Source organism: Burkholderia sp. AU39826 (assembly GCF_020419965.1).
Lineage (GTDB): Bacteria > Pseudomonadota > Gammaproteobacteria > Burkholderiales > Burkholderiaceae > Burkholderia > Burkholderia semiarida.
In genome coordinates this window covers 340,694-456,036 of record NZ_JAIZQG010000001.1, presented here as the reverse complement: position 1 = coordinate 456,036, position 115,343 = coordinate 340,694, and the positions used below count along the sequence as shown (strand labels likewise).

Here is a 115,343-nt window from a genome sequence, read left to right as displayed (position 1 = left end):
GGTGCCCGGCGCCGGCCAGGTCCTGCTGCGCACCGTCTGGCTGTCGCTCGACCCGTACATGCGCGGCCGGATGAGTGACGCGCCGTCCTACGCACCGCCGGCCGAACTCGGCCAGCCGATGGTCGGCGGCACGGTCAGCCGCGTGGTGTCGTCGAATCTGCCGGCGTTTCGCGAAGGCGATCTCGTCGTCGCCGGCGCAGGCTGGCAGGACTATGCGCTGTCCGACGGGCGCGACCTGATCCCGCTCGGCCGCGATTTCGCGCACCCGTCGTACGCGCTCGGCGTGCTCGGCATGCCGGGCTTCACCGCCTACACGGGCCTGTTGAAGATCGGCGAGCCGAAGGCCGGCGAAACCGTGGTCGTCGCGGCCGCGAGCGGCGCGGTCGGCGCGGTGGTCGGCCAGATCGCGAAGCTGAAGGGCTGCCGCGTGGTCGGCGTCGCGGGCGGCGCCGACAAGTGCGCGTACGTGACCGGTACGCTCGGCTTCGACGCATGCGTCGACCACCACGATCCGGCGTTTGCCGCGAAGCTGAAGGATGCGTGCCCGAACGGCATCGACATCTATTTCGAGAACGTCGGCGGCGCCGTGTTCGACGCGGTGTGGCCGCTGCTGAACGACCATGCGCGCGTGCCCGTCTGCGGAATCATCGCGCATTACAACGACGCGGCATACGACGACAAGGCCGTGTCGACCGGCCGTGACCGCGTGCCGGCGCTGATGGGCGCGATCCTGCGCAAGCGCATCCGCGTGCAGGGTTTCATCATCCTCGATCACTATGCGACCGGCTATGCGCCGTTCCTGAAGGACATGACCGAATGGGTCGCACAGGGCAAGGTGAAGACGCGCGAGGACGTCGTTCCCGATCTCGCCGATGCACCGCAAGCACTGATCGGCCTGCTTGCCGGCAAGAATTTCGGCAAGGTCGTCGTGCGCGTCGGCCCGGACGAGCTGGCCTGATCCCGCCGCGGCGACATACCACCCGCTGCACGCTGGCGTCGCGAGACGCCGGCTTGTGGCATGCTCGTTTCCGTTTTCAAAGGAGTGAAAAATGGCGCTTCACGTGATCGCTTCGCTGTTCCTGAAACCCGAACACGCGCAGGCCGCCGAGGCCGAACTGCGCAGCATGGTCGCGAAGACGCGCACCGAGCCGGGCAACCGCCGCTACGACCTGTTCCGCGAGCAGGACGGATCGCCGAACCTGCATCTGTACGAGATCTACGACGACCAGGCGGCATTCGACGCGCACCTCGCGAGCCCGTATTTCGGCGAATTCCGCACGAAGTCGGCCGAGTGGTTCACCGCACCGCCGGTGATCAAGGTGCTGTCGGCCATCGACGTGGCCGACTAACGACGCAAGCAAGCAACACCGCCGCGGCTCGCCCGCACCCGGGCCGCGAGGGCACCCGTTGCGCACGACGCAACGGCGATGACGACGACCCTGCGGCGCAGCGCGCCTCGTTCGCGCCGCTTCCCCAAATACAACGGCCCCGGAGGCTGAATGATCACCCTCAACATCAACGGCGAAACCCGCTCGGTCGACGCCCCCGACGACATGCCCTTGCTCTGGGTGCTGCGCGACGTCGTCGGCCTCACCGGCACCAAGTTCGGCTGCGGCATCGCGCAATGCGGCGCGTGCACCGTGCATCTCGACGGTGTGGCCGCACGTTCGTGCGTGCTGCCGGTCGCGGCCGTCGCCGGCCGCAAGGTCACGACGATCGAGGCCGTCGGCGCGACGCCGGCCGGCCACAAGGTCCAGCAGGCGTGGCGCGAGCTCGACGTCGTCCAGTGCGGCTACTGCCAGTCGGGGCAGGTGATGGCCGCCACCGCGCTGATCGCTTCGAACCCGAATCCGAGCGATGCCGATATCGACGCGGCGATGGCTGGCAACATCTGCCGCTGCGGCACGTACCACCGGATTCGCGCGGCCGTCAAACAAGCCGCAAAAGGAGCCTGACATGTCACGCGGACTGATCGAAGCAGGTCGGGCCGGCGCGGGCGTGTCGCGCCGGTCGTTTCTGAAACTCGGCATGTCGCTCGGCGCCGCCGCCGGCGGCGGCTTGCTGCTCGGCTTCAGCCTGCCGGCGGCCGGTGACGATACACGTCGCTCGGTGATCGGCGGCGACGCCGCCGAACCCGCGCCGCCGGGCGTGTTCGCGCCGAACGCGTTCGTGCAGATCGACCGCGCCGGCAAGGTCACGCTGGTGATGCCGAAGGTCGAGATGGGGCAGGGTGTCTATACGGCGCTGCCGATGCTGATCGCGGAAGAGCTCGAAGTGCCGCTGTCGAGCGTGACGCTCGATCATGCGCCGCCCAACGAGAAACTGTTCCTCGATCCGCTGCTCGGCGGCCAGCTTACCGGCGGCTCGACGTCGGTGCGCTACGCGTGGGAGCCGCTGCGCCGCGCGGGCGCCACCGCGCGCACGCTGCTGGTCTCGGCGGCCGCGAAGCAGTGGAGCGTCGATCCGGCGAGCTGCCGCACGGCGAACGGCGAAGTGCAGCATCCGCCGAGTGGGCGGCGCGGATCGTACGGCCAGTTGGCCGACGCGGCGGCGAAGCTGCCGGTGCCGAAGGACGTCGTGCTGAAGCAGCCGGCGGATTTCAAGCTGATCGGCACGCCCGCGAAGCGCCTCGATTCGCCGGAGAAGGTCGACGGCACCGCGCAGTTCGGGCTGGACGTGCGCCTGCCCGGGATGCTGTACGCGGTGATCGTGAACAGCCCGGTGTTCGGCGGCACGGTCGCGAGCGTTGACGACACGGCCGCGAAGAAGATCCCCGGCGTGCGCCAGGTCGTGCGCGTCGACAACGCGGTCGCGGTGGTCGGCGATCACACGTGGGCCGCGAAGCGCGGCGCATCGGCGCTCGTCGTGAAGTGGAATGAAGGCGCGGGCGCGAAGGTATCGACGAAGGATCTGTTCGCGGATCTCGCGCAGGCGGCGGCGAACGGCAAGGGCGCGGTCGCGCGCAAGGAAGGCGACGTCGGCAAGGCGTTCGCGAACGCGAAGACGCGCGTCGATGCCGTCTACGAACAGCCGTTGCTCGCCCACGCGACGATGGAGCCGGTGAACTGCACGGTGCACGTGCGCGGCGACGGCTGCGACATCTGGGTCGGCACGCAGGTGCCGACCCGCGCACGCGACACGGCGCAACAGTTGACCGGGCTGTCGCCCGACAGGATCGTCGTGCACAACCATCTGCTCGGCGGCGGATTCGGCCGACGGCTCGAAACCGACATGATCGGCCAGGCCGTGAAGGTCGGCAAACAGGTCAATGCCCCGGTGAAGGTGATCTGGACGCGCGAGGAAGACGTCCAGCACGACATGTACCGGCCGTGCTACTACGACAAGATCTCCGCCGGCCTCGACGCGAACGGCAAGCCGGTTGCGTGGCAGCACCGGATCGTCGGCTCGTCGATCCTCGCGCGCTTCGCGCCGCCCGCGGTCAAGGACGGCGTCGATCCCGACGCGGTCGAGGTTGCGGCCGAACTGCCGTACGACCTGCCGAACCAGCTCGTCGACTACGTGCGCCAGGAGCCGCGCCACGTGCCGACCGCGTTCTGGCGCGGCGTCGGGCCGACGCGCAGCACGTTCGTCGTCGAAAGCTTCATCGACGAACTCGCCGCGCAGACCAAGACCGACCCGGTGCAGTACCGTCGCGCGCTGCTCGACAAGTCGCCGCGCGCCCGCAACGTGCTCGACGTCGCGACGAAGGCGGCCGGCTGGGGCGCGTCGCTGCCGAAGGGGCAGGGGCGCGGCGTATCGGTGATGCATGCGTTCGGCAGCTTCTTCTCGATCGTCATCGACGTCGCGGTGGACGGCGGCGAGGTGCAGGTCAAGCGCGCCGTGTGCGCGGTCGATTGCGGGATGGTCGTGAATCCGAACACGATCGAGGCGCAGGTGCAGGGCGGCATCATCTTCGGGATCACGGGCGCGCTGTACGGCGAGATCACGATCGAGGACGGCCGCGTCGTGCAGAGCAACTTCACCGACTACCGGATGATGCGAATCAACGAGGTGCCGCCGATCGAAGTCCATCTGGTGAAGAGCGGCGAGGCGCCGGGCGGGATCGGCGAGCCGGGCACGGCCGCGACCGCGGCGGCGCTGTCGAACGCGATCTTCGCGGCCACCGGCACGCGGCTGCGCAAGCTGCCGGTCGGCAACCAGCTGAAAACGGCCTGAGGGGAGGGACGACCATGCGACATCTCACCTTGAACCTGAAGGCGCTGCGCGCGTCGCTGCTTGCGCTGTCCGCACTGCTGGCCGGCACGGTCGCGCATGCCGCGCAGACGACGCCCGCCGACAGCGCGCTCGTCGCTCGCGGCGCGTATCTCGCGAAAGCCGGCGACTGCGTCGCGTGCCATACCGCGCCGCGCGGCACGCCGTTCGCGGGCGGCCTGAAGATGGTCACGCCGATGGGCGCGATCTACACGACCAACATCACGCCCGATCCGGATACGGGCATCGGCGGCTATACCGAGGCCGATTTCGCCAGCGCGTTGCGCAAGGGCGTCGCGAAGGACGGCCACAACCTGTATCCGGCGATGCCGTATCCGTCGTATGCGAAGCTGAAGGACGACGACGTGAAGGCGCTGTATGCATACTTCATGCACGGCGTCGAACCGGTGAAGCAGGCGAACCGGCCGTCCGACATCCCGTGGCCGCTCAACATGCGCTGGCCGCTCGCGTTGTGGAACATGGTGTTCCTCGATTCCACACCGTACGCGGACAAGCCGGCGAAGGATGCGGTGTGGAATCGCGGCGCGTATCTCGTGCAGGGGCTCGGGCACTGCGGGTCGTGCCACACGCCGCGCGGCGTCGGCTTCCAGGAGAAGGCGCTCGACGAAAGCGGCGCGGCGTTCCTGTCGGGCGCGTCGATCGACAACTGGTTCGCGTCGAACCTGACCGGCGAGCACAACACCGGGCTTGGCCGCTGGAACGAGGCGGACGTCGCGCAGTTCCTGAAGACCGGCGCGAATCAGCACGCGACCGCGTTCGGCTCGATGGTGAGCGTGATCAACCACAGCACGCAGGAGCTGACCGACGACGATCTGGCCGCGATCTCGCGCTACCTGAAATCGCTGCCGGCGGCAGGCGGCACGGGCGCACCGCCGTACCGCTACGATCCGAAGCCGACGCAGGTCGCGCTGGGCCGGCCGGCAGCCGATCCGGGCGCGAAGGTGTATAACGCTTACTGCCTGCATTGCCACGGGGTGGACGGGCGCGGCTATGCACCGCTGCTCGCGCCGCTCGCCGGCAATCCGAACGTGCTGGAGGCGGATGCATCGTCGCTGATCAACGTGACGTTGAACGGCAGCGACACGCTCGTGATCGGTGGTGTGCCGTCCGCGTATCCGATGCCGGCGTTCTCGAACCAGTTGAACGACCAGCAGATCGCCGACGTGCTGACGTTCATGCGCGCCGGCTGGAACAACGGCGCGCCGGCCGTGCAGGCGGCGGACGTCGCGAAACTCCGCAAGGCGACGGCGGCCGCGCACTGAGCGCGGGGCGCCGCGAAACGAGGGCGGGCCGGCGTGCCTGCCGCCCACGCCGCCGGGTGCGTGCCTGCCCTGGCGGCATGGCTTTTTGTCAACCGGCGCGCGGCCGTTCGCGGCAGCGCGCGTTTTATCGACGCAATGTAGGGGTGTCTGGATGGCTAACGTGACTTATACGGATACGCAACTGCTGATCGACGGCGAGTGGGTCGACGCCGCGAGCGGCAGGACGATCGACGTCGTGAACCCGGCGACCGGCAAGCCGATCGGCAAGGTGGCCCACGCGGGCATCGCCGATCTCGACCGCGCGCTCGCCGCCGCCCAGCGCGGCTTCGAAGCATGGCGCAAGGTGCCCGCGCACGAGCGCGCGGCGACGATGCGCAAGGCGGCCGCGCTGGTGCGCGAGCGCGCGGACACGATCGCGCAGTTGATGACGCAGGAGCAGGGCAAGCCGCTCACCGAAGCGCGCGTCGAAGTGCTGTCGGCGGCCGACATCATCGAATGGTTCGCGGACGAGGGCCGCCGCGTGTACGGCCGGATCGTGCCGCCGCGCAACCTCGGCGCGCAGCAGACGGTCGTGAAGGAGCCGGTGGGCCCGGTCGCGGCGTTCACGCCGTGGAATTTCCCGGTCAACCAGGTCGTGCGCAAGCTGAGCGCCGCGCTCGCGACCGGCTGCTCGTTCCTCGTGAAGGCGCCGGAGGAAACCCCGGCGTCGCCGGCCGCGCTGCTGCGCGCGTTCGTCGATGCGGGCGTGCCGGCGGGCGTGATCGGCCTCGTGTACGGCGATCCGGCTGAAATTTCGTCGTACCTGATTCCGCACCCGGTGATCCGCAAGGTCACGTTCACGGGTTCGACGCCGGTCGGCAAGCAACTGGCCGCGCTCGCGGGCCAGCACATGAAGCGCGCGACGATGGAACTGGGCGGCCACGCACCGGTGATCGTCGCCGAGGATGCGGACGTCGCGCTCGCGGTGAAGGCCGCCGGCGGTGCGAAATTCCGCAACGCGGGGCAGGTCTGCATTTCGCCGACGCGCTTTCTCGTGCACAACAGCATCCGCGACGAATTCACGCGCGCGCTGGTCAAGCATGCGGAAGGACTGAAGGTGGGCAACGGCCTCGACGAAGGCACGACGCTCGGCGCGCTCGCGAACCCGCGGCGCCTGAGCGCGATGGCGTCGGTCGTCGACAACGCGCGCAAGGTCGGCGCGAGCATCGAAACCGGCGGCGAGCGGATCGGTGCGGAAGGCAACTTCTTCGCACCGACCGTGATCGCGAACGTGCCGCTCGAAGCGGACGTGTTCAACAACGAGCCGTTCGGCCCGGTCGCGGCGATCCGCGGTTTCGACAAGCTGGAGGATGCGATCGCCGAGGCGAACCGTTTGCCGTTCGGTCTGGCCGGCTACGCGTTCACGCGTTCGTTCGCGAACGTGCATCTGCTGACGCAGCGCCTCGAAGTCGGGATGCTGTGGATCAACCAGCCGGCGACGCCGTGGCCGGAAATGCCGTTCGGCGGCGTGAAGGATTCGGGCTATGGGTCGGAAGGCGGGCCGGAAGCGCTGGAGCCGTATCTCGTTACGAAGTCGGTGACGGTGATGGCCGTTTGAGGGTGGTCTGATGGCAGGTTGGCCGCGTGCGTGCCGCCATTTGCGGTCCGCACGCGGCTGGCGTTGCCGAGCGCCGGGCGTTCTGCCCGGCCTCGTTGTTTCTGATTCGTTCGCCGTCGGCACCCGCAGCGCCTGCTGCTCACGAAAGCCCGGCTATCGACGTGCGATCAGCGCCAGAATTGCTCCACCCACTGGCACACACGTTGCCACTCGGCGGTTCTCATGTACGCCTGGGTCTCCTTCTCCAGTTCCGGCGCCTTTTGCCAGTCATCGAGGGCGACGGCTTGACCGAGCACGAAATTTCCGCGCTGGTAATGGGCGTTCAGTATCTGCCCGGCCTGTTGTGCGGCGATCGCCGCCGTCGTATCCATCGTCAGCCCGAGCAGGGCTGCTGCCGGTACGCGCCCGCTTTCGAGCGGCCACAGCCATTTCGAAACCCCCCAGGTCAACGGGTTGACGACAGCGTCCGGGGGAATGCCCACGGGGCTGGTTCCGGTGCCGAGCGACAACAGGCGCACATCGTCCAGACTGCCTGCGCGAGTGCTGGCCAGCGCCTCGGCAATGGCGGACACGGAAGGATTGTTCGCAAACACGCCGCCATCGGCGAAATAGCCAAGCCCGGCGATTTCGTACGGCGGGAAATACGTCGGCGCAGCCGACGTGGCAAGTGCGGCATCGAACAGGCTGACGTTACGATAGGCGTTGCCGTTTCCGTTGGAGAAGGTGCACGGAGCCCAGCTCTTGGTGGGCGGATCCCACAGGCGCGCCGAGTTGATTACGACGAAGCGGGACAGATCCGCCAGCTTGCCGCTGCCGACCAGCGACTTGGCGATCTCCTGTAGCCCGGTGTTGACATACTGGCATTGGAACACGCCCGGACCAGCCAGGACCGTGCCTTGTTCGAGTGCTTGCGTGTGCTGTTCGAGTGCTTGCTTTTGCGCCAGCCACGCACCGTTTTCCCGAAAGATCACCGAGCCCTTCGTCCTGTAGATATCGACGATCTCGGAAATGGATACACCGCGGGCGAGCCCCAGGGCGATCAGGCCGCCCGTGGATGTGCCGGCAAAGCCGTCGGCGCTCGCGATGATCCGGCTGCGCCGGTCGAGGTCCTGGATGAGCAGGGCGGTGATCAATCCCCGGATACCGCCGCCATCGCAACTGAGAATCTTGAAGGTCATTGCGTTTCCCTTTTTGATCGTGGGATGAATGCGAATGGCGCAACCCGGCGGGCATCCCGCCGGTGTCGCCGGGGGATGCGCCGCTTCCTGCGCCGTGTCGCCGCCGGAAATTCAAGCCAGCGGGCGAAGCGTCGCGCGTTATTGCTCGTCGAACCTCACATCGAGCACGGTGTAGGCATCCCACGCATACAAATACGCGTTGTCCTTGGAATAGAGCGACAGTTTCTGGTGGTTGAAATCGGAAATCAAAATCGAGCCCTGGCGCGTCCATCCGCGCGCGCCTATCCAGTTATAGAAACCAACGTAGGCGTTATTGCTGACGGACATATATCGGCTGGTGCCGAGGATCCGATAATACGTCACGCCGTTATAAGGGTACTGTTCGAGCGTCAACGCTTTCGCGGCGGAATCGACGAGAACGGCCCATTCGCCGCTGTTTTGGCCAAGCCAGCCCAACTGCACGCCGTCGTGATAGAGCGCCATTTTGAATGTATCGACCTCAATGGCAGAAACAGGGGCAGTATTGGCGAATTCTGCAAAGGTCCCGTGCGGCTGATTTTCAATCGGATTGAGACTCATTTTTTTCACCTTGAAGAGGTTGAATGCTTCCCCGCGCCTTCGAGAACAGCACCATGCGCTTCGGACGCATGGCGCGCCGGCATCGTCAAAGGCCGCGATTCCGGCGAATTTTGTGGTGATCCAATCCGGCTGGGCGATGGCAGATCGACCATGATGGCGCCGGACAACGCCAGCGGTCACGGCCGAGACGGCGGGACACGCCGCAGCATTGGTTTATTGAATGCCGGGCATTCAATTTCCTTCTATTGGGGTGATTGTCTCGAGTGTCGCCGCTACATTTTCGATTGACTTGGCACCAGTGATTTATAGGAAATGAAATGACGGATGACAAGGTTGGTGAAAGAGGCGAATTTAATCGAAACTAAAACAATTACGATCGAATTGCATATATTTGAAACATTCGAACCTGTCCGGCCATCATGGATGGTTTCGCATGCGTCGGATGGCAGGAGTGGCGTTTAACGTTAGCCAAACGGCCAGCCGACGACAAATTCATTCAACTTTTGCGGGTTTGCTACGAATGTCTGAAGAATACGAAGTTCATGGCCCTCACGACCATGCGGTGGAACATCACGAGTCTCATGGTGGCGATCGAGGTACGTCGCGCATTGCAGTGCTGACAGCCGTGCTTGCGTGCTTCGGCGCGATATCGGCCTACCAGAGCGGTGCCGACGAGAGCCTCGCGCTGCTCTACAAGAATGACGCCGCGATCAGGAAAACCGAGGCTGCAAATCAGTGGGCCTACTACCAGGCGAAGGGTGACAAGCAGAATCTCGCCGAACTCGGTGCGGCGTTGAGCCCGGAGACATCGCCGCAGCGAAAGCGGTTCGAGACGGATGCCGCGAGATACCGTGCCGACAAGGAACCGATCCGGGCACGCGCCGAGGCGCTCGAAAAGGAAGTCGAGAAGAATAACGCGGCGAGCGAGGAGCGGATGCACCGGCACCATCGATGGTCGCAGGCGACGACCGTCATCCAGATCTCGATTGCACTGGCAGCTATCACGATCCTCACGCGGCGATCATGGATGCAGGGGCTGTCGATCGGCGTAGCCGCGATCGGCATCGTGGTGGCGGGGTTGCGTTCTTTGGGGTTTGATTGACTGAGAGGCCGTCGGGCTGCAGTCGTATCGATACAGACCAGTGGTTGTGATTTTACATAACGTGAATTATCAATCAAAAGGGTGTAGGTCCCAAGTTCAGATGTCGCGTTTCCGCTAAATAAAAATGTCGTGTTTTGGCCTGTAGGTTGATCGTCTGCACCCTTGGGAGCGCCGGCGATGAACGCGAATGGGACGATCACCATGACGATGCGTGAAGTGGATCGGCTGAAGGTCATTGAGGCTGTAGCCGAGTGTCGGCTCAAGCCCGGCCAGGCGGCCGAACGGCTGGAGTTGCAAGGCGCAGCGGGCGCTGGCATTGATCCGCGAGCGCTACGCCGATTTCGGGCCGACATTGGCCTGCGAGAAGCTGCGCGAATGTCACGGCATTGACCTGGCTGTTGAAACGGTTCGTACGCTGATGAGGGCTTCCGGCCTCTGGATTCCACGCAAACAACGCCCGCCGAAGGTCTACCAACCGCGCAACCGCCGTGCATGCCTCGGGGAGCTGATTCAGATCGACGGTAGCGATCATCGATGGTTCGAGGAACGGGCGCCGCCCCACACGCCCCCTCCCCGACTGCCTCCGTGCAGCCGACGCATCGCAATTCCAAGCGATTCCGCAGAGGACCTTTCCTGTGCAACGTCTTAATCGACGGCCGCACGATCTCCAATAATGGCCGCTCGATCCATCGGCCGTCAGGCCGCTCCACACAACAACAAAAACACCTATGCATTCCTGCACAATGAACCCGCATGCCGGCGCGCGCATCGCGGGGACCGTCATTGCCGCCTGCCTGACCGGCTTCGTGCCGGATGTCGCGCTTGCCCAGAGCAGCGTGACGCTGTACGGCCTGATCGACACGTCGATCACCTACTCGAGCAACCAGCGCACGCGCGGCGCCGGCTCGCCCGGCGGCGGCAGCGTCGCGATGACGAGCGGCGCGCTGAACGCGTCGCGCTGGGGGCTGCACGGCCGCGAGGATCTCGGCGGCGGGATGGCCGCGGTCTTCACGCTCGAGAACGGCTTCTCCGGCACCACCGGCAAGCTGTCGCAGAAAGGCGTCGACCTGTTCGGCCGCCAGGCGTGGATCGGCGTGGGTTCGGAGACGGCCGGCACGCTGTCCTTCGGCCGCCAGTACGACCTGATCCTCGATTTCGTGACGCCGCTCGGCGCGGCCGGCCCCGGCTGGGGCGGCAACCTCGCGGTCCACCCGTACGACAACGACGATTCGAACCGCAACCTGCGCATCAACAACGCGGTGAAGTACACGAGCCCGACGGTTCGCGGGCTCAGGTTCGGCGCAATGATCGGTTTCTCGAACACGGCCGGCCAGTTCTCCAACAACGCGGTGTGGAGCACGGGCGTGTCGTATGCGAACGGGCCGCTGAAGCTCGGCGCCGGCTACCTGAAGATCAGCCGCGACCGCAACGCACCGAACGCTGACGGCGCACTGAGCACCGTCGACGGCTCGGCGACGGTCACGGGCGGCAACCAGCAGATCTGGGCGATGGCGGGCCGTTATGCGTTCGGGCCGCACTCGCTCGGCGTCGCGTGGTCGCATTCGGCCACCGACGGCGTGACGGGCGTGCTCCAGGGCGGCAACATCGCCCCGCTGAAAGGCGAATCGCTGGTGTTCGACAATTTTTCGATCGACGCACGCTACTTCGTCACGCGGGCGTTGACCGTCGCCGCCGCGTACACGTACACGATGGGCCGCTTCGATACGCGCACGGGCCAGACGCGCCCGAAATGGAACCAGGTCGTCGCGCAGGCCGACTATGCGCTGTCCAAGCGCACGGATGCGTATCTCGAAGGCACCTATCAGCGCGTGAGCGGCGGCAATGGCAACCCCGCGTTCAACGCGACCGTCTGGACCTTGACGCCTTCCGCGAACAGCAACCAAGCCGTCGTCGCGCTGGGGCTGCGGCACAAGTTTTGACGACGCGGCGCGCGCCGCCGCGTCACGCTGCCGACCGGCTGCATCGGGCGAGCGCTTCCCGCATCACCCGAGCGCCATGACCGGCACCGACGAGGCCGCGCCCCGTGCGCGGCCCTTTTTCGCTGTGGCAGGCGTTGCGTACCGCGCACCGCCGACGGAAGCAAGAATGCCTCCCGGCTGTCGCGTTTGCGCAAAAAATGCGAAGAAACTGGTCGCGTTGTGACATTTTTCCTAATCTGTTTGCAGCGACGCCGCGATCCGGCGTTCCGGTCGCAACATTCTTTCATCTGGCGCACCATCGGCTTACGAACCCGCATCACGGCAACGAAGCCGGACATTTCGCGCCATGGCGGCCGGACGGCTGCGTGCGAATGGCACGCGCCCCGCTTTCATCGCAGTCAACCGCTGGAGAAGAACGATGAGCAAAATGAACCGAATTGCGGTCCTGGCAACTTTCGTCCTGCTGGCCGGTTGCCACCACGCGGCGAAAACGCCCGAGAATGCCGGCGTGGCGCCGGCGCCCTCGAGCGAAGCCGTCGCGACGGTGACGGCCGACGATCTGAACAATCCGAACAGCCCGCTCGCCAAGCGCAGCATCTACTTCGATTTCGACCAGTACTCGGTGAAGCCCGAATTCCAGTCGCTGCTGCAGGCGCATGCAGACTATCTGCGCAGCCACCCGGCGCGGCGTGTGCTGATCCAGGGCAACACCGACGAGCGCGGCACGTCGGAATACAACCTCGCGCTCGGCCAGCGCCGCTCGCAGGCCGTGGCGAGCGCGCTCGAAACGCTCGGCGTGCCGGCGACGCAACTCGAGGCGGTCAGCCTCGGCAAGGAAAAACCGGTCGCGCTCGGCCACGACGAGGAAGCGTGGGCGCAGAATCGCCGCGCCGATCTCGTCTATCGTTGATCCAGGCGCCGCCGCCGCCGCGATACGCGAAAAGCATGGAATAAGCGCTTCGCCGAAACGTCTTGTCATCGCGCAGGCGCGCGGTTCCCGTGAACCGCCTTTCCCGTGGCCTGCGCGCTGCAAGGAGATTGCAATGAAATCGGCAACGCTGGCTGCGACGCTGATCGCGGCGCTGGTGCTCGTGCTGTCGGCGGGCTGTACGTCGTCGGGCAGCGGCGTGTCGCAAGGACCGGGCATGAGCCGGTACGGCGGCTCGGGAGGCAGTGGAGGCAGTGGTGGAGGCGGCGGCTACTGACGCGTCGCCGGACTGGCTTGAACGCGGCGTCACGCGCAAACGCGGCCGGCACTCGGCCGCGTCGCGCGCGACGCCCTGTTTCGTCGTCCGATTTATCGCCGCATCGCCTTCACGTCGGCCGGCGTGACGCTCGCGGGCTGGCCGCCCCACGTCGCGCGCAGATAGTTCGCGAGCTGCGCGAGTTCGTCGTCGCTCAGCGTGCGCGCGAAACCCGGCATCGGCTGCAGGTTCTCGAAGCCGGCGAACTTCTGCTCGTCGATGCCGTCGAGCATCGCGACCAGCAGGTTGCGCGGGTCGCCGTGGCGCACCGTCGAATTGCCGTTCATCGGCACCGCCACGTGCGGCTTGCCTTCGCCGTTGAAGCCGTGACAGCCCGCACAGACCGCGAGATACGCCGAGCGGCCGGCGGCAAGCTGCGCGGCGTCGGCCGACACCGGCTTCACCGGTTGCGGCGCGGGCGGCGTATCGCCGAGCAGGTACACCGACAGCGCGCGCAAGTCGCCCTTCGTCAGGTACTGCGTGCTCAGGTGCACGACCGGATACATCTCGCCGAATGCCGAGCCTTGCGGCGCGATGCCGACGCCGAAGAACGTCTGCAGGTCGGTGCCCGTCCAGCCGCGCGCGGCGAGGCCGCCCGGCGTGATGTCGGGCGCGGCCACGCGGCCGAGCGCGGCCCCCGCGAACGGCTTCGCCCCGTCGAGCTGGCCCGTGAACGCGCGCGGCGTGTGGCATTCCGCGCAATGGCCGAGCGCGCCCGCGAGATAGCGGCCGCGCCGCCAGTCGGCGGATTGTCCGGCCGACGCATCCGGCAGGCTGTCCTTCAGGAACAGCATGTCCCAGAAGACCATGCCGAAGCGCAGGTTGTACGGGAACTTCAGGTCGTGCGCGCGGTTTTCCTGCGCGACCGGCTTCACCGTCTTCAGGTATGCGTACATCGCATCGGCGTCGGCGCGCGTGAGCTGCCGGTACGACGTGTACGGCATCGACGGATACAGGTGCCTGCCCGGCGCCTTGCCGTCGTGCAGCGCGGCGTAGAAGTCGTCCGCGCTCCAGTTGCCGATTCCGTGCTCCTTGTCGGGCGTGATGTTCGAGCCGTAGAACATGCCGAACGGCGATTCGAGTGCCGCGCCGCCGGCGAATGGCGCGCCGTCCTTCGCGGTGTGGCACGCCGCGCAGTCGGCAGCCTTGACGAGATAGCGGCCGCGCGCGACCGCATCGGCGCCGGGCGCACCGGACGCCGCGCTCGACGCCGGCGCGTCGTGGCCGCCGCAGGCGGCGAGCAGCAGCGCGCAGATCGCGGCGAGCGCGGGCACGCCCGCGGCCCGCGCGACACGATGAGCGAGAGTGCGTTTCATGCGGAGTCCTTCACGAGTCCCGGTGTCGTCAGCACCACGTCCTTGACGGCTTCGTAGTAGCGGACGTAGCCCGTGCAGCGGCAGAGGTGCGCATCGAGCGCGTCGGTGATCGTGCGTTCCACGTCGGCCTTCGCGACCGGCTCGCGCTTCAGGCGTTCGATCAGCACGGTCGCCGCGTTGACGAAGCCGGGCGTGCAATAGCCGCACTGGAAGCTGAAGTGCTCGAGGAACTTCTGCTGGATCGGCGACAGCTCGACGACCTCGCCCGCCTCGTTGCGCTTCGCGTGGCCTTCGATCGTGCGGATCGAACGGCCGTGGAAGAAGTGCGCGCCGGTGATGCAGGTACGCATTTCCTCGCTCGTGCCGTCCGGCTGGTCGACGATCACGACGCACGCGTGGCAGATGCCCTGCCCGCAACCGAGCCGCGAACCGGTGAGGCCCACGTACTCGTGCAGGAACTCGATCATCATCAGCCCTTCCGGCACCTGCATCGGGCCGACGGCCTTGCCGTTGATCCTGACCGACAGCGGCTTCTGCTGGAACCGAACGAGCGGACGTTCGACGGCGGCCGGTGCCGGTGCAGCCGACGCGGGAACGGACGCCGGGGCGGCCGAAGCCGCCGCCGGCATGGAAGCGCCAGTCGCAGCCGCGCTGGCGCTCGCGGCCGAAGCTGCGGTTTGGGCGGTCGTCATGCGAGCACCTCCTGAATCTTTTGCGGGGTCACCGGCAAGTCGGTGAAACGATGGCCGATCGCGTGCGCGATGCCGTTCACGATCGCGCCGACGACGGGGATCATCACCACTTCGGCGACACCCTTCGGCGGATCGGTCTCGGACAGCGGCGGCAGCACCTCGCCCGTTTGCGTCCAGACGGCGACGTCGGACGCGCGCGGCAACCGGTAACGGTTGAAGTTCCACGTGCCGTTGCCGGGGCCGTCCTCGTAGAGCGGCAGGTACTCGTGCAGCGCATGGCCGATGCCCATCGCGAGGCCGCCCTGCAACTGGCCCGACACGAGTTGCGGCGAAATCTGGTTGCCGCATTCCATGATCGAGTGGTGCGTGAGCAGTTCGACCTTGCCGGTCGCTTCGTGCACGGCCAGCTCGACGAGCGTGCCGACCGCCGTGTAGTACGTGACGGCCGCGTTGTTGCGGCTCGTCGGCGGGATGAACACGCGCTTGCGGTCCAGCACGCGGTAGCCGTTCGCGGTCGGCGGCAGCGTGCCGCGCAACGCGGTCGCGCCGGCCGGGGCGGCGGTGCCCGGGATCGGGCCGTCGTCGCCCGTCTTCGGCGCGCCGACACGCAGCGACAGCCCGTCGATCGGCAGACGCTCGACCGTGCCGCCCACCTCGAACTCGGCGTCGGTCCACTGCCAGCGGTTGAACACGTGCACGACGGCGCCGGTCGGCAGGCCGAGCGCATGCGCCTGCTTCGCGAGCTGCTCGAACGTCAGCGGTTCGAGGCCGTCGGCGGTCAGCTTGCCGTCGACCCAGCGCGCATCCTCGATGCGGATCGTGTACGGCGCGGCCTGGCCGCCGCCGAGGCCGCGCGTCCAGATCGACATCGCGGCCGGCCATAGCCCGTAGCGGAACACGGCGCGCGCGGCTTCGCGCGTGCTGTGCGTGAAGTAATACGCCGAGTTCGTCGCGCTCGACGGCGATGCATAGCCCGGCGACCAGCGCGGGTTCGCGCTCAGGCGATCCTGGTCGGCCTGCGACATCAGATACGGATCGCCGCTCGTCTCGATCGGCAGGTCCGGCCATTCGGTCAGCGCCACGCGGACGTCGGTCGCCGGGCGGCCGAGCCATTTCGCGACCGCGACGGCCTGCGACGTCGACATCCCCGTGCCGATCTCGGCCGCCGTATGCTGCAGCGACACCTTGCCGTGCTCGTCGAATTCGACTTTCGCGAACGACGCTTCCGCGCCCGTGCCGAAATCCTTCTGCACGCACGCGAAGCCGACGCCGTAGCGCTTGCCCGGATGCGCGGCCTCGAATTCGACCTTGCGCGCGGCACGGCGCGTCCACAGCGGATGCTGCTTCGCCCGTTCGAGCACTTCGTCGACGCGCAGCGCACCGGCGGGAATCGCGCCCTGCGTGTTCTTCATCCCCGAACGCAGCGCGTTGCGCAGCCGGAAGTCGATCGGGTCGATGTTCAGTTGCGCGGCGATCTCGTCGATCGCCATCTCGGTCGCGGCCATGCTCTGCAGCGTGCCGTAGCCGCGTGCGGAACCGGCGTCGATCGCGCGCGACGCGATCGCGACGGCCGCGAGATCGCTCTTCGGGAAGTAGTAGATCGATTGCGCGGCCGTGGCACCGACCATCGCGACCGACGGCGAGAAGTTCGAGCGCCCGCCGCCGTTCGCCTCGAAATCGCCCTTGAACGACTGCAGCAGGCCCGTGTTGCGATCGACCGCGATCCGGTAATGCATCTTGAACGCGTGACGCTTCAACGACGTCTGGAACTGCTCATAGCGATCGTTCGCGAAACGCACCGGGCGGCCGTCCGCGTACAGCGCGCAGACGAGGCCGTAGAACGGCACGTTGAAGTGATCCTTCGAGCCGTAGCCGACCGTGTAGCACGGATGCACGAACAGCTTCTTCACCGGGAAGCGGCATTTCGCGACCATCGCGGCCGCGCTCTCCGACACCTCGAGCGGCGACTGGGTCGGCACGACGAGGTGCAGCGCTTGCGTTGCAGCGTCGTGCCAGCAGTTCGCGTTGTCGGGTTCGAGTGCGGCCGTATCGACCGACTGCGTGTTGTATTCGCGGTCGAACACGAGCCACTCGGCGGGCGGATGATCGAGTTCGGCACCGATCTGTCCGGCGAGGAACATGCCCTGCTCGTCCAGCTTGCCGTGCGCCTTGCCGTCCGGCCAGACCGGCAGGTGCTTGCGCATCATGCTCGGGAAGATCGGCGCGTCCTTCAGGCTCGAATAGACGTCGTCGTCATAGGCTGTCTTGCCGCCCACGCGCACATAGCGGAAGGTGCCCCACGGATCGCGTTCGAGCGGGCCCGTGACCGCGCCGTAGCGAATCACGTCGTCGCGAAACTTCAGCGCGTTCTTCGCGAAACGGAAGCGCGCGAAGTCGTGATAGATCAGGATCGCGACCGCATGGCCGAGATACGCAGGCGTCTTGCCGGCCGGCAACAGCATGTCGTCGCCGTAGAACGCCGGGAACGCGACGCCGTCGCGCGCGAGATCGTCGGCCGTGACGACGCGGTCCGGTTTCAGGTCGTCGCCGAGCAGCGACAGGTCGAAGCCTTCGTATGTGCGGTCGGCCTGCGTGACGCGCAGGATCAGCGCGTGCGACTGCTGTTGCGGCCAGTGCGGCATGTCGGCGGCGCGCACGTCACGGGCGAACACTTTCGAGCCCGTGACCTTCGCGATGCCGTCGATGCGAAATTGGGGGATGCCGGTAACGCTATCCCATTTGACGGGGGTGAGGAGTTTTTCTTCGAAGAGCGCCGCGAACGCGCGGCTGCCGATGGGCGCGACATACACCGCGACGCCCGCCAGCACGCTGGCTTTCAGAAAACCCCGCCGTGACAGGCCGTGGTTTTTCATTTGGGGGGGAACCTCCTGAGGCGGCTCGGACGGCGATCGGGTGTCGCGGCGTTCGGAGCGGCGCGCATTCTGGCATTGTTTTTGATATATCGCCTATAGTATTTCCCGCATGAAATACTTATTGAATTTCTTATAACGGGTTTCAGCCGGCTGCGGCGGGCAATCGCGGGGGCGATTCGCATGCCGTTTGCGTGCGGCTCGATACCGTTGTGCCGGCCTCGCCAGTTTCCGCGTGGCAGCCGCACATCGTTCCGTTCGCAACGATGCCGCCTCCGCGCCGCCGAATCCGCGGGCCGCTCGCAACCGGGGTTGACGACTCGTGCTCGCAGCGATGCGCCGGGGCTGCCGGCTGCCCCGCACCGCCGGTTTTTCATGGTAATGTCGTGCGCATCCGGCTAGGCCGGGCCTCCGCCACGTGCCGTGCGGGCGCCGCCAGCCATCGAGACATCGTGTCGAGGTCGACAACCATGGCAGTCAGGGCATCTCTCCTGAACTCCGTTCTCGCCACTCCCCCCTCCGGTAATCACCGCGTGACGGCCGCGCTGCGTCCGTCGATGCTCGTGACGCTGTTCGAGGACGTGCGCCCGATGGCGCTGTCCGGGCTCGCGAGCGGCTTCGTCGCGGCCGTTGCGCTGATCCGGCTGCAGCAGCTGTGGTGCCTCGCGTGGCTCGTCGTCGACGTCGGTCTGCTCATTGCGCGCCTGTCGATCGTACGGGCCTACACGGTGCGGCGCGACGCCGGCGACGATCGCACCGAATACTGGGCGAGTCGTTATGCGCCGGTGTCGCTCGTCGCGTGCTTCGTGCTCGGCCTCGGCGTGATGGGCTGCGTACAGGCCGCCGACGTCGAGCTCGGCACGCTGTCCGTGATGGTCGCGGGCGGCGTGTTCGGCGGGATCGCATCGCGCAATTCGGCGCTGCCGCGGCTCGCGATGACGCAGGTCGTGCTCGGCGTGCTGCCGATCGGCGTCGGCGCGCTGCTGGCCCCGCGGCCGGGCGCGTGGCTGCTGGTGCCGCCGATCGCGATCTATCTCGCGGCGATGCGCACGGTCGTGCAGCGCCACTACCGCGTGCTCGTCGCGCTGATCGCCGCGCGCCAGCGCAACGCCGAACTCGTCGCGCGCTTCGACGCCGCCCTCACCTACATGCCGCACGGCCTGTGCATGATCGACGGCGACAGCCGCGTGATCGTGGTGAACCGGCGCACCGCGCAACTGTTCGGCTCGGCGCGCGAGGTCATGCTCGATACGCCGCTGCCGGCCGTCGTCGCCGCGCTCGGCGCGAACGCGGCGACCGATCCCGCCGGCGCCGGCCTCGCCGCGCAATGTGCCGCGTGGCTGAGCCGCGCCGAGCCCGTGCCGCTCGACATCGCGCTCGCCGACGGCCGTCAGCTTGAACTGACGCGCCACCGCGTACCGGACGGCAACGCGGTGATCATCGTCGAGGACGTCACCGCGCGCCGCCAGACCGAACAACACATCCGCCACCTCGCGCGGCACGACGCGCTGACGGGGTTGCCGAATCGCCACGAACTGCATGCGGAGCTCAAGCGGATGCTCGCGCGCCGGCCGCGGCTGCCGAGCCCCGCGTTCGCCGTCATGTATCTCGACCTCGACGGCTTCAAGTCGATCAACGACCGCTTCGGGCACCAGGCCGGCGACGAAGTGCTCACGCAGGTCGCCGAGCGGCTCGGCAAGACGTTGCCGCGCGGCGAACTCGCGGCGCGCATCGGCGGCGACGAGTTCGTCGTCGCGATCGACGACACGACGATGGACGCGTGCTCGATCCTTGCCGCGCGGATCATCCGGCAGATTTCGGCGCCGTACGTGCTGTCGATCGGCGAGACCGTCTGCATCGGCATCAGCATCGGCATCGCGCTCGACGACGGGCATGGCTCGCCCGACGAGCTGATCCGGCAGGCCGACAGCGCGCTGTACGACGCGAAGTCGGCCGGCAAGGGCATCTACTGCTTCTATTCGAGCGGCAGCCGCCGCGTGGCGCCCGTCACCGCAAGCTGAGCCGATCGCGCGCCGCGCATTCCTTTTTCGTACCCGCCGCATCTTCCCGACGATTCAATGCCGAAACGCTTTGCCGGGTCGCGCGTGGCGCCGCGCGCGCGCATGTCACGTGACGTGTTCCGTAACATCGCCGTCCGGGACGCAGCACGATGACGGCAGAAGCCCGCATGATCGTGGCCGGGAGCGGCGTTTCGCGACTGGCACTCTTATTGCTCCTTGATACGGAAAGAACGTTTCAGGGAGCCCAACATGAATACCGTCGACGTCCTCGCACGAACCGAAATCATCGACGAACAGGCGGTGATCGACGGCGCATCGCTGATCCGCCGGCTCGTGTCCGACCGCCGGATGCCGGCCGCATACGAAGCCGCATGCATCGACAATCCGCCGCTTACGCTGTACGGCGCGTTTCGCCAGGGCGTCGCCGATTACGCCGCGCGGCGCGCGAATCCGTATCGCGCCGGCAGCCGTTTCTGGGCGCTGTGGGAAGAAGGACGTCTCGAAGCTGAAACATCCGGCCGGTAAGCCGGTTACACGCGCCGGCCCTGTCGCGACAAGGGCCCGGCGCAACATCCGGCGCATGAACCGGCCGGCTGGCGTGCCGGCATGCGTTCATCGCTGCAACATCGCGCGCGGTCGCGCGTATCGGCACCGCAACGCACGACAACGCGCCCGTCCGCCGTCACGCGCACCCGGTTGAGCCCGCCCGCCGCGCGTTGCCGCTTTCCCCTATAAGATGGCAGATTCCGTTCATCGAACGATACCGCCATGACCGCCTCTTCCTCTTCCCGAAATCCCATTCACTGCGAAATCGATCTCGACGCACAAGGCAAGCATGCGGGCTACCTGCGGCTGCCGCACTCCGTGCACCGCTCCGCATATGGCTGGCTACCGATTCCGATCGCGTCGATCCGCAACGGCGACGGCCCGGTCGCACTCGTGATGGCCGGCAATCACGGCGACGAGTACGAAGGCCAGATCATCGTGTCGCAACTGATGCGCGAGATCGAGCCGGAGATGGTCAGCGGCCAGTTGATCCTGCTGCCGATGGCCAATTTCCCGGCGGCGGATGCGGGCCTGCGCGTGTCGCCGCTCGACGAGGGCAACCTGAACCGCAGTTTTCCCGGCGACCCGACCGGCACGCCGACGCAGATGATCGCCCATTACATCGAGCACGCACTGCTGTCGCGCGCGCAGTATCTGGTCGATCTGCATTCGGGCGGCAGCTCGCTGCTGTACCAGGGCGGCAACATGCTCGCGATCGATCCGCTCGACGCGGACGAAGCCGAGAAACTCAACGGGCTGCTGGTCGCGTTCGGGTTGCAGAATGCGCTGCTGCACGCGCCGAATCCCGTGCATTCGGCGTCGGCCGCGCGTCGGCAAGGCGCGATCTCGATCGTGACCGAACTCGGCGGCGCCGGCATGGCCGACCCGTCGCTGATCCGGCTCGGCCGCCACGGGCTGCTGCATTACCTCGGCTATATCGGGCTGCTGCACGGCGCGCTCGTGCCCGACGCGCCGCCGACCGTCACGCGCTTCATGCGCGTCGACGGCGATCGCCATTTCGTTTATGCGTACGAGCGCGGGCTGTATGAACCGCTCGTCGAACTCGGCGACCAGGTGAAGGCCGGGCAGCCGGCCGCGTGGGTGCACTTCCCTGATACGCCGTTGCGGGAACCGGTGCTGCATCGGTTCAACGGCGACGGCGAAGTGGTGTGCAAGCGGGTGCCCGCACAGGTGCGGCGCGGGGATTGTCTGTTTCAGTTGGCGGAGTTGTCGACGCCGCCGCGTGTCATCGGGTGATGAACCCGACTGACACGCTCACGAGCGTCGTATGCCGATGCCGGTACGTACACTCGGGCCGTCAGTCGGATGACACCGGCGACGCGCTCCCCTGCGCAACGCCGCATTGATGGCAATGCGGGAAGAAGAAGAAATTCCGACCGCCGCATTCGCAGACATTGAAAAGCCTCAATCCGCAATGCACGCAAAACGTGGAGTCGTCGCCGCCGAGATTCCATTGTTTGTCGCATGACGGGCAACGCTTTTTCTCGAGCGACCGAACGGCTTTTTCGTATCCGATCGTGCGCGCGCGTTCGCCCTGATCCTGCTGCAATTCGAGCCGCTTGCGTTCGGCATAGCGCTGAAAGGCCTTCATCATGTAAAGACCGGCGAATACCGTGAGCACGATGCCGACCAGGACCCGGACATAGCCGCCGAAATTCGGCAAGTACGGAACCAGCTCAATGAAAAACGCACTCAACGCAAACAGGCCGAAACCGTACACGAACGGCCAATAACGCGCCTTGCGGTAGCGGATGAACAGCCAGGTCGCGACCAGCAGGATCGGTAACGTCAGCGCAAGCCGCAGCCCGAACACTTGCATCTCGTAGCGCCGGGTCGCCTCGTCGAAGCGCCGTTCGGCTGCTGCGTCCGCTTCGGCGATTTGCGTGTCGACGTGCGTCAGTTGCGATGCCAATGCCCGTTGCTGATCACCGACCGCATCGATCTGATGCTGCCAGTTGACCACGCCTGCCTGGAGGGTATCCAGCTTGCGCGTCCTCGCCACAATGTCCGGGTCCCTCGCACCGTCTCCCGTCACCGCGCGGGTGGCCAGCCAGTTGCGGAAACTTTCCTTCTCGGCCGCGTACTCCTTCGCGGCGCGGCCGCGCGCCACTTCCATCGTGTCGACCTTCTCGGCAAGCGCGTCGCGCTGCGCCTGCAGTTGACGGCGCGCCGCGTCCAGCCGCGCTTTTACCGGCGCATCGGCGAATTGCTCGACGACCGGCGGCCCGCCGCTCGGCGCGAACGCCATGTCGCGGATCACAAGGCTGCCGAGCATGTTCAGAAAGACCGCGAAAACGATCGCAATCGCCCAGGAGGCGAGCCGCAGGAGCCGCGCCGGGCTGGTCAGGCCGTCGCCGGAAGTCATCATTGTTTTTACCCTCTTGTCGGAATGGTTTCCATTGTCGTCAATCTTGATGCAACCGTCGATCGTCTCTATTTCGATAGCGGACAGTCACCTCGACATTTGCGGAGAAACGTGCGGGTTTAGCTCGATGAGGTCTCGGGCTAGCCTGATAGTCGGCACAACGCCGCAACCCGGACAAACGCTATTGTCGGTCTGCTCGCCATAACATGGACAAAACCACTGCCCCACGTCGGACCGCGACGGTAGAACGGATGTTACGCCGGTCCCGCGTGCTTCGAACTGCATTCGAACGGAGCGGATAAAGAATGCGCCCGTCAATGCACATTGAAGTTCTCCGCCCGCAACTATGACCCGTTCAGCGGAGCAACCGGGGCAATGCATTGGCTCGGTAGACTCCGGTTAATGTAGTGGCAACGTTAATACGTTCTACGCGAGCTGAGCGCCTTTTTCGCGTTTATGGCGCAATCAAAATCCCCCTGTTTGCGAAATAACGATCGAATGTACCGCGCTGCATCGCTACGTTCTCCTGCGTGTCAGGTTCAAAGCCTGACGGATTGTGGAAAATCCACTCGTCGGTCGCGGGATTGACGCCAAGCACCAGGACAAGGTGCCCGCCACGAGAGGGAGGCTCAAACCCGGCATGCCGGATGCCAGGATGAACGGACGCCATGAACATATATCCGTCACGCAAACTGCGCTCGACCGTGGACGATTCCATATGCTCGACGACACGACCTTCGATCTGAAAGCGTTCGCGGATCCAGTTTACGAATGGACGGTAGAGCAGGCGCTTTCCTTTGTCGCCCATCTCTGGTTGATAAACACCGAAGGTTACGGCGTCGCGCACGAGTTCCAACAGCGGGACCACTCGCGCGGTGCGATGCGCCAGCAACATCTTCAGGCACGCGATGCCGCAAATATGTGGGCTCCATTGCGCATATTCGTCCGGGCTGCTGGCACCAGAGTTACGCCAGAGCGGATCTTCCTCGGCGCGCAGTTCGCGCGATAGAAATCGTGAGATCAGGGCCCTGGATTCCCATTGGGAAAAATACGGTACATCAATCATTTGTCATCCCATGAACAAAAGTGCAACGCCTACGGCCGCCACTGCGCCGAAAGCAAGTTGCTCGCGAAGCTTGCCTTCGTTGTAGAGAATGGCCGAGACGCCCAACAACAACAACGGAACACGGAGCGCAGCCAAATGCAACGGGCAGGATCGTCGGAGCGAGGCCATGGCCGTCTGCATTCGTTGATTGTGTGGAATTGTCGACGATCTGAATCAGGGTGTCGAACGCCTCTTCCTGCCCACCCGCCATCCGCGTCAGCTAGAATGACGCGCTTTGCCCGTCCTCCCATGTGGTTCAAGAACCTTCAGCTTCATCGTCTTCCGGCCCCTTGGGCCGTCACGCCCGACCAGATGGAAAAATGGCTGGCGCCCTACGCGTTCCAGCCCGGCAGCAGCGTCGAAATGCAGCGCGTCGGATGGGCGTCGCCGCGTGACGACGGCGCGCTCGTCTATTCGATCAACCGGCAGATGCTGCTGGTGTTTCGTGCCGAAAAGAAGCTGCTCCCGGCGTCGGTCGTCAATCAGGTCACCAAGGCGCGTGCGCTCGAGGTCGAGGAGCAGCAGGGCTTCAAGGTAGGCCGCAAACAACTGCGCGAACTCAAGGAGCAGGTGACCGACGAACTGCTGCCGCGCGCGTTCAGCATTCGCCGCGATACCCGCGTGTGGATCGACACGGCGAACGGCTGGCTCGTCATCGATGCGGCGGCACAAGCGCTTGCCGACGACGTTCGCAGCCTGCTCGTCAAGTCGATCGATCAACTGCCACTCGCCAGCGTTCAGGTGGCGCGCTCCCCGGTCGCCGCGATGACGGACTGGCTGCTGTCCGGCGAGGCGCCGGGCGGATTCACCGTCGACCAGGACGCCGAGTTGCGTTCGACCGGCGAAGGCGGCGCCACGGTGCGATACGTCGGCCACGCGCTGGAAGCGAGCGACATGCGCCGGCACATCGAAGCCGGCAAACAATGCATGCGCCTCGCGATGACCTGGGATGATCGAATCTCGTTCGTGCTGACACCGTCGCTGACGATCAAGCGTGTCACGCCGCTCGACGTGATCAAGGAGGCGGCGGATCCCACCGCGCAGAATGACGACGAGCGCTTCGACTCGGACTTCACGCTGATGACGGGTGAACTGGCGCGGATGCTGACCGGTCTCGTCGATATTCTGGGTGGCGAACAGCACGGCGCGATTCAGCAGGCGGCAGCGGCCTGAACTCCGTCGTTGTCGAGAATCGTCGCCCACGACGGCGGGGATTCGCGATGACGCGGCCATTCGAGGGGGGCCGTCGCCACGCTGGCGGCGGGCCGCGACCGGCCGCTCGCGACCCTGACGAGCCAGCCGCGAATCGGCATGGCCCGTCGGCCATCGAAATGACAACGCTCCCAATCCTCGGCGATCATCTACGTCGTACACACGTCGAACGGGCACCGCCCCAACCACGCCCGTTCGCCCACCCCACTCTCCCTGCAAGCCTTCTTCCACCGCTCGCGAAATCCTTATCGAAATTGCTTCGTTCGCCTTTCCCGGCCGCGCCGCTAACGTGTTCAAAACGGCGGCGGCGCGCCGGATGCCTCGCACGCAGCACGACTGCCGCCGCCATCACGACAACCGCGTCGCGATAACGGAACAGACCGGACGGGCCGCGTGCCCGCACCTCGCCAGGAACGTCCGCATCGCGCGCCACTCGCGATGCCCATGGCCACGAACGACCGCATCATCGACACGACGCCGCTCGACGTCCGCGCGCAGCCGCTGATCGACGCGCTGATCGACGAATATTCGACCCGTTACGACGCGTACCGCCCCGATAGCCGCGCGTCGGCCCGCGACGAGCTCGCACGCTACCCGGCCGAACTGTTCGCGCCACCCGAAGGCGCGTTCGTGCTCTTGCTGCGCGACGGCGAGACGATCGGCGGCGGCGCATTCAAGCGCTACGACGCGCAAACCGCCGAACTGAAACGCATCTGGACACGCACCGACCTGCGCCGCCAGGGCCTCGCGCGGCGCATCGTCGAAGCGCTCGAACTGCGCGCCGTGCAACAGGGCTATCGCCGCCTCTACCTGACCACCGGCTTTCGCCAGCCCGAAGCGTGGGCGCTGTACGACCGCACCGGCTATACGCGGCTGTTCGATTCGTCGATCGATCCCGAAGCGTATTTCCACCTGCGCTTCGGCAAGGATCTCGTCGATCCGTCGCGCACGTCGACGCTCACCGACTTGTGGGCGCCCGTGCCCGAAGCGGCGCTACCGCGCTGAGCGCACGGCGTCCCGCATTTCACCTCGCCCATTCCGCCTTCCACGCTTCCACGACAGGACGCTTTCATGCATCGAGCCGTATCGCTTTCCTCCCGTGCCGCGCGCACACTGGCCGCCGCGCTGATCGGCCTGACCGCCTTCGCCACGGCCGCCGCCGCCGCGACGTTCGACCTGAGCCCCGAGCAGCGCGGCCGGCCGCGTGCCACAGCCGATGCGGCAGTCGAGCGCGCGGTGCCCGCGTCGTTCAAGTTCGCCGAGCCCGGCACGCTGACGATCGGCATCGCACCGAGCCTGCCGCCGATCAGCTCGTATGCGACCGACGCGCGCACGGTGGTCGGCTTCGACGCCGATATTGGCCAGCTCGTGTCCGACAGCCTCGGCCGCAAGCTGAAGATCGTCGCGCTCGCATGGGCCGACTGGCCGCTCGCGCTCGAATCGGGGAAAGTCGACGCGGTGATCTCGAACGTGACCGTCACCGAGGAGCGCAAGCAGAAGTTCGATTTCTCGACCTATCGCAAGGATCAGGTCGGCTTCTACGTGCGCAACGACAGCAAGATCCAGGCGATCCGCGAGCCGAAGGACGTCGCCGGGCTGCGCATCGTGACCGATGCCGGCACCAACCAGGAAAAGATCCTGCTCGCGTGGGACCGCGAGAACGTCGCGCACGGGCTGAAACCGGTGCAGATCCAGTACTACGACGACCAGGCGATGCGCATCGTCGCCGTGCAGTCGGGCCGCGCCGACGCGGTGTTCAGCGTGAATTCGGTGCTCGCGTATCAAAGCGCGCAGCAAGGCAAGACGCGGCTCGTCGGTGCGATCAGCGGCGGCTGGCCGCGCACGGCCGACATCGCGATCGCGACGCGCCGCGGCAGCGGCCTCGCCGATCCGCTGACCGTCGCGCTGAACGGGCTGATCAAAAGCGGCCGCTACCGGCAGGTGCTCGATCGCTGGAACCTCGCATCGGAAGCGATCGACCAGTCGCGCACGAATCCGCCCGGGCTGCCGAAGAGCTGAGCGCCGCGCGCCCGCAACCGTCCATCCACGCTCACGCAGGAACGTCGCTCACCATGTCTTATTCGCTTTCGCTGCTGGACAAGAGTCCGATTGCCGACGGCGCGACCGCCGCCGATGCGCTGCGCTTCACCACGACGCTCGCGCAACGCTCGGAACAGCTCGGCTACGCACGCTTCTGGGTCGCCGAACATCACGGCACGCCGGGGTTCGCCAGCTCGGCGCCGGAGATCGTCGTCGCGCACCTGCTCGCGCACACGTCGCGCATCCGTATCGGCTCCGGCGGCGTGATGCTGCAGCATTACAGCCCGTTCAAGGTCGCCGAGACATTCAAGCTGCTGGCCGCGCTCGCGCCGGGCCGCGTCGATCTCGGCATCGGCAAGGCGCCCGGCGGGCTGCCGCTGACCACGCGCGCGCTGCAGTGGTTCCACGACAAGGCGCGCAAGCCCGATTTCGCGGGTCAGCTCGCGGAGCTCGACGCGTTCCTCGGCTGGGGCGTGGCCGAAGATCATCCGCTCGCCGGCGCGGTGGCGATGCCGGCGCCGCCGCAGTTGCCCGAACGCATCCTGCTCGGCGGCTCGCCGGACAGCGGCGCGCTCGCCGCGCGCAACGGCTGGCGCTTCTGCTACGCGGGCCATTTCAACGGCGACGACGTGAATCTCGAACGCTCGCTCGACGCGTACCGCGGCGCCGGCGGCGAGAAGCCGCTCGTCGCGCTGTACGCGGTCGCCGCGCCGACGCGCGACGAGGCCGAGCAACTGATCGGGCCGCTGAAGATTTTCAAGCTGCAGTTCGCGGGCGGCCAGAGCTTCAACCTCGCCAGTGCACAGGCGGCCGCGGAATTCGCGCGGCAAAGCGGCGCGTCCGACTACCGGATCGACGAGTTGCGCCCGACGGTACTCGCCGATACGCCCGAGCGCATCCACCGCGCGCTCGACGCATTGAGCCGGCGGCTCGACGTCGATGCGTTCGTGATCGATTCGCCGGTCACCGACTACGCGGCGCGGCTCGCGTCGGTCGAATGGCTGGGCGGCGCGCTGTCCACCACCCCGTTGCAGGCGGCCCTCACGGCCGACCGCTCCCTCTCCCCCGACCAGAACGCATGACGCTCCCATCATGACGACCCGACGATCGATCCCCTTCGGCCTGATGCTGCAAGGCGCAGGCAGCCACATGAACGCATGGCGGCATCCGAGCAACCCGCCGGATGCCAGCATCAACCTCGACTTCGCGATCGGCGTCGCGCGCAAGGCGGAAGCCGCCGGCATCGCGTTCGCGTTCGTCGCGGACGGCCTCTACATCAACGAGAAGTCGATCCCGCACTTCCTGAACCGCTTCGAGCCGCTGACGGTGCTGTCGGCGCTCGCGGTCGCGACGAAGAAAATCGGGCTCGCGGGCACGATCTCGACGTCGTACAGCGAGCCGTTCACGGTCGCGCGCCAGCTCGCGTCGCTCGACGCGATCAGCGGCGGGCGCGCGGGCTGGAACGTCGTGACGACGCCGCTCGAAGGCACCGCGAAGAATTACGGCAAGGCGCATCCCGATCACGAACTGCGCTACGAGATCGCCGACGAATATCTCGAGGTCGTGCAGGGGCTGTGGGACAGCTGGGACGACGATGCCTTCGTGCGCGACCGCGCGACCGGCCGCTTCTTCGATCGCGACAAGCTGCATACGCTCGATCATCACGGGCGCTTCTTCCAGGTCGCGGGCCCGCTGAACATCCAGCGCTCGCCGCAGGGGCAGCCGGTGATCTTCCAGGCCGGCTCGTCCGACACCGGCATCGGCCTCGCGGGTAAATACGCGGATGCCGTGTTCACGCATTCGCCGTCGATCGAGGAAACGGCCGCGTTCACGCGGCGCGTGAAACAGAGCGCGATCGAGCACGGGCGGCAGGCCGACGACGTGAAGATCTTCCCCGGCGTCGGGCCGATTGTCGGCCGCACGGCCGCCGAAGCGGAGGACAAATACCAGGCGATCCGCGACCTGCTGACGATCGACGAGGCGCTCGCGTACCTCGGCCGCTATTTCGATCACCACGATTTCACGCAGTACGCGCTCGACGCCCCGTTCCCGGAACTCGGCGAGCTCGGCCGCAACAGCTTCCGCTCGACCACCGACCGGATCAAGGCCGATGCGAAGCGCAAGGGCCTGTCGCTGCGCGAGACGGCGCTCGCGGTCGCGACGCCGCGCCCGAACTTCATCGGCACGGCCGAGCACGTCGCCGACGAGCTGATCCGCTGGCACGACGCAGGCGCGGGCGACGGCTTCATCCTCGGCTTTCCGGTACAGGCGCAGGGCGTCGACGATTTCATCGAGCTCGTGATCCCGGTGCTCGAGGCGCGCGGCCGCTACAGCCGCGACCTGCCCGGCGCCACGCTGCGCGACCACCTCGGCCTGCCGCGCAAGGCGAGCCGCTATGCGACGCCCGGCGCCGCCGCCCAGGAAACGGCCGCCGTAGCGCACGCCTGACGCGCCGCGCCGCCCGTGCGCGGCGCGCCCGCCGATCGACCGATTCGAGGATGCCAACGACATGAGCGACACGACCCACCTCGGCGGCGCGTTGCCGCCGCTCTCTTCCCCCGGCGCACGCGAGCCCGGCACGCGTTTGCGGATCGTGCCCGCGCGCCACCGGTCGCGCACGGCCGGCACCGTGCTCGCGCTCGCGCTGATCGCGATCACGCTGCATTCGATCCTCGGCAACCCGCAATGGGGCTGGCCGGTGTTCGCCGAATGGTTCCTGTCGCCGCCGGTGCTGTCGGGGCTCGCGCGCACGCTGGTGCTGACGCTGCTCGGCGCGGTGTTCGGCTTCGTGCTCGGCGCGTTCGTCGCGCTGGCGCGGCTGTCGCGTTCGCGCCTGCTGTCCGCCAGCGCGTGGACCTTCGTGTGGCTGTTCCGCTCGATTCCGCTGATCGTGCTGCTGCTGATCCTGAACAACCTCGGCTACCTGTACGAGCACGTGCGGCTCGGTGTGCCGTTCACCGACATCGTGTGGTTCGACACGCCGACGACCGACCTGATCAGCCCGTTCCTCGCGGCCGTGCTCGGCCTCACGCTGAACCACGCGGCGTTCTCCGCGGAAGTGATCCGCGGCGGCATTCTCGCGGTCGACCAGGGGCAGCTCGAAGCCGCCGCCGCGCTCGGTCTGCCGCGCGGCCGCCAGACCTCGCGGATCGTGCTGCCGCAGGCGATGCGCGCGATCCTGCCGACCGCGTTCAATGACCTGATCACGCTCGCGAAAGGCACGTCGATGGTGTACGTGCTCGCGATGCCCGAGCTGTTCTACACGGTGCAGGTGATCTATCGCCGCAACCTCGAAGTGATTCCGCTGCTGATGGTCGCGACCGTCTGGTACCTGATCATCCTGACCGTGCTGTCCGCGATCCAGGTGCAGGTCGAGCGGCACTATGCACGCGGCGCGCTGCGCAATCCGCCGCCGTCGGTGGTCACGTTCGCGCTCGCGCGCCTCGGCGGGCTGTGGCGGCGTGTCGCGTCGCGCCGCGCGGCCTCGATCGCTCGTGCACACAGCAATGCCGGCACGCATGCCGATACCGCTGCGGCCGTCTCGCGCACCGGCGGCGAAGTGGCCGTGCATGGCGTGTCGAAGCAGTTCGGCATGCAGCGCGTGCTCGACAACGTGTCGTTCGTCGCGCCGCGCGGCAGCGTGACCGTGATCGTCGGGCCGTCGGGCTCCGGCAAATCGACGCTGCTGCGCACGATCAACCATCTCGAACGCGTCGACGACGGTTTCATCGACATCGACGGCGAATTGATCGGCTATCGCCGCGACGGCGACGTGCTGCACGAGCTGAAGGAGCGCGACGTGCTGAAGCGGCGTACGGCCGTCGGCATGGTGTTCCAGAACTTCAACCTGTTCCCGCACCTGACGGTGCTCGAGAACCTGATCGAAGCGCCGGTCGCCGTCGCCGGCGTGACGCGCGATGCGGCCGAGCACACCGCGCGTACGCTGCTCGCACGGGTCGGCCTCGCGGACAAGGCCGACGCGTACCCGCGCCAGTTGTCCGGCGGCCAGCAGCAACGCGTCGCGATCGCGCGGGCGCTTGCGTTGCGTCCGAAGGTGCTGCTGTTCGACGAGCCGACGTCGGCGCTCGATCCCGAACTCGTCAACGAAGTGCTCGACGTGATCAAGGAGCTCGCGCGCTCGGGCACGACGCTCGTGATCGTCACGCACGAGATCGGCTTCGCGCGCGAAGTCGCGGACAACGTGCTGTTCATGGAGCGCGGGCGCATCGTCGAGGCCGGGCCGCCTGCCGTCGTGCTCGACGCGCCGGCGCATGCGCGCACCCGCGCGTTCCTGTCGCGGGTGCTGTGATGCGCGCCGCTCCCGACTCGCGAGGTGCCGCACGATGACCGATCGACGCCAGTTCATCGTGGCCGCGCTGGCCGCGGTTTCGGGCCTGCCGTGGCATGCGGCGCGCGCGGCGGCCGCCACGGCCGATCTCGACCCGCGCCAGGCCGGCCGCCTGCGCGCCGGCCCCGACGACGCGGCCATCCGTGCGGCCAGCGGCTACCGCTGGGTGCGCGACGGCGCGTTCACGGTCGCGATTTCACCGCACGCGCCGCCCGTGTCGACCTATGCAACCGACGCGCGCACCGTGGTCGGCGCCGATCCCGACTATGCGCAATTGGTCGCGGACACACTCGGCCGCACACTCGTGCTGGTGCCGATCGCGTGGGCCGACTGGCCGCTCGGGCTGACGTCCGGCAAATACGATGCGGTGATCTCGAACGTCGGCGTGACCGAGAAGCGCAAGGAGAAATACGATTTCACGACCTACCGGCTCGGGCTGCACGGCTTCTACGTGCGCACCGGCAGCCCGATCGCGAAGATCGCGGAGCCGAAGGACGTCGCGGGCTTGCGCATCATCACCGGCGCCGGCACGAGCCAGGAGCGCATCCTGCTCGAATGGAGCAAGCGCAACGTCGCGCAGGGGTTGAAGCCGGCCGAGCTGCTCTATTTCGACGACGATGCGACCGCGCGCGTCGCGCTGCTGTCGGGCCGGGCCGATGCGGAGCTGAACCCGAACGCATCGCTCGCGTACGAGGCCGCGCGCACCGGCAAGATCCGTCGCGTCGGCGTCGTCAATGCGGGCTGGCCGGCGAATGCGGACGTCGCGATCGCGACGCGTCGCGGCAGCGGGCTCGCGCCCGCGCTCACGCTCGCGACCAACGCGCTGATCGGCAACGGCCGCTACGGGCAGGCGCTCGCGCGCTGGGGTTTGCAGAGCGAGGCGATCGCGCGGGCGGAGACCAATCCGCCGGGGTTGCCGTCGTTCTGAGCGTTTCGTTCAAAACCATCGCCCCGGCATGTCGTCACGGACATACCGGGGCGATTCGATTGACTTGTCGTTCCCCTACGCGGGCACCGCGGACCGGGAGCGATCGAGTTCCGCAATGTGCGCGTGAATCGCCGGGATCAGGTCGCGCCCGTAGGCCAGCGCATCGTCGAGCGGATCGAAACCGCGAATCAGGAACGTCGAGACGCCGAGCCGGTAATACGCGCCCAGCGCTCGCGCAACCTGTTCCGGCGTGCCGACCAGCGCGGTCGAATTCCAGCGTGCGCCGGTCAGGTTCGCGACACCCATCCACAGCCGCTCGTCGAGCACGTCGCCCTGCGCGGCGGCTGCCATCAGCCGCTGCGAGCCCGCATTCTGCGGCGCGTGGCCGTCGATCGGCTGGCCGTTCGCGAGCCGCGCCGCACGCACGCGCTCGCGGATCGCCTCCGCTTTCTCCCACGCGGCCGCCTCGGTATCGGCGACGATCGGCCGAAACGACACGCTGATGCGCGGCACACGCCCGAACGGCGCGGCGGCGGCCCGCACGCGCGCGATCTGCTCGCGCACCGCGTCGAGCGGCTCGCCCCACGTCATGTAGACATCCGCATGCTCGCCCGCGACCGCGAGCGCGGCCGGCGACGAGCCGCCGAAATAGATCGGCACATGCGGTCGTTGCGCGCCCTTCACGACCGGCGACGCACCGCGCAGCCGATAGAACGGGCCGTCGTGATCGACCGGCGCATCGGCCAGCCAGATCCGTTTCAGCACGTCGAGATATTCGCCGGTGCGGCGGTAGCGCGCATCGTGCGGCACGAAATCGCCGTCGCGCTGCAGGTCCGCATCATCGCCGCCCGACACCACGTTCAGCGCCAGCCTGCCGCCGCTGAACACGTCGAGCGTCGCTATCTGCCGCGCGGCGGCCGACGGCACGATCACGCCCGGCCGGTGCGCGAGCAGCAGGCGGATGCGTTCGGTCGCGGCGGCCGCGAACGACGCGACGATGAAGCCGTCCGCCGCGTTGCTGAAATGGCCGATCAGGATCTGGTCGAAACCGGCGGCCTCGTGCGCCCGCGCGAAGCGGCGCACGTAGTCGGGCTGGACGGCCGCGCCGCCCGGTACGTCGACCTCCGCGCCGGGTGTCGCGGTGATCATGCCGATGATGTCGACTGGCATGTCGGGATGTCCTTGGGTATGTCGATCAGGAATCGCGGGAATCGCTGCAACCGTGAAGCGGGCCGCCCGGTCACTGCGCGGCGGCCGTCTTTTGCGCGGGCGCGGCGAACGCGCCCGCATACGAGCGGTCGAGCAGCTTCGACGTGTCGTACGCGGCCGGAATCACGCCGGCCTTGTACAGGAAATCGGCCGTGTTCTGCGCATCCTTCGCGGCCGTTTCGTCGACCGGGCCGACGCGCTGTTTCGCGTTGTCGAGCCAGCGATACGCGACGTCGGGTTCGAGCTTCGCGCGCTTCGCCCACAGGTCCGCGTACTCGCGCGGATGAGTGTCGACCCACTGGCGCGCCACCACCACGCGCCGCAGGAAATCGGTGATCTCGGCGCGCTTGCCCGACGTGGCCTGCTCGTTCGCGGCGACGAAGCTCAGCGCCGGCATCAGCCCTTGCGCGGTCGCTACGGGGCGCGCGCCTTGCCGCAATGCGAGCGTGCTGACGAACGGCTCCCACAGCGACACCGCGTCGACCGAACCGTTCGCGAGCGCGTTGGTCGCGTCGATCGGCATCAGGTACGCGTACTTCACCGAATCGGCGCGCAGGCCCGCGTGTTCGAGCGCGCGCAGCACGAGCTGCTGGCTCCAGGCGCCGCGCCATACCGCGATGGTCTTGCCCTGCAGGTCGGCCACGGTCCGCACCGGCGAGTGCTTCGGCACGAGGATCGCGACGCCGTCGAGGCTCTGCCGCGACACGGCGACGACCTTGACCGGCGCGCCGCGCGCGGCCAGCGTGAGCAGCGCGGAATCGCCGAGGAAGCCGAGGTCGATCGCGTTGCCGTTCAGGCTTTCGGCCACCGGCGCGGCGGCCTGGAAGTGCTTCCACTCGATCGTGTAAGGCAGGTCCTTCAGCACGCCGGATGCTTCCATCGACGCCTGGATGTTGAAGTAGTTCTGTTCACCCACGCGCAGCGTGACGGTGTCTTTGGCGATGCCCGGCTGCGCGGCGAGCGCCAGCAAGAGCGCCGTGACGATTCGGCTCGGCAACATGATCTCCCGGAAGGTTGGCGGGCGGCCTTGCGACGGCGACGCCCTATGGTCCGCCGTGCGAAACCGCCAGCGCGACGGATGGAACCGGTGAAGATACGTCGATCCACTTCATGACACAAACGCAATATTCTTCTATGCAAAGATGCAAATATTTTATGAATTACGCGTGCATGCCCGGGGCTCGCCGCACCACGGCCGCCACGTGAAATTCGAATGATTCCTCGATGGATATTTCGTGCACGAAATAAATCCCGCACTATATTTCGCATACGAAACAACTCCCCGAACGAGGACGCCATGACCGCCCGACCCATCGAGTTTTCCGCCGCCGACGGCTATGTGCTGCACGGCACGCTGTGGTCGCCGCATGCACCGCCGCGCGCGCTGGTGCTGATCCATCCGGCGACGGCCGTGCCCGAGCGGCTGTATGCGGGCTTCGCGCGCTTCCTGACGGAGCGCGGTTTCGCGGCGCTGACGTACGACTATCGCGGCATCGGCGCATCGCGGCCCGCGCGTCTGGGCGCGCTGCAGGCCCGCATGCGCGACTGGATGGAGCTCGACGTCGGCGCCGCGACCGCTTGGGCCCGGCACACGCATGAAGGGCTGCCGCTGCTGGCGGTCGGCCATAGCGTCGGCGGACATGCGATCGGGCTGTCCGGCGCGACGACGCATCTGCGCGCGGCCGTGCTGGTCGCCGCGCACGCGGGCAGCACGCGGCTGATCGCGCGGGCGGCCGAACGCCTGAAGGTGCGGCTGATCCTGCGCGTGCTCGGCCCGCTGACGTCCGCACTGCTCGGCTACGTGCCCGGCAGGCGGCTCGGGCTCGGCGAGGATCTGCCGGCCGGCGTGTTCCGCGAATGGAGCCGCTGGACGACGCTGCCGCACTACTTCTTCGACGATCCGACGCTCGGCGCGGCCGAGCGCTTCTCGAAGCAGCGCTTGCCGATCCTCGCGCTCGGCTTCGACGACGATCCGTGGGCGAACCCGGCCGCGATCGGCCTGCTGGTAAGCTATCTGACCCGCGCGAAGGTCGAACGCCGCCAGATCGATCCGCGCGCGGCGGGCAGCGGCCCGGTCGGGCACATGGGCTTCTTTCGGAGCCGGCCCGGCGCCGTGCTGTGGCCCGACGTCGCCGACTGGCTCGCGCAGGCGCTCGACACGCCGCGCACCGCGGGCCGCCCCTCCCTTTCCATTGCAGCCGGGAACCCAGCTTGAGCGAAGACCGACGACTGTTTTTCCTGTTGAACATCGGCCAGCGGCGCGTGCAGCGCTGGATCGACCGCAAGGCCGAAACCGACACGCGCGCGAGCGCCGCGCAGGCCGGCGCGCTGTTCTGCCTCGCGAAGCAGGACGGCGCGCTGATCGGCGAGGTCGGCGCCGCGCTGCAGCTCGCGCCGTCCGCGATGACAGGGCTCGCCGACCGGATGGCGAAGGCCGGCCTCATCACGCGCCATGCCGATTCGGACGACGGCCGCGCGACGCGGCTATACCTGACCGACGCAGGCCACGCGGCCCTCAAGCGTGCGCGCGTGCTGCTGCGCGAACTCAACGGCAAGCTCTGCGACGGGTTTTCCGACGACGAACTCGACGTCGTCGCGCGCTGGCTGCACGCGTTGCAGGAGCGGTTTCCGGCGGAGCGCTGAACGGCGCTTCACGCGCGCGCGACCGGCTCGTGCCGGCATCGATCGCAAGCGATCGCAAGCGATTGCGATTCGCGTTTTCGATTCGATTTTCATGCCGCCGCAACGGCAAATCTTGCGTGCCGGACGCCCGCTTCCGGCAACGCTTTCCGGCTACGTCCTGTTACAAAAAACCGCCTGTCGCGCGACATTCGAATCGCCTACATTGCAATCCACTTCGACACATTCGTCGCATGCCCGGACTGGCTTTCCCGACGGGTCGACATCGCAGACACAGCCGACAAGCAAGGAAAACGAAGAGGAGTCTTGACCGAAGCGCTGGCGGCATCCAGCGCACGCGGATCGCGATGGCTGAAACGGCATGCTGAACGGCACGTAACGACGCGTGCGGCACGACCGGTCGCACCGCTTCGCGTCGTCTCGTCGTGCCCCGCCATCGCCTCCGCACCTCACCGAGGAGTCGTCCATGCGACGCATGATCGTGTCCCATCCGCTTGTTACCCGCCTGTCCGCCGCGATTGCGCTGGCCGCCGCCGCCGCGGCGCACGCCGAGCCCGTCGTCGTGTCCGGGCCGAGCCCGTTCGCCGCGTGCACCATCGGCGGCCCGGGCACCAACTACGTGAATGCAGAAGTCGAACCGTGGCTCGCGGTCAATCCGGCGAACCCGAACAACATGATCGGCGTGTGGCAGCAGGACCGCTGGTCGAACGGCGGCGCCCACGGGCTCGTCGCCGGCTATACGTTCGACGCCGGCGCGACCTGGGCGCGCACGCCGCAGCCGTTCAGCGCCTGCGCGCCGGGCGGGCTCAAGTACGAACGCGCGTCCGATCCATGGGTCTCGTTCGGGCCGGACGGCACCGCGTACTCGGTGTCGATCTCGTTCAACCAGTCGAACAACGGCAACGCGGTGGGCGCGTCGGTGTCGACCGACGGCGGACAGACGTGGAGCAGCCCGGCCGTGCTGATCGCGAACGACGAGCCGACGACGCAGTTCTTCAACGACAAGGAATCGGTGACGGCCAACCCGGTGAAGGCGGGCACCGCATACGCGGTATGGGACCGTCTCGAACTGCCGAACGGCAACCCGTACGCGAACCTGCACACGCAGGCGTACCGCGGGCCCACGCTGTTCTCGAAGACGACCGACGGCGGCAAGACGTGGAGCGCCGCGAAGGTCATCGTCAACGTGCCGTCGCGCCAGCAGACGATCGGCAACCAGATCGTCGTCGATCCGAAGAGCGGCACGCTCTACGATTTCTTCGACCTGATCCAGCCGCCGTTCGGCAAGGCGGCCGGCAAGGTCGCGTTCGTCAAGTCGACCGACGACGGCGCGACGTGGACCAAGCCGCGGATCATCGCGGGGCTGCAGACGGTCGGCGTCACGGATCCGAACACCGGCGAACCCGTGCGCACCGGCGACATCATTCCGGAACCCGCGATCGACCCGGCATCGGGCCAGCTCTACGTCGTGTGGCAGGACAGCCGCTTCAATGGCGGCACGTACGACGAGATCGCGATATCGACGTCGAAGGATGGCGGCGCGACGTGGAGCGCCCCGCGACAGGTGAACACGCCGACCGGGCGCCCCGCGTTCAATCCGTCGGTTCGCGTCGACAACACGGGTGCGGTGATGGTCACGCACTACGACTTCCGCGACCTGCAGGCCGGCAACACGACGACGCTGCCGACCGGCTTCTGGCGCAAGATCTCGCACGACGGCGGCGCCACGTTCGCCGACGAGCGGCGCGTCGGCGGCCCGTTCGACATGAAGCTCGCGCCCAACGCCGAAGGGTTCTTCATCGGAGACTACCAGGGGCTCGACGTCATGCCGTCGTCGTCGTTCCATCCGTTCTTCGTGCAGACGAGCGCGGGCAATCTGACGAACCGCACCGACGTGTTCTTCGCGCCGTGATGCGCGGATGACCGTCACGCCGCCGCGACGCCATGCGTCGCACGGCGGCGTGCGTGGGCATCAATGCATGTCGGTGAGCACGATGCGCCCGTCGACCTTCCCTTCCCGCAGCTTCGCGAACACGTCGTTGATGTTGCCGAGCCGGTCGCGATGGATATGCGCGCGCACCAGGCCGTCCGCCGCGAAATCGAGCGACTCCTGCAGATCGCGGCGCGTACCGACGATCGACCCGCGCACGGTGATGCCGTTCAGCACGGTCGAGAAGATCGGCAGCGGGAAATCGCCGGGCGGCAGCCCGTTGAGCGCCACCGTACCGCCGCGCCGGACCATCCCGAGCGCCTGCGCGAACGCGCTGCGCGACACGGCCGTGACCAGCACGCCGTGCGCGCCGCCGATTTCCTTCTGGATCACTTTCGCGGGATCGTCGACCGACGCATCGATCGTCAGATGCGCACCCAGTTGCCGCGCCAGCGCGAGCTTGTCGGGTGAAATGTCGATCGCAGCGACGTGCAGGCCCATCGCACGCGCATACTGCACGGCCACGTGCCCGAGGCCGCCGATGCCGGAGATCGCGAGCCACTGGCCCGGGCGCGTATCGGTGACGCGAATGCCCTTGTAGACCGTGACGCCCGCGCACAGGATCGGCGCGATCTCGTCGAATGCCACCTGCGCGGGCAACTGGCCGACGTAATCGGGATCGGCCAGCACGTATTCGGCGTAGCTGCCGTTCACCGAATAGCCGGTGTTCTGCTGGCCATGGCACAGCGTTTCCCAGCCCGTGCAGCAGTACTCGCAATGGCCGCAGGCCGTGTAGAGCCACGGCACGCCGACGCGGTCGCCCTCGCGCACGTGCGTGACGCCCGCGCCGACCGCCGCGACGATCCCCACGCCTTCGTGGCCGGGGATGAACGGCAGCGACGGCTTGACGGGCCAGTCGCCGTCGGCCGCGTGCAGATCGGTATGGCAGACGCCCGACGCCTTGATGTTGACGAGAATCTGGCCGGGCCCCGGCGTCGGGACCGGCACCTCCTCGATACGCAACGGCTCGCCGAACGCGTGTACCACGGCCGCTTTCATGGTCTGGGTCATGCGTTGCTCCTGTCTGGTCGATGAGCGACCCAGTATCCGGTTTCGGAATCGGAGCGCGTTGATACGCGTCAACGCATTGGAACGGATGCAGCGGTCGACGCGGCTTCGGCACGATCGGCGTCGTTTGACGCGAAAGCGCGAGCCGGCGGTTGCACGCCGCCCGCTGTTCCCGCCGCGCCTTCACCGTTCCAACGGAAAGCCGACGAGATCCCATTATCCGGCTTGGAATTTGACATGATATAACATATCATTTCGCGTGCTCGTCCCCCTGACACCGTTCCAGTCAGGTGGCCGCGCGTCGCCGAGCCATGTTCCAACGGGTTACTGCGCGTCACTGATGCAACAATATATCGTATCTACCCGTGATCCGCATCGCTCGTTATCCGATCCCGATTCCAACCGATTCACCGACCATGCGCGACCTCCCTCGCTTACCGCTTCGCCCGCTCTCGTCCCTGTCGTTGATGCTGTTCGCCGCCGTCGCCCACGCGCAGACCGATGCGCCCGCCGCATCCGGCACGCCAGCCGCCTCATCGTCGCCGCTCGCACCGATCTTCGTGACCGCGAACCCGCTCGGCGACGCCGAACCGCTCGCACCGACCGTCCAGCTTTCCGGCGATGCGCTGACGCGCCGCCAGGCCGATTCGCTCGGCGAAACGCTCGACGGGCTGCCCGGCGTGTCGACCACCACCTACGGGCCGATGGTCGGCCGTCCGATCATCCGCGGGATGGACGGCGACCGGATCCGGCTGCTGCAGAACGGCGTCGCGGCGTATGACGCGTCGTCGCTGTCGTACGACCACGCGGTGCCGCAGGATCCGCTGTCGATCGAGCGCGTCGAGATCGTGCGCGGCCCGGCCGCGCTGCTGTACGGCGGCAATGCGGTGGGCGGCGTGGTCAACACGATCGACAACCGGATTCCGCGCGAGGCGATCCAGGGCGTGACCGGCGCGCTCGACGCGCGCTATGGCGGCGCGAATTCCGTGCGCGCCGGCGCCGCGCAGGTCGAAGGCGGCAACGGCCGCTTCGCGTTCCACGTCGACGCGTTCGATCGCGAAACGAGCAAGCTGCGGATTCCCGGCTACGCACGCAGCAGCCAGCAACGCGCGATCGACGGCCCCGACACGCCGCAGCCGGAAGGCAACGTGCCGAACAGCGACGGCCGCGTGCACGGCGGTGCGGTCGGCGCGTCGTACACGTGGGCGGACGGTTTCGCGGGCCTGTCGTACAGCGGCTACGAATCGAACTACGGCTCCGTCGCGGAGAGCGACGTGCGGCTGCGGATGCGCCAGGAACGCCTCGCGCTCGCATCCGAGGTGCGCAACCTGAGCGGGCCGTTCACGAAGCTGAAATTCGATTTCGCCTACACCGACTATCGCCACAAGGAGGTCGACAACGGCGAGACCGCGACCACCTTCCGCAATCGCGGCTACGAGGCGCGCATCGAGGCGCGCCATCGCAAGATCGGGCCGTTCGAAGGCGCGATCGGCGTGCAGTTCGGCCAGAACACGTTCTCGGCGCTGGGCGACGAAATGCTCGTGCCGTCCACGCGCACCAACAGCGTCGCGCTGTTCGGCCTCGAGGAATGGCAGGTCGTTCCGGCGCTGAAGTTGAGCTTCGGCGGCCGCTTCGAGCACGTGAAGGTCGATCCCGATCCGGCCGGCGTGGAGAAATTCGCGCTCGCGCAGCCGCGCGACTTCAACGCGGGCAGCCTGTCGGCCGGCGCGCTGTTCTCGCTGACGCCCGTATGGTCGGTCGCGGCGAACGTCGCGTACACCGAACGCGCGCCGACTTTCTACGAGCTGTATTCGAACGGCCCGCACGATGCGACCGGCCAGTTCCTGATCGGCAACCCGAACGCGTCGAAGGAAAAGGCCGTATCGACCGACCTGTCGCTGCGCTATGCGAGCGGACCGAACCGCGGCAGCGTCGGCGTGTTCTACAACCGCTTCTCGAACTATCTGACCGAATACAACACCGGCCGCGTGGTGGACGACGACGGCGAACCGGTCGCGCCCGGCACCGACGGCTCGCTCAACGAGGCGATCTATCGCGGCGTGCGCGCCGAGTTCTACGGCATCGAGCTGGACGGCAAGTGGCGTGCATTCGCGCGGCGCGGCCATACCGTCGATCTCGAACTGACGGCCGACTACACGCACGCGCGCAACGTCGATACGGGCCAGCCGCTGCCGCGCATCGCGCCGCTGCGCGCGACGCTGGCAGCCGACTACGGCTACGGCCCGTTCGGCGCGCGTGCGCAAGTCACGCACGCGTGGTCGCAGCATCGCGTGCCCGACAACGACTTCTCCACCGACGGCTACACGTCGCTCGGCGTGATGCTGACGTACAAGTTCCGCGTCGGCCCGACGCACTGGCTCGCGTACCTGCGCGGCGACAACCTGACGAACCAGGAGATTCGCTACGCGACGTCGGTCGTGCGCGGCTTCGCCCCGCAAGGCGGCCGCAGCGTGATGGCCGGACTGCGCACCACGTTCTGACCTTCGTACGTACGGCCCGCGGCGCCGGCCGCGGGCGAACACGACGCGCTTCGAGGGGAATCTCACGATCGCGCAGATGGACGAGACGACGCAGCGGAACGCGGCGCGGCAGCGCGGCGTCGTCGGCCGGTACGCGCCGCGGAGCCTTGCGCACACTGCGTTCGCCGTGCGGCGCAAGTTTCGGTCCCGCTCGGGCATCGCCCGTTACCGTATCGCTGCCATGGATACCGCGCGGCAGACGCGTCCGCCCCGTCCGTCCACATGGACTTTTAAAACGCACGAATGACGAGTATCCTAAAAAAAGCACTTTTCGACCGGGCGGCGAATCGCGTGCCCTGACTCCCGTCCGATCGCCATGCGGCCCCGTCGTATCGCGCACCGCGCGCCGACGGTGGCGTCTGCCTCTCGCGCCTTGGCCGCACGAACCTTCCCCCAACAATCGTCAGGAGAGCTGGTGAGCCGACTCGTCGTCGTATCCAATCGCATCGCGGACCCTCGTAAAGCCGCGGCCGGCGGCCTCGCCGTCGCCGTGAAGGACAGCCTGCAGGAAACCGGCGGCGTCTGGTTCGGCTGGAGCGGCAGGCTACGCGGCGGCGACGATAACCCCGCGCATGGCGACGACGTGCAGGTGCAGAACGTCGGCGGCATTCAGCTCGCGACGGTCGATCTCGATCCGCAGGACTACGACGCTTACTACCTCGGCTACTCGAACAACGTGCTGTGGCCGGTGTTTCACTACCGGCTCGATCTCGCGCAGTTCGACCGGCGCTTCGCCGACGGCTACCGGCGCGTGAACCAGTTGTTCGCGCGCAAGCTGCGCACGCTGCTGCGGCCCGACGACGTGATCTGGGTGCACGACTATCAGCTGATTCCGCTCGCCGCCGAGCTGCGCGCGATGGGCTGCACGAATCCGATCGGCTTCTTCCTGCACATTCCGATGCCGCCGCCGCCGATCATGGCCGCGATCCCGGAACACGAATGGCTGATGCGCTCGCTGTTCGCGTACGACCTCGTCGGCTTCCAGACCGAATCGGATCTGCTCCACTTCGAGCATTACGTCGAGGCGGAAGCCGGCGCGGCGCGGCTACCGGACGGACGGCTGCGGGCATTCGGCCGCACGCTGTCGGCCGGCGCGTTCCCGATCGGCATCAACGTCGACGAGTTCGAGTCGCTCGCGCGCGATCGCGACGGCCTCGACATGTTCGAGCGCATGCGCGACGAATATTCGCGCCGCCAGTTGCTGGTCGGCGTCGACCGGCTCGATTACACGAAAGGGCTGCCGCAGCGCGTGCATGCGTTCCGCGAGCTGCTCGAACAGTATCCGGAGAACCGCGACCGCGCGACGCTGATCCAGATCGCCGCGCCGAGCCGCGAGGATCTCGGCGCCTACGACGACCTGCGGCGCGAGATGGACAGCCTGTGCGGCGCGATCAACGGCGACTACGGCGAGCTCGAATGGATGCCGATGCGCTACATTCACCGCACCGTCGCGCGCAAGCGACTGCCGGGCCTTTACCGCGCGAGCCGGGTCGCGCTCGTCACGCCGCTGCGCGACGGGATGAACCTCGTCGCGAAAGAATTCCTCGCGGCGCAGGACGCGGCCGACCCGGGCGTGCTCGTGCTGTCGCGTTTCGCGGGTGCGGCCGAGCAACTGAAGTCGGCGCTGCTCGTCAATCCGTACGATACGCAAGGCACCGCGCAGGCGATCCAGCGCGCCCTCACGATGCCGCTCGAAGAGCGCCGTCAGCGTCACGCGGCGCTGATGGCGATCATGCGCAAGACCGACGTGCACTGGTGGCGCACGCGCTTTCTCGAAGCGCTCACCGAAGCGGCCGAAGTCGCGGCCGCGACCGAATCCTGACGCGCCGACGCGCAGTCGCACCCCCGTCGTCGTGCAAGCGAGCACGATACCTCTCGACCGATACGTGCGCGTCGCTCATGGCGACTCCGTGCCGGGAAAGAACGGAAAGAGAACGCGCGACGGCTTCATCGATCGGTTTCGTGCGGCCGGCCGTACGCGACGAAATCGCGCTCGACCGCCGACGCCTGCTCCGTTTCGATCGCACCGCCGCGCACGCTCGTTTCGTCGCCGGGTAATACCGGCGTGGCCGACGACGGTTCGATGCGCCCGTCGATCAGCGCCTGCAGCACATCGCGTTCGAGCACCTCGCATTGCAGCAGCCGTCGCGCGATGCGTTCGAGCGCGTCGCGACGTTCGCCGAGCGTCGCCGCGACCCGCGCATGCGCATCGGCCAGCAGCGTGCGCACCTCGTCGTCGATCATCCGCGCGGTGTGCTCGCTGCAGCGGCCGTCGCCCGCATGCCATGCGCCGGGCAGCCCCTGGCGCGCGTCGCCGTCGTCGAACGTCGCGAGCCCGATCTTCTCGCTCATTCCATACTGCATGACCATGTGGCGCGCCATCGCGGTCGCGCGTTCGAGATCGTTCTGCGCGCCGGTCGACACATCGCCGAACACGAGTTCTTCCGCCACGCGCCCGCCGAGCAGCGCGTCGATCCGGTCGAGCAGCTCGCTGCGGCGCAGGACGTAGCGATCCTCGGTGGGCACTTGCTGCGTGTAGCCGAGTGCGGCGACGCCGCGCGGAATGATCGACACCTTCTTCACCGGGTCGCAATGCGCGCGGCTTTCCGCGACGAGCGCATGGCCGGCTTCGTGATACGCGATGGTCAGCTTCTCCTGCTCGTTCATCACGCGGCTCTTGCGCTCGAGGCCCGTCAGCGCGCGGTCGATCGCCTCGTCGAAGTCGGCCATGCCGACTGCCGGCTTGCCGAGTTCGGCCGCATGCAGCGCGGCCTCGTTGACGACGTTCGCGAGATCGGCGCCGACGAAGCCCGGCGTGCGCGACGCGAGCTCGCCGAGATCGACGTCGGCCGCGAGCTTCACGCGCTTCACGTGCACGCCGAGGATCTGGCGGCGGCCGTTCACGTCCGGCCGGTCGATCGCGATGTGGCGATCGAAACGCCCCGGCCTCAGCAGTGCAGGATCGAGGATCTCGGGCCGGTTCGTCGCGGCCATGATGATCACGCCGGAGCCGGCCTGGAAACCGTCCATCTCGACCAGCAACTGGTTGAGCGTCTGTTCGCGTTCGTCGTTTCCCGACATCGGGCCGACGCCGCGCACCTTGCCGAGCGCATCGAGCTCGTCGACGAACACGATGCACGGCGCCTTCTGCTGCGCCTGCTCGAACAGGTCGCGCACGCGCGCGGCGCCCACGCCGACGAACATCTCGACGAACGCCGAGCCGCTGATCGAGAAGAACGGCACGGCCGCCTCGCCCGCCACCGCGCGCGCGAGCAGCGTCTTGCCCGTACCCGGCGCGCCGACGACGAGCACGCCTTTCGGAATCTTGCCGCCGAGCCGCTGGTAGCGATCGGGGTTGCGCAGGAACGCGACGAGCTGCTGCAGTTCGGCCTTCGCTTCGTCGATGCCGGCGATGTCGTCGAACGTGATGCCGGTTTCCTGCTGCACGTACACGCGCGCGCGGCTCTTGCCCATGCCGGTGAAGTCCTGCAGCCCGCCGCGCTTGCGCAGCATCATGTTCCATACGAACACGAGCAGCATCAGCGGCAGCAGCCACGACGCGAGCGATGTGAGCCAGCCGGTGTCGGGCGTGCCGTGATAGCGGATGCCGGCGGCGGTCAGCGTGTCGATCAGGTGCTCGTCGGTCACGCGGCTGGTCGTGAAGCGCCACGGCGCGCCGGCCTGCCGCACCACCGCGGCGTCGGACGCAGGCAGGATCGTGCCGGCCTGCGGCATCTTCAGCGTGCCCGAGATCGACGCCGGGCCGACCTCGAGATCGTCGACGAGCCGCGCCGCGACTAGCCGGTGGAAATCGCTGTATGCAATCGGCGCCGACGTCGGGCGCAGCATCAGCAACTGCGCGGCGAATAGCACGAAGAAGCCCGCCGCAATCAGCAATCCCGGGTAGTCGAATTTCCTGTCCATGGCATCGGGCCGGCCCTACCTGCTGCGCCGCGTGCGCTCACGTCGGCACGCGCGCGCATCCGGTACGCGGCGGCCAGGCGAAAACGGCATGCATCCGCGCCATCGTCGCGTCGCTGTGTCGCGTCGTTCGTCGCATCGATCCCGCCTCGGCAACCCCATCGGCCGGCGTCGCCGGGCGGTCCTCGCCCGGGCGGCACGCCGCGACGCACCGCCCCTGGTTCAAGTCTAGTTCGCGCACGGACGTCGCGCATCGCTCGCCGCGCGAGCGTCGAATCGTCAGACGAACGGCTTTCATCCGCCCCCTTGCCGCGCTATAGTCGCGTGCATGACGTTTTCGTGACAGCCGCAGTGCGCCGCCTCGCACGATGCCGGCCGTTGCATTTTTTCGCCCCGCGTCGCGGCCGCCCACGCGGCACCGGCGCGCATCGAACGACAACACTCACCCGCCCATCCGAGGAGCCCACGACGTGAACGACACCCCCGATCGCCCCGACGACCTTCCCGCCGATCCCGACCGCCGCCGTGTGCTCGGCGGCCTCGCCGCGATCGGCGCCGGTGTCGCGCTCTCCGGCTGCGAAACCACCGCGGGCAACGCGCCGCGTTCGGCCGCCGACCTGCGCATCGACGAAGCGTTGCGCCAGCGCGTGCGCCACATCGTCGTGATCTATGCGGAAAACCGCAGCTTCGCGAACCTGTACGGCGATTTCCCCGGCGTGCGCTACCCGCTGAGCGAAGTGCGCCCCGAGCACGCGCAGCAGCTCGATCGCGACGGCAAGACGCCGCTGCCGGTGCTGCCGAAGATCTGGGGCGGGCTCGTGCCGCAGGCGCAGGAGGTGGACGGCAAGCGCTACGCGATCGCCGAGCGCGACATCGACAAGCTGCCGAACGCGCCGTTCCGGATTACCGACGCGCAGGGCCAACCGCTGCCGAACGGCGTGATCACGCGCGACCTGTGGCATCGCTTCTACCAGAACCAGATGCAGATCGCGGGCGGGCGCAACAACCAGTTCGCCGCGTGGGCCGATTCGGGCGGCCTCGTGATGGGCCATTACCGCAATTCGGCCGACACGCTGCGGCTGTGGAATCTCGCACGGCAATACACGCTGTGCGACAACTTCTTCATGGCGGCCTTCGGCGGCTCGTGGATGAACCACATGTTCCTGATCTCCGCGCAGCCGCCGCTGTATCCGGACGCGCACAAGCATCCGCATGCGGCGAAGCTGTTGTCGAAGGTCGAAGGCGACGATCCGGCCGGCACGCGCCTGAAGCTCGCCGACGATTCGCCCGCGTCCGCGCTCGACGGCCCGCCGAAATTCGCGGTCGACGGCCCGCTGACGCCGGACGGGTACGGCGTGAACACGATGGCGCCGCCGTACCAGCCGAGCTACGTGCCGCCGCCGGATCCGGGCAACGCCGCGTATGCGGATCCGGCCGACCATCGCGTGATGCCGCCGCAGGGCTACGCGACGATCGGCGACCGCCTGTCGGAGAAGAACATCGACTGGGCGTGGTACAGCGGCGCGTGGCAGTACGCGCTCGATCATCGCGACACGGGCACGGTGCCCGACTTCCAGTACCACCACCAGCCGTTCAACTACTTCGCGAACTACGCGCCCGGCACCGAAGCTCGCCGCAAGCATTTGCGCGACGCGGGGCTCGGCGACGAACCGTCGACCAACCACTTCATCGCCGACATCGACGCGGGGCGCCTGCCTGCCGTCACGTTCTACAAGCCGCAGGGCAACCTGAACATGCACGCGGGCTATGCGGACATCGAATCGGGCGACCGACACATCGCGACCGTGATCGACCATATCCGGCGCGGGCCGCAATGGGAACACACCGTGATCGTGATGACGCACGACGAGAACGGCGGCTGGTGGGATCACGTCGCGCCGCCGGTCGGCGATCGTTGGGGCCCCGGCTCGCGGATCCCGGCGCTCGTGATCTCGCCGTTCGCGAAAAAGGGCTTCGTCGATCACACGCTGTACGACACGAACGCGATCCTGCGCTTCATCAGCCGCGTGCACGGCCTCGCGCCGCTCGACGGCGTGGTCCGGCGCGACAACGCGTTCGCCGCGCGCGGCGCGACGCCGCCGGGCGATCTGACGAACGCGCTCGATCTCGGCTGACAACCGGTTGATCGCGTGAAACGACGACGCCCCGGGCCACGCGACGGTGGCCCGGGGCGTTCATGGCGCTTGCAGAGCGGTGACGTCGAGGCCGCTCGTCAGCCGCCGATACGCTGCTCGATCTTCTTCATCGTGTCGGTCATCTCGGCGGGCAAGCGCAGCTTCAGCATGTCGAACAGCGCCGCGTGCAGCTTCAGTTCCTCGCGCCATTCGTCCGCGTTCATCGACGTCACCGCATCGAATTGCTCCCGCGTGAAATCGAGGCCGTCCCAGTGCAGGTCCTCATACGCAGGCGACACGCCGAACGCATGCTCGCCGCCGCCGCCGGTGCCTTCGAGACGATCGAGCATCCACTTCAGCACGCGCATGTTCTCGCCGAAGCCCGGCCACACGAACTTGCCGTTCGCATCCTTGCGGAACCAGTTCACGCAATAGATCTTCGGCAGCGTCGCGCCGGCGGCTTCGAGCTGCCGGCCGAGCTTGAGCCAGTGCGCGAAATAATCGCTGACGTTGTAGCCGCAGAACGGCAGCATCGCGAACGGATCGCGGCGCACGACGCCCTGCTGGCCGACGGCCGCCGCGGTCGTCTCGGAGCCCATCGTCGCGGCCATGTACACGCCTTCGACCCAGTCGCGCGCTTCCGTGACGAGCGGCACCGTCGTCGAGCGGCGGCCGCCGAAGATGAACGCGTCGATCGGCACGCCGGCCGGGTTTTCCCAGTCGTCGTCGATCGACGGGCACTGCGCGGCCGGCGCGGTGAAGCGCGAATTCGGATGCGCGGCCTTGCGGCCGGTTTCCTTGCCAATCTCGGGCGTCCACGGATTGCCCTGCCAGTCGGTCAGCTTCGCGGGCGGCGTGTCGGTCAGCCCTTCCCACCACACGTCGCCGTCTTCCGTCAGCGCGACGTTCGTGAAGATCACGTTTTCCTTCAGCGTGGCGATCGCGTTCGGGTTGGTCTTCACGCCGGTACCCGGCGCCACGCCGAAGAAACCGGCTTCCGGGTTGATCGCATACAGGCGACCGTCGCGGCCCGGCTTCAGCCACGCGATGTCGTCGCCGATCGTCGTGACCTTCCAGCCGTCGAAGCCCCGCGGCGGGATCAGCATCGCGAAGTTGGTCTTGCCGCACGCGGACGGGAACGCGGCCGCGACGTGATACTTCTTGCCGGCCGGCGACGTCACGCCGAGGATCAGCATGTGTTCCGCGAGCCAGCCCTGATCGCGGCCCATCGTCGACGCGATGCGCAGTGCGAAGCACTTCTTGCCGAGCAGCGCATTGCCGCCGTAGCCCGAGCCGAAGCTCCAGATCTCGCGCGTTTCCGGAAAGTGCACGATGTACTTCACCGGATTGCACGGCCACGGCACGTCCTGCTGGCCGGCTTCGAGCGGATGGCCGACGCTGTGCACGCACGGTACGAAATCGCCGTCCTCGCCGAGCACGTCGTACACGTCGCGCCCCATGCGCGTCATGATCCGCATGTTCACCGCGACGTACGGGCTGTCGGACAACTCGACGCCGACGTGCGCGATCGGCGAGCCGAGCGGGCCCATGGAGAACGGCACGACGTACAGCGTGCGGCCGCGCATCGCGCCGCGGAACAGACCGCTGAGCGTCTCGCGCATTTCGGCCGGATCGATCCAGTTGTTGGTCGGACCGACGTCGTCGCGCGAAGCCGCGCAAATGAACGTGCGATCCTCCACGCGCGCGACGTCAGACGGATCGGATTGCGCGAGATACGAGTTCGGGCGCTTCGCCGGGTTCAGGCGCGTGAGCGTGCCCTGGTCGACCATCGCCTGGCACAGCGCGTCGTATTCTTCCTGCGAACCGTCACACCACACGACGCGCTCGGGCTCCGTGAGCGCCGCGATGCGCGATACCCAGTCGATCAGCTCGCGATGCTTGACGAAGGCCGGCGGAGCGATCAGCGGGCCATGTGTTGCTTCGGCCAAAGTGTTTTGCGACATGGGGATGTCTCCAGATTATTGGGCGGGGGATGGGGGATGCGGGGTGAACCCGCGAGATGGGAATGCGTGCGGAGCGCAGGGAGCGGCAGCGCGCAGCAGAACGGGACACGCGAGCGGAGCGCGCGTCGATGCCGCGATGCGGGCGAGAGAAGGTGATGTCTCGTATATAAGCGTGCGAACGCGAGTTTCGCCATGCAAGCAACCTGCCATACAACTCCATGTCGGCCAGCATACCATCGCCGTTATTGGGCGGGCGTTGCGTTGCAGCAAGAAACCCGCTGCGCCGGCGCGCCGGCATGCGCGTTGCAGGCAGGTTCTTTTTACGGCGTCGTCGCACACAGTTTGGGGACGAAACGTGTGTGACGACCGCCCTGCAAGGGTTTCGCACGAGCGGCAATTTCAACCTGCCGCTTGGGCAAACGAACAACGCGAACACACGCCGTGCGAATCAGCGTTTTCGCTACTCAGGCAAACCCTGAATCAGGTTGCGTACACAAACATCCTGTTCGAATCGCGATAGACGCCCCCGCTCGAAACGAGGTGCCGGGCAATCACGCGCTCCACGCGTCGAATGAAAAAAAGCCAACCCGTCACGGATTGGCTTTCTGCCGCGGATATGACGATTACGCGAACTGGTTCATCGTGTTGTCCTTGCCCGCCGCCTTCAGCGCCGCTTCGCCGCTGAAGTATTCCTTGTGATCGTCGCCGATGTCAGAACCGGACATGTTCTGGTGCTTCACGCACGCGATGCCCTGACGGATTTCCTTGCGCTGCACGCCGGCCACGTAGCCGAGCATGCCCTGGTCGCCGAAGTATTCCTTGGCCAGGTTGTCGGTCGACAGCGCGGCCGTGTGGTACGTCGGCAGCGTGATCAGATGGTGGAAGATGCCTGCTTCACGCGATGCATCGGCCTGGAACGTACGGATCTTCTCGTCGGCGAGCTTGGCCAGTTCGGTGTCGTCGTATTCGACGCTCATCAGTTGCGCACGGTCGTAAGCCGACACGTCCTTGCCTTCGGCCTTCATCGCGTCGTAGGCCTGCTGACGGAAATTCAGCGTCCAGTTGAACGACGGGCTGTTGTTGTACACCAGCTTCGCGTTCGGGATCACCTTGCGGATCTCGCTGACCATGCCGCCGATCTGCGCGATATGCGGCTTTTCGGTTTCGATCCACAGCAGGTCGGCGCCGTTCTGCAGCGACGTGATGCAGTCGAGCACGCAACGCGCTTCGCCCGTGCCGGCGCGGAACTGGAACAGGTTGCTCGGCAGGCGCTTCGGACGCAGCAGCTTGCCGTCGCGCTTGATGACGACGTCGCCGTTGCCCAGCTGATCGGCCGACAGCTCCTCGCAGTCGAGGAACGAGTTGTATTGATCGCCCAGGTCGCCCGGCTGGTTCGTCACGGCGATCTGCTTGGTCAGGCCGGCGCCCAGCGAATCGGTACGCGCGACGATGATGCCGTCGTCCACGCCCAGCTCCAGGAACGCGTAGCGAATCGCGCGGATCTTCGCGAGGAAGTCCTCGTGCGGCACCGTGACCTTGCCGTCCTGGTGGCCGCACTGCTTCTCGTCCGACACCTGGTTCTCGATCTGGATGCAGCACGCACCCGCTTCGATGAACTGCTTGGCCAGCAGGTAGGTCGCCTCCGCGTTGCCGAAGCCGGCGTCGATGTCGGCGATGATCGGCACGACGTGCGTGACGTGGTTGTCGATCTTTTCCTGGATCGCGGCCTTGGCAGCCGGGTCCTTCGCGGCATCCAGCTCGCGGAACAGGCCGCCCAGCTCACGGGCGTCGGCCTGGCGCAGGAACGTGTACAGCTCGCGGATCAGCGCGCTGACCGAGGTCTTTTCGTGCATCGACTGGTCCGGCAGCGGGCCGAACTCCGAGCGCAGCGCGGCGACCATCCAGCCCGACAGGTACAGGTAGCGGCGTTCGGTGCTGTTGAAGTGCTTCTTGATCGAGATCATCTTCTGCTGGCCGATGAAGCCGTGCCAGCAACCCAGCGACTGCGTGTACTTGGACGGATCGGCATCGTACGCGGCCATGTCGGCGCGCATGATCTTCGCGGTGTACTTCGCGATGTCCAGGCCGGTCTTGAACTTGTTCTGGGCACGCATGCGGGCCGCATACTCGGGGCTGATGGCGTTCCACGCGCTGCCGTGGTTTTCCTTCAAGCCAGCCACTGCCTTGATGTCGTCTTGATATTGGGACATGTCTATCTCCTGGGAACGAAGCGCATTTGAGTAAAGAGTTCAGCGTGCCCGCCGCGTGTGACGAAGCGAACTGCATGGACTCAATAGTAATCCCGTCCGGCAACATTTCGGTCAAGTCTTATATAAGACATAAGATATAAATTTTTGTTGTTTTTCAATGAGATAGCCAAGCGTTTTTGCGATGCAAAACACGGTTTCAAGCGGCGGTAAAACGCGGCGGCGGGAAACCGATGCGAATTCCGCGATATGAAATCTCCTTTCGGCTGCTGGAGAACGGGCCGCGTCGGCAAGACCGGACAGCGACGACCGCTCTCGCCTTTGTCAGGGCTGCGACAAAACGTCTATACTTGGACAATTCTTTAATCCCAGCGCGTCTGCGCCTCTGCCTGCCTCCCGGAGCGCCATGAACGACTCTCCCGTATTCGACACGCTTTGCGACCTGCTGACTACCGCCGGCGCGCGTTTCCGCGTGCTCGAGCATCCGGCGGAAGGCAAATCCGACGCGATCGCCGCGCTGCGCGGCACGCGCCCCGAACAGGGCGCGAAGGCGATGCTCTGCACGTTCAAGGACGGCGGCGACGCCACCGCGCTCGCGGTGATTCCCGGCCACCTGAAGATCGACTTCCGCAAGGTCGCCGATGCGGTTGGCCGGCGCAAGGCGACGCTCGCCTCGCCCGACCTCGCGGCCGCCGTCACGCGTTGCGTGATGGGCGCCGTGCCGCCGTTCGTATTCGATGCGAACGTGACGCTCGTCGTCGATCCGGCGCTGGTCGAGCGCAACGCCGAGATCGCGTTCAACGCGGGCCGCCTCGACCGCTCGGTCGTGCTCGACGCAGCCGACTACGTCCGGATCGCGTGCCCGCTGCTGGCCGACATCACGCGCCCCGAGACGACGGACGCCCCCGCCCCGCAGGAGCACGCATGAGCACGAACCGCAAACCACTGCTGTCGGAGCAGGCATCGCTGATCGAGCAGGTGCAGCGCATCGCCGAAGGGCTCGGCGAGATGTTCGCGCCGTTCACCGAGGTCGTCGTGCACGACCTGCGCACGCCCGAGCACGCGATCCTCGCGATTCACAACAACCTGTCCGGGCGCGCGGTCGGCGATCCCGCAACCGAACTCGGCCTCGCGCGCATCGCCGACGACGATTTCCCGCAGGTGCTCGCGAACTATCCGAACCGCTTCGCCGACGGCCGCACCGCCAAAAGCACGTCGATCGGCATCAAGGATTCGACCGGGCGCTACGTGGCCGCGCTGTGCCTGAATGCCGACGTCACGCTGTTCCGCGGCTTCCAGGGCATGCTGAGCCAGTTCTGCCGCACGGACGGCGAAGCCGTCGTCGAGACGCTCGACCCGGCCGGCGCGGACGCGATCCGGCAGCGCATCGACGCCTTCGCGACACGCCTCGCGACGACGCCGCGCGAGCTGAAGACCGACCAGCGCCGCGAGTTGATGCAGACGCTGAAGGCGGACGGCTTCCTCGAGGTGCGCCGCGCGATGGAGATCGTGTCGCAGCATCTCGGCGTGTCGCGCGCCACCGTCTACAACGATGCGAAGTGACGCGGCGCGCCCCGCATTCCAGTTGACTGACTTTTTCGACCCCGAGCGACCATGAATTCTCCGACTCTCCCCACGTACGACGACGTCGCCGCCGCCGCGGCCCGGCTCGAAGGCCATGCGCACCGCACGCCGGTGATGACGTCGCGGACGATCGACGACGCGCTCGGCGCACAGGTGTTCTTCAAGTGCGAGAACCTGCAGCGCATGGGCGCGTTCAAGTTCCGCGGCGCGTTCAACGCGCTGTCGCGCTTCGACGCGGAACAGCGCCGCCACGGTGTCGTCGCGTTCTCGTCGGGCAACCATGCGCAGGCAATCGCGCTGTCGGCGCGCATCCTCGGCATTCCCGCGACGATCGTGATGCCGCAGGACGCACCGGCCGCGAAGATAGCCGCGACGCGCGGCTACGGCGGCAACGTCGTGACCTACGACCGCTACACCGAGGATCGCGAGCAGATCGGGCGCCAGCTCGCGGAAAAGCACGGGCTCACGCTGGTTCCGCCCTACGATCACCCGGACGTGATCGCCGGCCAGGGCACCGCGGCCAAGGAACTGTTCGACGAAGTCGGCCCGCTCGACGCGGTGTTCACGCCGCTCGGCGGCGGCGGGCTGCTGTCGGGCACCGCGCTCGCCACGCGCGCGCTGTCGGCGCAAGCGAAGCTGTACGGCGTCGAGCCCGAAGCCGGCAACGACGCGCAGCAATCGTTCCGGTCCGGCACGATCGTGCACATCGACACGCCGCGCACGATCGCCGACGGCGCGCAGACGCAGCACGTCGGCAACCTCACGTTCCCGATCCTGCGCCGCGACGTCGACGACATCCTGACCGCGACGGACGCGGAACTGGTCGACTGCATGCGCTTCTTCGCCACGCGCATGAAGCTCGTCGTCGAGCCGACCGGCTGCCTGGCGTTCGCCGCCGTGCGACGGATGAAGGACGCGCTGCAGGGCAAGCGCGTCGGCGTGGTGATCAGCGGCGGCAACGTCGATCTCGAGAACTTCTGCGCGCTGGTGTCGGCACCGGCCTGAGCGTCGCGGCGCGCATGAAGATCCTGTCATGCGCGCACCGCCCCGCCTCCACGTCGCGCCAGGTTTCGCGCCGCGGACTGATTACGTCGTCGTCCCGAAGTCGGTCGTGAAGGCGTCTTCATGAATACGCGCGCGATCGCCGCCGCCCGGGCGCGACGGCATGCGTTGGAACCCGACCATTTCTTCAGACATGAAACGCCGCCCGGGCACCTCGAACGCAAGCATCCGGAAAGCCGACACCGGGTAATGACGTTTTTTCGCATCCGCGCGCCCGGACGATTGACGTGCCCGACCGCGCGCCATTACCCTTGCGCGCTGATGGTTCCCAGGGATGGGATCAAAAGGGAACGCAGCAGGGGCAACGCCCCGAATCTGCGGCTGCCCCCGCAACTGTGAGCGGCGAATCCGTGCCACCGCATGCCACTGGGAAACCGGGAAGGCCCGCACGGATGGCGACCCGCGAGCCAGGAGACCTGCCATCGACCCGAGGTCCAGCAGCCGCACCGGGCGGGGTGTCCCGATGTGCAAGCACCGCCGTTGGCGGCCGCCCGTTGCATGGACGACCCGACCTCAGGATCCGTCAGATGTCCATCGTTCCCGAATCCGCTTCCCGGCCGGAAGCGCCGCCCCGACACGCCGTCGGCATGCATCCCCTGCCGGCCCCCGGCTCACGGTCGCCGTACACGTCACACGCTTTGTCCCGCTGTCTCATGAACCTTCGTCACCTGCTTGCCACGTCCGCCGCCACCGCGCTGCTTTCCCCGCTCGCCCATGCGGCCGGCGACGCGGCGCCTGCGCAGCCCGCGGCACCGGCGTCAGGCGCGGACCTGCCCACGATCAGCGTGACCGACACGCGGCACCTGCCCGAATCGTTCGACCGGCGCTATGCGTCGACGCAGGTGCTCACGCGCGAGGATCTCGACCGGCTGTCGCCGGCCGACCCGAGCATCACGCAAGCGCTCGCGACGCTGCCGGGCGTGACCGTCGCGCAGAACGGCGGGCCCGGCTCGTCCGCGTCGGTCAGCATCCGCGGCTCGTCGGCGAGCCAGGTCGCCGTGTTCATCGACGGCATCCGGATCGGCTCGCCGACCACCGGCATCGCGCCGTGGGCCGACCTGCCGACCGAAGCGTTCGAGCGCGTCGAGGTAATCTCCGGCCCGGCCGCCGCGTCGTTCGGCAACAACGCGATGGGCGGCGTCGTGCAACTCTTCACGCGTCGCGCCGCCAACCAGCCGAACCAGACCACCGTGTCGTTCGACGGCGGCTCGAACAAGACGTTCGACACGCAGTTCCGCACGTCGGGCACGGTGCCGTCGACGGGGCCGCTGGCCGCGCTGGGCGGGCTCACCTATTCGCTCGGGCTGCACGACTACAACACGGCCGGCATCGATGCGACGCGGCCCTTCTTCTACGGCCACGAAGATGGCCGCAATCCGTATCACGCGCAGGATCTCGACGCGCGGCTCGGCTATGCGCGCGACAACTGGTCGATCTCGACGTTCGCGCTGTACCACCGCTCCGATCTGTCCTTCGACAACAGCGGCTACGCGAATCGCGAGCGCGATCACCAGTTGACGACCGGCGTTGCATTCCATCTCGACATCACGCCCGATACGCAGTTCGACCAGTCGTTCGGCTATGCGAACGATCGCCAGTTCATCTACGCAGACAACCCGGCCCTCGCGACGGACCAGATCAATTCGCAGCGCATCAGCACGTCGACGTCGCTGACCCATCAGGCGCACGGTTTCCACCTGTTCGGCCTGCCGCTGTCGGGCGAATCGAAGCTCGCGTACGACTTCACGCGCGAACAGGCGTTCCTGCCGGTCGACATTCCCGGCGGCGTGCCGACGCGCAACGATTCCGCGTTCTCGCTGCACCAGTCGGCGACGCTCGGCAACGTGACGATGTTCGTCGCCGGCCGTCACGAGATCATCGCCGGGCAGGCGGTGAACACCGGCAACGCCGCGCTGTCGTGGGCGATCACGCCGGTCTACACGGCGCGCGTGTCGTACGGCAACGCGTTCCGCCTGCCGACGTTCAACGACCTGTACTACCCGGGCTACGGCAATCCGAATCTCAGCCCGGAACGCAGCACGTCGGTCGAGGCCGCGCTCGACGCGAACACGGCGTACGGCATGTTCACCGCGGCGATCTACGACACGCGCGTCAACAACCTGATCGCGTACAACCCGGCGACGTTCTCGCCGATGAACATCGGCCGTTCGCACATTCGCGGCATCGACCTGTCGTACAAGGGAACGATCGGCCGCTCGACGCCGGTGAGCGTCGCGGTCGGCATCCTGAATCCGCAGGACGAGACCAACCAGACCTGGCTCAGCCGCCGGCCGCGCCAGACGGTCAGCCTGAACGTCGACCACACGTGGGACGAACTGAAGCTGCACGCGCTGAGCACAGGCGCGTCGCTGCTGTACGGCGGCTCGACGTTCGACGACCCGGCCAACCGGCAGTATCTGGCGTCGTACCTGACGGTGAGCCTGCGCGCGTCGTACCGGATCAATTCGCACCTGACGGTGTCGGCGTCGCTGTCGAACCTGTTCGACCGGCAGTACATGACCGCGTACGGCTACAACACGCTCGGGCGCACCGCGTTCGGCAAGGTCAGCTATACGTTCTGACGGCCCCACGCAGCGGAGCGGCGCACCACACCGGCACGCGCGGAAAATTGACAGCGCGGCAAAAGCTAATAAAATTAGTTTTTTGACTAACCCGCATAGCATTCGTCATGGCGCGTGCCGGCATTACCGTGGACAAGCTCGTCGAAGCCGGCGCGCAGCTCGCCGATGAAACCGGCTTCGAGCAACTCACCGGCGCAGCGCTCGCGCGGCATTTCGACGTCAAGCTGGCGAGCCTGTATTCCCATGTCGCGAGCTTCGACGATCTCAAGAGCCGGATCGCGCTGTTCGCGCTGCAGGAGCTGGCCGAGCGCGCCGCCGACGCGCTGGCCGGCCGCACCGGCAAGGACGCGCTGGCCGCGCTCGCCAACGTCTATCGCGACTACGCACGTGCGCATCCGGGCCGCTTCGCGGCCGCGCGCCATCCGGTGAGCGGCGGGCGCGCCGCCGCAAGCGCGGGCGGGCAACTCGTCAGGATGACGGCGGCGGTGCTGCGCAGCTACGGCCTGCCCGATAGCGACCAGGCGCATGCGATCCGCCTGCTCGGCGGTTTCTTCATGGGCTACGTGACGCTCGAAAGCGCCGGCGGCTTCTCGCACAGCGCGCCGGATTCGGACGTGTCGTGGGCACGCAGCCTCGATGCGCTCGACGTGATGCTGCGCCACTGGCCTTCGGCCGCATGACGTACCGAACGGAATCCAAGCAATGAAAGACAAACCCGACGGCGTCGTGCTGCCGAGCCGTGTCGTGCCCTTCCCGACCTCGATCAGCGACGAAGCACGCGCCGCGCTGCACCGCCTGACCGGCGACGACGGGGTGCCGCTGAATGCGTTGCACGTGATGCCGGCGCCGGACGACATCGACGCATGGATGCGCGTGAAGGCCGGTGCCGACGCGCATTACACGGCCGCGGTCGAGCAACTCGCCGGCTATGTGCGCTCGAGCGTCGAGACGATCCGCGTCGGCGATGCGGACGTGCATGTCGCGACACCCGACGCCGCGGCTTCCGGCGCCTGCGCCTACATCGATCTGCATGGCGGCGCGCTGGTCGTCGGCGGCGGCGCCGCGTGCCGCGCCGGCGCGCAGATGCAGGCCGACCGGCTCGGCATCCGCTGCTACGGCGTCGACTACCGGATGCCGCCGGAACACCCGTATCCGGCCGCGCTCGACGACTGCATCGCCGCCTATGCTTACGTGCTGGCGCATCACGCACCGGAAAACGTCGTCATCGGCGGCCGCTCCGCCGGCGGCAATCTCGCCGCCGCGATGGTGCTGCGTGCCCGCGACGAAGGCTTGCCGCTGCCTGCCGCGCTCGTGCTGCTGTCGCCGGAAGCCGACCTGACCGAATCCGGCGACAGCTTCGAGACCAACCGGCTCGTCGATGTCGTGCTGCCGGCGCCGCTGATGGCGAACAACCTGCTCTACGCGAACGGCGCCGATCTCGCGCATCCGTACCTGTCGCCGCTGTTCGGCGATTTCGCTGCCGGCTTCCCGCCGACCTTCATCCAGAGCGGCACGCGCGACCTGTTCCTGTCGAACGCCGTGCGCCTGCATCGCGCATTGCGGCGCGCGCAGGTGCCGACGGAGCTGCACGTGTTCGAGGGCATGCCGCACGGCGGGTTCATGGGCGCGCCGGAGGACATCGAGCTGAGCCAGGAAATCGCGCGCTTCGTGCATGCGCATTTGCACGGGTCGAATTGAGCCGGCGATCGACGGACGAGCACACAAGGACGACAACGGCATCGGCCGGATCGCTGGCTCCCCGGATCGAATGCGGCAAATCCCGCGGGTGACGCGATCCGGTCGCCCCGCGCCGCGCCGTGCACCTAGATGAGCCCGCGCACGCCCGCGGCGAGCTGGATCGCGCCGAATACCGCGACGACGGCCGCCGACGCGCGCGACAGCCCGTGCATGAACGCGAACGACAGCTTCGTGCGCAGCGCGGCGGTCGCGCTGCTCAGGCACAGCCACCACGTGGCCGAGCCGACGAACACGCCGGCGACCATCCACGCCACCGTCGCCCACATCGCGCCTTCCCGTGCCCCCGGCAGCGGGCCGAGCGCCGCGAAGATCCCGACGAACGACACGATCGTCATCGGGTTCGACAGCGTGAGGCCGAACGTCGTCAGGAAATCGCGCAGGACGGTCGTCCGCGGCAAGTCGCGTGGCCCGGCCGGTGCGGCCGGCGCCTGGCGCGCGATGGTCCACGCGAGCCACACGAGAAACGCGCCGCCGCCGACTTTCAGGCCGACGGTCAGCATCGGAAATGCGGTGACGATGCCCGCGACGCCCAGCGCGCCGAGCAGGCCGTAAATCGCGTCGGCGCACGCGGCGCCGATGCCCGTCGCGAATCCCGCCTGGAAACCGCGGCTCAGGCTGCGCTGAATGCACAACATGCCGATCGGGCCGACCGGCACCGCGATCGACAGCCCCATCACGACGGACTTGATGAACAGCATCGCCTGCTCCTTGCGACATTCGGTGGATCGAACAGGCATCGTAGGGAAAGTCCGGCCCTCGCTGAATGGGATTTTTAAGGAAAAATGGCGGCTCTACCTTAAAAACGCCCGCCGCGATGGACGATCTGGACTGGAAGATACTGGCGCTGTTGCAGGACAACGGGCGCATCAGCTATACGGAGCTCGCGCGCCAGGTTCACCTGTCGGTGCCGGCGGTGACGGAGCGCGTGAAGCGTCTTGAAGCAGCCGGCGTGGTCGAAGGCTATACGGCCCGGATCAATCCATCCGCGGCCGGCTATCCGGTGAGCGCGCTGATCGGCATTACGGTGCCGCAACCGGCGAAAGCGAAGTTCCTCAAGCTGCTGGAGACGATTCCCGAAGTCGTCGAATGCCATCACGTGACGGGCGCGGATTCGTATGTGATGCGGTTCGTCGCCGTCAGCATGGCCCATCTCGAACAGTTGATCGAACGCATCAACCTGTACGGCGAAACGCGCACGTCGATCGTGATGTCGACGCCGCTGCCCGCGCGCGGGCTGGCACGGCCGGCGGCAAGGGCCGATATCGTCAGGAAATGAACGAGCGCGGGCCGCCCCGCCGCCCGCGGCGGCCCCACGACCGTTGACCACGGTCGCCGGTGTGGTACCGACGACACGGGCGACCATGCCGGAAATCGGCGCCGCGCTGGCCCTCGGTTACGTAGCACGTGCAGAGAAAAACCGACGGCGACGCTCCGTGCACGCGCCGCACCTCACACGATCAACGTCACACCGGCCCACGCGATCAGCACGACACCCAGCACACGGCCGATACGATCGCCGCCGGGCAGGACCTTTTCCACGAACACGAACAGCGACAACGCGACGATCCACACGACGTTCATCACGCCGCCGACGAACAGCAGCGCCATCAGCAACCAGCAGCAGCCCACGCAAACCGCACCATGCCGCGCGCCCAGCAGGAAACTGCCGGCAACGCCCGGGCGCCAGTGCGCGACCAGGAACGCCGCCGGCGCGCGGCATTGCCGCAGACACGCGCGTTTCAGCGGCGAGAATTGATAGAGCCCGGCCAGCGCCAGCACGATGGCGGAAAGGCGCGCGCTCTTCGACCACAGCATCATCGCGGAGATCAGCCCGGCCGGCTGCAGCAGCGCCTGAAGCAGCGCGGCGCCGATCGAGAACGCCAGCCACGTCGTCAGATAGCCGGCCAGCAGCGCCATGGACGTGAACGCCGATCCCGCCGCTCCGTCGCCGTGCTGCTGCAGCACGCGCCGGTACAGCATCACGAGCGGCGCGGCGCCGGGCGTCATCATCGCGATCATCATCACCCACCACATCGCGATCACGGTCGGCAGCGACGGATCCATGCTGCCCATGCCGTCCGCCAGGCGATGCGGAAACAGCGCGACGGTCGTCATCTCCCGCGCCGACATGCCGGTTCCCGCACCCGTCCACAGATAGAACCAGCACAGGCCGACGAGCGCGGCCATGCCGAGCAGCGTGACGACTCGCTCGCGCGCGAGCCAGGTATCGACCGGCGTCATGCCGCGGCGCGATGCCGAACCAGCCCGTGGTTGTTCAGATGCAGCCGCGCGAATTGCGCATAGGTTCCGTCGAGATTCAGCGCGATGTTGCCCTGCGAGCGCCCCGTGCCCGAACCGATCTCGGCCAGCTCGTATTCGAAACCGTGCGGCAGGTCGATCCGCACGCGGTGCTCGTCACCGGTCACCGGATTGCGGATGGGTTCGCCAGCGGCATCGAACACACCGTCCACGTGGATCCGGCCGCGCCGCGCATCGACATCGACGTCGAAATCGATCTTCGTGAAGATCGGCTCGAACGCGTGCTCGAGCGTCGACGCATACACGGAAAACATCGTCGCGAATGGATCGGTGTCCTGACCGGTCATGATCTTCAACACGGCGTCGCGCTGCGCCGGACTGGCGCGCTCGTCGACGACCGGCTGGCACTTGCCGTGGCCTTCGTGAACGGCGCCCGGCCACTGGAACACTACCGCGATCCTGACGCCGTCGAGCACCACGTCGCCGTAATGTCCGCTGTCGATCGAAATCGCGCCCATCGCTTCGCAGTTGCCGTTGGTCGGCAGCGCATTGAACTGGCAAGGGCAACCGTATGAGCAATTGCAACTGATCATTTCGGTGCCCTGAATCTCCCACGGCGTCATGGCTCCACCTCGCGCTCTGAAACAAACGAACGCTTCGAATCTAGTGCACGCAATGGGGGAAAGCAACGCGGTCATGGCGGCGTGAAAACCCTGCGTTCCGGCCTCACGTAAGACGTTTCGGGAGGCACTCGCCGGGCTGTTGCGAAAACCGTCGCGCCGCCCCGTTCTCACACGAACAGCGACGCGACGATCGCACACCACACCGCACCCGCGCCGCACAGAAACACGCGTCGCGCGACGAACATTCGCGACTCGTCGTCGGGCGTTTTCATCGGCGATGTTGCGAGAAACGGCACGCTGGCGAGGCACGCGAAACCCGCCAGTGCGGGCACGATCACGACGAAGTCGCCGAATCGCCAGGGCAGCGCTTCGTGCAATCCCCAGTAGCCGAGAAACAGCATGCCCATCGAGAACATCGTCGCCGCGGCCGAGCTGAGCGCGACCACCGATCCTGTCGGAAATTGCACGTGAACCTCCCCTCGCGCAGTGCGCGATGCGACGCCTGTCGCCGAAGATCGCCACGATGTCGCCCGACGGCCGCGGAATCAGGCGTTCGTTTCGGGCCCGAATGCGTCGAGGGCGCCGGCTTCGCTCGCCAGCCCATGCGCGTTGTCACGAATTGACAGATTCGATCCGGTCGAGCGGGATGTCGTGCCTGCTCGGTCGGGCAGCACGTGCATGACGTCGCTAACCCGGCTTCTTCGCGCCCTGCGCAACGGAAATCCACCCGACCACCGCCGCGGCGACCCAGCAACAGGTGATCATCAGGTCCAGATCCATCCAGCCCTCGAAATTCGTGCTGTTTTCGAAACTGCAGCGCTGATGGCCCCTGACCCACATGCAGCCGCTGATCAACTGCTGGATGTGCATGTAGACGCTGTACACGGCAACGGCGGAAGCGATGATGGCGACCCGCAGGCTTATGCTCTTTTTCATTGACGCTGAAGGCGTGGGATGATCTCGCGACGATCTTAAGCCAATGGGGATGCGTGACGCAATCGATCGGTATCGGCGCCGGTGGTGTACGCGGTGTCATGCATGCAATCGGCCGCGTACGGCGAAATCGTCGCAACGGAGTCGTTGCGCGCGATCGAACCGGTCACGCTCGGAAACATCGACGCATTCGCTGAAGCACGATTGCGCGCCCGACGGCAATCGCGCATCGGTGTTCATCAAAACCGATGGGCTCGGCGATGATCTTGCCTGAGTACGCGGACAACCATGTCGATGAAAACACTCGTCGTGGTATGCGACCGGATGAGGGTAGACGCAGGCCGTTGACGCACGCGCGATCCTGAACGCGAGTGGTGACCGGAGCGTATGCGCAGGTGCGGGCATGGCGCTTGCATCGCCTGGTGCCCTCGCCTGCTGACATGACGCTGGCAGCAGGCCGCGCTCAAGGTTGCACGAGCGCCTGCCGAGGAACGCCGCCATGACCGATACCGCCGCACTCGCCGACCACGCCCCCAAACGCCGCGGCGTGACGCTGCTCACGCTATGCATCGCCGTGCTCGTCGCCCAGGTCGATACGGCCGTCGTCAATCTCGCGACGCGCGCGATCGGCGCCTATTTCCATGCCGGTGTCGGCGCATTGCAGTGGGTCGTCGACAGCTACAACCTCACGTACGCGGTGCTGCTGCTGACGGGTGGCCTGCTCGCCGACCTGTACGGGCGCCGCCGCATCTTCATGGCCGGCACGACGATCTTCACGATCGCGTCGCTGCTGTGCGCGCTGGCGCCGTCGGTGTCGGTGCTGATCGCCGCACGCGCGCTGGCCGGCGTCGGCGCGGCGCTGTTGCTGCCGGCATCGCTTGCGATCGTGCGCGTCGTGTGGCGCGACCCGGTCGAACGCGGACGCGCGCTCGGCATCTGGGCCGCATGCAATGGCGTCGCGATGGCGATCGGCCCGACGCTCGGTGGCGTGTTGATCCGGCACTTCGGCTGGCGCAGCATCTTTTTCGTCGTCGTGCCGCTGAGCATCGCCGCGATGCTGCTCGCGATCCCGGCCGTGCCCGAGTCGTCCGATCCGCACGGCCGGCATTTCGACGGCGCCGCGCAAGTCGCGGGCGCCCTCGCGCTCGGCGCGCTCGCGTATGCGGCGATCGTGTTCCGCGAAGCGCCGGCCGCCTGTGCGATCGCCGGCTGCATCGCGGTTGCGTCGTTCGTCGCGTTCGTGGCGATCGAGCGCCGCCACGGCGAAGCCGCCCTGGTACCGCTCGATATTTTCCGGATCGGCGCGTTTCGCGGCGCGATCGCCGCGACCACCGGCATGACGTTCGGAATGTACGGCGTGCTGTTTCTGCTGCCGCTGACGTGGCAGAGCGTCGGCCGCCTCGATTCGACCGGCGGGGGCCTTGCGCTGTTGCCGATGGCGCTCGTGTTCGTCGTCGTATCGCCGTGGTCGGGGCCGCTTTCCGAGCGCATCGGCGCGCGCGCGACGACGGCCGGCGGTGTCGCGGTGATCGCAGGCGGGCTCACCGCGATCGGCGCGTCGGCGGACGCGTCGAGCCTGTTTGGCGCAGAAATCGGCCTCGCGTTGACGGGGCTGGGGATGGGAATCGCGACGGGCCCGTTGATGACCGTTGCGGTCGGCGCCGTCGACGCGGCGCGCTCGGGCACCGCCAGCGCGCTCGTCAACGTCGCGCGGATGACTGGCGCGACGCTCGGGATCGCGGTGCTCGGCACGGCGTTCGCCGCCATGCACGGCGGCGCGACCGGCCTGCGGGTGGCGATGTTCGCCGGCGCGGCGGTTCAATTGACGGGCGCGGTGGTGGCGGCAGTTGCCGTACAGCGGTCGGCATGACGCGTGACATGCGCGCTCGGCACACGCGGCGCCGGTAAAGGCGGGAGAAACAGAAGAAGCCGCGAGAAGAAGCCGCGGCGCGACAGCGCCGCCGACTACCGACGAACGGCACGCCGCGTGCCGTTCATCCGGTTCGTCCGGCCACGAGACCGGACGGGGAACGATAGGTGCGCGCTGCGCACCTATCGTGGCCGCTTAGCGGCGCGGCTGGCCGCTTCGCGGCGGACGCGGGGAATTCGCGTCCTTGTGCCGGAAGTTGATGCGGCCCTTGGTAAGGTCGTACACCGACAGTTCCAGCGTCACGCGATCGCCCGCGAGAATGCGGATGTGGTTCTTGCGCATGCGGCCCGACGCGTACGCGCCGACCACGACACCGTTTTCCAGCGTGACACGGTATTTGCTGTCCGGCAGCACTTCGTCGACGATTCCGTCCAGTTCCAGCAGTTCTTCTTTTGCCAAACCAATTCCTCCAGACAAGGTGATTGACCGCGGCCGCGGCGACTGCCCGGCGCCGGCTCCCGCAAACGGGACGGCGGCCGGCAAGCGGCCGGGATCGGTTCGTTCAGACGGGCCTCGGGCCAGTCTTGCGATCGGTGCCCGGCGCGTTGCGACGTTCGGGCGGTCGGTGGCTGCGGCGCCAGCGGCGCCGCGCAAGTCGGGACCGCGCCAGCTACGGCATGGCGGCGGTCTGCTCGGGTTGATGCGTTCAAGCGGTGATGCGCTCGCGAAACGGCATGCATTTCACGAGGGCGTTGCGTCGCATGCGGTCAGGCATGCGATGAGGGAGGCGTCACGACCGATGCATCGTGATTGTCGCGATGCATCGGTCGTGCGCATCGGAACGCACAGGCCGCCGTCGAGCGGCGCCCCGGCGATACGCTATCCGGCAGCGGCCGCCGATGGGCGACCGATGCCGATGCGGCTTACTGCGGCGTGATGTTCGACGCTTGCAGACCCTTCGGGCCGCGCTTCACTTCGAAGCTGACCTTCTGGCCTTCGGCCAGGGTCTTGAAGCCCGTGCCGCGAATTTCCGAGAAATGGGCGAACAGATCGTCGCCGCCGTTGTCCGGGGAAATGAAACCAAAGCCCTTGGTTTCGTTGAACCACTTGACGGTACCGGTATCCACAAATACTTCCTTAATACAAATGACGAATGATGAAGATGCGCCCGCGACGGGCACAGAAAGAATCAAAGAGGGAGAGACCAACGACCGCCGCACGGTGTGCGGCCAATGATGAGCAATCGAACTTCTTGACGACTTCGGTCTCGGACACTACGCGGTCGCGGCCGTTTCGTCAAGTTCTTTTGGTGCAGCGCACAAGCGCGGACCCTCTGGCATTGCGCCGGATGCCAGCCGGCCAAGGGCGCTACATCGTTTGTTGGGACGGGAGGACCGCCGCTGCGACGCTAGTCGAATGGATTCAGCAGCCGGACGCCTGTGCGAGCGAAATCGTCGACGTTGCGCGTGACGACCGTCAGATCGTTGATCAGCGCGGTGGCCGCGATCAGCTTGTCGAGCTCATGCGTCGGATCCGGCACGCGCAAATGCCCCCACATCTGGCTGGTCTCGACATCGACCGGCAGGATGTTCGGCGCATAGCCGGACAGGATCATCGCCACCCAGGCCTCGAGCGCCGACGCCTGACTCTGATCGCCGCGATGACGGATCAGGTCGACACCGCGCCGCAGCTCGGCCACCGTCACGACCGACAGGTAAAGCGGGCTCGCGTCGGCTTCGGCCTGCCTGAAGAACGCCCGCACGCCCCGGTTGGTTCGCTTGCCCTTCCTGATTTCGCTGATGACGTTCGTATCAATCAAAAACACGCCCGACCTCGCCTGAATCCTGAACACGTTGGAAATCCGCGTCTTCGCCAACCTCCGGCATGCTCATCAACACTTGCGCGAATGTCCGCCGCTTCGGCCGGCCGAGCGCTTCGGCCAGAATGGCTCGATGTTCGGCCTCGGCGCTCCTGCCGTTGGCCGCTGCCTGCTCACGCAGGCTTTGAACGATAGTGTCATCCACGTTACGCACCAGAAGATTTGCCATGAGTACCTCCATCCAGGTTTGCTATCAATGATAGCGTCACGAGGGTAAATTGCAAGCATTGCTATCACCCTTGTGACCGGATGGACACGGGAGCCGGCGCGAACCGGCGGCAACGGACGGCGAGCATCCGCCCCCTTTCGCCGCTGGTCCGACGCATCGACCTGCTGTCGCTCAAGGTAAGCCCGAGCGGGACGATATGGAAGCCGGCCGAACGGCCAATCTGGCACCCATCGATCACGACGCACGTCGGCCGGCGAGGAACTCAATTTGCGGCGCGGCCTAGTCGGTGACATGCGCCAAGACCGCGGGCGTCGCGTCGATTCGCGCTGAAACATCATGTTGCACAACCAGCCGCGGGCAGCGCTATCGTTTGATACCATCAGACCACAAGACCGGCGATCGAACGCCGTGCGAAGCGCGCAGAAGACCTTGCATCGACGCGGACCCTCCGTGCCTGAAAATCCCGATCCAAGACACGAGACGCTCTTCAGTGGACCTTGTTACGCCAACGCTGGAAACCCTCTTCTCCCCGACACCCGACAAACTCTACTTCCCGGCCTGTCTTGCGGCCGTGGCGATCATTGCGTGGCTCGTCGCCCGACACGTACCGTTCTACCGATCGGCCGTCGACAAGTCGCTGTCGATGCGCTATCGCAATCTCGACGGTTTCCGCGGCATCCTGGCCACCTCCGTGGTCTTTCATCACTTCGCGTGCAACCAGGCGTTGCTGTCGACCGGCGTCTGGGGCGCCGGCACCGAATTCCTGCGCAATCTCGGGACGATCCCCGTCGCGATGTTCTTCATGGTCACCGGGCTGCTGTTCTGGGAACGCGCATGCCGAGGCACGCTCGACGTGCGGACTTTCTTCGTCGGACGCGTGCGGCGCCTCGCGCCGCTCTATCTGTTTTACGCGGCCGTCATCGTCGCATGCACGCTTTACTGGTTTCCCCGCAACGCCGTCGGCGCACCGACGCGGTTGCTGGCCGACCTGCTCAAGACCGTTTCGCTCGGCTGGTTCGGCGCGTTCCCGATCAACGGAGCGGAGCGCACGCCCTATCTGAGCGGCGTCTGGTGGACCCTCGCCTACGAATGGCGGTTCTACGTCGCCGTTCCGTTTCTCGCGTGGTTCGTCGCCACCCGTGCGTGGCGCAAGCTGCTCGCGCTCGCGATCGTCACGGCCTGCGCCGCGCTGTACGGGCCGCCGGGCGGCATGGCGCTGCTGTTCGCGTTCGGCGCGGTGGCCTACGAGGTGTCGCGACATCCCGCGATCCGTGCGCGGCTGGCCACGAAACCGGCGGCAACCGTCGCGCTGCTGATCCTCGCGACGTCTCCGTCCCCGGCCGAACGCTATTCGATCGAAGGCGCGCTGCCGCTGCTTCCGGTGTTTCTCTGCATCGCCAGCGGAAACACGTTCTACGGCGTGCTCAAGACCCGGCCGCTCGCGCTGCTCGGCACCACCAGTTTCAGCATCTACATGATCCACATGGTGATCGTGTACATGATCATCCATGCGTTCAACAAGTTCGTTTTCCCGATCAATTCGGCCGGCGACTCGGGCATCTGGGCGCTCGCACTCGCATGCGCGCTGATTGCCGTCCTGTGTGCGCTGCTGACTTACCGCTACGTCGAGCATCCGTTCATCGCCACGCGCAACGACGCACGCCCGGCGCGCCGCGCGCCCGAGCGAACGCGCGTCCGCCGCGTCGAGCACCGTCCGTCCGACGATGAACATGTCGTCGATGCAGTGGGCGAAACCGCTTCCCGATGACGAGCGGAATCGGTACCATCGGGCGATCGAAGTCCAGCGGCCGCCGTGCGACCATGCGGCGGCGCCGCTCACGCCGGACTTCCGTACCACCGATTTCGCCATGTCCCGGGAACCCACACATTCCGCGCTGCTCTGGATCGTCGCCGCTGCCTTCTTCATGCAGTCACTCGATACGACGATCGTCAACACGGCACTGCCTTCGATCGCCCAAAGCCTGCATGCGTCGCCGCTCGCGATGCAGCCCGTCGTGGTCGTCTACACGCTGACGATGGCGATGCTCACGCCGGCATCCGGCTGGCTCGCCGACCGGTTCGGCACGCGCCGCGTGTTCTCGGTCGCGATCCTCGTGTTCGTGCTCGCGTCGATCGGCTGCGCGGCGTCGCACACGCTCGGCCAGCTCGTCGTCGCGCGCGCCGTGCAGGGCATCGGCGGCTCGATGCTGCTGCCGATCGGGCGGCTCGCCGTGCTGCGCCGCGTGCCGGGCGAACAGTACGTCGCGGCCATCGCGTTCGTGTCGATCGCCGGGCAGCTCGGCCCGATCGTCGGGCCGACGCTCGGCGGCTGGCTCACACAGGCGATTTCGTGGCACTGGGTGTTCATCGTCAACGTGCCGGTCGGTGTGGTCGGCTTCATCGCCGTGCAGCGCTACCTGCCGCACGACCAGGCGACGCAGCCGCCGCCGTTCGACTTCGTCGGCTGTGCGCTGCTGTCGGCCGCGATGATCGCGCTGTCGCTGGCGATCGACCCGCCGATGTCCGCGCATCGCGCCGCGTGGGCGGCCGCGCTCGCCGGGCTCGGGCTGGCGAGCGCGCTTGCGTACCTGCCTCACGCGCGGCGACGCACGCAGCCGCTGTTCCGCCTCGGGCTGTTCCGCGAGCCGAACTTCGGGTCGGGGCTGCTCGGCAACCTGCTGTGCCGGATCGGCACGAGTTCGGTACCGTTCATGCTGCCGCTGCTGATGCAAGTGCAGCTCGGCTATACGCCGCTGCAGTCGGGGCTGATGATGCTGCCGGCCGCGATCGCGGGCGTCGTCGTGAAGCGGTGGATCGCGCCGCTCGTGAAGCGCTTCGGCTATGCGGCGTTTCTGGTCGTGAATACGGGGATCGTCGGCTGCGCGATCGCAGGGTTCGCGCTGGTGTCGGCGCGGCCCGCGCCGGTGCTGGAAGGTGCGCTGCTGATCGTGCTCGGCGCCGCGAATTCGATGCAGTTCGCGGCGATGAACGGCGTGACGCTCAAGGGGCTGTCGCATGCCGACGCCGGCAGCGGCAACAGCCTGTTCACGATGATGCAGATGCTCGCGATGGGTTTGGGCGTGTCGATCGGCGGCGGACTCGTCAACCTGTTCGCCACTTATCGGGGCTCGACGGCGCACGGGTTCATGCTGTCGTTTGCCTGCATGGGTGCGGTGACGCTGCTGTCGTCCGTCGTGTTCCGGCGGATCGATACGGCCGCGCCGGCGGCCGGTACCGCGGCGCGCCCTTCCGCGTGATCGCGGCCGTCAGTTCACCTGGCGGCGCTCGACGACGCGCTTGAGCACCCAGCGGATCGACGAAGCGTCGGCCGGCGGCCGCGCGACGCGGTATTCGTCGACTTCGAGCGTGTACAGGTAGCCGGGCTGGTACGCGAACCCTTCGATTCCCGCGTACCACAGGCTCCACGGCTCGCTCGGGCTGCCGCGCACCTGCAGGCACTCCATCGGCGCGACGCCCGTGCAGCGCGCGGACTGCGGCGCGACGTAGACGGTTTTGGTCACCGGCTTGCCGTCGGCCGGGCGAGCGGCATTCGGCGCGGTGGCCGCCGCGTCGGTCTGGCATCCGGCGACGAGCATGCTGCCGGCAATGGCGGCCGCGCCAAGCAGCGTTCGGGTCTTGTGAATCATCGGGCATGCCTCTGGGAGCGTTGCAGGGCCAATTAGACGAGCCACCCGGCGAGAAGGTTCACAAACACCTTGCAGAACGCGTTCGGCCATTCCGGTTTGTCGGATGTCGCGTGCGAGCCGATACGTTACCGTCTCCCGGGCCCGCGGCGTGCATCGTCACCGGCCACGCGATCGCCATCGACGGCCGCTTCACCGGGTAGTGATCGTGTACCATCGACGCTTCCCGACACGCTTCGACGCACTGCCTTCGTTCGCCGGCCACGCCCGCGCGGCTCGCGCGGCGCGTTTCCTTCGCATGACGTCATCCGCTTCGTCCGACACCGCACTCCGCCCGCTGCCGATCGATACGCTCGCCGTGCCGGCCGCGCTCGACGGACGCACGGGCACCAACCGCTCGGGCAGCGCGCATCCGCAGATCGCCGCGACCAACGACCTCGACGCCGTGCGCGCGTGGCTCGCCCGCTTCGTCGATACGCCGACCACGTTCCAGAACTACCGCAAGGAAGCCGAGCGCCTGCTGCTGTGGGCCGTGATCGCGTGCGGCAAGCCGCTGTCGTCGCTCACGCACGAGGATCTCGTCGTCTACCGGCAATTCCTGCTCGCGCCCGCGCCGGCCGAGGCGTGGTGCGCGAACGGCGGCCGCAAGCATCCGCGCGACGATCCGCGCTGGCGGCCGTTTTACGGGCCGCTGTCGGCGGCCAGTCAGCGACAGGCGCTGGTGATCCTGAACGTGATGTTCTCGTGGCTCGTGCAGGCCGGCTATCTGGCCGGCAACCCGCTCGCGTTGTCGCGACAGCGGCAGCGCCGGCCCGCGCCGCGCGTCACGCGCCATCTCGGGCAGCCGCTGTGGCAATCGGTGAAGGACGCGATCGCCGCGATGCCGCGCGACGATGCGCGCGCATGCGTCCATGCGGATCGCGCGCGGTGGCTCTTCACGCTGCTGTATCTCGGCGGGCTGCGCATCACCGAAGCAGCCGATACGACGATGGGCCAGTTCTTCTGCCGACGCGACGCGAGCGGGCACGAGCGCTGGTGGCTCGACGTGACGGGCAAAGGCGGCCGGCAGCGGCTCGTGCCGGCTACCGACGAGATGATGGCCGAGCTGGCGCGCTACCGGCGCACGCACGGCCTGCCCGCGCTGCCGTTCGACGGTGAGCCGACGCCGCTCGTGCTCCCGGTCGGCCAGACGCGCAAGCCGCTCACGCGCGCCGCGCTGCACCGGATCGTGAAGCAGGTGTTCCGGCATGCGGCCGACCGGCTGCGCGCGAACGGCGAGGCCGGCGAGCAGGCGGCGCGCGTGCTCGAACAGGCGTCCGCGCACTGGCTGCGCCACAGCGCGGGCTCGCACATGGCCGACGGCCGCGTCGACCTGCGGCTCGTGCGCGACAACCTCGGCCATGTGTCGCTGACGACGACGAGCCAGTATCTTCACGCGGACGACGACTGGCGGCATCGCGAGACGGAGGAGAAGCACCGGATCGGGTGGGACTGAACACCTGGCCGGCGCACCGCGACTCGGTGAACGAGGTCGAGCCCACCCGAAACCCATCGTGACTGCAATTCGCCCGATCGCTTGCCGCCCGCACGTCGATCTCGCCGCGCGACCCGTCGACACGCGTGCTGTGTCAGTACACGGCGACCCAGTGCCCCGGCACCCACGCCCAGTGATTGCCGGCCCACCGGTAATGCCCCTTCGCCCACCGATAGCCGGGCGCGGGCGGCGGCGGCGCCACCTCGACGACGGGCGCGGGCTGGGGTGGCCGCACGGGCTCGACCACGCAGGCGGACATCAGCGCGGCACTCGCGCTCACCAGCATGGCCAGCGAAACGGATCGGATCTTCATTGTCGATTTCTCCCTGTTGTGTAATGGGTTGATCGGGCCGCGCGCGGCATGCACCGCCTCACGCGCCCCCGCGAATCAGGCCGCTCATCGGCCGTGTCGCGCCGCTTTCCGCGAACAACGCGGACGCGGTGCGGCCCGGATCGAGCCGCAGGCTGTCGGCGGCCGCGCCCGCGATCAGCGCGTCGAGCGACGCGGTCGGCTTCAGGTCGCGCCCTTCGTACAGGTCGCCGGGCCGCAGCCCCGGCCAGTCGGCGATCACACGTCCGCCTGCGACCGCGCCGCCCGCGAGCATCGCCACCGACGCCTGCCCGTGATCGGTGCCGCCCGTGCCGTTCGCCGCGGCCGTGCGGCCGAACTCGGTCGCGACCAGCACCGTGGTCTGCTGCCATGCCGGCCCGAGGCCGTCGCGCAGTGCGGCGAGCATCGTATCGAGCGCCTTCAACTGATTCGCGAGCCGCGCGTTCTGCGCGCTGTGCGTATCCCAACCGCCCGTCTCGATCATCGCGATCCGCGGCCCGTCGTCGCGCGCGAGAAACGTCGCGGCGAGCTTGCCGACGCCGACCGGGTCCTGCCGCGCATGCGCATCGCCGGCGAGGCCGCGCGCTTCCATCGCCGACTGCCACAACGGGCCGAGCTGTGCGTCGGCTTCGTAGAGCGCCGACACGCGCGTGAGCAGATCGTCCGGCGCGGCCGGCAAACCGGACGGCGCATACGACGCGGCCTGCACCGTGCCGCGCAGCGCAAGCGGCACGGTCGGCGCGAACGCGATTGCGCTGTCGCGCGTCGCCGGCAGCAGCGCGGCGAGCCGGTTCAGCCAGCCGTCCTTCACCTGGTACGGCGCACGGCCGCCCGTTTCGAGCACGTTCTGACCGTCGAAATGCGAGCGGTCGCGATACGGCGACGCGATCGCATGAACGAACAGCGCGTGGCCGTCGCGGTACAGCTGCGCGGTCTGCGCGAGCGACGGATGCAGCGCGAACGTGCCGTCGAGCCGCGTTGCCGCCGCCGTGTCGATCGCGAGCGGGCCGCGCAGCGACGCATACGCGGGCTCCGCATACGGGACGACGATGTTCAGGCCGTCGGCCGCGCCGCGCTGGATCACGAACACGAAGCGCCGGTCGGTCTCGACGTTCGCGAATACGATCCGCGGCGCGACGAGGATCGCGCCCGCGCCGGCGGCGGCGACGCTGAGGAATTGTCGGCGGGACAGTGCCATGGTCATCTCCGTTGGAAATCGGGCGACACGAGCAGCAGCGCGAGCGACGTCGTCGCGCTTTCGGCGCGCGCGAGCGCGGTCGCGGTCGGCGCGCTCATCGAACCGGCGAGCAGCGTGTCGCCGAGCGTGCGCGGGTCGAGCCGGTCGCCCGTACGCGCGGCGAGACGCTGCGCGATCTCGACGCGGCGCACGAGCGCGTCGGGCGCGGCCCAGCTCGCGGCGACGTCGTCGTAGCCGGCCGGCGAGCCCGGCCGCCACACCGGCTGGCCGAGCTGCGCGAGCAGCGGCGCGGCCTTGAGATCACCCGTGTCGCGCCACCCGAGCCCGCGCAGCGACGATACGGCCCACTCCCACGGCGTCTTGAACTTGCGGTTGACCGGCGCCCACGCATCGGGCGCATCGACGAGCGCGCGATAGACGGTCGGCAGATCGCCGCCGCTCGCGGCGAATGCGCGCGCGAGCCGGTCGGTCAGCGCGGGCGGCGGGTTGTCGGCGACGAAATGACGAGCAAGCTGGAACGCGATGTGCCGGCCCGTCGCCTCCGAACGCGCGAGGTCATGCAGGATCGCGCGCGCCTGCGCTTCGCCCGGTTGATCGTAGGTGCGGCCCATCACCGTGCGCGTGCCCGGTTCGTGCAGATTCGGGCGAAACACGAATGCGCCGGGCGCCGCGTCGCCCGGCTGCGGCCCGCGCCCGCCGGCGATGCTCCAGCCGGTCAACGCACGAGCGAATTCCGTCACGTCGGTTTGCGTGTAACCGGTACGCACGCCGAGCGTGTGCAGTTCCATGATTTCGCGCGCGAGGTTCTCGTTGAGCCCGCGCTTCGCCGACGGATTGCGTGCCTGCGCACGCAGCGCGGCCGGGCTGTCGGGGCCGACCGAGCGCGCCTGATCGAGGAACACCTGCATCGCGGGATGCTGCTCGACCGCGACGAGCATGTCCTCGAACCGGCCGAGCACGTGCGGACGGATCGCGTCGCGTTCGAATGCGCCCGCATACGCGGCCACCTGCCCCTTGTCGACCGATACCGCGAAATGGTTCGCCCAGAAATGCACGAGACGCTCGACGAACGGCGCGGACGTGGTCAGCGCGCTGTTCATGCGCGCGGCGACGGCGCTGCGATACGCATCGTAGCCGTCGCGGCGGATCGATTGCGCGGTCGCGCGCTTCGCGGCCGCGTCGTCGCCCGTCATCGCGTTGCGGATGTTCGCGAAGCGCGTGGCAAGCGTGACCGCGTCCGGCTCGCCGGCCCATGCGGCGGGCCGCGCGTCGTAGCGGTCGAATTGCGCGACGAGTGCCGCCTTCGGCTCGGCGGGCGGTGCTTCGTCGGCCCGTGCGCCGAGACCGAAACGGTTCAGCGCGATCGCGGCCGGCGTGGCGTCGTTCGGATGGTCCATGACGGGCTCTCTTGCGGTGCGTACTCACGTTCAACGCAAGCGCACCGGGAAATCCGTCGCGGGGCGGGAAAATATTTTTCGTGATCGGGAAACGGCGGGCGGAAATCTCGCCGCACGGCGGCGCACATCGTCGACGGACAACGCCCGGGCAATGCGCCGGAACCGGCACACGCATGACGCGCGAGCAATACGCGGAGTCGCGTGCCGCCCGCGCGCGGCTTACTCGCTCGCCGATGCGTCCGGCTTCTTCCGCAGCTTCGGCGGCAGACGCCAGTTGCCGCTGTGCTGCAACCCGTCGACGAACTTCACGCGCTCGTCGGGCGTCAGCGTCGCCGCGAAATCGACGACGCTGCGCTCGACCTGCGCACGCATCGCGGTGTCGGCCGCGCGCGTGCGCTCGAGCGCCGCATCGATCGCCGCGCGATCGAGTTGCGGCGCGGCGAGCAGGTCCAGCACGGTAATCCGGCCGTCGCGCCCTTCGCGCGCGAAATCGCGGCCGCTCTTGCGCGCCGCCTTCAGCGCGGCGGCGAACTCGCGCTGCCGCGCATCGGGCAATTCGTCCGCCGCGAAACGCAACGCCGTGCGCTGCGCGGGCGTGCCGCCCGCATGCAGGTCGCGATGCGTCGAGAACCATTGATATGCGCCGCCGCCGATCGCGCCGAGCATGAACACGTTCAGCACGACCGAGCCGACGAGGGTGAGTTTCCAGCCGCGTTCGGTCATTCGTCGCTCCCGTCCACGCTCGGGCTGCCGAACGTCGTCGTCAGATAGCCCGGCTCGTGCGGCGCCGGCGGCGCGCTGCCGAGCATCAGCATCGACACGGCCACCGCGCCCGCGAGCGCACCGGCCAGGCCGACGCCCGCGAACGCCGCGCCCGACCACCATACGGCGCCGCGCCGGCGTGCGCGCCGCGGCGCGGGCGCCGTCGCGACGATGCGCTCGACGAGCGACGGCGCCGGCGGCTCGACCGTATCGCACGCGAGCCACGCATCGAGGTCGGCCGCATCGTCGAGCGCCAGCAGCGCGTCGCGCGGGTTCGCGTGCGCCCACGCCTCGGCGGCCGCGCGCTCGGCGGCCGGCCAGCGCCGCGCGTCCGAACCGTACGCGGCGACGATGGTGCGAAATCGTTCGGGTGTCATCGCTTGTCCTCGCTAGGTGGGTCGCCGGCCAGTTGCGCGCGCAGATTGCGCCGCGCACGGGCGAGCAGGCTTTCCAGCGCATCGACGGTGATGCCCATCAGGTTGGCCGCTTCCACGTTCGACATTTCCTGATAGTACTGGAGCACCAGCGCTTCCCGCTGCCTCGGCGGCAATGCGGCCAGCGCCTGCCGCACGCGCGCGTCGCGCGAACGCAGTTCCGCATGCGCGGCCGGCTCCGGTTGCGTGTCGGGCACGTCGGGCAGCGTATCGACGGGCTCCTCGCGCCGGCCGCGCAACCGGTCGTAGCACAGGTTCAGCACGACGCGATGCAGCCACGTGTCGAAGCGGGCTTCGCCTTCGCGCCAGCGCGGCGCCTGATTCCAGATTCGCAAGAACGTCTCCTGCGCGACGTCCTCGGCTTCGTTCCGGTCGCCGAGCATGCGCGTCGCCAATGCGAGCAGCCGCGGCAGCTTGCGCGCGACGAGCACGCGCACCGCCGATGAATCGCGCGCGCCGACGCGCGCGACGAGTTCCGCGTCCGGATCGCGGTCGCCGCGATCGCTCAACGCCGCCGGCTCCGTCGACCGGCGCGCGAGCGGTGCACTGTCACGGCAGAGGGAACCGCCGCCCGGCTGAAGCTCATCGTGGTGCTCTCCTTGCATGCGTCGGGCCGGCGCCGGACGGCGCCATGCCGCCCGTTCATCAACGCCGCGCGCGTCGCGCCCGACATGGCACACGGTGTCGGCCATATCCGTTTCATCGACGTCCCGTTCGCGCCGCATGTCGATCCCGTCAGCCGGCCGCGCGAGCGTCGGCCGGCGCGCTCAATATACGACGACCGGCGCGGGCCGGTAATACACCGGCCGGGCCGGCACCACGACGCAGCCGGCCAGCACGATGGCTGCGGCCGCCAGTATCACGATGGTTCGAAAAGGCATCGCTTCGGCTCATGATGTTGCGAGAAGGATCCGCTGCGCCGGCGTCACTTCGACGCGCGGCGGCGTGCACGTCAGGGCCCGTCAGGCCCAGTGGCCCGGCACCCAGCGCCAGGCCGGGCCGCGCGCGGACCAGTGCCCTGGCACCCAGTGGTAACCGACCCGCACGATCTGCCAGTGGCCCGGAATCCATACGTAGCGGCCTTGCCGCCAGTGCCAGTGGCCCTGATCCCACACGTAACCGGCACGGGGTGCGGGCATCACCTCGACGCGCGGCGGCGGCGGTGCGTAAGGCGCGACGATGACGGCCTGCGCGAATGCCGCCGACGCCGCAAGCGCGGCCACGCATCCGGCAGCCAATCGCAACGGAACGGAAAGTTTCATGAAAGACTCCGAAATAACGGGCATCGACCAGAAGCGGTCGTTCATGCGTTAAACGGAGCAGGCAGAAGAAATCCGTCGCGGTGTCGGCAAATAAATTTCGGGTGCGCCCCGGCACCGATGGTGACTGGAGGCGCGCAACGCGCGGTTGTACGCACCGGCCACCACGCATGCCGGGTCGCGGTACTGTCACACCGCGGCAAAACTGCCCTTCGACAATGCATGCGACCGGGATCCCGCTCGTTTCCGGCCCAGGCCCCGGCCGTGCTCGCGCATGGCCGCACGGTTCCCCACCTCGCGCCCCATCAACGAAAACACCGACCATGTCGAACCAGGACACTCTCCCTGACCAGCCGAACGAGCCGGCCGCGTCCGTGTCGCGTCGCGGCTTCCTGAAACTCGCCGGCGTCTCCGGCCTCGCCACCGCCGCCGGCGGGCTCGCGGCTGCCCGCGCCGGCGCGTCGAACCCGGACGGCACGCCCGAACAGGTTCACCTGACGTGGGGCAACGACCCGACGTCCGAAGTCGTGATCTCGTGGGCGTCGCTCGCGCCGGCCGTGAACCCGCGCGCGCGCATCGTCGCCGACGGCGAGCCGGCGCGCACCGTGCACGGCGTCCAGCGCCTGTACACCGACGGCCTGAACGGCGAAACGGTGTTCACGTACCACGCGCGCGTGCACGGGCTGAAGCCGGATACGCGCTACCGCTACGAGATCACGGCCGACAACGACAGCCATGCCGCGCAGCCGTTCTCCGCGAATTTCTCGACCGCGCCGCGCGGCCGGGCGCCGTTCCGTTTCACGAGCTACGGCGATCTCGCGACGCCGAACGGCGCGTGGGTGCTGTCGTCGCCGCAGAGCCGCTTCGCGGTGCAGGCGGTCGAGCAGTTCCAGCCGCTCTTTCACCTGCTGAACGGCGACCTCTGCTACGCGAACCTGAACCCCGCGCACCAGCCCGACGTGTGGCGCGATTTCGGCAACAACAACCAGACGTCGGCCGCGAATCGCCCGTGGATGCCCTGCCCCGGCAATCACGAGATCGAATTCAACAACGGTCCGCAGGGGCTCGACTCGTACCTCGCCCGCTACACGCTGCCGGAGAACGGCACGCACTTTCCGGGCCGCTGGTACAGCTTCCGCGTGAGCTCGGTGCTGTTCGTGTCGCTCGACGCCGACGACGTCGTGTACCAGGATGCCGCCGCGTTCGTCGGCGGCCCTGCGCCGCTCGTGCCGGCCGCGAGCACCGGCCGCCCGCCGATCGAGCCCGGTACGTCGTTCTATGTGCGCGGCTACAGCAACGGCGAGCAGACACGCTGGCTCGAGCGCACGCTGCGGCACGCCGCGCATGACGACGACATCGACTGGATCGTCGTGCAGATGCACCAGGACGCGCTCAGTTCGTCGAAGACGGGCAACGGGTCCGACAAGGGCATTCGCGAAGCGTGGCTGCCGCTGTTCGACCGTTACGGCGTCGATCTCGTACTGTGCGGCCACGATCACGACTACGAGCGCAGCTATCCGGTGCGCGGCTGCAATCACCGCGCGGGCGTCGATGCGAAAACCGGCGAAGTGGTCGAAACGCTGCAGCCGCGCCCGGTCGGCTCGAACGATCCCGGCCGCACGACGTTCGACACGAGCCACGGCACGATCCACCTGATCCTCGGCGGCGGCGGCACCAGCGCGCCGCTCGACGTGTACGGCGAAAACCCGTCGACCGGCTTCGCGCAGGCGAAGGTGTTCACGAAGCCGAACCGGCCGGTGCCGGGCACCGCGCCGAACACGTTCGTGCGCCAGCCGGCCGATGCGCTCGAGGATGCGATCTGGTCCGCGCGCCGCGATACGGGCACCGGCTACGGGATCGCGGTGTTCGACCACGATCCGGGCAAGCCGGGCGGCCACACGACGATCACGATGCGCTACTACCACGCGCCGGGCGCCGACCAGCAGCCAACCGCGCAATACGAACTGTTCGAGACGATCGAGCTGAGCAAGAAGCGGCACGAGCGGTGATCGACGCGTCGGGCGCCCGCTGCGGCGGACGTCCGACGCGTTGCCGTCGAGAACGGAATACCCCGGCGCGAGTTAGACTGCCCGCCTCGCACACCGCCCCATGCAGATGAGTTTCGAATACCGCATTCACACGCCGCCTTCGGCCGCCGCATTCGATGCCGTCGCCATGTGCCGCGACAAGCGCATGGCGACGTCGAAGTCGATCCACACGAACGGCGGCTTGAAGTTCGCGATGCGGCCGGCGGCTGGCCGCTGATCGATCTGTCGATCGACGAAGCCGGTTTCCTCCTTGTCACCACGCTCGGCCCGATGCGGAACGCGATGCTCGACTCGATCGACCCGCGTTGTCGGAAATTGGCGCACCGTGGCGCATCGACGACGCGTGATCGGTTCGCGCGACCGAATCCGTCATACATGCCCGTGCGGCTGCAACGCCGCAACGGCCGCGCCCCCGTAAAATGCGCGTTTCCGGCGGAACCTTCGCTTGGTACCGCTGCTCGCGACAACAGCACGCGCGAGCCGACCCGAATCATCCGAAATCGAATGGGCATGTTGAAACACGCAGCAAGCATGAAACGCAAGAACCAGGCAACGCTCATCGGGCTCGGCGCGGTGCTGTTATGGGCGTCGGTGGTCGCGCTCGTTCGCGGGGTCAGCGAAAGCCTCGGCGCGACCGGCGGCGCGGCGATGATCTATACGGTGGCGTCCGTGCTGCTGCTGTTTTCGATCGGCTTCCCCGACCTGAGCCGATTCCCGAAAAACTATCTGCTCTGGGGCGGGCTGCTGTTCGTGTCGTACGAGGTATGCCTGTCGCTGTCGATCGGCTATGCGCGCAACGGTCAGCAAGCGATCGAAGTCGCGATGGTCAACTATCTGTGGCCGAGCCTCACGCTCGTCGCCGCCATCGTGTTCAACAAGCAGCGCGCGAACCTGCTCGTCGTGCCGGGCGTCCTGCTGTCGATGCTCGGCATCTGCCGGGTGCTCGGCGGCGACCAGGGGCTCGATCCGGCCGGCATGCTGCGCAACGTCGCGGACAATCCGCTCAGCTACGGGCTGGCATTCTTCGGCGCGCTGATCTGGGCCGGCTATTGCACGGTGACCGCGCGCCTCGCCGACGGCAAGAACGGCGTCACGCCGTTCTTCATGCTGGTCGCCGCGGTGCTCTGGACCAAGTTCGCGATCGAAGGCGGCGGCGCCATGACGTTCAGCTGGCACGCGGTCGCGTATCTCGTGCTGGCCGCGTCGGCGCTCGGCTTCGGCTATGCGGCCTGGAACACCGGCATCATGCACGGCAACGTGACGGTCATCGTCGGCGCATCGTACTTCACGCCGGTGCTCGCCGCCGCCCTCGCCGCGATGCTGCTCGATGCGCCGCTGTCCGCCGAATTCTGGCAAGGCGCGTCGATGGTGTGCGGCGGGTCGATCCTGTGCTGGCTCGCGACACGCGGCCGGCGTCGTGACAAGGCCAAGCCCGTGCGGACGAGCAAGCAGGCCGAGGGCAATTGCCACGGGTGAGGATGGCCGGGGCATTGACGGCAGGCCGGATCGCGACCGGCCGTGCTCGGAGCCGCGTCCACCGCGCTAGCTTCGCGATTCGAGCGCGATCCGCATCGCCAACCCGGCCAGCACCGTCCCCATCAGCCAGCGCTGAACCGCCGCCCAGAGCGGCCGCCCCGCGAGAAAGCCCGCGATCGAACCGGCCGCGCACGCGATCAGCGCGTTGACGCTGACGCTCACCGCGATCTGCACGCAGCCGAGCGCCAGCGATTGCGCGAGCACGCTGCCGTGCCCCGGCACGATGAACTGCGGCAGCAACGACAGGTACATCACCGCGATCTTCGGGTTAGCGAGGTTCGTGACGAAGCCCATCGCGAACAACCTGGTGCGGCTGTCGTGCGGCAACTCCCCGACCTGAAACGCGGAGCGCCCGCCCGGCTTCAGCGCCAGCCACGCGAGGTAGGCGAGATACAACGCCCCGGCTACGCGCAGCGCATCGTACGCATACGGCACGGTCATCACCAGCGCGGTAATGCCCACTGCCGCGCAGACCATGTAGAACACGAATCCCAGCGCGACGCCGCCGAGCGACACCAGCCCGGCGCGGCGGCCCTGGCAGATAGAGCGCGAAACCAGATAGATCATGTTCGGTCCGGGCGTCAGCACCATCCCGAGCGACACGAGTCCGAACGCAAACAGGGTGGGCAAGGCAGGCACGGCACGCTCCTTCAGGACGACGATCACGAGATGCGAACAATGTATTGCATCGCGGCCATCGTCGGCATGAATAAACTGCAAGCGGCCCATGAGCGCCGCTCATCTTGCGGCCGGCCGCTACCTGCCCTTTTTCGCGCGCGTGCGAATCGTCTTTTCCGCTTTCGCACGTTGCGCGTCGACGAGCCGCACGAACGCGTCGGCGACCGCGTTGCCGGCGGTATTCCACGCCAGCCGCACGGACCGATGCAGCCGCGGCGACAGGGCCAGCACGCGGCCGCCGAACGGTGTGTACGTGAGCGTGATGCGCGGCACGATCGACACGCCCATGCCGGCTTCCGCCATCGACAGGATGGTGCGCATCTCGACCACGTTGAACGCCGCCCGAAGCGGCGCGCCGCCGCGCGCGAAGTAATCCGCGATCACCGGCCCGCACCCGGCCTTCGAGAAGATGAACGGCGCCGCGGCCAACTGCCTGGCCGACACGCTCTTGCGACCGGCGAACATGTCGGCGGCGGCCACCGCGACGAAATCCTCGTCGAGCAGCGGCAGGTTGTGCGCGAACGTCTTCGTGCCGGCCACCACGCCGACGTCGGCCGTCCCGTCGTCGATCCACCCTTCGACTTCGCTGTCCGTGCCTTCGAGCAGCACCGCGGATACGCCCGGGTGCATCGCCTTCAACGCCTCGAGCGCGGGAACGACGAACGCCAGCGACACGCTCGGCAGCGACGCGACCACCAGCTTTCCTTCGAGCTTGCCGCGCGCCAGGCTGAACTGCTGACGCAGCATCTGCGCTTCCCGCACCACGCTCTGCACATACGGCCACAGGCGTTCGCCGGCCGCCGTCAGGACGACCGGCTGGCGGTCGCGCCAGAGCAGCTTGACCTGCGTGATGTCCTCCAGCTCCGTCAGCGCGTGGCTGATCGCGGATTGGCTACGGCTGAGCCGGTCTGCCGCGGCCGTCAGCGAGCCGAGCTCGACCACGGCAGCCAGGGCCTGCAACTGGGCAAGCGTCATCGGGTTTCCTTGTTCGAGGGCATGTATTCCGTGCATGGTATGCCGCGTTCTCTTGAATTATATTGAACCGGCCCTGCGGTCAGGCAGCGGACAGCCACGCGTCGCCACGCCGCACCATTCGATGATGCACTTCAATCCGACTGAAGGACTGCCGCCCCCGGCGCCGCCGGCGTCCGGCACCACGCCCTGCTTCATTCCCGAAGACGCGCTAGACTAGCCGGATGGAACGATGCCGTTATTGCCAGAGAATCCGCGATGAATGGGATTGCCACGGCGACGAGTGCCGCCGGGCAATCGCCAAGGCGCTGCGCCGTCAGCGCGCGGGCCTGCCGATGGTCCCCGATCGCATCCGCAACGAGTTGCCGTCCGGCGCGCCGACCCAGCAGGTGATCGCGGTCCTGTCGCGGCAGCGGCTGCGCGCGCGTCGCGGCAACGAGGAACGCCGCGAGCGCAAGGAAATCGACGACGACGGGGTCTGATCCGGCCGCCTGGGGCGAGCCGTGCCGCCGCGCGACGGGCCGGCCCTTCGCCGCCCGGGCGCCCGCGCCCGCGTGACATCCCCGCCCTTTCACTCTCCCGCCACTCCGTTCAATCCGCCCTCATACAACATGGGGACAGAAGACGTTCGGCCGCGACATTGTTACCGCGAAAGCAACGATCTTTCACTCAAACTCACGTTTACCCTAGGTGACCCGGCGCCTACGATGTATTCAACCGCTGACGACATGGCGTCGCATGCGGAAAGCCAATAAACATCGGAGGTCATCATGAAATCGCTCGTTTCCGCAGTCGCAGCCGCCGTCGCCCTGTCCGCCTCGTTCGGCGCATTCGCACAAAGCACCGTGACCCGCGCCCAAGTGCGCAACGAACTGGTCCAGCTCGAAAACGCCGGCTACAAGCCGAGCCAGTCGAGCCCGTACTATCCGGCCGACGTCCAGGCCGCGGAAGCCCGCGTGCGCGGCGTCGACAACAGCGGCTTCGGTTCGCAACCGGCCGCCACCGGCGACAGCGGCGCACCGGCCGTGCGGGTGCAAAGCCGGCACGACTCGGTCTACTTCGGCCATTAAGCGCGCCGCCGCGCGCCCGGCGCGCGCAGCCCGCACGGCGACGAGCCCGTCCCGCGACGGGCTCGTCGCGTTTCGGCCCGCCGTCAGCGGCCGCCCGACGCGACGCGACCGGTCTCGTCCGGCGTGCTGCCCCGAATCAGATCCTGGTAGCGCACGCATGCGCACTGCGCGGACGCCTTGGCCGCGTACATCGCCGCGTCGGCCTTGACGAGCAGTTCCTCGGCCGACGCGCCGTCCGCGGGGAACTCGCTGACCCCGATGCTCGCCCCGACGGCCACGCGCCGTTCGTCGAACTCCAGTTCCTCGGCCATCACGATCTGGATGCGCGTCGCGACATCGCCGATCACCGCCGGCGAATGCACGTCCGAGAGCAGCACGATGAATTCGTCGCCGCCCAGCCGGGCCACCATGTCGCCGCTGCGCAGCACGTGGGTCAACCGCTTCGCAACGGTGACCAGCGTGCGATCGCCGGCCGAGTGTCCGAGCTGGTCGTTGATCTGCTTGAACCCGTCCAGGTCGACGAACATGACGGCCAGCCCTTCGCGTACCGCGGCCGCGTGCCGGATCGCGGCGTCCAGATGCTCCATGAACAGCATACGGTTCGGCAGCGCGGTCAGCGGATCGTGGCCGGCGAGATGCGTGAGCTCCTGCTGCTTCGCGCGCAGCATCGCGACCTGCGTGCGGATCTCGACGCGCATGCTTTCGAAACAGCGCGCAAGCACGCCGATCTCGTCGGCACGCGCGACCGGCAGCCGCTCGGCGGCCGGATCGTCGAACACATGCGTCGCCGCGCGCGCAAGCGTCTGCAACGGCCGCGTGATCGCACGCGCGAACAGGATCGCAAGGATCACCGCGAGCATGCTCGATACGAGCACCATCCTGACGATCCGTTCGCCCAGCATGCCGGCCGGCGCGAGCACGTCGCCCAGCGGGCGGGCCATCCCGAGCACGACGAAGCGATTGCCCTCGTCGTGCCCGAACGGCGTACGCACGAACGCGAACATCTGGCCCGGCGCCTCGTCGGGTTGCGCGAGGCCGTTGAGCGTCACGTTCGTGCGCGCACTGTCGAACAGCGCGCGCGTGGCGGCGAAGCGATCCTGCATCAGCACGCGCCGGCCGCGATCGAAGCCGAAGGTCTGTGACGAATCGGGATGTACGAGAAAGTCGCCCCACTCGTTCGCGAGATAGACCCCATAGTCTGGCGGCAGATCGCGTTCGAGCCGGTCGAACACGCGCGACAGCTCGACGTCGACGACGAGCGCGCCGACCGTCTGGCCCGACGCGTCGACCACCGGTGTCCCCACGCGCAGGATCGGCAGCCCTTGCGCCGCATGCGCGCCCGTCTCGTGATTGATCGCGATCGGCGACAGGTAGATATGACCGGGCGCCATCGCGAGCGTATCGAATACGTAGGAAAACTGTCCTTTCTCCTGGAATACGCTTTCCGGCAGCACGACGATGCCGCGCGCATCGCGATCGAGACGAATGCGTTCGATCCCGAAATGCCCACTCGCGATCAGGCGGATCTGCAGGTATTCCGGATGATTCCTCATGAAGCTGTAATACACCTGCTCGAGCCGCATGCGGCTCGCGTTGTCCGGGTGGTCGGCGCCCGCGACGAACGCGGACGACGGCAACTGCGCGAGCACGAGCGCATCGTCGGCCACGTCGGCGAGCGCGGTCGTGAAGCGCTGGCCGAGCAGTTGCGTCGACATCAGCAGGCTGTGCTGCGCTTCCTGCACGAGCATCGCGCGGTTGGCGCGATACGCGTAGTAGCCGGTCGTGCCGGACGCGATCACGCCGATGCATGCGAACAGCACCGACAGCTTCGACGTGAGCCCGAGCCGGATCATTTTCCGAACTGCTCTGGCCGGTCGCCCGACACGATGCGGCTCCACAGCGATTCGCGGCGGGCGATGTCCTCCACGGGCTGAAGCCAGACGAGATGCTGGCGCCCGGTCTCCACGCCACGAGGCGGCTCGAGCGTGTTCGCGAGGCCCTGGCGCTCGGTGAGCAGCGTGCCGATCGCCGGTTCGAGCATGTAGTTGATCCACGCGAACGCGAGCTCGGGACGTTGGGCGCCGCGCGTGACGGCCCAGCAGTCGAGCCATGCCAGCGCGCCTTCGTCCGGGATCACGTAGCCGACGTCCGCGCCGGCGCGACGCAACTGCTCGACCTGCTGCGTGCCGTAGTTGCCGAACATCAGCGCCGCGCGATGCTGGACAAAGAGCGCGGTCGCCTCCTCGGGCAGCGTGTAGTACGTCAGCAGGTTGCGGCGCAGGTCGATCAGCTTGCGGGCGACGGCAAGCGTCTGCGCAGGCGACAGGCGGAACGGATCGGGATAGCCGAGCGCCAGCGCCGTAAACGAGAAATTGTGCTGCGCGCTGTTGAAGTCGAGCACCTTGCCGCGATAGCGCGGATTCCACAACTCGCGCATCGAGCGCGGCGCGGCCGGCACCTGCTTGCGGTCGTAGATCAGCCCCATCGACGAATACGTGAACGGAATCGCGTAGGACGCGCCGTCCTGCACGAGGCCGCCGATCGTCGCGAGCTGCTGGAAATTCGGCAACTGCCGCCGCCGGTTCGGGACGCGCGGCAGGTCGATCGGTGCAAGCAGGCGTTCGTGCGCATAGCGCTGGATCTCGGCCGTATTCGCGGCCAGCACGTCGTACGGGGGCGGCGATGCGCTGTGCATACGCGCCCACAGCGCTTCGTCGGAATCGACCAGCGTCACCTCGACGCGCACATGAAACTGCGCCTCGAATGCGCTGACGACATCGCTGTCGGCATAACCGGGCCAGGCGAGCACGCGCAGCACGTTGTCGTTGGCGGTTTCGGGAGCGGCGGCGAAGGTGGGCGGCGCGGGTGCCAGCAAGCCCAGCGTCAATACGACAAGCAGCGCGCGCACGGCGCCGCGTGCGCGCCTGTGTGCGCCGATTCGCCTGATCAATCGGACCCCGCGTGACTCGCCCCGCTGCATTCGACTGTCCTTTTTCGGGTCGATGCGATATCCCGCAACGAGACCATAAAACGCAGGGGCACGCAATCGGAACAAGCCGCACATCGCGCGCGCTCGCTGGCGTCACGGCTGAACGCAACCTAATTACATGGGCCCGCGCCGCGCCGCACCCCGACGCCCGCGGACGTCGCATCGCTCTTCGGCATCCAGAACTTCGCGAGCAATTTCGCGCGATCTCCATCACGGCCTGCCTCTGCGTGATGAAGATCGCGAAAAGCACGTTCGTGGTACCGCTCGCGGTGGCCGACGCGCTGCCGTATCGGCTCATCGTCGGCAAGGTTGAACCGCCGCCGCGCGGCGGCGGCAAGCGACATGTCGAGCCGAAAGCGGCCCGGCGCAGCAGGACGGCAGGGCCGCCGCCCTGCGCTTTCCTTTTCTGGCCGCGCATCGGACAATGAGCGGCGCCCGCCGGCGCGGCGCCGCTGCGGCCCGTGCACGGCGGCGACGCGCTCCGCCCACGCCGATGAAACGCTACGAAACCCTGGCCCATACGATCGCCGACGACATCCGCAACGGCAACCTTGCCGTCGGCACGCGCCTGCCGTCGCTGCGGCAGATCATCGCGCAGCATGGCGTGAGCCAGTCGACGGTGTTTCGCGCGTATTACCTGCTCGAACAGTGGGGGTTGATCCGCGCGCGCGAACGCTCCGGCTACTACGTTGCGCCGGGCGCGCAACCGGCCGCGAGCCCGGTGGCGAAGCACCGTACGAGCCGCGTCGGCGCCACGCGCAAGGTCGACATCAGCAACCTCGTGTTCTCCGTGCTCGATGCGGCCACGCAGCCGGGCATCGTGCCGCTCGGGTCCGCGTTCCCGGCGCCGCAACTGTTTCCGCTGCCGCGTCTGGCGAAGTCGCTCGCGCAAGCCGCGCGGCTCGTGAGCCCGTGGAGCACCGTCGTCGACCTGCCGCCCGGCAGCGAAGCGCTGCGCCAGCAGATCGCGCGGCGCTATCTCGCCACCGGCATCTCGCAGCCGATCGACGAAATCGTCGTCACGAACGGCGCACTCGAAGCACTGAACCTGTGCCTGATGGCCGTCACGCGGCCCGGCGACGTCGTCGCCGTCGAAGCGCCCGGCTTCTATGCGGCGCTGCAGGCGATCGAGCGGCTCGACCTGCGCGCGGTCGAGATTCCCGTCGATCCGCGTACGGGCCTCGATCTCGATGCGCTCGCGAACGCGCTCGACCGGCACGACATCCGCGCGTGCTGGTTCATGACCAATTTCCAGAATCCGACCGGCGTCACGCTGTCCACCGAAAAAAAGCGCGCGCTCGTCGACTTGCTCGCGGCGCGCGAGGTGCCGCTGATCGAGGACGACGTGTACGGCGAGCTGCATTTCGGCCCGGACTACCCGCTGCCCGCGCGCGCGTTCGACCGTCGTGGCCTCGTGATGCACTGCAGTTCGTTCTCGAAGACGCTCGCGCCCGGCTACCGGATCGGCTGGGCCGCCGCCGGCCGGTTCGCGGAGAAGGTGCAGCGGCTCAAGCTGATGACGACGCTGTCGGCCAGCATTCCGGCGCAGGCCGGCATCGCGAACTATCTCGAGCACGGCGGCTACGACCGGCACCTGCGCAAGCTGCGCGGCGCGCTGCACGCGCAGCTCGACCGGATGGACGACGCGCTGCGGCGCTGGCTGCCGGCCGGCGTCGAATGGGTACGGCCCGACGGCGGGTATTTTCTGTGGCTCGCGTTTCCCGATGCGATCGACGCGATGGAACTGCATCGCGAGGCGATCGCTCGCGGCGTCAGCTTCGCGCCGGGGCCGCTCTTTTCGGCCGCGCACGGCTTCGAGCGCTGCGTGCGCGTGAACTTCGGCCACCCGTGGAGCCGCGACATCGAACGCGCGATCCGCGTGCTCGGCGAACTGGTCGCGCAGCCGCCGGTCCGCAAGGCAGGCTGATCGCACACGATGCGCGCGGCGCGGGGCGCGTCACGGCCATGCAGCCAGGCCGCACGCGGGTTACATTGCAGGTCCTGCCGCCCTTTCCCGATTGCTCATGAGCCCACTGCCTTACATCGATCACGACGCGCTGCTGAAACTGACGGCCGAAGCCGCGCATGTCACGCAGCCGTGCGCATGCACGAGGACCTCGCTCGCCGGCTGGACGACCCTGCCGCTGTCGCTGCCGGACACGCAACTGACCGAAGTGGCCACGCTCGTCGCGCCGGGCGAGGCCGAGCCGACCTATGCGGAATATCATCCGGCCGGCACGCGCTACGCGTCGGACGACGCACCGATCGCGCCGCGCCATTTCCCGTACAACCGCTGCACCGTCAACCGCTGCCGCACGTGCGGCCGCCTGTTCCTGCGCTACCAGGAAGGCGGCGGCTACTTCATCGACCAGCGCATCCGCGCACTCGATCCGGCGCTCGTCGTCGACGCTTGACCTCGGAACGCGATGAACCGCAAGCAAACCGGCCGGCGCCCGACGTCACGCGGGCGCCGCCTGCGTTCAGCGCGCCGCCGTCGCCTTGCCGAACCCGCCGAGGATCTTCTTTTCGAGCGCGATGTAATCGCGGCCAAAGTGGTGATCGCCCTGCGTCTTGATCACGTCGGCGCCCGTGTTCGCGAGCGCCGGGCACATCGTGTCCGTCTCTTCCGCGCCATAGAAGCACTGCACGAGCGCCGGCGGCACCTTCGCGATCTCCGGCGCGACCTTCAGCGCGTTGTCGCTGGCGGGCATGCCGAGCCAGCCCGTCACGCGGATCTGGAAATCGGCGGACGGCGCGAAGCCGAGCAGCGACATCACCACGACCTTGTCGCGCAGGTCGGCCGGCAGCCGGTTGTACGCGAACGGCATCACGTCGGCGCCGAACGAGTAGCCGACCAGCGCCACGCGGCTCGCATGCCAGCGCGCCATGTAGGTGCGCATCACCCGGGCCAGATCGCGGCTCACCTGCGCGGGCGGCTTCTCGCTCCAGAAATAGCGCAGGCTGTCGATGCCGACCACCGACACGCCGTCGCGCCGCAACGCCTCGGCGATCGTCTTGTCGAGATCGCGCCAGCCGCCGTCGCCCGAGATCACGATCGCGAGCCGGTCGCTGCCGCCCTTGGCCGGCAGCTCGACGAGCGGCAGGTCCGACACGTCGAGCTCGTCGCTGCTGGTGGTGTCGTGCAGGTGCGACGTGACGAGCGACACGAGCTTCGCGGTGTCGCCCGCGGCAGCCGTTTCGACGAAGCCCGGCATCGCGCGGCGCACGATCGTCGGATCGGGCGGACACGGCTTGAAGCGCGGATCGAGCTTCGCGGCCGGACCGACCGCGACGACACCGGCGATCGTGTTCTCCGGCGCCATCGACAGGATCTGCTTCGCGATCGCGCCGCCCTGGCCCACGCCCGCGACGATCGGCGTGAAATAGCGCGACGACTGCGCGAGACGTTCGAGCTGATGGCTGACCGCCTCGGCGTCGCCGTCGAGGTGGTGGCAGGCCTCCTGCTTCGCGGCGAGATTCGCCGCGTAACGCCCGGAATCGACGCCGACCGTCATCGCCCCGGCTTTCGCGAGCGCGTCGGCCGCCTGCTGATCGGCGGCATGCCAGCCGGCCTCACGCGAGAACAGCACGACGAAACCGCGCAGCGGCCCGCTTGGCTTCGTCACGGTCACGGGCCCATAGCGGCCGCCGGACACGGTTTCGGCTTTCACTGCGGCCGGCTGCGCCGCGCACGCGGCGCCGGCCAGCATCATTCCCGCGCAGGCGGCTGCCGCCCGCGCGATTCCCTTCGTCAACATCATGAACGCCGACCTCCAGCCAGCAATGACAGATCCGCGAGCGTGACGAACACGCCGACCGAGCCCGAGGCCGCGAGATAACGCGGCTCCCAGTGCGGTTCGAACTTGCTCTTGAAAGCGCGCAAGCCGCGGAAGTTGTAGAAGCGGCCGCCGAAGCGCCAGACCATCAGGCCGAGCCGGTGGAACGGCGACGGCATCTTCGCCGCGCCCATCCCCGAGAACGGCGCGATACCCAGGCTCAGCTTGCGGAACCCCGCTTCCTTCAGATGCAGCGCGAGCTGCGTAAACAGATACTCCATCGCGTACGGCGAAGCGTCCGGCAGATGGCGCATCACGCCGACCGTCGCCTCGGTGTTGAGGTCGGTCGTCATGAACGTGACGAACGCGATCGGCTTGTCGGCCTGCCGCACCAGCATCACCGATTGCGTCGCGAGATAGCCGTCGTGGAACGCGGCCACCGAGAAGCTCTTCTCGCGCGCATCGCGGCTGTCGAGCCAGCCGTCGGAGATGTCGCGCAGCGCGGGCAGCGCGGCCGGCACGTCGTCCGGCGCGATCACCTCGACCGTCAGCGCATCCTTGTCGCCGCGCCGCAGCGCATAGCGCAGGTGCGAACGGTTCGATCCCTTCAGGTCGAACTGGTCGAGCGCAATATGCGCTTCCTCGCCCAGCTTCATCAGCGTGAGCCCCGCGTCGAGATACAGCGGCAGCGCGTTCGCGCGCACCTGGTAGAACGCCGCGCGGCCGCTGTGCGCATGCGCGAGCGCGATGAACTTGCTGATCAGCGCCGGCCACTCTTCGCGCGGCCCGACCGGGTCGTGCAGCGCGGCCCACGTGCGGCCGTTCTTCGCGTACATCAGGAACGCGCGCCGCGACTCCGAGAACAGGAACGACTTGTCGCCCATCAGTGCGAGGCCCGCGTCGCTGCATTCCTGCGCGCGGATGATCTGCTCCGCGTCGACCAGATCCTGCGCCGCGGGCTTCACGAAACGCCCGGGCGCCGGGCGCAGCAGTTGCCACAGCGCGAACAAGGCAACGAACACGCCGGCGGCGAGCGTCGCGCGCAGCGCCCGCGGCGCGCGCGCATCGAACGAGAAATGCGACCACAGCTCGCGCGTGTACGGCACGTCGCGGAACGCGAAGAACAGCACCCACACGGCCAGCATCAGCACCAGCGCCACCGACACGAACCAGCTCACGGTGAAGCGCTCGGCGAGCAACGACGAATGACGGTTGAACCGGCGGCGGCTGACGAGCAGCAGCACGAGCAGCGTGCCGAGCACGCCGGCCTCGACGAACGCGAGGCCCTTGGCCAGCGACAGCGCGAGGCTCGCGAGCGTCAATGCGAAGGTCATCCACCACGCGCCGTCGAGCCGGCGCAGCAGCCCGCGCGCGACGAACAGCAGCGCAACGCCGAGCACGCTGCAGATCACCTGCGAGCCTTCGAGCACCCACAGCGGCACGATGTGGCGCAGGATCGCGATCCGGTGCCAGAACGCGGGCGTCGCGCTCGAGATCACCAGCATCCCGCCGACCGCGAACGTCACGAGGCTGAGGAACACCGGCGCGAGCTGCGACACACGCGCGGCCTGCCGCGTGACGAGCCGGCGCCGCAGCGCACGGCCTTCGAAGCCGGCCAGCAGGCCGGCCGACAGCACGAGCGGCACGCCGAAATAGATCGCGCGATACGCGATCAGCGCGGCGACCATTTCGTGCGCGGGCACTTCGCGGCCGAGCGTGAAGACCATCGCCGCCTCGAACACGCCGATCCCGCCCGGCGTATGGCCGATCATCCCGAGCAGCAACGCGGCTGCATAGACGGTAATGAAGGTCGGGAAGCCGACGGGCGCCGCCGGCAGCAACACCCACAGCGTCAGGCCCGCGGCGGCGACGTCGAGCACCGCGTAGACGACTTGCGCGACGAGATCGCGCCGCGCCGGCACGTCGAACGACAACCATTTGAAGCGCGTGGCGACCGGGCGCGCGGCGTTGCCGCACAGCCCGACCAGCGCGGCGAGCACGACGAGCAACGCGGCCCCCGTCCACGTGAGCACGCCGGGCGCGACGTGCAGCATCGCGGCGAGCGCCTCCGGCACGCAGACCATGCCGACCGCCGTCATCAGCACCATCGCGAGCGCGAGCGTGCCGCTCGTGAACACCGTCATCCGGCCGATCTGGGCGGGCGTGACGCCCGATACGCCGTACACGCGGGCGCGCACCGCGCCGCCCGTCAGCGCGCCGAAACCGGTCGCGTTGCCGAGCGCGGAGCCGGCAATCGCGCCGATCCATAGCGCGACGCGCGGCACCCTGGCCGCGACGTAGCGCAGGCCGACCGCATCGCGGGCGACGAGCGCGAGATAGCTGAGCGCCGTCGCGGCGAGCGACGCGCTCCATTCGACGACGGACATGTGACGCAACTGGCGCATCACCGACCGGTAGTCGACGGATTCCGACAGGTGCTGGAAAACCACGATCAGCAGCAGGCCGATACCGAGCGCGAGCAGCGGCGACAGCACGCGCTCGTGGCGGATCAGCGCCCGGGCACGGGCGATCACCGCCGCGGCAGGGCCGGGCGAACCAGGGTGGCGGGAAGACATAACGTGTTCAGTGGTGGTGCATAGCGTGTCGCGGCGCGGGTGGGCCGGGCGGCGACGAAAATCTCGTTGTTCTGCGTGGGCGGCCGGCCAGGACGAGGGCGGGCGGCGCCGAAACCAGAACTTACGAGTATACGGAACTTATATTACAAAATCTTTCATGTTCGCTTTGTGCGAATTTGTGATGTCTTGCGCATCAAAACCGCATAGAAATACGGCGTTCCACGAACGCAGGTGCGCATCATACCGGGAACCGGGGCGGTTTTTTCATCGGATGAACGCGTTGTGATCCATTTGGGAGAAATCTGCCGCGCCAAGCGCGGACGGTGAGGACGAAAACGCGACGGCGCGGCGCGTTTCGAAATGGGAACGAGTCGATCCGGTGCGCCCGTGCGGCGCACCGTCGGTGCGGAAATACACCCCTGTACGCTACTTCGCCCGCTCATGCTCGCCCAACCCGATCGCCTTGTAATCGTAAGTCGGGTAGAACTCCGTCCGGTACGCGCCCCAGGCCGTGTCCTCGAGCACGCGATTGACCTCGCGCAGCCGCGACGCCGGCAGCCGCAGCACGACGATCTGACCGATTCCCATCGTCACGGTCCAGCTCACGACTTCGACGCCCGGCGGCGGAAACGCCTTGTAGAACCCCTGCTTCGCGAGTTGCGCATTCAACTCGGCGAGCGGGCGGGATTGGTCGTGTTTCAGGAACACCGTCAGCAGGATCGCATTGTCGGGCGTCGCGACAGCCGTGCCGGCCGGCACCGTCGACGTCTGGCCAATGGCCGGTGCGCCGGAAATCGCGACGGCCGCCACCGCCGCGGCAATCACGAGCGTTCGAATCGGAAAATGCGGAAATATGGTCATCGCGCGACTCCATGGCTTCGTGGTGGAGCCGCCATCATGCGCCGCCGGATCGATCGTTGCAGCGGGCCCGGCCGCTGCGCTTACGCCGCGCCCGCGCCTTCACGCTCGCGCAGCACGTCGATGAACGCGCGCAGCTTGGCCGGCACGTGCTTGCGGTTCACGTAATACAGCCACATCGGCGGCAGCGTCCGGCACGCACCGGGCAGCACCTCGACGAGCGTGCCGTCGCGCAGGTCCTGCTCGATCCGCTCGCGCACGAACGCGAACGCGATGCCGACCCCAGCGCGCGCCGCGTCGATCACCGCATCGTCGTCGTTCGTCACGAACACGCCATCGGGATCGAGATCGACGTCGTGCCGCCCGTCGCGCAGCAGCCATTTGTGCAGGCGTCCGCTTTCCGAAAACCGGAAACGGATGCACGCATGCCGCGCGAGCGCGGCGATCGACTCGGGCGTGCCGTGCCGGGCAAGATAGGCCGGAGACGCGACCAGCGCACACGTCAGCGCAGGCGCGATCCGCACGCCGATCATGCCCGGCTGTAGCCGGTCGGCCAGGCGGATTCCCGCATCGAAGCCGTCCTTCGCGATGTCGACGAGTTCGTTCTCGTAGCGAATTTCGAGCCGGACTTTCGGATAGCGCTCGCGGAACGTCGCGAGCACCGGCGCGATCACGAGCAAGCGCGCGAGCGGCAGCGCGGTCACGCGCAGTAGCCCGCTCGGCTCGCTGCGCGCATCCTTCAGTTCGTCGCGTGCCTGCATGACCTGCCGGTACGCGGGTTCGGTCTGCCGCCAGTAGCGCTGGCCGGCTTCCGTGAGACTCACGCCGCGCGTGCTGCGGTTGAACAGCTTCACGTTCAACTCGCCCTCGAGCTGCCCGATCGCGAGGCTGACGGCGGCCGGCGTCAGGCCCAGCGCGGCGGCCGCGCGCGTGAAGTTGCCGGCCGTCGCGACGGTCATGAACACGTGCAGCCCGGCCATCGGATCGCGTCTGCTCATCGCCTGCCCCATCATTAAAAAAACTTGAAACTGCTTCCAGCGGAATGCGGATTCTCGCATATACCGCAACTGCCTACACTGGCCCTGTCGTCCTATCGGAGCCCCCCGTATGAACCCGCTCACCGCCGCACTGCCGCTCGCCGTCGCCCGCCGCACGATCGACGCGGCGCTCGCGCATGCCGCATCGCTACAGATGGCCGGCGTCGCGATCGCCATCGTCGATGCCGGCGCGAACCTGCTCGCGTTCGTGCGCACCGACGGCTGTTTTCTCGGCGCGATCGATCTCGCGCAGCGCAAGGCGCTGACGGCGGTGCGCTTTCGCGCGTCGACCGGCGCGCTCGGCGCGATGTCGGGCGACGGCCCGCTGCGCGGCATCGAGCACAGTCACGGCGGGCTCGTCACGTTCGGCGGCGGCGAACCGCTCGTCGACGGCGACGGGCGCTGCGTCGGCGCGATCGGCGTCTCGGGCGGCAGCGTCGACGAAGACACCGCGATCGCGCGGCACTGCCGCGACCTTTTTCAGGCAACCCTTCACACCACAAGGTAAGCAGATGGCACAGAAACGCATTCTCATCACCGGCGCAGGTTCTGGCTTCGGCCTCGAAGTCGCGCTGCGGCTCGCCGAACGCGGCCATCACGTGACGGCCGGTGTGCGCACCGCGGCCGAGATCGACACGCTTGACGCCGCAGCAGCCCGGCGCGGCACCTCGCTGCAGGCGATCAAGCTCGATGTCACGTCCGCCTACGACCGCGCCCGCGCGGCCGATCTCGAAATCGACGTGCTCGTGAACAATGCGGGCGTCGGCGAAGCCGGCGCGCTCGTCGATCTGCCGATGGAGATCGTTCGCGAACTGTTCGACGTCAACGTATTCGGGCCGCTCGACCTCACGCAGCAAGTCGCGCGCGGCATGCTCGCGCGCTGGCGCGGCAAGATCGTGTTCGTGTCGTCGATCGCCGGGCTGATCACGGGGCCGTTCACCGGCGCGTATTGCGCGTCGAAGCATGCGATCGAATCGGTGGCCGAGGCGATGCATGCAGAGTTCGAACCGCACGGGATCCAGGTCGCGGTCGTGAACCCCGGCCCGTACCGCACCGGCTTCAACGACCGGATGATGGAAACGATACGGCGCTGGCACGATTCGGCCGTGCACACGGTGACGCCCGCGCGGCTGACGTTCCCGCTCGAACAGCACGACCCGGAGGAAATGATCGCGAAGATGGTCGACGTGATCGACGGCGACGGCGGCGCGTTCCGCAACCTGCTACCGGCCTCGTCGGAAGCGTTCGTGCGCGCCGAGCAGGCGCGTGCGTGGGAGCGGCGGCAATAACCTGCCGCCGACGCGGCGGGCGGGCGTTGGCCGCTTCGCTCACGCCATCAGTACACGTCGCGCATGTAGCGCCGCGCCTTCGAAAGCCGCGCGACGTAATCGTTCGCGGCTTCGTCCGACATGCCGCCATGCTCGGCGACGATCGCCTTCAGCGCCGTATCGACGTCCTTGGCCATGCGCGCGGCGTCGCCGCACACGTAGAAGTGCGCGCCTTCCTCCAGCCATGCGAACAGCTCGGCGCCCTGCTCGCGCATCCGGTCCTGTACGTAGACCTTGTCGGCCTGGTCGCGCGAGAACGCGAGATCGAGCCGCGTCAGGAAGCCGCTTTCATGCATCTCGCTGAGCTCGTCGCCGTAATAGAAGTCGGTCCGCGCGTGCTGCTCGCCGAAGAACAGCCAGTTGCGCCCGCGTGCGCCGCGCGCCCGCCGCTCGTGCAGGAAGCCGCGGAACGGCGCGACGCCGGTGCCCGGGCCGACCATCACGATCGGCACGTCGCCGTTCACCGGCGGCCGGAAGTGCGCGGACTTCTGCACGAACACGGGCACGCGGCCGTCGTCCGCGCGATCGGCGAGGAACGTCGACGCGACGCCTTTGCGCGCGCGCCGGCCGTTGTGATAGCGCACGGCCGACACGGTCAGGTGAATCTCGCCCGCGTGCGCGCTCGGGCTCGACGCGATCGAATAGAGGCGCGGCTGCATGCGCTTGAGCATGCCGACCAGCTCCGCGCCCGACAGCTCGACCGGGTATTCGTGCAGCACGTCCGCAAGCTGTTGCCCCCACAACCATTGCTTCAGGTCGCTCTTGCGATCGTCTCCGAGCAGCGACTTCAGCGCGCCGTTCGCGCTGCGCGACGCGATGAAGGCCAGCGTGTCCGGATGCGGGCGCGTGATGTCGAAGTGGCGCGCGAGCGCATCGCCGAGCCGGATGTCGCCGACGCCCGGCACCGACACCGGCGCATCGGCCTTCAGCGCGGTGACGGACAGCAGTTCGTCGACCAGTTCGGGGCAGTTGGTCGGCCATACGCCGAGCGCGTCGCCGGTTTCGTATTCGAGATTCGCGCCCTGGGTCGACAGCGACACGTAGCGCGTGTCCTTCGCGGCGCCCGGCCGGTTCAGCCGCAGGTTCGCGACGAGCTTCGACGGCGCCGGATGCGCCTTCGTCGGCACCAGCCCCGACGGACTCATCCCGCCGGACGGCACCGCGTGCAGCGCGGCATCGGCCTCCTTGATGCGCGCGACGACGCGTTCGAGCCACTGATCGGCATCGTGCTGGAATTCGACGTCGCAATCGACCCGCGCGCACAGGCGCGCCGCGCCGAGTTCCGCGAGGCGCGCGTCGAGCCGGCGACCGTGGCCGCAGAACTGGTCGTAGTTGCGGTCGCCGAACGCGAGGACCGCGAAATGCACGCCGTCGAGGCGCGCGGCGCCGCCGGCCTGCAACGCGTCCCAGAATTCGCTGCCGTTGTCGGGCGCATCGCCGTCGCCGAACGTGCTCGTCATCAGCAGCACGTATTGCGCACCGGCGAGCGACGCGACCGGATAGTCGGACATGCACGCCGTGCGGATCTCGAAGCCGGCGTTCATCAGCTTCGTCGCGTAATCCTCGGTCAGCGATTCGATGTTGCCGGTCTGCGACGCCCACAACAACGTGACCTTCGGGCGCGGGCGCACGATGCGCACGCCGCCGGCCGCGGCGGCGTCGGCCGGCAGCGCGGGCGCCGCCGCGCTCTGCGCGCCGGCAGGCAGCGCGCGGCTGAACAGGCCGGCGAGCATTCCGTCGAGCCAGAACCGCACGGGCGGCGTCAACGGCGCGCCGGCCGGCAGCACGGGCACGCCGCCGTCGCGACGGCCGGCGCTCGCCTTCAGCCCGCCGACGAGGCCGGCCACGTACAGCCGCTCGGCGTCGGTCAGCGGCGGCGGCGCGAGATCGGCGACGCCGAGCGCGGCCGCGAAAGTGTCGAGGTCTGCCATGTCGAATTCCTGTGAAGCCGCGATCGGCGAGATCGCAGGCGCGGGCGGTGCATCGTCCGCGCCTGCGTCGACGCGCGCCGTGTCATCGTCGGCCGACGCGAACGCGTCCGTGTCGACGCGCGTGAGCGCGACCGCGCAATATTTCAGTTCGGGCTGCTGCGATTCCGGGTCGATCGCGTCGTTCGTCACCGCGTTGATGCACAGGTCGTCGCCGTACACGTCGTTCCAGTGCATCGGCGCGAAACAGTTGCCGCGCCGCACGCGCTCGGTCACGACGGCCGGTAACACCGCGCGGCCACGCGCCGAACGGATCTCGACGCTGTCCTTCGCGGCGATGCCGAGCGCGCTCGCATCGTCCGGGTGCAGTTCGACGAATGGACGCGGGTTGAGCTTGTTCAGCATCGCGACCTTGCCCGTCTTCGTCATCGTGTGCCACTGATGCTGCAATCGCCCGGTGTTCAGCACGATCGGGAACGTGCCGTCGGGCAGTTCGGCCGGATCGACGTGCGGTCGCGCGAAAAAGCGCGCCTTGCCCGACGGCGTCGGGAACGCGAGGCGCGGCGCATCGTGCCCGCCGTCGGCCGCGCGCGGCGTCTGGCTCACGCCGTCGTTCAGGTAGCGGATCGGGTGCCGCTCGCGCGCGGTGCCCGGCGCGACCGGCCATTGCACGGGCCCGTCGCGCAACGCCGCATGGCTCGCGCCGCGCAGGTCGTAGCCGGTCGCCGGATTCGAGAAACGGACGATCTCGTCGAACACGTCGGCCGCCGACGCATAGTCGAACGCGTCGACAAAGCCCATCGCGCGCGCGACTTCCGCGACGATGCGCCAGTCCGGCAGCGCATCCCCGGGCGGCGCGACCGCCGCGCGCATCAGCGTCATGTTGCGCTCGGAGTTGATCATCACGCCGTCACCCTCGGCCCACAGCGCGCCCGGCAGCAGGATGTCCGCATAGCGGTTGGTCTCGGTATCGAGGAACGCGTCCTGCGCGATCACGAGCTCCGCGGCTTGCAGCCCGGCGATTACGTTGCGCCGGTTCGGCACGGTCGCGACCGGGTTCGTGCAGACGATCCAGCACGCCTTGATGTCGCCGGCCGCCATCCGCTCGAACAGGTCGACCGTACCGTTGCCCGTGTCCTTGCGCAGCGTGCCGGCCGGCACGCGCCACAGGTTCTCGACGAAGCGGCGGTCGTCGTCGGACGCCACCGAGCGCTGGCCCGGCAGCCCCGGGCCCATGTAGCCCATCTCGCGCCCGCCCATCGCGTTCGGCTGGCCGGTCAGCGAGAACGGCCCGCTGCCCGGGCGGCAGATCTTGCCGGTCGCGAGATGCAGGTTGCAGATCGCGTTGGTGTTCCACACGCCGTGCGTGCTCTGGTTGAGCCCCATCGTCCAGCAGCTCATCCATTCCTGCGCGTCGCCGATCCATTGCGCGGCCGTGCGGATGTCGGCCTCGGCAAGCCCCGTGATGGCGGCGACGCGGTCGGGCGTGTAGTCGGCGAGGAACGCGGGCATCGCATCCCAGCCTTCGGTGTATGCGTCGATGAACGCGGCATCGGTGCGCCCGTTCGCATGCAGCAGGTGCAGGAGCCCGTTCATCAGCGCGAGATCTGTGCCGGGCCGGATCTGCAGGAACAGGTCGGCCTTGTCGGCCGTGCCGGTGCGGCGCGGATCGACGACGACGAGCTTCGCGCCGGCCTTCACGCGATCCATCATCCGCAGGAACAGGATCGGGTGACAGTCGGCCATGTTCGCGCCGATCACGAAGAACAGGTTCGCGCGATCGAAATCGTCGTACGACCCGGGCGGGCCGTCCGCGCCGAGCGACTGCTTGTAGCCGGTGCTCGCGCTCGCCATGCACAGGCGCGAGTTCGACTCGATGTTGTTGGTGCCGACGAAGCCCTTCGCGAGCTTGTTGACGAGATACTGCGCCTCGATCGACATCTGCCCCGACACGTAGAACGACAGCGCATCGGGCCCGTGCGCGTCGAGCACCGCGCGCAGCCGCCGCGCGGTCTCGGCGATCGCGTCGCGCGCCGGCAGCGGCACGAGGTCGTCCTCGCGCGCGCGGCGCACGAACGCACGGTCGAGCCGGCCCGAACGGCGCAGCGCGACGTGCGCCGACGAACCCTTCGTGCACAGCCGCCCGAAGTTGGTCGGATGGTCGGCGTCGCCGGATACCTTGACGACTTCGCCGTCCTCGACGTGCAGCACCATCCCGCAGCCGACGCCGCAGTACGGGCACACGCTCTTGACGGGGGTGGCGGTCATGCGTGCTCCGGCGGGCTCAGGCCGCGACCCACACGAAACCGTCCTCGACCCGCGACGGATACGCGCTCACCGACTGCTCGGGCGCTTCCAGGCATTCGCCGGTACGCAGGTCGAAGTGCTGCTTGTACAGCGGCGACGCGACCACGACGCGTTCGCCGAGGCTGCCGATCAGCCCGCGCGACATCACGGCGGCCTGCGACACGGGATCGACGTTGTCGATCGCGAACACGCCGCCGTCGGGATGCGCGACGTGAAACACCGCGACCTGCTCGCCGTTGACGAGCGCGCACACGCCGGTGTTCGGCACGATGTCGTCGAGCGGACACACGCGGGTCCAGGACAGCGGAAGACGGTCGTTCATGATGGGCTCCTTGCTCGGTTACGGATGACGGTCGGGGTCAGACGGTCGCCGGCTCGGCGACGACCGGAATCGCCACGGGCTTGCCGCCCGCGCGCTCGGCGGGCGTCGCGGGCCGGATCTGGCCGCGCGTCTCGACGAATTCGATCGTCGTGTCCGGCGCGTCGCTGTTCACGAAGTGGCGGAAGCGCTTGCGCGTGTCCGGATCGGTGACGGCCCGCTTCCATTCGCACTCGTAGGTGTCGACCACGTGCTGCATGTCGGCCTCGAGCTCGGCCGCGATCGCGAGCTTGTCGTGCACGACGACGTCGATCAGGTAGTCGAGGCCGCCTTCGAGGTTGTCGCGCCACACGCTGGTGCGCTGCAGACGGTCGGCCGTGCGCACGTAGAACATCAGGAAGCGGTCGATGTAGCGGATCAGCGTCGCGCGATCGAGGTCGGACGCGAGCAGTTCCGCGTGGCGCGGCTTCATTCCGCCGTTGCCGCACACGTACAGGTTCCAGCCCTTCTCGGTCGCGATGATGCCGACGTCCTTGCCCTGCGCTTCCGCGCACTCGCGCGTGCAGCCGGACACGCCGAACTTGATCTTGTGCGGCGCGCGCAGCCCCTTGTAGCGATTCTCCAGGTCGATCGCGAGGCCGACCGAATCGTCGACGCCGTAGCGGCACCACGTCGACCCGACGCACGACTTCACGGTGCGCAGCGCCTTGCCGTACGCGTGCCCCGATTCGAAGCCGGCCGCGATCAGTTCCTCCCAGATCGACGGCAACTGCTCGACGCGCGCACCGAACAGATCGACGCGCTGGCCGCCCGTGATCTTCGTGTACAGGCCGTATTTTTTCGCGACCTGGCCGACCGCGATCAGCCCTTCCGGCGTGACTTCGCCGCCCGGCATGCGCGGCACGACCGAGTACGTGCCGTCGCGCTGGATGTTCGCGAGGTAGTAGTCGTTCGAATCCTGCAGGCCCGCGTGCTCCTTCTTCAGCACGAACTCGTTGAAGCACGACGCGAGGATGCCCGCGACGGCCGGCTTGCACACGTCGCAGCCGAGCCCGTGGCCGTGCCTGGCGAGCAGTGCGTCGAACGTCGTGATGCGCTCGACGCGGATCAGGTGGAACAGCTCCTGCCGCGAATACGGGAAGTGCTCGCACAGATGGTTGTTGACCGCGAGGCCCTGCTTCTTCATCTCGGCCTTCATGATCTGCGTGACGAGCGGCACGCAGCCGCCGCACGACGTGCCGGCGCCCGTGCACGTCTTCAGCGCGCCGAGGCTCGTCGCGCCGTCGGCCACGGCCGCGCAGATCTGCGACTTCGACACGTTGTTGCACGAGCATATCTGCGCACCTTCCGGCAGTGCGTCGACGCCGAGCGCCGGCTTCGCCGCGCCGTCCGACGACGGCAGGATCAGGAATTCCGGCGACTCGGGCAGCTCGATGCGGTTCAGCATCATCTGCAGCAGCGTGCCGTACTCGGCCGCGTCGCCGACCATCACCGCGCCGTGCAGGAACTTGCCGCAGTCGGACACCACGAGCTTCTTGTAGACCTGACGGCGCTCGTCCGCGTACTGGTAGGTGCGGCTGCCGGCCGTCGTGCCGTGTGCGTCGCCGATGCTCGCGACGTCGACGCCCATCAGCTTCAGCTTCGTGCTCATGTCGGCGCCGGCGAACGCCGCGTCCGCCGCTTCGGCGGCGTCGCCCGCGAGCTGTTTCGCGACCACGCGCGCCATGTCGTAGCCGGGCGCGACGAGGCCGTACACCGTGCCGTTCCACGCCGCGCATTCGCCGATCGCGTAGATGTCGGCGTCGCTCGTGCGGCACGCGTCGTCGATCGCGACGCCGCCGCGCGGGCCGATCTCGAGCCCGCACGCGCGGGCCAGTTCGTCGCGCGGCCGGATGCCGGCCGAGAACACGATCATGTCGGTGTCGAGATGCGAGCCGTCGGCGAACACCATCCGGTGCGCGCCTTCGTCGCCGTCGACGATCTCGAGCGTGTTCTTGCCGGTATGCACGGTCACGCCGAGCGCCTCGATCTTCGCACGCAGCATCCGGCCGCCGCCGTCGTCGACCTGCACGGCCATCAGCCGCGGCGCGAATTCGACGACGTGCGTGTCGAGCCCCATGTCGCGCAGCGCCTTCGCGCATTCGAGGCCGAGCAGCCCGCCGCCGATCACGACGCCGCGCCGGGCCTGCGCGCCGCACGCCTGCATCGCTTCGAGATCCTCGATCGTCCGGTACACGAAGCAGCCCGCGCGATCGCGGCCCGGCACCGGCGGCACGAACGGACGCGAGCCGGTGGCGAGCACCAGCTTGTCGTACGCGAGCGTTTCGCCCGACGCGAGCGTGACCGTATGCGCGGCGCGGTCGATCGACGCGACTGGCGCGTTCAGGCGCAGGTCGAACCGCGGATGGCGCTCGAAGAAGCCGGGTTCGACGAGCGACAGGTCGTCCGCCGACTTGCCCGCGAAGAATTCGGACAGGTGCACGCGGTCGTAGGCCGGACGCGGCTCCTCGCCGAGCACGGTGACGTGCGGCGCGCCCGCCGTGCCGGCTTGCGCCGCGACGCATTCGAGGAGCTTGTGGCCGACCATGCCGTGGCCGATGACGATGAGTTTCATGATGACGGTTCCTTCGGTCGATCAGTTCGCGGCGTTGGCGGCGGCGGCCAGCGCGCGATCGCGCAGCTCGGCTTCGCGCGCCTTGTGTTCTTCGCTGAAGCGCACGGCCATCGCGCAGAGCGCGGTCGCGGTGACGGCGAGGCCAAGCAGGCTCAGCGTGTGCTGCACGTCGCCGACGCCCTTCAGCAGGAAAGCCGCGGCCACCGCGCCGACGTTGCCGCCCGCGCCGACGATCCCCGCGACGCCGCCGAGCGCCTTGCGGTCGATGAACGGCACCAGCGCGTAGGTCGCGCCGCAGGCCATGTGCGTGAAGAGGCCGAAGGTCAGCATCGCGACGAGTGCGATGCCGACGCTTTGCGCATGCGAGAACCAGATCAGCCCGAGCCCTTCGCCGACGATCAGCGCGCACAGCAGCGCCGCCCGCACGTCGAGGCTGCGGCGCGCCGCGATCTTGTCGGACAGCCAGCCGCCGAGCGCGCGGGCGAACAGCGCGAGCAGCCCGAACATCCCGACCGCGAAACCGGCATCCTTCAGCGACAGCTTGAAGTGATCGACGTAGTACAGCGCGGCGATGTTGTGGATGAACACCTCGACGCCAAAGCACGCGCCGTACGTGACGAACAGCATCCACACGCGGTAGTTGCCGCAGGCCGCGAAGAAGCTCGCCCAGCCGCCCTTCTTGCCGCTGTCGACCGTCACGCCCTGCTTGCGCAGCGCGACGAAATCGCCTTGCGGGCAGTCCTGCGTGAAGCGCCAGTACGCCCACGCCATCACGAGCATCGCCACGCCCGGCACGACCAGCGCGATGCGCCACGACGAATCCTCGCCGAAGCCGAGCATCAGGCCGGCGGCGACGAGCAGCGGCATCAGCGCCTGCGTCGCGCCCGCGCCGGCATTGCCCCAGCCGGCCGTCGTCGCGTTCGCGGTGCCGACCACGTTCGGCGCGAACATCACCGACGTGTGGTACTGCGTGATCACGAAGCCCGCGCCGATCGCGCCGATGCCGAGCCGGCAGATCAGGAACCACAAGTAATCGTGCGTGAACGACACGGCGAACACGGGGATCGCGCCGAGCAGCAGCAGCCCGGCATACACGCGGCGCGGGCCGAAGCGGTCGCACAGCGGGCCGACCAGCAGCCGCACGGCGATCGTCGCGGCCACAGCGGCGATGTTGATGTTCGCGACTTGCGCCGCGGTGAGATGGAATTCGCGCGCGATCAGCGGCATCAGCGGCGCGCACGCGAACCACGCGAAGAAGCATACGAAGAACGCCATCCACGTCAGATGGAACGCGCGCATCGGCGCGGTGCGGAGGCTGAAGAGATCGATACGGGTTGCTTTGTCGGTCATGTCGTCCGCCCAAACGAAAAACGGCGTCCTGCGCACCCGGTCTCGTCGAGACCTGATGCGTAGGACGCCGTTGCCCATGAAGCCCGTTGCCGGGCGCGTCGGTATTCGGTGCTGCAAGCGAATCGCCGTTGATCCGCCCGAACCAGCTTACGCAAGCGACGTGCCATGTCGGCGTCAATCGCGCCGCGAGCCCCGCCGCACAAGGCGCACCGGGCATCGGGCGCGTCACCGCGGCGCGCGGCGCGCTCTCCGTCGCGATGCACCGAGGCACAGATGTGGTGCGCTGCAGCACTGTCGCCGTGCGGGACGCGGTGCGCGCTGACGGGGCACGATGCACGCCGATGCGGCATGGCGGCTGCTCGCGCGCAGCGGGCACATGCATGCTCGCGGCCATCGCACGGTGCGCCGCGTCGCGCAAAGGCCGCATCGTCGCGCCGGCTGGCCCGGATATTGCTGAATCTTCGTCACACCGGCAACGGCGCCGGTGGGCAGTCCCCGCAAACCCGGCCCGCCGTTCACGGCGGGCCCGTCAGGACAACGGCGTCCCCTCCGTGCACGGCACGGCCGGATGCCGGTGCGTTTCGACCGCCCGCCGCCGCCGAGCAACAACGCGACATCAGACCGCCGCAGCGATGCGATGCGGCACAGGAACACGACATGACGACAGGCAAAGTCACGCTGCTGGGCGCCGGGCCCGGCGATCCCGATCTCCTCACGCTGAAGGCGGTCAAGGCGCTGGCCGCCGCCGACGTGCTGCTGCTCGACGATCTCGTCGCGCCCGGCATCGTCGAACTCGCGCCGCACGCGCGCGTGATCCGCGTGGGCAAGCGCGGCGGCTGCCGCTCCACGCCGCAGGCGTTCATCGAGAAACTGATGCGCCGCTACGCGCTGCGCGGCGCGCACGTGGTGCGCGTGAAAGGCGGCGACGCGCTGCTGTTCGGGCGCGCCGGCGAAGAGCTCGCGACACTGCGCGCGGCCGCGATTCCGGTCGAGATCGTCAACGGCATCTCGTCGGGCTTCGCCGCCGCCGCGAGCCTCGGCATCTCGCTCACGCACCGCGAGCACTGCCAGGGCGTCACGTTCGTCACCGCGCATCGCCAGGACCACGGTGAACCCGACTGGGCACGGCTCGCGGCGACCGGCACCACGCTCGCGATCTACATGGGGATGAGCCGCGTCGACCGCATCGCGGCAGGCCTGCTCGCCGCGCTCCCCGCGTCGACGCCGGCGGCGGCCGTGCAATGGGCCGGCACGCCCGACGAACGCCGCTGGACCGGCACGCTCGGCACCCTCGCGCGCGGCGTCGAAGCCGCGCGGCTCGGCAGCCCGGCCGTGATCCTCGTCGGCGGCGCGATCGGCGAAGCGGCCGCGCAGGGCGCGGACGCCGAAGCGACGACCGACGCGGCGCTGGCACGGGCCGCCTGACATGCGCGGCCCCGCGCGGCTTCGGCCGCTCCCCGTTCCGTTCAGCACCGGCCGCGCGTGCGGCCGGCATGCATCGTTCGCCCCTTGCGCCGACGCGTCACTGCTCCTGTTGCCCGCCTCATGAGTTCGTCCGCCCCGCCCGCCCGCCTGCGCGTGCTGCTCGTCACCGATACCGACAAGCCGATCGGCGAACTCGGCGACGCGCTCGCGCGCCTCGGCTACGAGATGCTGAACGACGTCGCGACGCCCGCGCGCCTGCCGGCGGCCGTCGAGGAGCAACGTCCCGACGTCGTGATCATCGATACCGATTCGCCGTCGCGCGATACGCTCGAGCAACTCGCGGTCATGCATGCGACCGCCCCGCGCCCCGTGCTGATGTTCAGTCACGACGCCGACCAGGAACTGATCCGCGCGGCGGTCGGCGCGGGCGTCAGCGCGTATCTCGTCGAAGGGTTGTCGGCCGAGCGTCTCGCGCCGATTCTGGAAGTCGCGCTCGCGCGCTTCTCGCACGACGATGCGCTGCGCCGCCGGCTGGCCGACGTCGAGCGCGAACTCGAGGAGCGCAAGCTGATCGACCGCGCGAAACGCGTGCTGATGGACCAGCGCAAGCTGTCCGAACACGATGCGTATGCGGCGCTGCGCAAGCGCGCGATGGATCAGGGCCTGCGCATCGTCGACGTCGCGCGACAACTGCTCGACGCGTCACCCCAGTCATGAGTGCCATGAATACCTCACCTCCCGCCGCGCCGGAACGCGCGCATCTTCGCCTCGGGTTCGTCGCGCTCAGCGATGCGGCCCCGCTGATCGTCGCGCAGCGCCTGAACCTCGGCGCGCGCCATGGCCTCACGCTCGAATTGAGTCGCCAGCCGTCGTGGGCGGCCGTGCGCGACAAGCTGCTCAGCGGCGAGCTCGACGCCGCGCATGCGCTGTACGGGCTCGTCTGCGGGCTGCAGCTGGGCATCGGCGGCCCGCAGGCCGACATGGCCGCGCTGATGGTGCTGAACCGCAACGGCCAGGCGATCACGCTGTCGCGCGGCCTCGCCGACGCTTACCGCGAAACCGCCAGCGTGCGCACCGCGTTCGCGACGCTCGGCCGCAAGCCGCTGCTTGCTCAGACTTTCCCGACCGGCACGCATGCGATGTGGCTGAACGCGTGGCTCGCGTCGCACGGCATCGATCCGCTGCGCGACGTGCGCAGCGTCGTGATTCCCCCGCCCGAGATGGTCGCGGCGCTCGCGGGCGGCGAGCTTGACGGTTTCTGCGCGGGCGAGCCGTGGCACGCGGTGGCCGAAGCATGCGGCGCGGGCCGCACCGTCGCCGTCACGAGCGAGATCTGGCCCGATCATCCGGAGAAGGTGCTCGCGACCCGGCGCGACTTCGTCGCGCTGTATCCGGCCACCGCGCGCGCACTGGTCCGCACGCTCGTCGATGCATGCGCGTGGCTCGACAGCGCCGCGCACCGCCGCGAGGCGGCCGACTGGCTCGCGTCGCCCGACGCGCTCGGCGTGCCGGCCCGGCTGATCGCGCCGCGCCTGCTCGGCGACTACGGCGCGGGGCCGTTCGCCACGCCGCCGCTGCCGATCCGCTTCCACGACGGCGGCACGGTGAACCGGCCCGATCCGCGCGAAGGCGTGTGGTTCCTGTCGCAATACCGGCGCTGGGGCATGCTCGACGGTTCGCACGACGACGCGCGTATCGCCGCGGCGATCGCGCAGACCGCGTTGTATGATGCTGCGGTCGCCGAAGGCGCGGCAGGCCCGTCGCGGGCGTGAGGTCCGAAGCCGGACGCACGAGGCGGGCGGCGCGCCCGCCCGGGCCGCTCCACGCCGGGCCGGCCGTCCGGCCGCTGCCTGCCCGTGCCGCGCGGCCGACACCGCGTTGCTACTCCGTCCCCGCTCCGAATCGATGCCGAAACCCACGCGCACGCCGCTCGACGTGCTGCTCACCGAAATCCGCGCGTGCCGTGCATGCGAGGCCGACCTGCCGCTCGGCCCGCGCCCGGTCGTGCGCGCTCATCGCGACGCACGCATCCTGATCGTCGGGCAGGCGCCGGGCGCGCGCGTCCATGCGAGCGGCATCCCGTGGGACGACGCGAGCGGCAAGCGGCTGCGCGAATGGCTCGGCGTCGACACCGACACCTTCTACGACGAGACGCGCTTCGCGATCGTGCCGATGGGCTTCTGCTACCCGGGCCGCGGCGCGAGCGGCGACAACCCGCCGCGCCCCGAATGCGCGCGACTGTGGATCGACCGGCTGCTGGCCGAACTGCCGTCGATCCGGCTCACGCTGCTGATCGGCCAGTACGCGCAGCGGCATTTCCTGCGCGACACGCGCAAGGCGACGCTGACCGACACCGTGCAGGCCTGGCGCGACTACGGCCCTGCTCTCCTGCCGCTGCCGCATCCGTCCCCGCGCAACCAGGCATGGTTCAAGCACCATCCGTGGTTCGACGCCGAGGTCGTGCCCGAACTGCGGCGCCGGGTCGCGCGGCTCGCTGCGGGCTGACCGCGCGAGCGCCCGTGCCCGTCGCGCCCGGTTCGCTGTACCATCGCGGCTCAACCGCGTCACGAACAGCAGAATCCTTCATGCCCTCCACCGCCCCGCCGCGCCTGTACGGGATGCCCGAACGCAGCGACCGGCTCGATTTCTACATCCGCGACCAGGCGTCGCGCCAGGCGATCACCGAGCCGCACCGGCACGCGTATTTCCAGATCCAGTTCAACCTCGGCGGCGACACCGAGCAGCGCATCGGCGGCGTCACGCGGCCGTTTCCGCGCGGCGCGCTCGCGTTCGTGCTGCCGCACCGCGAGCACCTGATTCCGCATCCGGAAGGCGCGCATTTCATCGTGATCAACTTCAGCCAGGCGTTCCTGCGCGCCGATCTCGACGTCGATCCGCTCGATCTCGAGGACGTGCCCGCGCATCGCTTCCCCGAGCTGACGCCGTTCCGCTTCCAGGAGCACCTCGATTTCATCCTGACCGGCGACACGTACGACGAAGCGCGCCGCCTCGCGCTGTGCATGCTCGATGCCGATCGCGTGCGCACGTTCGGCTCGACCACGTTGCTGCGCGGCTACCTGCTGCAACTGATCGGGCTCGTCTGCACGCAGTACGCGGGCGCGCTCGACAAGCTCGCGCAGCGCGGCGCCCAGCGCGCCGGCCGGCGCGACGCGCTGGCCCGCGTGCTGCGCCACGTGCGCGCGAACCTGACCCGCGAGGACCTGACGCTCGCGGCGACCGCCGAAGCCGCGTTTCTCTCCCCGAACTACCTCGCGCACCTGGTCCGCAAGGAAACCGGCAGCACCTTCACCGATCTCGTGACCGAGCGCCGGATCGCGCTCGCGCAATCGCTGCTGGCCCACACCAGCCGGCGCATCGCGGACATCGCGCGCTCGGTCGGCTTCCGCGACGAAGGGTATTTCGCACGGCGTTTCCGCGCGCGGGTCGGCGTGTCGCCGAAGGCGTACCGCGACGCGAACGCGGCGCTGCCCGACGGCGACGACACGCCGCCGGCCGCCGACGCGTAGTTTTGTCCCGGTAAAACGCAGTTGCGTCGCATCCGCACGCACGCGCGTCGGGTATCGTTGCACGCATGCCGGCCGGTGTGCCGGCCCTCCGTCTTCCTACCGAACGAGGCCTTCCGATGTCCGCCTATGTCATCGACGCCGCCGAGCGTCCTTCCGTCGAAGTCGAACAGTCGTCCGCGCGCTTTCCGGTCCGCCGCGTATTCTGCGTCGGCCGCAACTATGCCGACCATGCCCGCGAAATGGGCGCCGACCCCGACCGCGAACCGCCGTTCTTCTTCACGAAGCCGGCCGACGCAATCGTCCCGGCCAGCGGCACGGTCGCCTATCCGCCGCTGACGAACGATCTCCATCACGAAATCGAGCTGGTCGTCGCGATCGGCAAGGACGGCCGGTCGATCGACCCGGCCGACGCGCTGTCGCACGTGTGGGGCTACGGCGTCGGCGTCGACCTCACGCGCCGCGACCTGCAGGCCGACGCGAAGAAGCTGAGCCGGCCGTGGGACTGGGCGAAGGGTTTCGACGCATCGGGCCCCGTGACCGCGCTGCGCGCGGCGGCGGCCACGGGCCACCCGGCGACCGGCCGCATCTGGCTCGCGGTCAACGGCGACACACGCCAGCAAGGCGACCTCGCCGACATGATCTGGCCCGTGCCCGACGTCATCGCGTACGTGTCGCGCTCGGTCGAGCTGAAGGCCGGCGACCTGATCTTCACCGGCACGCCGGCCGGCGTCGGCGCGCTGCAGCCGGGCGACCGCGTGACGGGCGGCGTCGACGGCGTCGCGACGTTCGAATTCGTGGTCGGCGCGAAGCCGTAATGCCGTTTACAGGGCGGCCTGCCCGGGCCGCCCCGCGGGATCCCGATGCCGGTCAGTCGTAGCGGCGCAGGAAGGCGTCGGCGACGGCCGGCGGATTCAGCGCTTTCGCCGACGCGTTTTCCAGCGCCTCGGCCGCGTCGTCGTCGCTGATCGACACGAACAGCGTGATGGCCGCCCTGGCGTCGCCCGTGCCGAACACGCCGTCGCGATCGAGCAGCCGCAATGCCGCGATCATGTCGGCGTGCAGTTGTCGGGAAAATTCCGTGAAGCGCGACTGGACGAACTGCGGACTCAGCACTTCGTCGGCCAGCCTGCCGCAGATCGCGTTGAACGGCGACGCCTCGGCCGCCGCGTACGCCCACTCGGACACGCCCCACACGAACCACGGATCGTCGTCCGCAACCGCCTGTCGCGCGCAAATCCGGCGCAGCCCTTCGACCGAATTGGCGGCCGGCACCACCGTCATCGCGCCGCTGTCGGTGTACAACGCAAACGCATAGAAATGCTCGTCCGGGTGCAACGCCCGCAGCGCCCTGAAGGTCGCCCTCGCGGCATCGGCAATGTCCCGCTGGAAATCAGAAAAGTCGCTCATCGCATCCTCGTCCAGTCGCCCTTCTCGCTCGCCGGGACACGCGGCGCGCCGATCGTGCGTCATCTCCCGGCATGCGGCGGATTGTCCGCCATTCGGCCGCGCGCCGGTACCGGGGCGCACCCGCGCTCACCGCGCGGCGTCCCGTCCGTCGAATGCGCGCACGCACACGGCGGCCGCCAGCGCGATCGCCGCCGACAGCAGCATCATCGCGAGCGGCAGGTAGCCCGCGTTGGCGGGGGTCAGCAGCGCGCCCGTCAGCGACGGCAGGAACAGGCTCAGCGGCAGGACCGACAGCGCGCACAGCATGATCAGCGTGGCGTGCCGCGGCGACGCCGGGGCGGAAGCGGTCGACGGGTTCGATGGCAAGCGGATGCCCTCCCGCGCACGGGCCGCGCGGCCGTGCGCAACGCAAAAAAAAGCCCCCGAACGAGTCGGGGGCGCATGGGTACCGGCGCGATCCCGCTACCGGGCCCTGCGCCTGTGGACTACTACGATCAAGCAAGCCGTTTTCATGCCGAATGGCTCCTGAATGTCACGAATGCGTGGCGGCGCACCGCCAGCGATATCGGCCGATGTTAGGCGGACCACACCAGCCGCGTCAACGCCCTAACGCGTGCGCACCGAGACGAACTTCCGCGCGTTGTTGCGCTGGATCAGCACGGCGATCACGCTACCGCCGTTCGCTTCGAGCGACGGCACGTCGTCCGGCGTCTCGAGCAGCGTGTCGTTGAGCGCCAGCACGACGTCGCCCGGCTGGATGCCCGCGCGCGCGGCCGGGCCGTGCACCGCGTCCACCATCATTCCGACCGCGAGCCCCGTCGAACGGCGCTCGTCATCGCTCAACGCGTGCATCGTCAGCCCGAGGCGGTCGCCGTGGTCGCCTGCTTCGCCCGCGGCCGGCCCCGGCCCCAACCGTGCAGCGGCCTTCGGCGCGGCCGGGCCGATTGTCGCGGCCGGGCCGCCGCCCGCATCGTCGACGCCGACGATCGTCAGCTTCACCGGCGCACGGTTGCGGATCACGCGCAGCGGCGCCTTCGCGCCGGGCGGCAGCGCGGCGGCCAGGTCGTCCAGTTCCGCCGAGCGGCCGATGGCCTTGTCGCCCATCTTCACGATCACGTCGCCGGGCTTCAGCCCGGCCGCGGCGGCCGGCGAACCGGGCGCGACGCCGTTGACGAGCGCGCCGGCCGGACGCGGCAGCCCGAACGCCGCGGCCAGACCGACGCCGACGTCCTGCACGTCGACGCCGAACGCATTGGCCGACGGCGGCGCGCCCGGGGCGGGCGCCTGAGCCGGCTGCGCCTGCATCTGCGCCTGCTGTTGCGCGCGCAACTGGGCGCGCACCTTGGCCGCGAATGCGATCGGGATGGCGAACGTCGTGCTCGCGTAGCGGTCGGCGCCCGTATAGACCTGCACCGCGATGCCGATCACGTCGCCCGCGCGATTGAACACGGGGCCGCCCGAGTTGTCCGGATTCGGCGCGATGTCGGTCTCGAAGAACGGAAACGCGCTGCCGTCCGGCAACCGGCGCGACGTCGCGCTGACGATGCCGGCCGTGACCGTGTTGCCCGATCCGTCCGGTGCGCCGATCGTCATCACCGGCTCGCCCGCGCGGACTTTCGACGAATCGCCGACGCGCACGAACGGCAGCTTCGTCGCGTCGACGTGCAGCACGGCGACATCGCTTTGCGGATCGACGGCCAGCACCGTCGCCTTGAATTCGCGGCGGTCGGTGAGGCGCACCGTCACGTCGGTCGCCTCGTCGACCACATGGGCGGACGTCAGGATCAGGCCATCGGCGCTGACGATGAAACCCGAGCCGCTGCCGGACACCGCGCGCGGCGCCGGATCGGGCGCCTGCGCCTGCGGCCCCTGCGCGGCCGGTGGCGCGCCATGCCGGAAGAACGCGGCGAGCGGATCGTCGGGATCGAGGGCGGCAAAGGCCGGGCCGCCGGTTTGCGGATCGGGGGTGGCGGCCATGACGGTCACGACCGCCGGGCCGTAGCGCTCGACGATCGCCGGGAAGTCGACCGGCATCGCATAAGGCGCGGCGGACGGCCGCGCCTTCATCGCCGGCGGTGCGGCGTGCGGCGCGAGCGTGCCGGCAACGGCGGCGGGCGACGGCAGGATTCCGGCGAACACGCCCCCGATCAACGCGGTGCGAAGCACGGCGCGAGCAAGCGTCTGGCAAACCACGGCGCACCTCCCCCGGCAGCCGCGACGCCGCCCTGCGCGAGACGCGCAGGCGTCCGACAAGCACCGGTACACCCAACCATTTATAGCCCAAGCGCCGGTTGGGACATACGAATCGAAACCCGTATGCCGGAAGGTGTCGCGGTGGTGGAACCGCGACGGCGTTCGTTTCGAACAAACTGCGCGGTTCGTCAATCCGAATATTCACCACGCATCGCTCACTGTGCGCGTCGCCGCCACCTCATCGTCGCGGTCCGCGGCCACCCATTTGCCGGTCGCGCATTGCCGACAGACCGCATGCGGCGCGCAAACAACAAACGGTTCGTCATCGGCCTCCTTCCGTCGACGAACCGGCATCGACTCGAGTCAGTGACACGACAACACAGCGACCCCGCCAACGCCTTGCGTGGTCGGCACCGCCGCCGTGTAGCCGACGGCAACGAGCGGCTGAGCCGCGTCATGTCCGACGACGATCGATTGAATCGTCGCGGGCCCGGCGGTCTTCAACACGCCGTTCAACGGCACCTGCGTGTACGTCAACCCGTATTGCGCACTCCCGAGCTTGATCGACAGGTCCAGCGTGGTGAGCATGCGCGTGACCGGATCGAGCGTGGCCGAAGCCGACACGAGCGTCCCGTTCGTGCCGCCCTCGTTGCTCGCCACCGTGTCGGCGATCACCTGCGTACACGAAAGCGGGCCGCCCGTCGCGGGCAATGACAGCGGCGTGCCGACCGCGTAGTGCACGCCCTGCGTATCGGCATAGGTATTGCCGTCGGTATCCATCGCGCGATTCCACCGGCCGATCGCCACATCGGTGCCGACGCCCTGGATCTCGGTCACGGCCCCGTGGTCGAGCCCGAGGCAGTCGGTCGCCGCCGCCGACGACGCCAGCGTCGTAAACGCGCCGCTTCCCTGCTGAACCAGGCTCGTTGCCGGCACATCGGCCGCCGTCATGTTGCGATTCTTCGCCCACTCGCTCGGCAAATTCGGCACCACGAGCACCGCGAGCTGGCCGTTGTTCGCCGCGACCGGCGACGCAGCGCCCGAATAGCTGAAGCTGCCGTTCGGCCGGCAGGCCGTGGGGACGGACGGCTGGGCCGGCGCGCCCGGCGCCGGCGTGGCGGGCGACGGGACCGTCGGCGTTCCCGCCGTGTCGTTGTTCGACGCGTTGCTGCCCGTTTTGGCCGCGCCACCGTCATCGCCGCCACATGCCGTCAGCATCAACACAGTACTCGCCAGCCCCACCAGACAGACTTGCTTGCCCCGCATGCTTCACCTCGTTTGCTCGTTGTAGAAACCCGTCACCGCGCGCGTTCAGTTCGCGCCATCGTTGTTTGCCATACCGGCCGGCGCCATTCGCAGCGCATCGACCGACTTGACCAGCCCCCATGCGCCGACACCGCCCAACGCAAGCGCGCCGAACCACCAGGAAGCCGGCCAGATCTCGAGCAGGCTCTCCTTGGCAAGGACGAACGGCGATTTCAGCGCGACGATCACCACGGCCGTGTTGTAGCAGGCATGAATCAACATGCCCGGCAACAGCGATCGGGTAGCCGCATAGAGCTTTCCGATCAGCAAGCCGAGTCCGAATGCGAGCACGAACTGATAGACGTTCATATGCGCAAGACCGAACACCGCGGCCGAATGGGCGATAGCCGTTCCCTCCGGATACTGTCGCAGGAAGCTGCGCAGCATCACGCCGCGAAACAGCATCTCTTCGAGTAGCGGCGCAATCACGCAGGTCAATACGATCAGGCCGAGCCCGCCGTTGACATACACTTCCCGGGCTTCATCGCGGCTGCCGCTCCACGAGAAAAACTGCCCGATGCCGACTTCCAGCACGCTCATCGCCACCACCAATGCCGGCGTAATCAGCACGACGGGCACGAGAAATCGCCCGATTGTCGTTCGCCAGGA

Annotated in this window: 102 protein-coding genes, 1 pseudogene and 1 riboswitch (2 of these 104 running past the window's edge); of the genes and pseudogenes, 55 read left to right on the top strand and 48 right to left on the bottom strand. The window is 68.1% G+C overall.

Annotated elements, in window-relative coordinates; translation table 11 throughout:
- The 6 genes from LGM42_RS02065 to LGM42_RS02040 form a co-directional block, all read left to right on the top strand.
- Positions 1–958, top strand: the 3' portion of a protein-coding gene (locus LGM42_RS02065; protein ID WP_226231444.1) for an NADP-dependent oxidoreductase. 101 nt of this gene lie to the left of the window's left edge; 958 of the gene's 1,059 nt are visible here — the last part of the coding sequence; the start codon falls outside the window, past its left edge; it ends in the stop codon at positions 956–958.
- A 91-nt stretch (positions 959–1,049) separates the two neighbouring features.
- Positions 1,050–1,349, top strand: a complete 300-nt coding sequence (locus LGM42_RS02060; protein ID WP_060310945.1) for a putative quinol monooxygenase — start codon at positions 1,050–1,052, stop codon at positions 1,347–1,349.
- A gap of 150 nt (positions 1,350–1,499) precedes the next feature.
- A complete protein-coding gene (locus LGM42_RS02055; RefSeq protein ID WP_226231443.1) occupies positions 1,500–1,955 on the top strand; it encodes a (2Fe-2S)-binding protein in 456 nt (151 codons plus the stop codon).
- A gap of 1 nt (position 1,956) precedes the next feature.
- The gene (locus LGM42_RS02050) at positions 1,957–4,176 is read left to right on the top strand and encodes a xanthine dehydrogenase family protein molybdopterin-binding subunit (RefSeq protein WP_226231442.1); all 2,220 of its coding nucleotides are present in this window, start codon (positions 1,957–1,959) and stop codon (positions 4,174–4,176) included.
- Positions 4,177–4,190: 14 nt separating this feature from the next.
- A complete protein-coding gene (locus LGM42_RS02045) occupies positions 4,191–5,495 on the top strand; it encodes a cytochrome c (protein WP_226231441.1) in 1,305 nt (434 codons plus the stop codon).
- Positions 5,496–5,646: 151 nt separating this feature from the next.
- Entirely contained in the window at positions 5,647–7,092 is a 1,446-nt protein-coding gene (locus LGM42_RS02040) for an NAD-dependent succinate-semialdehyde dehydrogenase (protein WP_059574384.1), read from the top strand.
- Between the two features lie 167 nt (positions 7,093–7,259).
- Here LGM42_RS02040 and LGM42_RS02035 read toward each other — a convergent pair whose 3' ends face one another.
- Both LGM42_RS02035 and LGM42_RS02030 read right to left on the bottom strand, forming a co-directional pair.
- Positions 7,260–8,270: a patatin-like phospholipase family protein gene (locus tag LGM42_RS02035; protein ID WP_060310942.1), complete on the bottom strand. Its 1,011-nt coding sequence runs from the start codon at positions 8,268–8,270 to the stop codon at positions 7,260–7,262.
- 138 nt (positions 8,271–8,408) lie between these two features.
- Positions 8,409–9,029 (bottom strand): hypothetical protein, encoded by a 621-nt coding sequence (locus LGM42_RS02030; protein WP_226231440.1) that lies wholly within the window; start codon positions 9,027–9,029, stop codon positions 8,409–8,411.
- A 340-nt stretch (positions 9,030–9,369) separates the two neighbouring features.
- On the opposite strand from LGM42_RS02030, the gene LGM42_RS02025 reads away from it, so the two are divergent.
- From LGM42_RS02025 to LGM42_RS02005, 5 genes and pseudogenes are all read left to right on the top strand, one after another.
- Entirely contained in the window at positions 9,370–9,951 is a 582-nt protein-coding gene (locus tag LGM42_RS02025; protein WP_226231439.1) for a DUF4337 domain-containing protein, read from the top strand.
- Positions 9,952–10,255: 304 nt separating this feature from the next.
- Positions 10,256–10,507: pseudogene (locus LGM42_RS02020) on the top strand (transposase); the annotation flags it as partial.
- 172 nt (positions 10,508–10,679) lie between these two features.
- The gene (locus LGM42_RS02015) at positions 10,680–11,891 is read left to right on the top strand and encodes a porin (RefSeq protein WP_226231438.1); all 1,212 of its coding nucleotides are present in this window, start codon (positions 10,680–10,682) and stop codon (positions 11,889–11,891) included.
- A gap of 418 nt (positions 11,892–12,309) precedes the next feature.
- The gene (pal, locus tag LGM42_RS02010) at positions 12,310–12,801 is read left to right on the top strand and encodes a peptidoglycan-associated lipoprotein Pal (RefSeq protein WP_124861958.1); all 492 of its coding nucleotides are present in this window, start codon (positions 12,310–12,312) and stop codon (positions 12,799–12,801) included.
- A gap of 133 nt (positions 12,802–12,934) precedes the next feature.
- Positions 12,935–13,096: a hypothetical protein gene (locus tag LGM42_RS02005; protein WP_196493560.1), complete on the top strand. Its 162-nt coding sequence runs from the start codon at positions 12,935–12,937 to the stop codon at positions 13,094–13,096.
- A 92-nt stretch (positions 13,097–13,188) separates the two neighbouring features.
- Here LGM42_RS02005 and LGM42_RS02000 read toward each other — a convergent pair whose 3' ends face one another.
- Genes LGM42_RS02000 through LGM42_RS01990 form a run of 3 tightly spaced genes read right to left on the bottom strand, consistent with a single transcriptional unit; the run spans position 13,189 to position 18,016 of the window.
- Positions 13,189–14,451 carry a cytochrome c gene (locus LGM42_RS02000; RefSeq protein ID WP_226231437.1) on the bottom strand — a complete coding sequence of 421 codons (1,263 nt, stop codon included), beginning with the start codon at positions 14,449–14,451 and terminating at the stop codon, positions 13,189–13,191.
- Positions 14,448–15,143 (bottom strand): (2Fe-2S)-binding protein, encoded by a 696-nt coding sequence (locus tag LGM42_RS01995; protein WP_226231436.1) that lies wholly within the window; start codon positions 15,141–15,143, stop codon positions 14,448–14,450. The genes LGM42_RS02000 and LGM42_RS01995 overlap by 4 nt, the downstream gene beginning before the upstream one ends.
- Complete coding sequence (locus tag LGM42_RS01990; RefSeq protein WP_226231435.1) at positions 15,140–18,016, bottom strand: xanthine dehydrogenase family protein molybdopterin-binding subunit; 2,877 nt, start codon at positions 18,014–18,016, stop codon at positions 15,140–15,142. Before LGM42_RS01990 ends, LGM42_RS01995 begins: the two co-directional genes overlap by 4 nt.
- 467 nt (positions 18,017–18,483) lie before the next feature.
- Between LGM42_RS01990 and LGM42_RS01985 the strand changes: the two genes are divergently transcribed.
- The 3 genes from LGM42_RS01985 (at position 18,484) to LGM42_RS01975 (ending at position 21,837) form a co-directional block, all read left to right on the top strand.
- Positions 18,484–20,034, top strand: a complete 1,551-nt coding sequence (locus LGM42_RS01985) for a sensor domain-containing diguanylate cyclase (RefSeq protein WP_060310934.1) — start codon at positions 18,484–18,486, stop codon at positions 20,032–20,034.
- A 249-nt stretch (positions 20,035–20,283) separates the two neighbouring features.
- Positions 20,284–20,559, top strand: a complete 276-nt coding sequence (locus LGM42_RS01980) for a hypothetical protein (RefSeq protein WP_226231434.1) — start codon at positions 20,284–20,286, stop codon at positions 20,557–20,559.
- A 243-nt stretch (positions 20,560–20,802) separates the two neighbouring features.
- Complete coding sequence (locus LGM42_RS01975) at positions 20,803–21,837, top strand: succinylglutamate desuccinylase/aspartoacylase family protein (protein ID WP_060011382.1); 1,035 nt, start codon at positions 20,803–20,805, stop codon at positions 21,835–21,837.
- A 61-nt stretch (positions 21,838–21,898) separates the two neighbouring features.
- Here LGM42_RS01975 and LGM42_RS01970 read toward each other — a convergent pair whose 3' ends face one another.
- Together LGM42_RS01970 and LGM42_RS01965 are read right to left on the bottom strand one after the other, a co-directional pair.
- On the bottom strand, positions 21,899–22,966 hold the full coding sequence (locus tag LGM42_RS01970; RefSeq protein WP_060311696.1) for a zinc ribbon domain-containing protein: 1,068 nt from the start codon (positions 22,964–22,966) through the stop codon (positions 21,899–21,901).
- Positions 22,967–23,420: 454 nt separating this feature from the next.
- The gene (locus LGM42_RS01965) at positions 23,421–24,032 is read right to left on the bottom strand and encodes a C39 family peptidase (protein WP_059639496.1); all 612 of its coding nucleotides are present in this window, start codon (positions 24,030–24,032) and stop codon (positions 23,421–23,423) included.
- 288 nt (positions 24,033–24,320) lie between these two features.
- Between LGM42_RS01965 and LGM42_RS01960 the strand changes: the two genes are divergently transcribed.
- From LGM42_RS01960 to LGM42_RS01930, 7 genes are all read left to right on the top strand, one after another.
- Positions 24,321–25,244, top strand: a complete 924-nt coding sequence (locus LGM42_RS01960) for a recombination-associated protein RdgC (RefSeq protein WP_226231704.1) — start codon at positions 24,321–24,323, stop codon at positions 25,242–25,244.
- Between the two features lie 483 nt (positions 25,245–25,727).
- Complete coding sequence (locus LGM42_RS01955) at positions 25,728–26,288, top strand: GNAT family N-acetyltransferase (RefSeq protein WP_059574368.1); 561 nt, start codon at positions 25,728–25,730, stop codon at positions 26,286–26,288.
- Between the two features lie 66 nt (positions 26,289–26,354).
- Positions 26,355–27,302 (top strand): ABC transporter substrate-binding protein, encoded by a 948-nt coding sequence (locus LGM42_RS01950; protein WP_226231433.1) that lies wholly within the window; start codon positions 26,355–26,357, stop codon positions 27,300–27,302.
- Between the two features lie 53 nt (positions 27,303–27,355).
- Positions 27,356–28,405: an LLM class flavin-dependent oxidoreductase gene (locus LGM42_RS01945; protein WP_226231432.1), complete on the top strand. Its 1,050-nt coding sequence runs from the start codon at positions 27,356–27,358 to the stop codon at positions 28,403–28,405.
- A gap of 10 nt (positions 28,406–28,415) precedes the next feature.
- Positions 28,416–29,771, top strand: a complete 1,356-nt coding sequence (locus LGM42_RS01940; RefSeq protein ID WP_226231431.1) for an LLM class flavin-dependent oxidoreductase — start codon at positions 28,416–28,418, stop codon at positions 29,769–29,771.
- 61 nt (positions 29,772–29,832) lie between these two features.
- Positions 29,833–31,632, top strand: a complete 1,800-nt coding sequence (locus tag LGM42_RS01935; RefSeq protein ID WP_226231430.1) for an amino acid ABC transporter permease/ATP-binding protein — start codon at positions 29,833–29,835, stop codon at positions 31,630–31,632.
- Positions 31,633–31,666: 34 nt separating this feature from the next.
- A complete protein-coding gene (locus tag LGM42_RS01930) occupies positions 31,667–32,599 on the top strand; it encodes an ABC transporter substrate-binding protein (protein WP_060310928.1) in 933 nt (310 codons plus the stop codon).
- Between the two features lie 75 nt (positions 32,600–32,674).
- On the opposite strand, the gene LGM42_RS01925 is transcribed toward LGM42_RS01930, so the two are convergent.
- Entirely contained in the window at positions 32,675–33,769 is a 1,095-nt protein-coding gene (locus LGM42_RS01925) for an LLM class flavin-dependent oxidoreductase (RefSeq protein ID WP_060310927.1), read from the bottom strand.
- A gap of 70 nt (positions 33,770–33,839) precedes the next feature.
- On the bottom strand, positions 33,840–34,808 hold the full coding sequence (locus tag LGM42_RS01920; RefSeq protein WP_226231429.1) for an ABC transporter substrate-binding protein: 969 nt from the start codon (positions 34,806–34,808) through the stop codon (positions 33,840–33,842).
- A gap of 297 nt (positions 34,809–35,105) precedes the next feature.
- Between LGM42_RS01920 and LGM42_RS01915 the strand changes: the two genes are divergently transcribed.
- From LGM42_RS01915 to LGM42_RS01905, 3 genes are all read left to right on the top strand, one after another.
- A complete protein-coding gene (locus tag LGM42_RS01915; RefSeq protein WP_060310925.1) occupies positions 35,106–36,023 on the top strand; it encodes a serine aminopeptidase domain-containing protein in 918 nt (305 codons plus the stop codon).
- Complete coding sequence (locus tag LGM42_RS01910) at positions 36,020–36,451, top strand: MarR family winged helix-turn-helix transcriptional regulator (protein WP_059574360.1); 432 nt, start codon at positions 36,020–36,022, stop codon at positions 36,449–36,451. The genes LGM42_RS01915 and LGM42_RS01910 overlap by 4 nt, the downstream gene beginning before the upstream one ends.
- A gap of 463 nt (positions 36,452–36,914) precedes the next feature.
- A complete protein-coding gene (locus LGM42_RS01905; RefSeq protein WP_226231428.1) occupies positions 36,915–38,360 on the top strand; it encodes a sialidase family protein in 1,446 nt (481 codons plus the stop codon).
- A gap of 60 nt (positions 38,361–38,420) precedes the next feature.
- On the opposite strand, the gene adhP is transcribed toward LGM42_RS01905, so the two are convergent.
- On the bottom strand, positions 38,421–39,449 hold the full coding sequence (adhP, locus tag LGM42_RS01900; RefSeq protein ID WP_060310922.1) for an alcohol dehydrogenase AdhP: 1,029 nt from the start codon (positions 39,447–39,449) through the stop codon (positions 38,421–38,423).
- A 464-nt stretch (positions 39,450–39,913) separates the two neighbouring features.
- Between adhP and LGM42_RS01895 the strand changes: the two genes are divergently transcribed.
- The 3 genes from LGM42_RS01895 (at position 39,914) to otsA (ending at position 43,808) form a co-directional block, all read left to right on the top strand.
- Entirely contained in the window at positions 39,914–41,947 is a 2,034-nt protein-coding gene (locus LGM42_RS01895) for a TonB-dependent receptor (RefSeq protein ID WP_226231427.1), read from the top strand.
- A 76-nt stretch (positions 41,948–42,023) separates the two neighbouring features.
- The gene (locus tag LGM42_RS01890) at positions 42,024–42,233 is read left to right on the top strand and encodes a hypothetical protein (RefSeq protein ID WP_226231426.1); all 210 of its coding nucleotides are present in this window, start codon (positions 42,024–42,026) and stop codon (positions 42,231–42,233) included.
- A 168-nt stretch (positions 42,234–42,401) separates the two neighbouring features.
- The gene (otsA, locus tag LGM42_RS01885) at positions 42,402–43,808 is read left to right on the top strand and encodes an alpha,alpha-trehalose-phosphate synthase (UDP-forming) (RefSeq protein WP_060310919.1); all 1,407 of its coding nucleotides are present in this window, start codon (positions 42,402–42,404) and stop codon (positions 43,806–43,808) included.
- 125 nt (positions 43,809–43,933) lie between these two features.
- On the opposite strand, the gene ftsH is transcribed toward otsA, so the two are convergent.
- Entirely contained in the window at positions 43,934–45,910 is a 1,977-nt protein-coding gene (gene ftsH, locus LGM42_RS01880) for an ATP-dependent zinc metalloprotease FtsH (RefSeq protein ID WP_226231425.1), read from the bottom strand.
- Between the two features lie 467 nt (positions 45,911–46,377).
- Here ftsH and LGM42_RS01875 point away from each other — a divergent pair, with 467 nt between their 5' ends.
- Entirely contained in the window at positions 46,378–48,042 is a 1,665-nt protein-coding gene (locus LGM42_RS01875; protein WP_226231424.1) for an acid phosphatase, read from the top strand.
- A 98-nt stretch (positions 48,043–48,140) separates the two neighbouring features.
- On the opposite strand, the gene LGM42_RS01870 is transcribed toward LGM42_RS01875, so the two are convergent.
- Positions 48,141–50,006, bottom strand: coding sequence for a phosphoenolpyruvate carboxykinase (GTP) (locus tag LGM42_RS01870; protein ID WP_226231423.1), 1,866 nt, complete (start codon positions 50,004–50,006; stop codon positions 48,141–48,143).
- 623 nt (positions 50,007–50,629) lie between these two features.
- Positions 50,630–52,216, bottom strand: coding sequence for an isocitrate lyase (locus LGM42_RS01865; RefSeq protein WP_059574351.1), 1,587 nt, complete (start codon positions 52,214–52,216; stop codon positions 50,630–50,632).
- A gap of 403 nt (positions 52,217–52,619) precedes the next feature.
- Here LGM42_RS01865 and LGM42_RS01860 point away from each other — a divergent pair, with 403 nt between their 5' ends.
- From LGM42_RS01860 to LGM42_RS01835, 6 genes are all read left to right on the top strand, one after another.
- On the top strand, positions 52,620–53,141 hold the full coding sequence (locus tag LGM42_RS01860; protein WP_226231422.1) for a YbaK/prolyl-tRNA synthetase associated domain-containing protein: 522 nt from the start codon (positions 52,620–52,622) through the stop codon (positions 53,139–53,141).
- Complete coding sequence (locus tag LGM42_RS01855; protein WP_060310914.1) at positions 53,138–53,776, top strand: transcriptional regulator; 639 nt, start codon at positions 53,138–53,140, stop codon at positions 53,774–53,776. The genes LGM42_RS01860 and LGM42_RS01855 overlap by 4 nt, the downstream gene beginning before the upstream one ends.
- Before the next feature lie 51 nt (positions 53,777–53,827).
- Positions 53,828–54,802, top strand: a complete 975-nt coding sequence (locus tag LGM42_RS01850; RefSeq protein ID WP_226231421.1) for a threo-3-hydroxy-L-aspartate ammonia-lyase — start codon at positions 53,828–53,830, stop codon at positions 54,800–54,802.
- Between the two features lie 302 nt (positions 54,803–55,104).
- A riboswitch (cobalamin riboswitch) is annotated at positions 55,105–55,298 on the top strand.
- A 214-nt stretch (positions 55,299–55,512) separates the two neighbouring features.
- Positions 55,513–57,441, top strand: a complete 1,929-nt coding sequence (locus LGM42_RS01845) for a TonB-dependent receptor domain-containing protein (protein ID WP_226231420.1) — start codon at positions 55,513–55,515, stop codon at positions 57,439–57,441.
- Between the two features lie 128 nt (positions 57,442–57,569).
- Positions 57,570–58,121: a TetR/AcrR family transcriptional regulator gene (locus LGM42_RS01840; protein WP_226231419.1), complete on the top strand. Its 552-nt coding sequence runs from the start codon at positions 57,570–57,572 to the stop codon at positions 58,119–58,121.
- 22 nt (positions 58,122–58,143) lie between these two features.
- Positions 58,144–59,139, top strand: a complete 996-nt coding sequence (locus tag LGM42_RS01835) for an alpha/beta hydrolase (protein WP_226231418.1) — start codon at positions 58,144–58,146, stop codon at positions 59,137–59,139.
- A 125-nt stretch (positions 59,140–59,264) separates the two neighbouring features.
- On the opposite strand, the gene LGM42_RS01830 is transcribed toward LGM42_RS01835, so the two are convergent.
- Positions 59,265–59,897 (bottom strand): LysE family translocator, encoded by a 633-nt coding sequence (locus LGM42_RS01830; protein WP_226231417.1) that lies wholly within the window; start codon positions 59,895–59,897, stop codon positions 59,265–59,267.
- A 116-nt stretch (positions 59,898–60,013) separates the two neighbouring features.
- Between LGM42_RS01830 and LGM42_RS01825 the strand changes: the two genes are divergently transcribed.
- Positions 60,014–60,475 carry an Lrp/AsnC family transcriptional regulator gene (locus LGM42_RS01825; RefSeq protein WP_059585082.1) on the top strand — a complete coding sequence of 154 codons (462 nt, stop codon included), beginning with the start codon at positions 60,014–60,016 and terminating at the stop codon, positions 60,473–60,475.
- 173 nt (positions 60,476–60,648) lie between these two features.
- Here the strand turns inward: LGM42_RS01825 and LGM42_RS01820 are convergent, their stop codons facing one another.
- The 4 genes from LGM42_RS01820 to LGM42_RS01805 all read right to left on the bottom strand — a co-directional run bounded on the left by LGM42_RS01820 (position 60,649) and on the right by LGM42_RS01805 (position 63,017).
- A complete protein-coding gene (locus LGM42_RS01820; RefSeq protein WP_226231416.1) occupies positions 60,649–61,440 on the bottom strand; it encodes a DUF2182 domain-containing protein in 792 nt (263 codons plus the stop codon).
- Positions 61,437–62,081 (bottom strand): DUF1326 domain-containing protein, encoded by a 645-nt coding sequence (locus LGM42_RS01815; RefSeq protein WP_059585079.1) that lies wholly within the window; start codon positions 62,079–62,081, stop codon positions 61,437–61,439. Before LGM42_RS01815 ends, LGM42_RS01820 begins: the two co-directional genes overlap by 4 nt.
- A gap of 167 nt (positions 62,082–62,248) precedes the next feature.
- Positions 62,249–62,548: a hypothetical protein gene (locus LGM42_RS01810; protein WP_060310907.1), complete on the bottom strand. Its 300-nt coding sequence runs from the start codon at positions 62,546–62,548 to the stop codon at positions 62,249–62,251.
- Between the two features lie 220 nt (positions 62,549–62,768).
- Complete coding sequence (locus tag LGM42_RS01805; RefSeq protein WP_060310906.1) at positions 62,769–63,017, bottom strand: hypothetical protein; 249 nt, start codon at positions 63,015–63,017, stop codon at positions 62,769–62,771.
- An 81-nt stretch (positions 63,018–63,098) separates the two neighbouring features.
- Here LGM42_RS01805 and LGM42_RS33315 point away from each other — a divergent pair, with 81 nt between their 5' ends.
- Positions 63,099–63,278 carry a hypothetical protein gene (locus LGM42_RS33315; protein WP_226231415.1) on the top strand — a complete coding sequence of 60 codons (180 nt, stop codon included), beginning with the start codon at positions 63,099–63,101 and terminating at the stop codon, positions 63,276–63,278.
- Positions 63,279–63,513: 235 nt separating this feature from the next.
- Positions 63,514–64,884 (top strand): MFS transporter, encoded by a 1,371-nt coding sequence (locus tag LGM42_RS01795; protein WP_226231414.1) that lies wholly within the window; start codon positions 63,514–63,516, stop codon positions 64,882–64,884.
- A gap of 195 nt (positions 64,885–65,079) precedes the next feature.
- On the opposite strand, the gene infA is transcribed toward LGM42_RS01795, so the two are convergent.
- From infA to LGM42_RS01775, 4 genes are all read right to left on the bottom strand, one after another.
- Positions 65,080–65,343, bottom strand: coding sequence for a translation initiation factor IF-1 (infA, locus tag LGM42_RS01790; protein WP_006483034.1), 264 nt, complete (start codon positions 65,341–65,343; stop codon positions 65,080–65,082).
- Positions 65,344–65,807: 464 nt separating this feature from the next.
- On the bottom strand, positions 65,808–66,011 hold the full coding sequence (locus tag LGM42_RS01785; RefSeq protein WP_006483056.1) for a cold-shock protein: 204 nt from the start codon (positions 66,009–66,011) through the stop codon (positions 65,808–65,810).
- Positions 66,012–66,292: 281 nt separating this feature from the next.
- Positions 66,293–66,709, bottom strand: coding sequence for a type II toxin-antitoxin system VapC family toxin (locus LGM42_RS01780; protein WP_226231413.1), 417 nt, complete (start codon positions 66,707–66,709; stop codon positions 66,293–66,295).
- The gene (locus LGM42_RS01775) at positions 66,696–66,932 is read right to left on the bottom strand and encodes a FitA-like ribbon-helix-helix domain-containing protein (protein WP_059585143.1); all 237 of its coding nucleotides are present in this window, start codon (positions 66,930–66,932) and stop codon (positions 66,696–66,698) included. Before LGM42_RS01775 ends, LGM42_RS01780 begins: the two co-directional genes overlap by 14 nt.
- Before the next feature lie 490 nt (positions 66,933–67,422).
- On the opposite strand from LGM42_RS01775, the gene LGM42_RS01770 reads away from it, so the two are divergent.
- Together LGM42_RS01770 and LGM42_RS01765 are read left to right on the top strand one after the other, a co-directional pair.
- Positions 67,423–68,700 carry an acyltransferase family protein gene (locus tag LGM42_RS01770; RefSeq protein WP_226231412.1) on the top strand — a complete coding sequence of 426 codons (1,278 nt, stop codon included), beginning with the start codon at positions 67,423–67,425 and terminating at the stop codon, positions 68,698–68,700.
- Between the two features lie 100 nt (positions 68,701–68,800).
- Positions 68,801–70,189, top strand: coding sequence for a DHA2 family efflux MFS transporter permease subunit (locus LGM42_RS01765; RefSeq protein WP_226231411.1), 1,389 nt, complete (start codon positions 68,801–68,803; stop codon positions 70,187–70,189).
- A gap of 9 nt (positions 70,190–70,198) precedes the next feature.
- On the opposite strand, the gene LGM42_RS01760 is transcribed toward LGM42_RS01765, so the two are convergent.
- Positions 70,199–70,579: a DUF4377 domain-containing protein gene (locus tag LGM42_RS01760; RefSeq protein ID WP_226231410.1), complete on the bottom strand. Its 381-nt coding sequence runs from the start codon at positions 70,577–70,579 to the stop codon at positions 70,199–70,201.
- Between the two features lie 295 nt (positions 70,580–70,874).
- Between LGM42_RS01760 and LGM42_RS01755 the strand changes: the two genes are divergently transcribed.
- A complete protein-coding gene (locus LGM42_RS01755; protein WP_226231409.1) occupies positions 70,875–72,071 on the top strand; it encodes a tyrosine-type recombinase/integrase in 1,197 nt (398 codons plus the stop codon).
- A gap of 133 nt (positions 72,072–72,204) precedes the next feature.
- Here LGM42_RS01755 and LGM42_RS01750 read toward each other — a convergent pair whose 3' ends face one another.
- The 7 genes from LGM42_RS01750 to LGM42_RS01720 form a co-directional block, all read right to left on the bottom strand.
- Positions 72,205–72,423, bottom strand: a complete 219-nt coding sequence (locus LGM42_RS01750) for a YXWGXW repeat-containing protein (protein ID WP_059585069.1) — start codon at positions 72,421–72,423, stop codon at positions 72,205–72,207.
- Between the two features lie 58 nt (positions 72,424–72,481).
- A complete protein-coding gene (locus LGM42_RS01745) occupies positions 72,482–73,639 on the bottom strand; it encodes a DUF1501 domain-containing protein (protein WP_413227404.1) in 1,158 nt (385 codons plus the stop codon).
- A gap of 2 nt (positions 73,640–73,641) precedes the next feature.
- A complete protein-coding gene (locus tag LGM42_RS01740; protein WP_060310890.1) occupies positions 73,642–75,036 on the bottom strand; it encodes a DUF1800 domain-containing protein in 1,395 nt (464 codons plus the stop codon).
- 219 nt (positions 75,037–75,255) lie between these two features.
- On the bottom strand, positions 75,256–75,759 hold the full coding sequence (locus tag LGM42_RS01735; protein ID WP_060310889.1) for a periplasmic heavy metal sensor: 504 nt from the start codon (positions 75,757–75,759) through the stop codon (positions 75,256–75,258).
- Positions 75,756–76,175: a hypothetical protein gene (locus tag LGM42_RS01730; protein WP_060310888.1), complete on the bottom strand. Its 420-nt coding sequence runs from the start codon at positions 76,173–76,175 to the stop codon at positions 75,756–75,758. Before LGM42_RS01730 ends, LGM42_RS01735 begins: the two co-directional genes overlap by 4 nt.
- Positions 76,172–76,957, bottom strand: a complete 786-nt coding sequence (locus LGM42_RS01725) for an RNA polymerase sigma factor (protein WP_226231407.1) — start codon at positions 76,955–76,957, stop codon at positions 76,172–76,174. Before LGM42_RS01725 ends, LGM42_RS01730 begins: the two co-directional genes overlap by 4 nt.
- A 237-nt stretch (positions 76,958–77,194) precedes the next feature.
- Positions 77,195–77,494 carry a YXWGXW repeat-containing protein gene (locus LGM42_RS01720; protein ID WP_226231406.1) on the bottom strand — a complete coding sequence of 100 codons (300 nt, stop codon included), beginning with the start codon at positions 77,492–77,494 and terminating at the stop codon, positions 77,195–77,197.
- Between the two features lie 320 nt (positions 77,495–77,814).
- Here LGM42_RS01720 and LGM42_RS01715 point away from each other — a divergent pair, with 320 nt between their 5' ends.
- Positions 77,815–79,500, top strand: a complete 1,686-nt coding sequence (locus tag LGM42_RS01715) for a purple acid phosphatase family protein (RefSeq protein ID WP_059585064.1) — start codon at positions 77,815–77,817, stop codon at positions 79,498–79,500.
- 126 nt (positions 79,501–79,626) lie between these two features.
- On the opposite strand, the gene LGM42_RS01710 is transcribed toward LGM42_RS01715, so the two are convergent.
- Complete coding sequence (locus LGM42_RS01710; RefSeq protein ID WP_226231405.1) at positions 79,627–79,863, bottom strand: hypothetical protein; 237 nt, start codon at positions 79,861–79,863, stop codon at positions 79,627–79,629.
- Between the two features lie 207 nt (positions 79,864–80,070).
- Between LGM42_RS01710 and yddG the strand changes: the two genes are divergently transcribed.
- Positions 80,071–81,015, top strand: a complete 945-nt coding sequence (gene yddG, locus LGM42_RS01705) for an aromatic amino acid DMT transporter YddG (RefSeq protein ID WP_155644489.1) — start codon at positions 80,071–80,073, stop codon at positions 81,013–81,015.
- Positions 81,016–81,081: 66 nt separating this feature from the next.
- On the opposite strand, the gene LGM42_RS01700 is transcribed toward yddG, so the two are convergent.
- Both LGM42_RS01700 and LGM42_RS01695 read right to left on the bottom strand, forming a co-directional pair.
- A complete protein-coding gene (locus tag LGM42_RS01700) occupies positions 81,082–81,714 on the bottom strand; it encodes a LysE family translocator (protein WP_060311686.1) in 633 nt (210 codons plus the stop codon).
- A 117-nt stretch (positions 81,715–81,831) separates the two neighbouring features.
- On the bottom strand, positions 81,832–82,728 hold the full coding sequence (locus tag LGM42_RS01695; protein WP_099317503.1) for a LysR family transcriptional regulator: 897 nt from the start codon (positions 82,726–82,728) through the stop codon (positions 81,832–81,834).
- Between the two features lie 221 nt (positions 82,729–82,949).
- Here LGM42_RS01695 and LGM42_RS01690 point away from each other — a divergent pair, with 221 nt between their 5' ends.
- Positions 82,950–83,207 carry a hypothetical protein gene (locus LGM42_RS01690; protein ID WP_226231404.1) on the top strand — a complete coding sequence of 86 codons (258 nt, stop codon included), beginning with the start codon at positions 82,950–82,952 and terminating at the stop codon, positions 83,205–83,207.
- A gap of 288 nt (positions 83,208–83,495) precedes the next feature.
- Complete coding sequence (locus tag LGM42_RS01685) at positions 83,496–83,795, top strand: DUF4148 domain-containing protein (RefSeq protein ID WP_226231403.1); 300 nt, start codon at positions 83,496–83,498, stop codon at positions 83,793–83,795.
- An 83-nt stretch (positions 83,796–83,878) separates the two neighbouring features.
- Here the strand turns inward: LGM42_RS01685 and LGM42_RS01680 are convergent, their stop codons facing one another.
- Together LGM42_RS01680 and LGM42_RS01675 are read right to left on the bottom strand one after the other, a co-directional pair.
- A complete protein-coding gene (locus LGM42_RS01680) occupies positions 83,879–85,648 on the bottom strand; it encodes a GGDEF domain-containing protein (RefSeq protein WP_226231402.1) in 1,770 nt (589 codons plus the stop codon).
- Positions 85,645–86,775, bottom strand: coding sequence for an extracellular solute-binding protein (locus tag LGM42_RS01675; RefSeq protein ID WP_226231401.1), 1,131 nt, complete (start codon positions 86,773–86,775; stop codon positions 85,645–85,647). Before LGM42_RS01675 ends, LGM42_RS01680 begins: the two co-directional genes overlap by 4 nt.
- Between LGM42_RS01675 and LGM42_RS01670 the strand changes: the two genes are divergently transcribed.
- From LGM42_RS01670 to LGM42_RS01660, 3 genes are all read left to right on the top strand, one after another.
- Entirely contained in the window at positions 86,757–87,212 is a 456-nt protein-coding gene (locus tag LGM42_RS01670) for a hypothetical protein (protein ID WP_226231712.1), read from the top strand. The genes LGM42_RS01675 and LGM42_RS01670 overlap by 19 nt on opposite strands.
- Before the next feature lie 65 nt (positions 87,213–87,277).
- Positions 87,278–88,711, top strand: a complete 1,434-nt coding sequence (locus LGM42_RS01665; protein ID WP_226231400.1) for a PLP-dependent aminotransferase family protein — start codon at positions 87,278–87,280, stop codon at positions 88,709–88,711.
- Positions 88,712–88,808: 97 nt separating this feature from the next.
- Positions 88,809–89,198 (top strand): hypothetical protein, encoded by a 390-nt coding sequence (locus LGM42_RS01660; RefSeq protein ID WP_226231399.1) that lies wholly within the window; start codon positions 88,809–88,811, stop codon positions 89,196–89,198.
- A 66-nt stretch (positions 89,199–89,264) separates the two neighbouring features.
- Here LGM42_RS01660 and LGM42_RS01655 read toward each other — a convergent pair whose 3' ends face one another.
- The 4 genes from LGM42_RS01655 to LGM42_RS01640 form a co-directional block, all read right to left on the bottom strand.
- Complete coding sequence (locus LGM42_RS01655) at positions 89,265–90,545, bottom strand: virulence factor family protein (protein ID WP_060310880.1); 1,281 nt, start codon at positions 90,543–90,545, stop codon at positions 89,265–89,267.
- Positions 90,542–93,136 (bottom strand): bifunctional lysylphosphatidylglycerol flippase/synthetase MprF, encoded by a 2,595-nt coding sequence (gene mprF, locus LGM42_RS01650; protein ID WP_124657811.1) that lies wholly within the window; start codon positions 93,134–93,136, stop codon positions 90,542–90,544. The genes LGM42_RS01655 and mprF overlap by 4 nt, the downstream gene beginning before the upstream one ends.
- Before the next feature lie 426 nt (positions 93,137–93,562).
- Positions 93,563–93,997, bottom strand: a complete 435-nt coding sequence (locus LGM42_RS01645; RefSeq protein WP_226231398.1) for a hypothetical protein — start codon at positions 93,995–93,997, stop codon at positions 93,563–93,565.
- A gap of 80 nt (positions 93,998–94,077) precedes the next feature.
- On the bottom strand, positions 94,078–94,992 hold the full coding sequence (locus LGM42_RS01640; protein ID WP_226231397.1) for a LysR family transcriptional regulator: 915 nt from the start codon (positions 94,990–94,992) through the stop codon (positions 94,078–94,080).
- 109 nt (positions 94,993–95,101) lie between these two features.
- On the opposite strand from LGM42_RS01640, the gene LGM42_RS01635 reads away from it, so the two are divergent.
- Positions 95,102–95,539, top strand: a complete 438-nt coding sequence (locus LGM42_RS01635) for a GlcG/HbpS family heme-binding protein (protein ID WP_060310878.1) — start codon at positions 95,102–95,104, stop codon at positions 95,537–95,539.
- Between the two features lie 4 nt (positions 95,540–95,543).
- Positions 95,544–96,320, top strand: coding sequence for an SDR family oxidoreductase (locus tag LGM42_RS01630; protein ID WP_226231396.1), 777 nt, complete (start codon positions 95,544–95,546; stop codon positions 96,318–96,320).
- A gap of 47 nt (positions 96,321–96,367) precedes the next feature.
- Here LGM42_RS01630 and LGM42_RS01625 read toward each other — a convergent pair whose 3' ends face one another.
- Genes LGM42_RS01625 through LGM42_RS01610 form a run of 4 tightly spaced genes read right to left on the bottom strand, consistent with a single transcriptional unit; the run spans position 96,368 to position 104,877 of the window.
- Positions 96,368–100,555: a bifunctional nitrate reductase/sulfite reductase flavoprotein subunit alpha gene (locus tag LGM42_RS01625; protein ID WP_226231395.1), complete on the bottom strand. Its 4,188-nt coding sequence runs from the start codon at positions 100,553–100,555 to the stop codon at positions 96,368–96,370.
- Positions 100,556–100,571: 16 nt separating this feature from the next.
- A complete protein-coding gene (gene nirD, locus LGM42_RS01620) occupies positions 100,572–100,916 on the bottom strand; it encodes a nitrite reductase small subunit NirD (RefSeq protein WP_059585049.1) in 345 nt (114 codons plus the stop codon).
- A gap of 37 nt (positions 100,917–100,953) precedes the next feature.
- Entirely contained in the window at positions 100,954–103,527 is a 2,574-nt protein-coding gene (gene nirB, locus LGM42_RS01615) for a nitrite reductase large subunit NirB (protein ID WP_226231394.1), read from the bottom strand.
- A gap of 21 nt (positions 103,528–103,548) precedes the next feature.
- A complete protein-coding gene (locus tag LGM42_RS01610; RefSeq protein ID WP_226231393.1) occupies positions 103,549–104,877 on the bottom strand; it encodes an MFS transporter in 1,329 nt (442 codons plus the stop codon).
- A 657-nt stretch (positions 104,878–105,534) separates the two neighbouring features.
- Here LGM42_RS01610 and cobA point away from each other — a divergent pair.
- The 6 genes from cobA to LGM42_RS01580 all read left to right on the top strand — a co-directional run bounded on the left by cobA (position 105,535) and on the right by LGM42_RS01580 (position 110,644).
- A complete protein-coding gene (cobA, locus tag LGM42_RS01605) occupies positions 105,535–106,302 on the top strand; it encodes a uroporphyrinogen-III C-methyltransferase (protein WP_059639543.1) in 768 nt (255 codons plus the stop codon).
- A 120-nt stretch (positions 106,303–106,422) separates the two neighbouring features.
- The gene (locus LGM42_RS01600) at positions 106,423–107,019 is read left to right on the top strand and encodes an ANTAR domain-containing response regulator (RefSeq protein ID WP_059639544.1); all 597 of its coding nucleotides are present in this window, start codon (positions 106,423–106,425) and stop codon (positions 107,017–107,019) included.
- A gap of 5 nt (positions 107,020–107,024) precedes the next feature.
- A complete protein-coding gene (locus tag LGM42_RS01595; protein ID WP_059585044.1) occupies positions 107,025–108,074 on the top strand; it encodes a CmpA/NrtA family ABC transporter substrate-binding protein in 1,050 nt (349 codons plus the stop codon).
- A gap of 133 nt (positions 108,075–108,207) precedes the next feature.
- Complete coding sequence (locus LGM42_RS01590; RefSeq protein ID WP_060310871.1) at positions 108,208–108,807, top strand: uracil-DNA glycosylase family protein; 600 nt, start codon at positions 108,208–108,210, stop codon at positions 108,805–108,807.
- An 80-nt stretch (positions 108,808–108,887) separates the two neighbouring features.
- The gene (locus tag LGM42_RS01585; RefSeq protein WP_226231392.1) at positions 108,888–109,829 is read left to right on the top strand and encodes a helix-turn-helix transcriptional regulator; all 942 of its coding nucleotides are present in this window, start codon (positions 108,888–108,890) and stop codon (positions 109,827–109,829) included.
- A gap of 116 nt (positions 109,830–109,945) precedes the next feature.
- Positions 109,946–110,644, top strand: coding sequence for a fumarylacetoacetate hydrolase family protein (locus tag LGM42_RS01580; protein ID WP_099317518.1), 699 nt, complete (start codon positions 109,946–109,948; stop codon positions 110,642–110,644).
- A 52-nt stretch (positions 110,645–110,696) separates the two neighbouring features.
- Here LGM42_RS01580 and LGM42_RS01575 read toward each other — a convergent pair whose 3' ends face one another.
- The 5 genes from LGM42_RS01575 to LGM42_RS01555 all read right to left on the bottom strand — a co-directional run.
- Positions 110,697–111,236: a DUF4303 domain-containing protein gene (locus tag LGM42_RS01575; protein ID WP_059585135.1), complete on the bottom strand. Its 540-nt coding sequence runs from the start codon at positions 111,234–111,236 to the stop codon at positions 110,697–110,699.
- 126 nt (positions 111,237–111,362) lie between these two features.
- Positions 111,363–111,602: a hypothetical protein gene (locus tag LGM42_RS33310; RefSeq protein WP_413227403.1), complete on the bottom strand. Its 240-nt coding sequence runs from the start codon at positions 111,600–111,602 to the stop codon at positions 111,363–111,365.
- 240 nt (positions 111,603–111,842) lie between these two features.
- A complete protein-coding gene (locus LGM42_RS01565; RefSeq protein ID WP_226231391.1) occupies positions 111,843–113,429 on the bottom strand; it encodes a trypsin-like peptidase domain-containing protein in 1,587 nt (528 codons plus the stop codon).
- Between the two features lie 363 nt (positions 113,430–113,792).
- A complete protein-coding gene (locus LGM42_RS01560; protein ID WP_226231390.1) occupies positions 113,793–114,695 on the bottom strand; it encodes a hypothetical protein in 903 nt (300 codons plus the stop codon).
- A gap of 45 nt (positions 114,696–114,740) precedes the next feature.
- Positions 114,741–115,343, bottom strand: the 3' portion of a protein-coding gene (locus tag LGM42_RS01555; RefSeq protein ID WP_226231389.1) for a CPBP family intramembrane glutamic endopeptidase. Its footprint extends 243 nt past the window's final position; only the last 603 of its 846 coding nucleotides appear in the window; the start codon falls outside the window, past its right edge; its stop codon occupies positions 114,741–114,743.

Bases quoted from the DNA above. Each gene is read 5' to 3' on its own strand.
- LGM42_RS02060 (WP_060310945.1), top strand. From the start codon at position 1,050: ATGGCGCTTCACGTGATCGCTTCGCTGTTCCTGAAACCCGAACACGCG.
- LGM42_RS02055 (WP_226231443.1), top strand. From the start codon at position 1,500: ATGATCACCCTCAACATCAACGGCGAAACCCGCTCGGTCGACGCCCCC.
- LGM42_RS02050 (WP_226231442.1), top strand. From the start codon at position 1,957: ATGTCACGCGGACTGATCGAAGCAGGTCGGGCCGGCGCGGGCGTGTCG.
- LGM42_RS02045 (WP_226231441.1), top strand. From the start codon at position 4,191: ATGCGACATCTCACCTTGAACCTGAAGGCGCTGCGCGCGTCGCTGCTT.
- LGM42_RS02040 (WP_059574384.1), top strand. From the start codon at position 5,647: ATGGCTAACGTGACTTATACGGATACGCAACTGCTGATCGACGGCGAG.
- LGM42_RS02035 (WP_060310942.1), bottom strand. From the start codon at position 8,270: ATGACCTTCAAGATTCTCAGTTGCGATGGCGGCGGTATCCGGGGATTG.
- LGM42_RS02025 (WP_226231439.1), top strand. From the start codon at position 9,370: ATGTCTGAAGAATACGAAGTTCATGGCCCTCACGACCATGCGGTGGAA.
- LGM42_RS02015 (WP_226231438.1), top strand. From the start codon at position 10,680: ATGCATTCCTGCACAATGAACCCGCATGCCGGCGCGCGCATCGCGGGG.
- pal (WP_124861958.1), top strand. From the start codon at position 12,310: ATGAGCAAAATGAACCGAATTGCGGTCCTGGCAACTTTCGTCCTGCTG.
- LGM42_RS02005 (WP_196493560.1), top strand. From the start codon at position 12,935: ATGAAATCGGCAACGCTGGCTGCGACGCTGATCGCGGCGCTGGTGCTC.
- LGM42_RS02000 (WP_226231437.1), bottom strand. From the start codon at position 14,451: ATGAAACGCACTCTCGCTCATCGTGTCGCGCGGGCCGCGGGCGTGCCC.
- LGM42_RS01995 (WP_226231436.1), bottom strand. From the start codon at position 15,143: ATGACGACCGCCCAAACCGCAGCTTCGGCCGCGAGCGCCAGCGCGGCT.
- LGM42_RS01990 (WP_226231435.1), bottom strand. From the start codon at position 18,016: ATGAAAAACCACGGCCTGTCACGGCGGGGTTTTCTGAAAGCCAGCGTG.
- LGM42_RS01985 (WP_060310934.1), top strand. From the start codon at position 18,484: ATGGCAGTCAGGGCATCTCTCCTGAACTCCGTTCTCGCCACTCCCCCC.
- LGM42_RS01980 (WP_226231434.1), top strand. From the start codon at position 20,284: ATGAATACCGTCGACGTCCTCGCACGAACCGAAATCATCGACGAACAG.
- LGM42_RS01975 (WP_060011382.1), top strand. From the start codon at position 20,803: ATGACCGCCTCTTCCTCTTCCCGAAATCCCATTCACTGCGAAATCGAT.
- LGM42_RS01970 (WP_060311696.1), bottom strand. From the start codon at position 22,966: ATGACTTCCGGCGACGGCCTGACCAGCCCGGCGCGGCTCCTGCGGCTC.
- LGM42_RS01965 (WP_059639496.1), bottom strand. From the start codon at position 24,032: ATGATTGATGTACCGTATTTTTCCCAATGGGAATCCAGGGCCCTGATC.
- LGM42_RS01960 (WP_226231704.1), top strand. From the start codon at position 24,321: ATGTGGTTCAAGAACCTTCAGCTTCATCGTCTTCCGGCCCCTTGGGCC.
- LGM42_RS01955 (WP_059574368.1), top strand. From the start codon at position 25,728: ATGGCCACGAACGACCGCATCATCGACACGACGCCGCTCGACGTCCGC.
- LGM42_RS01950 (WP_226231433.1), top strand. From the start codon at position 26,355: ATGCATCGAGCCGTATCGCTTTCCTCCCGTGCCGCGCGCACACTGGCC.
- LGM42_RS01945 (WP_226231432.1), top strand. From the start codon at position 27,356: ATGTCTTATTCGCTTTCGCTGCTGGACAAGAGTCCGATTGCCGACGGC.
- LGM42_RS01940 (WP_226231431.1), top strand. From the start codon at position 28,416: ATGACGACCCGACGATCGATCCCCTTCGGCCTGATGCTGCAAGGCGCA.
- LGM42_RS01935 (WP_226231430.1), top strand. From the start codon at position 29,833: ATGAGCGACACGACCCACCTCGGCGGCGCGTTGCCGCCGCTCTCTTCC.
- LGM42_RS01930 (WP_060310928.1), top strand. From the start codon at position 31,667: ATGACCGATCGACGCCAGTTCATCGTGGCCGCGCTGGCCGCGGTTTCG.
- LGM42_RS01925 (WP_060310927.1), bottom strand. From the start codon at position 33,769: ATGCCAGTCGACATCATCGGCATGATCACCGCGACACCCGGCGCGGAG.
- LGM42_RS01920 (WP_226231429.1), bottom strand. From the start codon at position 34,808: ATGTTGCCGAGCCGAATCGTCACGGCGCTCTTGCTGGCGCTCGCCGCG.
- LGM42_RS01915 (WP_060310925.1), top strand. From the start codon at position 35,106: ATGACCGCCCGACCCATCGAGTTTTCCGCCGCCGACGGCTATGTGCTG.
- LGM42_RS01905 (WP_226231428.1), top strand. From the start codon at position 36,915: ATGCGACGCATGATCGTGTCCCATCCGCTTGTTACCCGCCTGTCCGCC.
- adhP (WP_060310922.1), bottom strand. From the start codon at position 39,449: ATGACCCAGACCATGAAAGCGGCCGTGGTACACGCGTTCGGCGAGCCG.
- LGM42_RS01895 (WP_226231427.1), top strand. From the start codon at position 39,914: ATGCTGTTCGCCGCCGTCGCCCACGCGCAGACCGATGCGCCCGCCGCA.
- LGM42_RS01890 (WP_226231426.1), top strand. From the start codon at position 42,024: ATGGACGAGACGACGCAGCGGAACGCGGCGCGGCAGCGCGGCGTCGTC.
- ftsH (WP_226231425.1), bottom strand. From the start codon at position 45,910: ATGGACAGGAAATTCGACTACCCGGGATTGCTGATTGCGGCGGGCTTC.
- LGM42_RS01870 (WP_226231423.1), bottom strand. From the start codon at position 50,006: ATGTCGCAAAACACTTTGGCCGAAGCAACACATGGCCCGCTGATCGCT.
- LGM42_RS01865 (WP_059574351.1), bottom strand. From the start codon at position 52,216: ATGTCCCAATATCAAGACGACATCAAGGCAGTGGCTGGCTTGAAGGAA.
- LGM42_RS01860 (WP_226231422.1), top strand. From the start codon at position 52,620: ATGAACGACTCTCCCGTATTCGACACGCTTTGCGACCTGCTGACTACC.
- LGM42_RS01855 (WP_060310914.1), top strand. From the start codon at position 53,138: ATGAGCACGAACCGCAAACCACTGCTGTCGGAGCAGGCATCGCTGATC.
- LGM42_RS01850 (WP_226231421.1), top strand. From the start codon at position 53,828: ATGAATTCTCCGACTCTCCCCACGTACGACGACGTCGCCGCCGCCGCG.
- LGM42_RS01845 (WP_226231420.1), top strand. From the start codon at position 55,513: ATGAACCTTCGTCACCTGCTTGCCACGTCCGCCGCCACCGCGCTGCTT.
- LGM42_RS01835 (WP_226231418.1), top strand. From the start codon at position 58,144: ATGAAAGACAAACCCGACGGCGTCGTGCTGCCGAGCCGTGTCGTGCCC.
- LGM42_RS01830 (WP_226231417.1), bottom strand. From the start codon at position 59,897: ATGCTGTTCATCAAGTCCGTCGTGATGGGGCTGTCGATCGCGGTGCCG.
- LGM42_RS01825 (WP_059585082.1), top strand. From the start codon at position 60,014: ATGGACGATCTGGACTGGAAGATACTGGCGCTGTTGCAGGACAACGGG.
- LGM42_RS01820 (WP_226231416.1), bottom strand. From the start codon at position 61,440: ATGACGCCGGTCGATACCTGGCTCGCGCGCGAGCGAGTCGTCACGCTG.
- LGM42_RS01815 (WP_059585079.1), bottom strand. From the start codon at position 62,081: ATGACGCCGTGGGAGATTCAGGGCACCGAAATGATCAGTTGCAATTGC.
- LGM42_RS01805 (WP_060310906.1), bottom strand. From the start codon at position 63,017: ATGAAAAAGAGCATAAGCCTGCGGGTCGCCATCATCGCTTCCGCCGTT.
- LGM42_RS01795 (WP_226231414.1), top strand. From the start codon at position 63,514: ATGACCGATACCGCCGCACTCGCCGACCACGCCCCCAAACGCCGCGGC.
- LGM42_RS01775 (WP_059585143.1), bottom strand. From the start codon at position 66,932: ATGGCAAATCTTCTGGTGCGTAACGTGGATGACACTATCGTTCAAAGC.
- LGM42_RS01765 (WP_226231411.1), top strand. From the start codon at position 68,801: ATGTCCCGGGAACCCACACATTCCGCGCTGCTCTGGATCGTCGCCGCT.
- LGM42_RS01760 (WP_226231410.1), bottom strand. From the start codon at position 70,579: ATGATTCACAAGACCCGAACGCTGCTTGGCGCGGCCGCCATTGCCGGC.
- LGM42_RS01755 (WP_226231409.1), top strand. From the start codon at position 70,875: ATGACGTCATCCGCTTCGTCCGACACCGCACTCCGCCCGCTGCCGATC.
- LGM42_RS01750 (WP_059585069.1), bottom strand. From the start codon at position 72,423: ATGAAGATCCGATCCGTTTCGCTGGCCATGCTGGTGAGCGCGAGTGCC.
- LGM42_RS01745 (WP_413227404.1), bottom strand. From the start codon at position 73,639: ATGGCACTGTCCCGCCGACAATTCCTCAGCGTCGCCGCCGCCGGCGCG.
- LGM42_RS01740 (WP_060310890.1), bottom strand. From the start codon at position 75,036: ATGGACCATCCGAACGACGCCACGCCGGCCGCGATCGCGCTGAACCGT.
- LGM42_RS01735 (WP_060310889.1), bottom strand. From the start codon at position 75,759: ATGACCGAACGCGGCTGGAAACTCACCCTCGTCGGCTCGGTCGTGCTG.
- LGM42_RS01730 (WP_060310888.1), bottom strand. From the start codon at position 76,175: ATGACACCCGAACGATTTCGCACCATCGTCGCCGCGTACGGTTCGGAC.
- LGM42_RS01725 (WP_226231407.1), bottom strand. From the start codon at position 76,957: ATGCGGCGCGAACGGGACGTCGATGAAACGGATATGGCCGACACCGTG.
- LGM42_RS01720 (WP_226231406.1), bottom strand. From the start codon at position 77,494: ATGAAACTTTCCGTTCCGTTGCGATTGGCTGCCGGATGCGTGGCCGCG.
- LGM42_RS01715 (WP_059585064.1), top strand. From the start codon at position 77,815: ATGTCGAACCAGGACACTCTCCCTGACCAGCCGAACGAGCCGGCCGCG.
- yddG (WP_155644489.1), top strand. From the start codon at position 80,071: ATGAAACGCAAGAACCAGGCAACGCTCATCGGGCTCGGCGCGGTGCTG.
- LGM42_RS01695 (WP_099317503.1), bottom strand. From the start codon at position 82,728: ATGACGCTTGCCCAGTTGCAGGCCCTGGCTGCCGTGGTCGAGCTCGGC.
- LGM42_RS01690 (WP_226231404.1), top strand. From the start codon at position 82,950: ATGGAACGATGCCGTTATTGCCAGAGAATCCGCGATGAATGGGATTGC.
- LGM42_RS01685 (WP_226231403.1), top strand. From the start codon at position 83,496: ATGAAATCGCTCGTTTCCGCAGTCGCAGCCGCCGTCGCCCTGTCCGCC.
- LGM42_RS01680 (WP_226231402.1), bottom strand. From the start codon at position 85,648: ATGATCCGGCTCGGGCTCACGTCGAAGCTGTCGGTGCTGTTCGCATGC.
- LGM42_RS01675 (WP_226231401.1), bottom strand. From the start codon at position 86,775: ATGCAGCGGGGCGAGTCACGCGGGGTCCGATTGATCAGGCGAATCGGC.
- LGM42_RS01665 (WP_226231400.1), top strand. From the start codon at position 87,278: ATGAAACGCTACGAAACCCTGGCCCATACGATCGCCGACGACATCCGC.
- LGM42_RS01660 (WP_226231399.1), top strand. From the start codon at position 88,809: ATGAGCCCACTGCCTTACATCGATCACGACGCGCTGCTGAAACTGACG.
- LGM42_RS01655 (WP_060310880.1), bottom strand. From the start codon at position 90,545: ATGATGTTGACGAAGGGAATCGCGCGGGCGGCAGCCGCCTGCGCGGGA.
- mprF (WP_124657811.1), bottom strand. From the start codon at position 93,136: ATGTCTTCCCGCCACCCTGGTTCGCCCGGCCCTGCCGCGGCGGTGATC.
- LGM42_RS01645 (WP_226231398.1), bottom strand. From the start codon at position 93,997: ATGACCATATTTCCGCATTTTCCGATTCGAACGCTCGTGATTGCCGCG.
- LGM42_RS01640 (WP_226231397.1), bottom strand. From the start codon at position 94,992: ATGAGCAGACGCGATCCGATGGCCGGGCTGCACGTGTTCATGACCGTC.
- LGM42_RS01635 (WP_060310878.1), top strand. From the start codon at position 95,102: ATGAACCCGCTCACCGCCGCACTGCCGCTCGCCGTCGCCCGCCGCACG.
- LGM42_RS01630 (WP_226231396.1), top strand. From the start codon at position 95,544: ATGGCACAGAAACGCATTCTCATCACCGGCGCAGGTTCTGGCTTCGGC.
- LGM42_RS01625 (WP_226231395.1), bottom strand. From the start codon at position 100,555: ATGACCGCCACCCCCGTCAAGAGCGTGTGCCCGTACTGCGGCGTCGGC.
- nirD (WP_059585049.1), bottom strand. From the start codon at position 100,916: ATGAACGACCGTCTTCCGCTGTCCTGGACCCGCGTGTGTCCGCTCGAC.
- nirB (WP_226231394.1), bottom strand. From the start codon at position 103,527: ATGAAACTCATCGTCATCGGCCACGGCATGGTCGGCCACAAGCTCCTC.
- LGM42_RS01610 (WP_226231393.1), bottom strand. From the start codon at position 104,877: ATGACCGACAAAGCAACCCGTATCGATCTCTTCAGCCTCCGCACCGCG.
- cobA (WP_059639543.1), top strand. From the start codon at position 105,535: ATGACGACAGGCAAAGTCACGCTGCTGGGCGCCGGGCCCGGCGATCCC.
- LGM42_RS01600 (WP_059639544.1), top strand. From the start codon at position 106,423: ATGAGTTCGTCCGCCCCGCCCGCCCGCCTGCGCGTGCTGCTCGTCACC.
- LGM42_RS01595 (WP_059585044.1), top strand. From the start codon at position 107,025: ATGAATACCTCACCTCCCGCCGCGCCGGAACGCGCGCATCTTCGCCTC.
- LGM42_RS01590 (WP_060310871.1), top strand. From the start codon at position 108,208: ATGCCGAAACCCACGCGCACGCCGCTCGACGTGCTGCTCACCGAAATC.
- LGM42_RS01585 (WP_226231392.1), top strand. From the start codon at position 108,888: ATGCCCTCCACCGCCCCGCCGCGCCTGTACGGGATGCCCGAACGCAGC.
- LGM42_RS01580 (WP_099317518.1), top strand. From the start codon at position 109,946: ATGTCCGCCTATGTCATCGACGCCGCCGAGCGTCCTTCCGTCGAAGTC.
- LGM42_RS01575 (WP_059585135.1), bottom strand. From the start codon at position 111,236: ATGAGCGACTTTTCTGATTTCCAGCGGGACATTGCCGATGCCGCGAGG.
- LGM42_RS01560 (WP_226231390.1), bottom strand. From the start codon at position 114,695: ATGCGGGGCAAGCAAGTCTGTCTGGTGGGGCTGGCGAGTACTGTGTTG.